104 protein-coding genes, 1 tRNA gene and 2 pseudogenes (2 of these 107 only partly in view) are annotated in these 112,497 nt (G+C 64.5%); 49 read left to right on the top strand and 58 right to left on the bottom strand.

What is annotated here, in order from left to right; genetic code table 11:
* From GEV02_RS04245 to GEV02_RS04230, 4 genes are all read left to right on the top strand, one after another.
* Positions 1 to 1,090, top strand: the 3' portion of a protein-coding gene (locus GEV02_RS04245; protein ID WP_328595711.1) for a GspE/PulE family protein. Its footprint begins 590 nt before the window's first position; 1,090 of the gene's 1,680 nt are visible here — the last part of the coding sequence; its start codon lies off the left edge, out of view; it ends in the stop codon at positions 1,088 to 1,090.
* On the top strand, positions 1,083 to 1,919 hold the full coding sequence (locus tag GEV02_RS04240; protein ID WP_152836675.1) for a hypothetical protein: 837 nt from the start codon (positions 1,083 to 1,085) through the stop codon (positions 1,917 to 1,919). The genes GEV02_RS04245 and GEV02_RS04240 overlap by 8 nt, the downstream gene beginning before the upstream one ends.
* Positions 1,916 to 2,437: a hypothetical protein gene (locus GEV02_RS04235; RefSeq protein ID WP_152836674.1), complete on the top strand. Its 522-nt coding sequence runs from the start codon at positions 1,916 to 1,918 to the stop codon at positions 2,435 to 2,437. Before GEV02_RS04240 ends, GEV02_RS04235 begins: the two co-directional genes overlap by 4 nt.
* A 96-nt stretch (positions 2,438 to 2,533) precedes the next feature.
* On the top strand, positions 2,534 to 3,358 hold the full coding sequence (locus GEV02_RS04230) for an alpha/beta hydrolase (protein WP_328595710.1): 825 nt from the start codon (positions 2,534 to 2,536) through the stop codon (positions 3,356 to 3,358).
* Positions 3,359 to 3,372: 14 nt separating this feature from the next.
* On the opposite strand, the gene GEV02_RS04225 is transcribed toward GEV02_RS04230, so the two are convergent.
* Positions 3,373 to 3,924, bottom strand: a complete 552-nt coding sequence (locus GEV02_RS04225; protein WP_152836672.1) for a PEP-CTERM sorting domain-containing protein — start codon at positions 3,922 to 3,924, stop codon at positions 3,373 to 3,375.
* 238 nt (positions 3,925 to 4,162) lie between these two features.
* Between GEV02_RS04225 and dcd the strand changes: the two genes are divergently transcribed.
* Positions 4,163 to 4,729 (top strand): dCTP deaminase, encoded by a 567-nt coding sequence (dcd, locus tag GEV02_RS04220; RefSeq protein WP_008448083.1) that lies wholly within the window; start codon positions 4,163 to 4,165, stop codon positions 4,727 to 4,729.
* Between the two features lie 7 nt (positions 4,730 to 4,736).
* Here the strand turns inward: dcd and GEV02_RS04215 are convergent, their stop codons facing one another.
* Together GEV02_RS04215 and GEV02_RS04210 are read right to left on the bottom strand one after the other, a co-directional pair.
* Positions 4,737 to 6,284 carry a sensor histidine kinase gene (locus GEV02_RS04215; RefSeq protein ID WP_328595709.1) on the bottom strand — a complete coding sequence of 516 codons (1,548 nt, stop codon included), beginning with the start codon at positions 6,282 to 6,284 and terminating at the stop codon, positions 4,737 to 4,739.
* A gap of 3 nt (positions 6,285 to 6,287) precedes the next feature.
* Positions 6,288 to 6,980 (bottom strand): response regulator transcription factor, encoded by a 693-nt coding sequence (locus GEV02_RS04210; RefSeq protein WP_152836671.1) that lies wholly within the window; start codon positions 6,978 to 6,980, stop codon positions 6,288 to 6,290.
* Positions 6,981 to 7,186: 206 nt separating this feature from the next.
* On the opposite strand from GEV02_RS04210, the gene GEV02_RS04205 reads away from it, so the two are divergent.
* From GEV02_RS04205 to GEV02_RS04195, 3 genes are read left to right on the top strand one after another with little or no spacing between them, the layout of a single operon-like run.
* On the top strand, positions 7,187 to 7,756 hold the full coding sequence (locus tag GEV02_RS04205) for a Spy/CpxP family protein refolding chaperone (protein WP_152836670.1): 570 nt from the start codon (positions 7,187 to 7,189) through the stop codon (positions 7,754 to 7,756).
* A 28-nt stretch (positions 7,757 to 7,784) separates the two neighbouring features.
* Entirely contained in the window at positions 7,785 to 8,492 is a 708-nt protein-coding gene (locus GEV02_RS04200; protein ID WP_152836669.1) for a hypothetical protein, read from the top strand.
* Positions 8,493 to 8,505: 13 nt separating this feature from the next.
* A complete protein-coding gene (locus GEV02_RS04195; protein ID WP_152836668.1) occupies positions 8,506 to 9,375 on the top strand; it encodes a dioxygenase family protein in 870 nt (289 codons plus the stop codon).
* Between the two features lie 11 nt (positions 9,376 to 9,386).
* On the opposite strand, the pseudogene GEV02_RS33665 reads toward GEV02_RS04195, so the two are convergent.
* From GEV02_RS33665 to GEV02_RS04145, 10 genes and pseudogenes are all read right to left on the bottom strand, one after another.
* A pseudogene (locus GEV02_RS33665) lies at positions 9,387 to 9,964 on the bottom strand (lipid II flippase family protein).
* A gap of 28 nt (positions 9,965 to 9,992) precedes the next feature.
* Positions 9,993 to 11,429 carry a DUF1501 domain-containing protein gene (locus GEV02_RS04185; RefSeq protein WP_152836667.1) on the bottom strand — a complete coding sequence of 479 codons (1,437 nt, stop codon included), beginning with the start codon at positions 11,427 to 11,429 and terminating at the stop codon, positions 9,993 to 9,995.
* 10 nt (positions 11,430 to 11,439) lie between these two features.
* Positions 11,440 to 13,206 (bottom strand): DUF1800 domain-containing protein, encoded by a 1,767-nt coding sequence (locus GEV02_RS04180; protein ID WP_152836666.1) that lies wholly within the window; start codon positions 13,204 to 13,206, stop codon positions 11,440 to 11,442.
* Between the two features lie 257 nt (positions 13,207 to 13,463).
* Positions 13,464 to 15,716, bottom strand: a complete 2,253-nt coding sequence (locus GEV02_RS04175; RefSeq protein WP_008448094.1) for an arginine/lysine/ornithine decarboxylase — start codon at positions 15,714 to 15,716, stop codon at positions 13,464 to 13,466.
* Between the two features lie 191 nt (positions 15,717 to 15,907).
* Positions 15,908 to 16,528, bottom strand: a complete 621-nt coding sequence (locus tag GEV02_RS04170) for a DUF4337 domain-containing protein (protein WP_152836665.1) — start codon at positions 16,526 to 16,528, stop codon at positions 15,908 to 15,910.
* A gap of 30 nt (positions 16,529 to 16,558) precedes the next feature.
* Positions 16,559 to 17,050 (bottom strand): dihydrofolate reductase, encoded by a 492-nt coding sequence (locus GEV02_RS04165; RefSeq protein ID WP_152836664.1) that lies wholly within the window; start codon positions 17,048 to 17,050, stop codon positions 16,559 to 16,561.
* The gene (gene yidD / locus GEV02_RS04160; RefSeq protein WP_152836663.1) at positions 17,047 to 17,523 is read right to left on the bottom strand and encodes a membrane protein insertion efficiency factor YidD; all 477 of its coding nucleotides are present in this window, start codon (positions 17,521 to 17,523) and stop codon (positions 17,047 to 17,049) included. Before yidD (GEV02_RS04160) ends, GEV02_RS04165 begins: the two co-directional genes overlap by 4 nt.
* An 11-nt stretch (positions 17,524 to 17,534) precedes the next feature.
* Positions 17,535 to 18,260 (bottom strand): hypothetical protein, encoded by a 726-nt coding sequence (locus GEV02_RS04155; RefSeq protein ID WP_152836662.1) that lies wholly within the window; start codon positions 18,258 to 18,260, stop codon positions 17,535 to 17,537.
* Between the two features lie 60 nt (positions 18,261 to 18,320).
* Complete coding sequence (locus GEV02_RS04150) at positions 18,321 to 19,112, bottom strand: anti-sigma factor family protein (RefSeq protein ID WP_152836661.1); 792 nt, start codon at positions 19,110 to 19,112, stop codon at positions 18,321 to 18,323.
* Positions 19,102 to 19,638, bottom strand: a complete 537-nt coding sequence (locus GEV02_RS04145; RefSeq protein WP_152836660.1) for a sigma-70 family RNA polymerase sigma factor — start codon at positions 19,636 to 19,638, stop codon at positions 19,102 to 19,104. The genes GEV02_RS04150 and GEV02_RS04145 overlap by 11 nt, the downstream gene beginning before the upstream one ends.
* A gap of 174 nt (positions 19,639 to 19,812) precedes the next feature.
* Between GEV02_RS04145 and GEV02_RS04140 the strand changes: the two genes are divergently transcribed.
* The gene (locus GEV02_RS04140; protein ID WP_152836659.1) at positions 19,813 to 20,694 is read left to right on the top strand and encodes a metallophosphoesterase family protein; all 882 of its coding nucleotides are present in this window, start codon (positions 19,813 to 19,815) and stop codon (positions 20,692 to 20,694) included.
* 6 nt (positions 20,695 to 20,700) lie between these two features.
* On the top strand, positions 20,701 to 21,054 hold the full coding sequence (locus GEV02_RS04135) for a cupredoxin domain-containing protein (RefSeq protein ID WP_152836658.1): 354 nt from the start codon (positions 20,701 to 20,703) through the stop codon (positions 21,052 to 21,054).
* 1 nt (position 21,055) lies between these two features.
* On the opposite strand, the gene yidD (GEV02_RS04130) is transcribed toward GEV02_RS04135, so the two are convergent.
* The 13 genes from yidD (GEV02_RS04130) to wrbA form a co-directional block, all read right to left on the bottom strand.
* The gene (gene yidD, locus GEV02_RS04130; protein ID WP_152836657.1) at positions 21,056 to 21,514 is read right to left on the bottom strand and encodes a membrane protein insertion efficiency factor YidD; all 459 of its coding nucleotides are present in this window, start codon (positions 21,512 to 21,514) and stop codon (positions 21,056 to 21,058) included.
* Complete coding sequence (locus GEV02_RS04125) at positions 21,511 to 22,206, bottom strand: alpha/beta fold hydrolase (protein WP_152836656.1); 696 nt, start codon at positions 22,204 to 22,206, stop codon at positions 21,511 to 21,513. Before GEV02_RS04125 ends, yidD (GEV02_RS04130) begins: the two co-directional genes overlap by 4 nt.
* Positions 22,203 to 23,177, bottom strand: a complete 975-nt coding sequence (locus GEV02_RS04120; RefSeq protein WP_152836655.1) for a thymidylate synthase — start codon at positions 23,175 to 23,177, stop codon at positions 22,203 to 22,205. Before GEV02_RS04120 ends, GEV02_RS04125 begins: the two co-directional genes overlap by 4 nt.
* An 85-nt stretch (positions 23,178 to 23,262) precedes the next feature.
* Positions 23,263 to 24,789: a DEAD/DEAH box helicase gene (locus tag GEV02_RS04115; RefSeq protein WP_152836654.1), complete on the bottom strand. Its 1,527-nt coding sequence runs from the start codon at positions 24,787 to 24,789 to the stop codon at positions 23,263 to 23,265.
* 72 nt (positions 24,790 to 24,861) lie between these two features.
* On the bottom strand, positions 24,862 to 25,947 hold the full coding sequence (locus GEV02_RS04110) for a threonine aldolase family protein (RefSeq protein ID WP_152836653.1): 1,086 nt from the start codon (positions 25,945 to 25,947) through the stop codon (positions 24,862 to 24,864).
* A gap of 24 nt (positions 25,948 to 25,971) precedes the next feature.
* Positions 25,972 to 26,757, bottom strand: a complete 786-nt coding sequence (locus GEV02_RS04105) for a sterol desaturase family protein (protein WP_152836652.1) — start codon at positions 26,755 to 26,757, stop codon at positions 25,972 to 25,974.
* A gap of 79 nt (positions 26,758 to 26,836) precedes the next feature.
* Positions 26,837 to 28,681 (bottom strand): ABC transporter transmembrane domain-containing protein, encoded by a 1,845-nt coding sequence (locus GEV02_RS04100; RefSeq protein ID WP_152836651.1) that lies wholly within the window; start codon positions 28,679 to 28,681, stop codon positions 26,837 to 26,839.
* A gap of 66 nt (positions 28,682 to 28,747) precedes the next feature.
* Positions 28,748 to 29,833 (bottom strand): lipocalin-like domain-containing protein, encoded by a 1,086-nt coding sequence (locus GEV02_RS04095; protein ID WP_152836650.1) that lies wholly within the window; start codon positions 29,831 to 29,833, stop codon positions 28,748 to 28,750.
* Positions 29,833 to 32,427: an FtsX-like permease family protein gene (locus GEV02_RS04090; RefSeq protein WP_152836649.1), complete on the bottom strand. Its 2,595-nt coding sequence runs from the start codon at positions 32,425 to 32,427 to the stop codon at positions 29,833 to 29,835. Before GEV02_RS04090 ends, GEV02_RS04095 begins: the two co-directional genes overlap by 1 nt.
* Positions 32,427 to 32,882 carry a DUF4124 domain-containing protein gene (locus GEV02_RS04085; RefSeq protein ID WP_152836648.1) on the bottom strand — a complete coding sequence of 152 codons (456 nt, stop codon included), beginning with the start codon at positions 32,880 to 32,882 and terminating at the stop codon, positions 32,427 to 32,429. Before GEV02_RS04085 ends, GEV02_RS04090 begins: the two co-directional genes overlap by 1 nt.
* 11 nt (positions 32,883 to 32,893) lie before the next feature.
* Positions 32,894 to 34,300: an FAD-binding oxidoreductase gene (locus GEV02_RS04080; RefSeq protein WP_152836647.1), complete on the bottom strand. Its 1,407-nt coding sequence runs from the start codon at positions 34,298 to 34,300 to the stop codon at positions 32,894 to 32,896.
* Positions 34,297 to 34,704, bottom strand: coding sequence for a DUF2069 domain-containing protein (locus GEV02_RS04075; protein ID WP_152802334.1), 408 nt, complete (start codon positions 34,702 to 34,704; stop codon positions 34,297 to 34,299). Before GEV02_RS04075 ends, GEV02_RS04080 begins: the two co-directional genes overlap by 4 nt.
* A gap of 13 nt (positions 34,705 to 34,717) precedes the next feature.
* Positions 34,718 to 35,329, bottom strand: coding sequence for an NAD(P)H:quinone oxidoreductase (wrbA, locus tag GEV02_RS04070; RefSeq protein WP_008448125.1), 612 nt, complete (start codon positions 35,327 to 35,329; stop codon positions 34,718 to 34,720).
* A gap of 64 nt (positions 35,330 to 35,393) precedes the next feature.
* On the opposite strand from wrbA, the gene GEV02_RS04065 reads away from it, so the two are divergent.
* Positions 35,394 to 36,770 carry a YihY family inner membrane protein gene (locus GEV02_RS04065; protein WP_152836646.1) on the top strand — a complete coding sequence of 459 codons (1,377 nt, stop codon included), beginning with the start codon at positions 35,394 to 35,396 and terminating at the stop codon, positions 36,768 to 36,770.
* 22 nt (positions 36,771 to 36,792) lie between these two features.
* On the opposite strand, the gene GEV02_RS04060 is transcribed toward GEV02_RS04065, so the two are convergent.
* Together GEV02_RS04060 and GEV02_RS04055 are read right to left on the bottom strand one after the other, a co-directional pair.
* The gene (locus GEV02_RS04060; protein WP_152836645.1) at positions 36,793 to 38,241 is read right to left on the bottom strand and encodes an aminotransferase-like domain-containing protein; all 1,449 of its coding nucleotides are present in this window, start codon (positions 38,239 to 38,241) and stop codon (positions 36,793 to 36,795) included.
* Positions 38,242 to 38,250: 9 nt separating this feature from the next.
* Entirely contained in the window at positions 38,251 to 38,835 is a 585-nt protein-coding gene (locus GEV02_RS04055; RefSeq protein WP_152836644.1) for a LysE family translocator, read from the bottom strand.
* Positions 38,836 to 39,010: 175 nt separating this feature from the next.
* Between GEV02_RS04055 and GEV02_RS04050 the strand changes: the two genes are divergently transcribed.
* Positions 39,011 to 40,147 carry an HAF repeat-containing protein gene (locus GEV02_RS04050; protein WP_152836643.1) on the top strand — a complete coding sequence of 379 codons (1,137 nt, stop codon included), beginning with the start codon at positions 39,011 to 39,013 and terminating at the stop codon, positions 40,145 to 40,147.
* Here the strand turns inward: GEV02_RS04050 and GEV02_RS04045 are convergent.
* Positions 40,128 to 40,931, bottom strand: a complete 804-nt coding sequence (locus GEV02_RS04045) for an alpha/beta fold hydrolase (protein ID WP_152836642.1) — start codon at positions 40,929 to 40,931, stop codon at positions 40,128 to 40,130. The two genes, GEV02_RS04050 and GEV02_RS04045, sit on opposite strands and share 20 nt — an antisense overlap.
* A 1-nt stretch (position 40,932) precedes the next feature.
* Complete coding sequence (locus GEV02_RS04040; RefSeq protein WP_152836641.1) at positions 40,933 to 42,243, bottom strand: O-acetylhomoserine aminocarboxypropyltransferase; 1,311 nt, start codon at positions 42,241 to 42,243, stop codon at positions 40,933 to 40,935.
* Between the two features lie 196 nt (positions 42,244 to 42,439).
* Between GEV02_RS04040 and GEV02_RS04035 the strand changes: the two genes are divergently transcribed.
* On the top strand, positions 42,440 to 42,895 hold the full coding sequence (locus tag GEV02_RS04035) for a CBS domain-containing protein (protein WP_008448140.1): 456 nt from the start codon (positions 42,440 to 42,442) through the stop codon (positions 42,893 to 42,895).
* Positions 42,896 to 42,949: 54 nt separating this feature from the next.
* Here GEV02_RS04035 and GEV02_RS04030 read toward each other — a convergent pair whose 3' ends face one another.
* A complete protein-coding gene (locus GEV02_RS04030) occupies positions 42,950 to 45,211 on the bottom strand; it encodes a putative bifunctional diguanylate cyclase/phosphodiesterase (protein ID WP_152836640.1) in 2,262 nt (753 codons plus the stop codon).
* Between the two features lie 252 nt (positions 45,212 to 45,463).
* Here GEV02_RS04030 and aroC point away from each other — a divergent pair, with 252 nt between their 5' ends.
* Together aroC and GEV02_RS04020 are read left to right on the top strand one after the other, a co-directional pair.
* The gene (aroC, locus tag GEV02_RS04025; protein ID WP_152836639.1) at positions 45,464 to 46,582 is read left to right on the top strand and encodes a chorismate synthase; all 1,119 of its coding nucleotides are present in this window, start codon (positions 45,464 to 45,466) and stop codon (positions 46,580 to 46,582) included.
* Positions 46,583 to 46,585: 3 nt separating this feature from the next.
* On the top strand, positions 46,586 to 47,737 hold the full coding sequence (locus tag GEV02_RS04020; RefSeq protein ID WP_328595708.1) for an MFS transporter: 1,152 nt from the start codon (positions 46,586 to 46,588) through the stop codon (positions 47,735 to 47,737).
* 8 nt (positions 47,738 to 47,745) lie between these two features.
* Here GEV02_RS04020 and GEV02_RS04015 read toward each other — a convergent pair whose 3' ends face one another.
* The 4 genes from GEV02_RS04015 to GEV02_RS04000 form a co-directional block, all read right to left on the bottom strand.
* Positions 47,746 to 49,242 carry an HDOD domain-containing protein gene (locus GEV02_RS04015; RefSeq protein WP_152836638.1) on the bottom strand — a complete coding sequence of 499 codons (1,497 nt, stop codon included), beginning with the start codon at positions 49,240 to 49,242 and terminating at the stop codon, positions 47,746 to 47,748.
* Positions 49,239 to 50,912 (bottom strand): putative bifunctional diguanylate cyclase/phosphodiesterase, encoded by a 1,674-nt coding sequence (locus tag GEV02_RS04010; protein ID WP_152836637.1) that lies wholly within the window; start codon positions 50,910 to 50,912, stop codon positions 49,239 to 49,241. The genes GEV02_RS04015 and GEV02_RS04010 overlap by 4 nt, the downstream gene beginning before the upstream one ends.
* Before the next feature lie 258 nt (positions 50,913 to 51,170).
* A complete protein-coding gene (locus tag GEV02_RS04005; protein ID WP_152836636.1) occupies positions 51,171 to 52,466 on the bottom strand; it encodes an enoyl-CoA hydratase-related protein in 1,296 nt (431 codons plus the stop codon).
* A gap of 11 nt (positions 52,467 to 52,477) precedes the next feature.
* Positions 52,478 to 53,680 carry an acetyl-CoA C-acetyltransferase gene (locus GEV02_RS04000; protein ID WP_152836635.1) on the bottom strand — a complete coding sequence of 401 codons (1,203 nt, stop codon included), beginning with the start codon at positions 53,678 to 53,680 and terminating at the stop codon, positions 52,478 to 52,480.
* A gap of 109 nt (positions 53,681 to 53,789) precedes the next feature.
* Between GEV02_RS04000 and GEV02_RS03995 the strand changes: the two genes are divergently transcribed.
* The 6 genes from GEV02_RS03995 to GEV02_RS03970 all read left to right on the top strand — a co-directional run bounded on the left by GEV02_RS03995 (position 53,790) and on the right by GEV02_RS03970 (position 58,774).
* Complete coding sequence (locus tag GEV02_RS03995) at positions 53,790 to 54,950, top strand: acyl-CoA dehydrogenase family protein (RefSeq protein ID WP_152836634.1); 1,161 nt, start codon at positions 53,790 to 53,792, stop codon at positions 54,948 to 54,950.
* Entirely contained in the window at positions 54,947 to 56,623 is a 1,677-nt protein-coding gene (locus tag GEV02_RS03990) for an isovaleryl-CoA dehydrogenase (RefSeq protein ID WP_152836633.1), read from the top strand. Before GEV02_RS03995 ends, GEV02_RS03990 begins: the two co-directional genes overlap by 4 nt.
* A 15-nt stretch (positions 56,624 to 56,638) precedes the next feature.
* A complete protein-coding gene (locus GEV02_RS03985; RefSeq protein WP_152836632.1) occupies positions 56,639 to 57,220 on the top strand; it encodes a TetR/AcrR family transcriptional regulator in 582 nt (193 codons plus the stop codon).
* Positions 57,221 to 57,259: 39 nt separating this feature from the next.
* Positions 57,260 to 57,910 (top strand): uracil phosphoribosyltransferase, encoded by a 651-nt coding sequence (gene upp, locus GEV02_RS03980; RefSeq protein ID WP_152836631.1) that lies wholly within the window; start codon positions 57,260 to 57,262, stop codon positions 57,908 to 57,910.
* Positions 57,911 to 57,927: 17 nt separating this feature from the next.
* Positions 57,928 to 58,284, top strand: coding sequence for an Hpt domain-containing protein (locus tag GEV02_RS03975; RefSeq protein ID WP_152836630.1), 357 nt, complete (start codon positions 57,928 to 57,930; stop codon positions 58,282 to 58,284).
* A gap of 286 nt (positions 58,285 to 58,570) precedes the next feature.
* Positions 58,571 to 58,774, top strand: coding sequence for a cold-shock protein (locus GEV02_RS03970; RefSeq protein WP_008448165.1), 204 nt, complete (start codon positions 58,571 to 58,573; stop codon positions 58,772 to 58,774).
* A gap of 98 nt (positions 58,775 to 58,872) precedes the next feature.
* Here GEV02_RS03970 and GEV02_RS03965 read toward each other — a convergent pair whose 3' ends face one another.
* Complete coding sequence (locus tag GEV02_RS03965) at positions 58,873 to 59,784, bottom strand: LysR family transcriptional regulator (RefSeq protein ID WP_152801925.1); 912 nt, start codon at positions 59,782 to 59,784, stop codon at positions 58,873 to 58,875.
* Between the two features lie 201 nt (positions 59,785 to 59,985).
* Here GEV02_RS03965 and aceB point away from each other — a divergent pair, with 201 nt between their 5' ends.
* Positions 59,986 to 61,584 (top strand): malate synthase A, encoded by a 1,599-nt coding sequence (gene aceB, locus GEV02_RS03960; protein WP_152836629.1) that lies wholly within the window; start codon positions 59,986 to 59,988, stop codon positions 61,582 to 61,584.
* Positions 61,585 to 61,614: 30 nt separating this feature from the next.
* On the opposite strand, the gene gloB is transcribed toward aceB, so the two are convergent.
* Entirely contained in the window at positions 61,615 to 62,421 is an 807-nt protein-coding gene (gene gloB / locus GEV02_RS03955) for a hydroxyacylglutathione hydrolase (protein WP_152836628.1), read from the bottom strand.
* Positions 62,422 to 62,441: 20 nt separating this feature from the next.
* On the opposite strand from gloB, the gene GEV02_RS03950 reads away from it, so the two are divergent.
* From GEV02_RS03950 to GEV02_RS03935, 4 genes are all read left to right on the top strand, one after another.
* On the top strand, positions 62,442 to 63,227 hold the full coding sequence (locus GEV02_RS03950) for a class I SAM-dependent methyltransferase (protein ID WP_008448174.1): 786 nt from the start codon (positions 62,442 to 62,444) through the stop codon (positions 63,225 to 63,227).
* On the top strand, positions 63,220 to 63,660 hold the full coding sequence (rnhA, locus tag GEV02_RS03945) for a ribonuclease HI (RefSeq protein WP_008448176.1): 441 nt from the start codon (positions 63,220 to 63,222) through the stop codon (positions 63,658 to 63,660). Before GEV02_RS03950 ends, rnhA begins: the two co-directional genes overlap by 8 nt.
* Before the next feature lie 48 nt (positions 63,661 to 63,708).
* Complete coding sequence (dnaQ, locus tag GEV02_RS03940) at positions 63,709 to 64,425, top strand: DNA polymerase III subunit epsilon (protein WP_152836627.1); 717 nt, start codon at positions 63,709 to 63,711, stop codon at positions 64,423 to 64,425.
* Positions 64,426 to 64,485: 60 nt separating this feature from the next.
* Positions 64,486 to 64,560, top strand: a tRNA-Val gene (locus GEV02_RS03935).
* A gap of 61 nt (positions 64,561 to 64,621) precedes the next feature.
* On the opposite strand, the gene GEV02_RS03930 is transcribed toward GEV02_RS03935, so the two are convergent.
* A complete protein-coding gene (locus GEV02_RS03930; RefSeq protein ID WP_152836626.1) occupies positions 64,622 to 65,521 on the bottom strand; it encodes a LysR family transcriptional regulator in 900 nt (299 codons plus the stop codon).
* Positions 65,522 to 65,627: 106 nt separating this feature from the next.
* On the opposite strand from GEV02_RS03930, the gene GEV02_RS03925 reads away from it, so the two are divergent.
* The 3 genes from GEV02_RS03925 to GEV02_RS03915 are packed head-to-tail and all read left to right on the top strand — an operon-like array spanning position 65,628 to position 66,912.
* A complete protein-coding gene (locus GEV02_RS03925; RefSeq protein WP_152836625.1) occupies positions 65,628 to 66,482 on the top strand; it encodes an aldo/keto reductase family oxidoreductase in 855 nt (284 codons plus the stop codon).
* The gene (locus GEV02_RS33790; protein ID WP_152836624.1) at positions 66,461 to 66,730 is read left to right on the top strand and encodes a protein kinase; all 270 of its coding nucleotides are present in this window, start codon (positions 66,461 to 66,463) and stop codon (positions 66,728 to 66,730) included. Before GEV02_RS03925 ends, GEV02_RS33790 begins: the two co-directional genes overlap by 22 nt.
* Entirely contained in the window at positions 66,688 to 66,912 is a 225-nt protein-coding gene (locus tag GEV02_RS03915) for a hypothetical protein (RefSeq protein ID WP_152836623.1), read from the top strand. Before GEV02_RS33790 ends, GEV02_RS03915 begins: the two co-directional genes overlap by 43 nt.
* A 112-nt stretch (positions 66,913 to 67,024) precedes the next feature.
* Here GEV02_RS03915 and GEV02_RS03910 read toward each other — a convergent pair whose 3' ends face one another.
* Both GEV02_RS03910 and GEV02_RS03905 read right to left on the bottom strand, forming a co-directional pair.
* Positions 67,025 to 67,504: a TadE family protein gene (locus tag GEV02_RS03910; RefSeq protein WP_174998952.1), complete on the bottom strand. Its 480-nt coding sequence runs from the start codon at positions 67,502 to 67,504 to the stop codon at positions 67,025 to 67,027.
* Between the two features lie 103 nt (positions 67,505 to 67,607).
* Complete coding sequence (locus tag GEV02_RS03905) at positions 67,608 to 68,357, bottom strand: substrate-binding periplasmic protein (RefSeq protein WP_152836621.1); 750 nt, start codon at positions 68,355 to 68,357, stop codon at positions 67,608 to 67,610.
* Between the two features lie 154 nt (positions 68,358 to 68,511).
* Between GEV02_RS03905 and GEV02_RS03900 the strand changes: the two genes are divergently transcribed.
* A complete protein-coding gene (locus GEV02_RS03900; RefSeq protein WP_152836620.1) occupies positions 68,512 to 68,901 on the top strand; it encodes a bacteriohemerythrin in 390 nt (129 codons plus the stop codon).
* A 15-nt stretch (positions 68,902 to 68,916) separates the two neighbouring features.
* On the opposite strand, the gene GEV02_RS03895 is transcribed toward GEV02_RS03900, so the two are convergent.
* The 5 genes from GEV02_RS03895 to GEV02_RS03875 are packed head-to-tail and all read right to left on the bottom strand — an operon-like array spanning position 68,917 to position 73,300.
* Positions 68,917 to 69,381, bottom strand: a complete 465-nt coding sequence (locus tag GEV02_RS03895) for a DUF4405 domain-containing protein (RefSeq protein WP_152836619.1) — start codon at positions 69,379 to 69,381, stop codon at positions 68,917 to 68,919.
* A 3-nt stretch (positions 69,382 to 69,384) separates the two neighbouring features.
* Complete coding sequence (locus tag GEV02_RS03890; RefSeq protein ID WP_152836618.1) at positions 69,385 to 70,197, bottom strand: FAD:protein FMN transferase; 813 nt, start codon at positions 70,195 to 70,197, stop codon at positions 69,385 to 69,387.
* Entirely contained in the window at positions 70,194 to 70,730 is a 537-nt protein-coding gene (locus GEV02_RS03885; RefSeq protein WP_152801909.1) for an FMN-binding protein, read from the bottom strand. Before GEV02_RS03885 ends, GEV02_RS03890 begins: the two co-directional genes overlap by 4 nt.
* Before the next feature lies 1 nt (position 70,731).
* Entirely contained in the window at positions 70,732 to 72,060 is a 1,329-nt protein-coding gene (locus GEV02_RS03880; RefSeq protein ID WP_152836617.1) for a hypothetical protein, read from the bottom strand.
* Positions 72,061 to 72,076: 16 nt separating this feature from the next.
* Positions 72,077 to 73,300: a cytochrome-c peroxidase gene (locus GEV02_RS03875; protein WP_152836616.1), complete on the bottom strand. Its 1,224-nt coding sequence runs from the start codon at positions 73,298 to 73,300 to the stop codon at positions 72,077 to 72,079.
* A gap of 197 nt (positions 73,301 to 73,497) precedes the next feature.
* Here GEV02_RS03875 and GEV02_RS03870 point away from each other — a divergent pair, with 197 nt between their 5' ends.
* The 4 genes from GEV02_RS03870 (at position 73,498) to GEV02_RS03855 (ending at position 78,591) form a co-directional block, all read left to right on the top strand.
* Positions 73,498 to 75,693: a TonB-dependent receptor gene (locus GEV02_RS03870; protein ID WP_152836615.1), complete on the top strand. Its 2,196-nt coding sequence runs from the start codon at positions 73,498 to 73,500 to the stop codon at positions 75,691 to 75,693.
* A gap of 10 nt (positions 75,694 to 75,703) precedes the next feature.
* Positions 75,704 to 76,801 (top strand): metallophosphoesterase family protein, encoded by a 1,098-nt coding sequence (locus GEV02_RS03865; RefSeq protein ID WP_174998950.1) that lies wholly within the window; start codon positions 75,704 to 75,706, stop codon positions 76,799 to 76,801.
* A 2-nt stretch (positions 76,802 to 76,803) separates the two neighbouring features.
* Positions 76,804 to 77,760, top strand: a complete 957-nt coding sequence (locus GEV02_RS03860) for a YncE family protein (protein ID WP_152836613.1) — start codon at positions 76,804 to 76,806, stop codon at positions 77,758 to 77,760.
* 93 nt (positions 77,761 to 77,853) lie between these two features.
* A complete protein-coding gene (locus GEV02_RS03855; RefSeq protein WP_152836612.1) occupies positions 77,854 to 78,591 on the top strand; it encodes a substrate-binding periplasmic protein in 738 nt (245 codons plus the stop codon).
* On the opposite strand, the gene GEV02_RS03850 is transcribed toward GEV02_RS03855, so the two are convergent.
* Positions 78,575 to 80,797 (bottom strand): hybrid sensor histidine kinase/response regulator, encoded by a 2,223-nt coding sequence (locus GEV02_RS03850; RefSeq protein ID WP_152836611.1) that lies wholly within the window; start codon positions 80,795 to 80,797, stop codon positions 78,575 to 78,577. The genes GEV02_RS03855 and GEV02_RS03850 overlap by 17 nt on opposite strands.
* A 9-nt stretch (positions 80,798 to 80,806) precedes the next feature.
* Positions 80,807 to 81,961 (bottom strand): pyridoxal phosphate-dependent aminotransferase, encoded by a 1,155-nt coding sequence (locus GEV02_RS03845; RefSeq protein WP_152836610.1) that lies wholly within the window; start codon positions 81,959 to 81,961, stop codon positions 80,807 to 80,809.
* Between the two features lie 135 nt (positions 81,962 to 82,096).
* On the opposite strand from GEV02_RS03845, the gene GEV02_RS03840 reads away from it, so the two are divergent.
* On the top strand, positions 82,097 to 83,251 hold the full coding sequence (locus tag GEV02_RS03840; RefSeq protein WP_152836609.1) for a branched-chain amino acid ABC transporter substrate-binding protein: 1,155 nt from the start codon (positions 82,097 to 82,099) through the stop codon (positions 83,249 to 83,251).
* A gap of 9 nt (positions 83,252 to 83,260) precedes the next feature.
* Here the strand turns inward: GEV02_RS03840 and GEV02_RS03835 are convergent, their stop codons facing one another.
* Positions 83,261 to 85,510: a TonB-dependent receptor domain-containing protein gene (locus tag GEV02_RS03835; RefSeq protein WP_152836608.1), complete on the bottom strand. Its 2,250-nt coding sequence runs from the start codon at positions 85,508 to 85,510 to the stop codon at positions 83,261 to 83,263.
* A 152-nt stretch (positions 85,511 to 85,662) separates the two neighbouring features.
* On the opposite strand from GEV02_RS03835, the gene GEV02_RS03830 reads away from it, so the two are divergent.
* The 3 genes from GEV02_RS03830 (at position 85,663) to GEV02_RS03820 (ending at position 87,959) form a co-directional block, all read left to right on the top strand.
* On the top strand, positions 85,663 to 86,052 hold the full coding sequence (locus GEV02_RS03830; protein ID WP_152836607.1) for an OsmC family protein: 390 nt from the start codon (positions 85,663 to 85,665) through the stop codon (positions 86,050 to 86,052).
* Positions 86,053 to 86,172: 120 nt separating this feature from the next.
* Positions 86,173 to 86,550, top strand: a complete 378-nt coding sequence (locus GEV02_RS03825; protein WP_152836606.1) for a post-PEP-CTERM-1 domain-containing protein — start codon at positions 86,173 to 86,175, stop codon at positions 86,548 to 86,550.
* Positions 86,547 to 87,959 carry a PA domain-containing protein gene (locus GEV02_RS03820; RefSeq protein ID WP_152836605.1) on the top strand — a complete coding sequence of 471 codons (1,413 nt, stop codon included), beginning with the start codon at positions 86,547 to 86,549 and terminating at the stop codon, positions 87,957 to 87,959. The genes GEV02_RS03825 and GEV02_RS03820 overlap by 4 nt, the downstream gene beginning before the upstream one ends.
* A 5-nt stretch (positions 87,960 to 87,964) precedes the next feature.
* Here GEV02_RS03820 and GEV02_RS03815 read toward each other — a convergent pair whose 3' ends face one another.
* Positions 87,965 to 88,981: an AraC family transcriptional regulator gene (locus GEV02_RS03815; RefSeq protein WP_174998948.1), complete on the bottom strand. Its 1,017-nt coding sequence runs from the start codon at positions 88,979 to 88,981 to the stop codon at positions 87,965 to 87,967.
* 132 nt (positions 88,982 to 89,113) lie between these two features.
* Between GEV02_RS03815 and GEV02_RS03810 the strand changes: the two genes are divergently transcribed.
* The 6 genes from GEV02_RS03810 (at position 89,114) to glpK (ending at position 97,707) form a co-directional block, all read left to right on the top strand.
* Positions 89,114 to 90,763, top strand: a complete 1,650-nt coding sequence (locus GEV02_RS03810) for a 3-(methylthio)propionyl-CoA ligase (RefSeq protein ID WP_152836743.1) — start codon at positions 89,114 to 89,116, stop codon at positions 90,761 to 90,763.
* 94 nt (positions 90,764 to 90,857) lie between these two features.
* Positions 90,858 to 92,999: a TonB-dependent receptor gene (locus GEV02_RS03805; protein WP_152836603.1), complete on the top strand. Its 2,142-nt coding sequence runs from the start codon at positions 90,858 to 90,860 to the stop codon at positions 92,997 to 92,999.
* A gap of 11 nt (positions 93,000 to 93,010) precedes the next feature.
* The gene (locus tag GEV02_RS03800) at positions 93,011 to 93,883 is read left to right on the top strand and encodes an alpha/beta fold hydrolase (RefSeq protein WP_152836602.1); all 873 of its coding nucleotides are present in this window, start codon (positions 93,011 to 93,013) and stop codon (positions 93,881 to 93,883) included.
* On the top strand, positions 93,880 to 94,713 hold the full coding sequence (locus GEV02_RS03795; RefSeq protein WP_152836601.1) for an SDR family oxidoreductase: 834 nt from the start codon (positions 93,880 to 93,882) through the stop codon (positions 94,711 to 94,713). Before GEV02_RS03800 ends, GEV02_RS03795 begins: the two co-directional genes overlap by 4 nt.
* Complete coding sequence (gene glpD / locus GEV02_RS03790; protein WP_152836600.1) at positions 94,710 to 96,227, top strand: glycerol-3-phosphate dehydrogenase; 1,518 nt, start codon at positions 94,710 to 94,712, stop codon at positions 96,225 to 96,227. Before GEV02_RS03795 ends, glpD begins: the two co-directional genes overlap by 4 nt.
* Entirely contained in the window at positions 96,220 to 97,707 is a 1,488-nt protein-coding gene (glpK, locus tag GEV02_RS03785; RefSeq protein WP_152836599.1) for a glycerol kinase GlpK, read from the top strand. The genes glpD and glpK overlap by 8 nt, the downstream gene beginning before the upstream one ends.
* 5 nt (positions 97,708 to 97,712) lie before the next feature.
* Here the strand turns inward: glpK and GEV02_RS03780 are convergent, their stop codons facing one another.
* Together GEV02_RS03780 and GEV02_RS03775 are read right to left on the bottom strand one after the other, a co-directional pair.
* Positions 97,713 to 98,048 carry a PilZ domain-containing protein gene (locus GEV02_RS03780; RefSeq protein ID WP_152836598.1) on the bottom strand — a complete coding sequence of 112 codons (336 nt, stop codon included), beginning with the start codon at positions 98,046 to 98,048 and terminating at the stop codon, positions 97,713 to 97,715.
* 45 nt (positions 98,049 to 98,093) lie between these two features.
* A complete protein-coding gene (locus GEV02_RS03775; protein WP_152836597.1) occupies positions 98,094 to 99,215 on the bottom strand; it encodes a mechanosensitive ion channel family protein in 1,122 nt (373 codons plus the stop codon).
* A gap of 179 nt (positions 99,216 to 99,394) precedes the next feature.
* On the opposite strand from GEV02_RS03775, the pseudogene GEV02_RS03770 reads away from it, so the two are divergent.
* A pseudogene (locus GEV02_RS03770) lies at positions 99,395 to 100,837 on the top strand (RecQ family ATP-dependent DNA helicase); the annotation flags it as partial.
* A gap of 22 nt (positions 100,838 to 100,859) precedes the next feature.
* On the opposite strand, the gene GEV02_RS03765 reads toward GEV02_RS03770, so the two are convergent.
* Positions 100,860 to 102,290 carry an MFS transporter gene (locus GEV02_RS03765; RefSeq protein WP_408014842.1) on the bottom strand — a complete coding sequence of 477 codons (1,431 nt, stop codon included), beginning with the start codon at positions 102,288 to 102,290 and terminating at the stop codon, positions 100,860 to 100,862.
* Between the two features lie 78 nt (positions 102,291 to 102,368).
* Here GEV02_RS03765 and GEV02_RS03760 point away from each other — a divergent pair, with 78 nt between their 5' ends.
* Positions 102,369 to 103,226: a LysR family transcriptional regulator gene (locus tag GEV02_RS03760; RefSeq protein WP_152836595.1), complete on the top strand. Its 858-nt coding sequence runs from the start codon at positions 102,369 to 102,371 to the stop codon at positions 103,224 to 103,226.
* Here GEV02_RS03760 and GEV02_RS03755 read toward each other — a convergent pair.
* A complete protein-coding gene (locus GEV02_RS03755; RefSeq protein WP_152836594.1) occupies positions 103,223 to 104,149 on the bottom strand; it encodes a LysR family transcriptional regulator in 927 nt (308 codons plus the stop codon). The genes GEV02_RS03760 and GEV02_RS03755 overlap by 4 nt on opposite strands.
* A gap of 111 nt (positions 104,150 to 104,260) precedes the next feature.
* Here GEV02_RS03755 and GEV02_RS03750 point away from each other — a divergent pair, with 111 nt between their 5' ends.
* Positions 104,261 to 104,992, top strand: coding sequence for an SDR family NAD(P)-dependent oxidoreductase (locus GEV02_RS03750; protein ID WP_152836592.1), 732 nt, complete (start codon positions 104,261 to 104,263; stop codon positions 104,990 to 104,992).
* A gap of 11 nt (positions 104,993 to 105,003) precedes the next feature.
* Positions 105,004 to 105,216, top strand: coding sequence for a 2-hydroxymuconate tautomerase family protein (locus tag GEV02_RS03745; RefSeq protein ID WP_152836590.1), 213 nt, complete (start codon positions 105,004 to 105,006; stop codon positions 105,214 to 105,216).
* A 13-nt stretch (positions 105,217 to 105,229) separates the two neighbouring features.
* On the opposite strand, the gene GEV02_RS03740 is transcribed toward GEV02_RS03745, so the two are convergent.
* Positions 105,230 to 105,895, bottom strand: coding sequence for a Crp/Fnr family transcriptional regulator (locus tag GEV02_RS03740; RefSeq protein WP_152836588.1), 666 nt, complete (start codon positions 105,893 to 105,895; stop codon positions 105,230 to 105,232).
* On the bottom strand, positions 105,892 to 106,614 hold the full coding sequence (locus GEV02_RS03735) for a Crp/Fnr family transcriptional regulator (protein ID WP_152836586.1): 723 nt from the start codon (positions 106,612 to 106,614) through the stop codon (positions 105,892 to 105,894). The genes GEV02_RS03740 and GEV02_RS03735 overlap by 4 nt, the downstream gene beginning before the upstream one ends.
* A gap of 144 nt (positions 106,615 to 106,758) precedes the next feature.
* On the opposite strand from GEV02_RS03735, the gene GEV02_RS03730 reads away from it, so the two are divergent.
* Positions 106,759 to 108,504 carry a putative bifunctional diguanylate cyclase/phosphodiesterase gene (locus GEV02_RS03730; RefSeq protein ID WP_235922639.1) on the top strand — a complete coding sequence of 582 codons (1,746 nt, stop codon included), beginning with the start codon at positions 106,759 to 106,761 and terminating at the stop codon, positions 108,502 to 108,504.
* Here the strand turns inward: GEV02_RS03730 and GEV02_RS03725 are convergent.
* The 3 genes in view from GEV02_RS03725 to GEV02_RS03715 are tightly spaced (at most 47 nt apart) and all read right to left on the bottom strand, a layout consistent with a single transcriptional unit that may run on beyond the window.
* Positions 108,470 to 109,615, bottom strand: coding sequence for an esterase-like activity of phytase family protein (locus tag GEV02_RS03725; RefSeq protein WP_152836582.1), 1,146 nt, complete (start codon positions 109,613 to 109,615; stop codon positions 108,470 to 108,472). The genes GEV02_RS03730 and GEV02_RS03725 overlap by 35 nt on opposite strands.
* A 47-nt stretch (positions 109,616 to 109,662) precedes the next feature.
* Positions 109,663 to 111,081 carry a DUF3526 domain-containing protein gene (locus GEV02_RS03720; protein ID WP_152836580.1) on the bottom strand — a complete coding sequence of 473 codons (1,419 nt, stop codon included), beginning with the start codon at positions 111,079 to 111,081 and terminating at the stop codon, positions 109,663 to 109,665.
* Positions 111,078 to 112,497: the 3' portion of a DUF3526 domain-containing protein gene (locus GEV02_RS03715; RefSeq protein WP_174998946.1), read on the bottom strand. 71 nt of this gene lie beyond the right edge of the window; the window shows 1,420 of its 1,491 coding nt (coding positions 72-1,491); its start codon lies off the right edge, out of view; the stop codon is at positions 111,078 to 111,080. The genes GEV02_RS03720 and GEV02_RS03715 overlap by 4 nt, the downstream gene beginning before the upstream one ends.

Genomic DNA, 112,497 nt, shown 5'->3' with positions numbered 1-112,497 from the left:
CGTGCGCGTCAAGCTGCGGCTCGACGGCGTGCTGGCCGTGGTGGCGGAACTGGCCGATCCGCAGCGCGCCGAGGAAGTGATCTCGCGCATCAAGGTGCTGGCCCAGCTGGACATCGCCGAACGGCGGGTGCCGCAGGACGGCCGCTTTCGCGCCGCCGTCGGCCGCCGCGAACTGGATTTCCGCGTCTCCGTGATGCCCAGCATCCACGGCGAGGATGCCGTGCTGCGCCTGCTCGACAAGACCCAGCTGCATGACGCGGCGAACGTGATTTCGCTGGCCAGCCTGGGACTGGACGACGATGCCATCACCCGTATCCGCCGGCTGGCGCGCAAGCCGCACGGCATGCTGCTGGTGACTGGGCCCACCGGCAGCGGCAAGACCACGACCCTGTATGCCGCCTTGTCGGAGATCCGCACCGAACAGGACAAGATCATCACCATCGAAGACCCGGTCGAGTATGAATTGCCCGGCGTGCTGCAGATTCCCGTCAATGAAAAAAAGGGCCTGACGTTCTCGCAGGGCTTGCGTTCCATCCTGCGGCACGATCCGGACAAGATACTGGTGGGCGAAATCCGCGACCCGGAGACTGCGGAAATCGCGGTGCAGGCGGCGTTGACGGGCCACCTGGTGTTCACCACCGTGCACGCCAACAGCGTGTTCGATGTCATCAGCCGCTTCGCCCACATGGACATCGATCTGTACAGCGTGATGTCGGCGCTGAACGGCATCGTGGCGCAACGTCTGATCCGCAGCAACTGTCCGCGCTGCGCGCAGCCGGAAGCGCCGGCGCCGGCGCTGCGCGATCGGCTGCTGGCGGCCGGCATCGCGCCGGACGGCGTCCGGCTGGCGCGCAGCCCCGGATGCGAGCATTGCCGCCATACCGGCTACAAGGGACGGCGTGCGATCGCCGAGGTGCTGCCGGTCGGCGACAGCCTGCGGGCCATGATCTTGCGCCGCGCCGATGTCGCCGACATCAAGCGCCACGCGCTGGAGCTGGGGGTGCGGCCGCTGGCGCTGCGGGCGCTGGACCTGGTGGCGTGCGGCGCGACCACCATCGATGAAGTGGAGCGGGTGGTCGACTATGACTGATGTGCTGCACATTTACCTGACCGCGCGCCATGCCTACGTGCGGCGGCAGGCCGGCTGGCCGGGGCAGGCCGGCTGGCCGGGGCGGGCCGGCGTCGAGGCGTGGCCGGCGCTGGAGTGGAATGCGCTGGCGCCGGCCACGCTGGATTTTTCCGCCTTGCCGGCGGCGCCGCTGCGGCTGTTGCGGCGGCGCCGGGTGCACGTGTATCTGGGGGCTGCGCTGTACCGGCTGATGGCGCTGGACATACCGGCCGCGCTGACCGATGCGGCCGAGGCGCAGCTGGCCGCCATGGCGATGATGGCGCATGAGCTGGGGATTCCGGCGGCGGAATGGCGCTGCGCGCTGGACCGGGCGCCGGCCGGCGGCAAATCGGTGGCCTGCGCCATGCTGCGCAGCGTGCAGCAGCGACTGCAGGCGCACGCCGCGCAGCTCGGCTGGACGCTGGCCTCGGTACGGCCCTTGGCCGGCGTTCTGTGGAACGCCGCCCAGCTGCTGCCGGCATGGCGTCCCGGCGCGGCGCGCGCCATGCTGCTGGTGGAAGAGGACGGCTTTGCCGCAGTCGCCGGCGCCGGCAGCCAGGTGCTGTCTGTGCTGGCCTTGCCGTATCGCGTGGATGGCGCGGCCATCGAACGCGAACTGCGCCGCCTGGCCTATGCCGGCGGTCCCGGCGCGGCGGTGGATGTCCGCCTGGGGGCGCCGGACGGCGGACGCGGCCTGGCCGCCGGGCAGCAGTCGCTGCTGATGCCGTGCGGGCCCGTTTCGGCGGCGGGCCAGCCGGTCCATTATGCGGATTTTCGCGATTTGTTCTTTGCCGCGGGAGCCGCGGCATGATGCATCTGGGACTGGATTTTGTTGCGCGCCGCCGGCGTCCCTGGGCGTGGTACCTGGCGCTGGCCGCCGCCGGCGTATGCGGCGCCCTGATGCTGGCGCAGTACCTGCAGTTGCAGCGCGAGACGCAGCGCGCGGCGGCGCAGTTGGCGCGGCTGGAGACGCAGTCGAAGCAGCAGCAGCGCGCGCAGCTGCTGCGCAATGCCGCGGCGGCGGCGCTGGCGGCCCGGCTGAAGGGCGAGCAGCAGGTGGCGGCTGCGCTCAACTACCCCTGGAACAATGTGCTGTCCACGCTGGAGCTGGCGGACCTGAGCGGCATCGCCGTGCTGGCGTTCTCGCACGAACAGGCTGGCGCGCGCAGCGAGCTGACGCTCGAGGCGGCCGATATCGATGCGCTCAGCCGTTTTGTCGATAGCCTGAACGAGGGGGCAGACGAGGGCAGGCGCTGGTATGTTTCCAGCTATCAGGTGCAGCAGCAAGCCAACCCGGTCACGCTGCGGGCAGTGGTGCTGAACCGTTAGGCGCCGTCCGCGCAGCGGGAATTAGAGCTTTTCCCCCAAGTCTGCCGTGTCATGTGCCATTACAATGGCTCGAAAACAATCATACGGAGACCGCTTGTGAGCAAGCCCAAGCTGCATTTTGCCCACGCCAACAGCTACCCGGCGGGCGTGTACCGCCAGTACTTCGAGCTGCTGGCCGACGATTTCGATATCCAGGCGCTGGACATGCACGGCCACAGCCCGCGCTATCCGGTCAGCGACGGCTGGCCGCACCTGGTCGAGGAATACATCAACGAACTCACCACCCGCTACAACGAACCGGTGATCCTGGTCGGCCACTCGCTGGGCGGCATGCTTAGCCTGATGGTGGCGCATGCGCGGCCGGACCTGGTGCGCTGCGTCGTGATGCTCGACGCGCCAGTGGTGGCGGGGTGGCGCGCGCTGGCCTGGCGCCTCATCAAATTGAGCGGCAGCGCCAATCGCGTGCCGCCGGCCAAATTCTCCATCCGCCGCCGCAATGTGTGGCCGGATGTGCAGACGGCCCACCAGCATTTCGCCAGCAAGGACTTGTTTGCCGCCTGGGCGCCCGGCGTGCTGGCCGATTACATGGAGAGCGGCCTGAAACCGCATCCGGAAGGCGTGCAGCTGCGCTTTACCCGTGAAGTGGAGACCACCATCTACGCCAGCCTGCCGCACCATCTGCCCAAGCTGGTGCGGGGCCGCTTCCCGGCGCCGATCGGCTTCATCGGCGGCACCGACTCGTGGGAGACCAGCCAGTCCGGCCTGGAACACACGCAGGCGCTGGTGGGCAAGTATTTCCGCATCGTGCCGGGCGGTCACTTGTTCCCGATGGAGTCGCCGGCGCTGGCGGCGCAGGCGACCCGCGAAATGATCGCCAGCCTGTTAACGGTCAAAGCCCGCGAGGAGCGGGCTTTTGCTTAGCTAAATCAGCCGGTTCAGACTTTGCGGCGACGTGCCAGGAAGCCCAGGATGCCCAGGCCTGCGATCAGCATCGCATAGGTTTCAGGTTCCGGTACCATCAGCGTGTTGCGGACATAGATGGTTTCAGGGACACCGCCGAGAGGGCCGCCGTTGACGCCGTCAGTGACCCTGCCGGCGGCATAGTCGTTGATGTCAACGTGGCTGAAATTGCTCCAGTATTCGGACGCGAAGATGTAGCCGGCGTGGTTGCTGTAACCGGCAGGAGGGCTGACGATGCCGTCAGGATTGCCGGCAACGATGAAGTCGGTCCACAGAGGCCGCATGGCCCATTCGTTGGCGGTAGCTACGCGCCAGCCTTCTGCTGCGCGATAGGTGGCGGGCTGGATGTTGCCCGGTGCCCATTCGTTTGGCCCGATCGGCCCTGCGTAGACCCAATCCAGCCCCGAACCGTGTAAATTAATCAAGACATTGGCATCCGGAATAGGCGTGCCGGAATTGATGATCTGTGCTTGAGTCCCTGATGCGATCCCCATCGCAATTACTGCCGTTATTAGAAACTTTTTCATTTGGCTATCCATTTAAGTTTATTTGAAGAAAGGTTTTATGGATTTCAGGTATTCGACTGCTAGTCCATCTTACAATTCTTTTGTCATTGTGCAAATTAATTTTCTGAATCGCTATCACCGCGTTAGTCGATGCAACAGCTATTAGTGGTGTAAAAATGTTCTTAAAAACCGGCCGATCGCGTAAAATCTCGGGCATTCGGCGCCATGCGCCGCCCCCTGAACTTTAGGAATGCCTTCGATGACGATTAAAAGCGACAAATGGATACGCCGGATGGCGGAGCAACATGGAATGATCGAACCGTTCTTCCCGGATCAGGTGCGCCAGGAAGAGGGCCGCAAGGTCATTTCTTACGGCACTTCGTCGTATGGCTACGACATCCGCTGCGCCGACGAGTTCAAGGTGTTCACCAACATCAACAGCACCATCGTCGACCCGAAGAACTTCGATTCGAACTCCTTCGTCGACATCAAGAGCGATGTCTGCATCATCCCGCCGAACTCCTTCGCGCTGGCGCGCACCATGGAGTACTTCCGCATTCCGCGCAGCGTGCTGACGGTATGCCTGGGCAAGTCGACCTACGCGCGTTGCGGCATCATCGTCAACGTGACGCCGTTCGAGCCTGAGTGGGAAGGTTATGTGACGCTGGAGTTCTCGAACACCACGCCGCTGCCGGCCAAGATCTACGCCGGCGAAGGCTGCGCGCAAGTGCTGTTCTTCGAGAGCGACGAGGTGTGCGACGTGTCGTACAAGGACCGCAACGGCAAATACCAGGGCCAGCGCGGCGTAACCTTGCCGAAAGCGTAAGTAGCGCTCAGCGTTTTACCGGCAGTACCATCTCCACGCACAAGCCACCATCCGCACGGTTGGTGGCTTTGATATTTCCGCCATACGCTTCGATCACGTGCTGGGCGATCGCCAGCCCTAGCCCGTGGCCTTCCACGCTGGTGCTGCTGGAGCGGAAGAACGGTTGGAAGATGGTTGCCAGGTCGGCCGGCGCGACGCCGGGACCGCGGTCGAGCACGCGGATGCGCAGCTGGCGGGCGTCCGGCAGGAGCAGGGTTTGCAGTTGCACCACGCCGTTGTCGGGGCTGTGCTTGATGGCGTTGCGCACCACGTTCTCGATGGCGCGGCCCAGCAGGTCGGCCTGGCCGGCCACCAGCACGTCCGCTTCGCCTTCCTGCACCACGCTGCGCTGCTGGCTGGAGGCTTCATAGTTGGCGTCGTCGGCGATCTGGTCCAGCAGTTCGGCCATGTTGATCTCTTCCTGATTGGCCTTGATGGCGCCGGCTTCCAGACGCGCCAGCGTCAATAATTCCCCCACCAGTTTATCCATGCGTACGCTTTCGCGTTCGATGCGCTCCAGTGACGCCGCCAGTTTCTCCGGCTGCTGGTGGGCGAGGCCGATCGCCGCCTGCAAGCGCGCCAGCGGCGAGCGCAGTTCGTGCGAGACATCGTGCAGCAGGCGGGTTTGGCCGTCGATCAGGTTGCGCAGGCGGGCGGTCATGCGGTCGAAGTCGCGGCCCAGGTCGTTCAGTTCCGAGCTGCGCTTGCCTTTGCCGGCGCCGAAGCGCGGCGCCAGGTCGCCGCCGGCCGCGGCATCGAAGGCTTGCCGCAGGGCGCGGATCGGGCGCGAGAAGTACCACGCCAGCAGCACCGAGAACAGCAGGCTGGCCAGCACGGCGGCGGCGATCGGCACCCATGGCGTGAGGGGTTGGAAGCGCGGGCCGCGCATGTCGCCCGGGCCGCCGGGGCCGCCAGGACCAGCACCCGCACCGGGACCCACAGGGCCGCCCGGAGCACCCGCAGCGCCGGGACCGGGCCCTGGGCCAGGGCCAGGGCCGCGCGCGGCGGATGCGTCAGCCGGTGGGCCCGGCTGTGCGCCACGGGGCATGGCCGGCGCGCCTTGCAGCGCCATCTGGGTGCCGCCCAGTCCCATCATCAGCGGCCGGTCGAGATTGAGCCCGCGTGACGGCAGAAACAATATATATCGTTTTCCTTCCTGATCGCCGACCTGGCGCACCACGCGGCGCTTGCCTTCCTGCTTGAGCAGCGCGTGCGATTCGCGCAGCATGGAGGCGCTGACCGGACGGCCCAGCAGCTCATGGCCCTGCTCGTCGACCGCGAACACGCGGTGCCGCTCCATACCTTCCAGCAAACGGCGCAGCGCCTTCACGCCGCCGAATTCCAGCGTGGCGGCGGCGGAGTTGATCGCCAGCTCGGCCGGCGGGCTGGTATCCAGATCCGTGTTCAGCCCGGCTTGCTGGCTGTTCTTGAGCAGCACGGCGCCGCCGATGCCGACGGTGGCCGTCAGCTGTGCCAGCAGTATGCACACGAAAAACTTCCAGAACAGACGACCCACAGGCTACTCCTTGATCAGCTGATAGCCCAGGCGGTACACGGTCTGCAGGCAGGAGCGCCCGTCGGCGATGGTGCCGAGCTTGTGGCGCAGGCTGCTCAGGTGGACGTCGATGTTGCGGTCGAAGCGCGCCAGCGGACGCCCCAATCCCTGTTCGGACAAGGCGTTCTTGCTGACCGGCCGGCCGGCGTTGCGGGCCAGGACTTCGAGCAGGTTGAATTCGGTGCTGGTCAGTTCCAGCTTGTCGCCGGCCCAGGCGGCGCGGCGCTGTTCCGGCCACATGGTCAGCTGGCCGACGGTCAGCGCGGTTGCCGCGCCGCTGTCGGCCGGCACGCTTTGCGCGCGCCGCAGGATGGCGCGGATGCGGGCGGTCAGCTCGCGTGGCGTGCAGGGCTTGGCGACGTAGTCGTCCGCGCCCAGTTCCAGGCCGACGATGCGGTCGGTGTCGTCGCCGCGTCCGGTCAGCATCAGGATCGGCAGCTGGCTGTTGGTGCGGATGCGGCGCAGCGTTTCCAGACCGTTCATGCGCGGCATCATCACGTCGAGGATGGCGATCGAGTACAGGCCGGTGAAGGCTTCGGCGGTGCCGGCCTCGCCGTCGTGCACCATCTTGACGTCGAAGCCTTCCTGCTCCAGGTACTCCTTGAACATGCCTACCAGTTCGATGTCGTCGTCTATCAGCAGTACTTTGCTCTTCATGCCGCGTGGTTCTTTCTATGTGGATGTGCCGATCATAACAGCCTCCCAGCCGCATCCGGCGGTCTTTTACCCCGTTTTACAACGCATTGCCCAAGGCCAATTGCATGCCAAAACAGCCATCTTTACCCCGATTTACCGGAGGCTAACGGCGCTTTACACGGGGCGGCAAGAGAATGGCAACTCCCTACCAACCAAGGATTGTTTGCATGAAAACTCCAAGAACCAGCGTACACAATATCTTGCTGGCTGCCGCCATGGCGCTGCCGCTGATCGCCTCGGCCGGCGCGGCCCGTGCCGATGACATGGGCGCCGATGGCGGCCGTCCACCGATGATGCACGCGGCGCCTGACCAGGACGGCCAGCGCGGCCCGGGCCGCGAAGGCCCTGAGCATGGCGATCGCGGCCCGGGCCCGGGCTTCCACGGCATGCCGCCGTTTGGCGGCCCCGGCATGGGCGGGCATCCGCCGCTCTTGCACGGCCTGGAATTGAGCGAGGCGCAGCAAGACCAGGTGTTCGCGATCCTGCATGCGGAACAGCCGTATCTGCGCGAACAGGGCAAGGCCGCCGCCAAGGCGCACGAAGCCTTGCGCGCGCTGGGCCACTCCGACAAGTACGACGACGCCAAGGCCGCGGCGCTCGCCAAGGAGGCGGCGACGGCGATGGCGAACATCGCCTTGCAGCATGTGCGTACCGAGCAGAAGCTGCTGGCCGTGCTGACTCCGGAGCAGCGCAAGAAGCAGGCCGACGGCATTGCCCGCCACGCACCGCGTCCCTGATTTGACACCCACCTGAACGGAGAACCTTATGTCGATTAGCGCCCTGAGTTCCAGCAGCACCAGCCAGCTCAGCTTCCTGAGCCGTTTGAGCAGCGCCAACGCCAGCAGCAGCGCCGAGGCGACGCGCGGCGCACCGCCGCCACGTCCGCCGGAAGGCGGTGGATTCGCGTCGGCCATCGCCGACGCGCTGAAAGCCATCGGCATCACCAGCATCGGCGATGCCGGCAGCAGCAGCGCCACCAGCAGCTCCAGCGCGGCGAGCTCGGCCTCGGGCACGGACAGCACGGACGCCTCGGACACCAGCAGCGTGGCCGAGGCCTTGGGCAGTTTCCTGCAAAGCCTGATGGGCGCGCTGCACGCGCAGAACAGCGACAACGATGCGCCGCCGCCATACAGCGAGGCGCAGCAGGGCGGCGGTCCTGGTGGCGGCGGTCCCGGCAAGCTGCAAGCGGATTTGCAAAGCCTGCTCGCCAAGCTGACCTCCGGCAGCACCGACAGCACGGCCACCAGCACCAACGCCACCGGCGATACGGACGGCAGCGACGCCCTCAGCCAGCTTGAAAACAGCTTCGCCAGTCTGCTGGACAAACTCAGCGGCGGCACGGAGAGCGCGGACCGCACCGACAGCAGCACCGCGACCGATGCCAACACCAAGCTGGCCGCCTTCCTGCAGGCGTTGTCGACCAAGGTGGGCGGCAGCGGCACCAGCGGCAATCTGGTCAACACCACGGTCTAAGCAAGGAGCGACTATGCACGACACCCATGAACACAGCCTGGCGGCCGACCTGAACGCCATGCTGAACCTGGCCAGCGACCGTCGCCAGACCTTGCGCTGGCTGCTGGCCGGCGCATCGGCGCTGCCGGTGCTCGGCTGTGGCGGAGGCGGCTCATCGGCCGGCGACAGCACCAGTTCGGCCACCACCACCAGCCCGAGCACGACGACACCAGGCACGAGCACGCCCGCTGCCGGCAGCTGCGCCGTGATCCCGGAGGAAACCGGCGGCCCATATCCGGGCGATGGCACCAACAGCAACAGCAGCGGCGTGGTCAACGTGCTGACGCAATCGGGCGTGGTGCGCAGCGATATCCGCAGCAGTTTCAACGGCCCGACCGGCGTGGCGGCCGGCGTGCCGCTGACCATCAAGCTGCAGATCGTCAACGCCAACGGCAGTTGCGCGGCGCTGTCCGGCTATGCCGTGTATCTGTGGCATTGCGACCGCGACGGCAACTACTCGCTCTACTCAAGCGGCGTCACCACGCAGAACTATCTGCGCGGCGTGCAAGTCAGCGACAGCAGCGGCAACCTGGCTTTCCAGACCATCTTCCCCGGATGTTATGCGGGCCGCATGCCGCACGTGCATTTCGAGGTCTATCCGACGCTGGCCAAGAGCACCAGCGCGGCCAACCGCATCAAGACTTCGCAGTTCACCTTCCCGATGGCGACGCTCAACGAGGTCTATGCCACCAGCGGCTACAGCACCAGCGTGCGCAACCTGGCGCAGATCAGCTACGCCACCGACAACATCTTCAGCGACGGCTATGCGCTACAGATGGCCACCGTCACCGGCAACGTCACAGACGGCTATGTGGTGACGCTGACGGTTGGCGTGGCCGCCTGACGGCAGGCGGCTTACAGCACCTTGGCGACCCAGACGATCAGCGTCGCCGAGGGCACCAGCAGCAATTGCGCCAGCAGCGTGCCGGCCAGGCGGCTGCCGACCAGCCACACGACGGCGCGGCGGAACTGCGTATCGCTGACGCGGCCTTCGACGACATCGTCGGTCATGCCGGACATGTGGGGATCGATGAACACCGCCATCATCACCGTCGCGCCGCCGTTGATGATGGACGACAGCGTGCTGGACGTGACGCGCACCTCGGGATCCGGCACGCCCGCATACAGCGAGGCGAACACGCCGACCGTCCACAAAGCCACCGCGCCGACATTGAGCAGCGTGACCGATGCCGACACGCTGCCGCTGTCGCGCAGGCCGCGCACATTGCGAGGCACGATTCTATACGCTTGGCGAGGAAGGGGCCGAGAAAGGAATTCGAGGTGCGCGACACCAGCACCAGGATGCTGAACAAGGCCAGCGACACGGCGATGCGCCGGGTCCGCACACCGGCTATCCTCACCGAGTAGGCGAGGGTGCCGATCAGATGGATAACGAAGGTCAGAAAACAGATGAAAACCAGTTGCTTGTCCATGGGCCGGGCGCGGATTGAAAGATCAGCATCATCCCATAAAGCCCAGGTTGCGGATACTGAAGTTGCCGATATTCGGGAACACATCGGCGATCTGCGTGGCGGACAGGCCGAACCAGCTGGCCAGCGTGGCGCCGTACTGGTCGACCGAGGTGGTCGGCAGCAGCGAGCCCGAGCCGACGTCAAGATCATGGCCGATGCCGGTCACGGGCATGCTGCCGTAGATGTTCTTGCCCTTGACCGCGCCGCCCATGATGAAGTGGTGCGAACCCCAGCCGTGGTCGGTGCCGTCGCCGTTGCTGGTGAAGGTGCGGCCGAAGTCGGAGGCGGTGAACAATGTCACCTGCTTGCGCATGTCGTTGCCTTGCAAGTTGGCCAGCGCATTGTCGAAATAAGCCATCGCGTGCGCCACCTTGGCCAGCAGGTCGGCCTGGTTGCGGGCCTGGAAATCGTGGCTGTCGAAGCCGCCCAGGCTGACATAGAACACCTGGCGCTTGAGGCCCAGCGTGTTGCGGCCGCCGATGATGCGGGCGACGGTCTGCAGCTGCAAGGCCAGCGGATTGACGGCGGCCTGGCCAGTGTTCGGATTGATGTATGGCAGCGGATCGGGCACGCCGGCGGCGCCGGCGCCGAGCATGGCGCCCGCCATCGCGGCCTGCGAACTGATCGCGCGCGCAGCGACGGCGGCGTGCTCCTTCTGGAACGGATCGGCATGATCGCCGGTGACGATCTGGCGCAAGGGATTGGCGGAGGCCGGCACACCGAACAGATTGTCCGTGAGGCGGGAAATGGGCGGCGCCGAGGCGCCGCTGAGCTGGTACTGGCGCACCATGCGGCCGCTGAGGAAGCGCGCATTGCCCGCGGTGGATACGCAGGTGAGCGCCGAGTTGCCGTTGGCGCTGGCCAGCAGATCGCCCAGTCTTCCGCCCCAGCCTGCGCTGCCGGCCTGCTCGGTCTGCGACGATTGCCACATCGCTTGCTGGTCATTGTGCGAAAACAGGCGCGGCGGCACGGCGACGCCGCCGGCCTTGTATTGGGCCAGCGTCAGTGGCTGGACCAGGGTGCCGACGTTGGCCAGCACGGCCACGCGGCCGGCGTCGAACAGCGTCTTCAAGGGCTGCAGCGACGGATGCAGCGCGTAGCTGCGGCCGGCCTGCGGCGAGTTCGGCACGATGGGCAGCACGCCGCCGGTGGCGCCGATGCCGGGCAAGGCAATCGAGCCGCTGTCGGCGGTGGTGCGCAGGCGCCGGTAGTCGCTCCAGGAGGTGCTGTCGGTGGCGAGGACGGTATTGAAATGATCGTTGCCGCCGTTCATGAACAGGCAGACGATGGCCTTGTAATCGGTCGCGCCCTCGGCTGCGGCGCTGCTCATGGCGGCCAGGTTCAGTGTGAACGGCACGCTGCCGCTGCCGGCCATGGCCAGTATTTTGCCGAGGAATTGGCGGCGGGAAGAAGGGGGGAGGTGCATCGGTGGCTCCTTAACGTTGCGCCAGATATTCGGGGGATGCCATCGTCAGATAGATCGCCATGTACACGCGGTTTTTGCGGGCGGCGTCGATCTGCGCGGCATTGCTGCCGGTGGCGGCAGGCAGCTTGATGGTGTTCAGCGCGCTGATGATCTGATTGCGCAGCGTGGTCGACATGCCGCCGCCGACCAGCAGCAGGTTGACGCGGTCCATCAGTTGCGCGGGTTGCGCGGCCAGTGCCAGTTCGGCGCTATAGTCGGCCTTGATGTCCTGGCCCACGCCCACGCCCCAGGGGATGGCCGATTGCATGTAATTCAGGTAGCCGGTCACCGAGGGTTCGCCAGTGATCTGCATTTCAGGCGCCACCAGGCCCTGCGCCGACAGCGAGGTGTTCGGCGGCGTGTAGGAGGGACGGAAGAAGTTGAAGACCGAGGGCGCGCGCAGCACCGTCTGCCCCAGTGCCCAGAGCGGATCGTCGGTGATGGTGAGGTGGTAGCGGCCCGAGGTGGACTTGGCGTTGAACGCCCGCATCCAGTTGGCCAGGCGCAGCACCGGTTCACGCAGTTTCTTGGGGCTGCCGGTGTCGGCCGCCTCGGGGTCGAGCAGCACCGCGCGGATGACGGCGCGCATGTCGCCGCGCACCCCGTTGCCATTGTTGGCGAATGCGGCCGAAACGCGGCCGATGTAAGCCGGGCTTGGGTTGCTGCCGACCAGGCGCTGGATCAGCTGGCGGCCGATGAAGGGACCGACGTTGGGATGCTGGAACAGGGTATCGAGGGCCACCTTGAGGTCGGCCTCGCCGCTGCCGCCGGTATGGGTGCCCAGGAAGCTTTTGGCCGATGTCGAATGGAAGGCGGCATAGTTCTGCATGGGCGTCCATTCGCGGGCCGGGTCCGCCACGGAGCCGAGGAAGCGGCCGCTGGACTGGTCGGGGCCGGCCCAGCTCCAGCCGGTGAAGACCTTGGCCAGACCGGCCACATCGTCGTGGGTATAGGTTTCGACCGGCCGGCCGTTTTGCAGTTTCTGGCTGCCGTCGGGGTTGAGCTGGTACAGGCCTATGCTCATCAACTGCATGATTTCACGTGCAAAATTTTCGTCGGGAACGCGGTTGCCGCTTTCCTTCTGGTTGTGCATATGGCTCAGGTAGATGCCCATCATCGGATGCAGCGCCACGCCTTGCAGCAGGTCGCGGAAATTGCCGAAGGCGTGTTGGCCCAGCATGTCGTAGTAGCTGGCGACGCCGGCCGGGGACCAGGGCAGAATCTCGTTGTCCAGGGACACCACAAAAATCTGCGACAAGGCAAAGGTGACGCGCTGGCGCAGCTGGTCGTCGCCGCTGGCCGCTTGCTTCCAGAACGATTCATACACCTGGTTTTGCGACAAGGTAACGCCGCTCGGCAGTGCGCCTTGGAGATAGCTGCGATGCAGCGATTGCGGCTTCCTGAACTGCCCGGTGATCCAGTCGGATTTGTTGCTGGCGGTTAGTGCTGCGATGTCGGCCGCGGTGGGGCCGAACGTCGCCTGGGCCAGGAAGTGAGAGGCGGCCGCTGGCGACAGCGGCGGCGTGGTCGGGGGGGGCGGTTCCGGGGTGATCGGCATGGCCGGGGTGAGCGGAGCGCTGGGCCCGGTGCCCGGGCGGCGGCCACCGGCGCTGACGCCGGTGCTCGATGCCGTTTGGTCAGCGTTGGTGGTGGCGCTGCCGTCCGAGCCGCCGCCGCAGGCGCTGATGACAGCGGCCAGCATCAGGCCGGCTACTGGTTTCAGGGAGGTGAACTTCATTCTCTTGCCTTTTGGAATTCCAAAAGGGGCGATTGTAAAAGAGCCCAACTTTCAAAAGAAAACTTATTTCAATTCCGCGCAGCAACAATAAAATTAATGACGGATGTTGGCCGAAGATGGGTGGAAAATGACGGAACTTATTATGATGCAAATAACAATATTTTCCCGGAAATGTTAATTTTCCGCAACGCAGCAATTGCATAAAAAAAAGCCCGCCGGCTGAGTGCCGGCGGGCTTTGTTGTCGAGCAGCGCAGGTTTATTGCTTGACGCAGTCCACGAAGTAGCCGCGTTTGCCGTCCACTTCGCGCTTGACCAGGCCGTGCACGTCGGTCTCAAAGCCGGGGAAGCGCTCGTTGAAGTCGCGCGCGAAGCGCAGGTAGTCGACGATGGTCTTGTTGAAGCGCTCGCCCGGGATCAGCAGCGGAATGCCCGGTGGATACGGCGTCAGCAGGATCGACGTGATGCGGCCTTCCAGCTCGTCGATGGCGACGCGCTCGATCTCGCGGTGCGCCATTTTGGCGAACGCGTCCGACGGCTTCATGGCCGGGATCATGTCCGACAGGTACATCTCGGTGGTCAGGCGCGCCACGTCGTAAGCCTTGTAGAAATCGTGGATCTGCTGGCACAGGTCGCGCAGGCCCATGCCTTCGTAGGTCGGGTTGGCGGCCGCGAATTCCGGCAGGATGCGCCACATCGGCTGGTTCTTGTCGTAATCGTCCTTGAACTGTTGCAGCGCGGTCAGCAGCGTGTTCCAGCGGCCCTTGGTGATGCCGATGGTGAACATGATGAAGAACGAGTACAGGCCGCACTTCTCGATGATGACGCCGTGCTCGGCCAGGTACTTGGTGACGATGGACGCAGGGATGCCGGACTCGGCAAACTGGCCGTCCAGCGACAGGCCCGGGTTGACGATGGTGGCCTTGATCGGGTCCAGCATGTTGAAGTTCGGCGCCAGCTTGCCGAAGCCGTGCCAGTCGTCTTCCGCCTTGATGATCCAGTCTTCCTGCGAACCGATGCCTTCTTCGGCGAACTCCTGCGGGCCCCACACCTGGAACCACCAGTCCTTGCCCCATTCCTGGTCGATCTTCTTCATCGCGCGGCGGAAGTCCAGCGCTTCGAGGATCGATTCTTCCACCAGCGCGGTGCCGCCTGGCGCTTCCATCATCGCGGCAGCGACGTCGCACGAAGCGATGATCGAGTACTGCGGCGAGGTCGAGGTGTGCATCAGGTAAGCCTCGTTGAAGGCGTCGCGGTCCAGCTTGACCGACTCCGATTCACGCACCAGCACCTGCGAAGCCTGCGACAGGCCGGCCAGCAGCTTGTGGGTCGACTGGGTCGAGAAGATCATCGATTCCTTGGCGCGCGGACGGTCCTTGCCGATGGCGTGCATGTTCTTGTAGAAATCGTGGAAGGTGGCGTGCGGCAGCCAGGCTTCGTCGAAGTGCAGGGTATCGATCTGGCCGTCCAGCATTTCGCGCAGGGTTTCCACGTTGTAGACCACGCCGTCGTAGGTCGACTGGGTGATGGTCAGGATGCGCGGCTTCTTGTTCACGGCTTCGCGGGCGAACGGATTCGCCTCGATCTTGCGCATGATGCTCTCCATCGTGAACTCTTCCAGCGGAATCGGACCGATGATGCCCAGGTGGTTACGGGTCGGCATCAGGAATACCGGAATCGCGCCGCACATGATGATCGAGTGCAGGATGGACTTGTGGCAGTTGCGGTCGACCACGACGATGTCGCCCGGCGCCACGGTCGAGTGCCAGACCATCTTGTTCGAGGTCGAGGTGCCGTTGGTCACGAAGTAGCAATGGTCGGCGTTGAAGATGCGGGCGGCGTTGCGCTCGGAGGCGGCGACCGGGCCGGTGTGGTCCAGCAGCTGGCCCAGCTCTTCAACGGCGTTGCAGACGTCGGCGCGCAGCATGTTCTCGCCGAAGAACTGGTGGAACATCTGGCCGATCGGCGACTTCAGGAAAGCCACGCCGCCCGAGTGGCCAGGGCAGTGCCACGAGTAGGAACCGTCGTTGGCGTAGTGCACCAGCGCGCGGAAGAACGGCGGCGACAGGCCGTCCAGGTAGGACTTGGCTTCGCGGATGATGTGGCGCGCGACGAATTCCGGCGTATCTTCGAACATGTGGATGAAGCCGTGCAGCTCGCGCAGGATATCGTTGGGGATATGGCGCGAGGTGCGGGTTTCGCCGTACAGATAGATCGGGATGTCGGCGTTCTTGTAGCGGATCTCTTCGACGAAGGCGCGCAGCGACTTCAGCGCCACGTCGGTTTCCTCGGCCGAACCGGCGCCGAATTCCTCATCGTCGATCGACAGCACGAAGGCCGATGCGCGCGACTGCTGCTGGGCGAACTGGGACAGGTCGCCGTAGCTGGTCACGCCCACCACTTCCATGCCTTCTTTTTCCATCGCATCGGCCAGGGCGCGAATGCCCAGGCCGGACGTGTTCTCGGAACGGAAATCCTCGTCGATGATGACGATGGGGAAACGAAATTTCATGCATGTCTCCAAAAAAGCAAGCCGCCCCTGACTTGTGTGGAGGGGCGGACTAGGGCGCGACTACTGGTTCGGCAGTCGCATAAAAAAAATAAGAACGGGATTCTCGCAGAAATGCGGCCTCTGCGGGAAAAAAATATTGCAATAAACCCGTTAAGGTTGCAGCAACAGTGTTACCACGGCATTACATCGCCTCAGTGGCCGACTGCGCCGCCGCCCAGCTTGGCCAGCATCTGGCCGACAGGATCGACGTGGAACCAGGCAAACGCGCCCAGCGCGATGCCGACGCCGGCTACGCCGTAGGCCAGGCCCATCATCCATTTCTTGCGGGTCAGCAGGGTGATGGCGGCCAGCGAGATGGCGATCTGCTCGGCGGTGGTGGCCAGCGCCCACTGGTGGTGCGCGTGCATGGACTCGTCCGACTTGTGGTTCCACTCTTTAGAGGATTCCTCCCACTTTTCGGCCTCTTTCTTGATGTCGTCCTTCTCCGATTTGTAGCGGGCCACGTCGGCCTCGTACTTCTTCGGATCGACGCCGGGCAGCACCATGGCCAGCTCGGCCAGGTTTTGCTTGCTCGATTTGGCCTGGTAGTAGTTCCAGCTGTTGGCGGCCTGGGTCTTGTCGATGGCCGCGTTGTTCTTGAACAGCGCCGCGTCGTTCTGCGTGGCGCCGCCCAGGTAGCCGAAGGTGGCGCCGACGGTGGCCAGGATTGCCGTCATGACGGCAATATTGTTCGAAAAGCCATCGCTGCCGTGAGCCGCGTGTTCGACCGCGTGGTCATGAGGTCCGTGTACGTGAAAACCGTCGCCTGACATTTGGTGTTGATTCCTTGAAGAGGTTGAAGATTAAGCCTGGGCCTTGCGGCGCAGTGTAACAAAAGCGTACTGCAAATCCGCCGTTTCCGACGCGTGCTTCTCGCGGGCGGTTTCCTGCCATACGCTGGCGTCGAGTTCGGGGAAGAAGGCGTCACACTGGAAGGTGCGGGCGATCTCGGTAATTATCAACTGGTCCGCCAGCGGCATGGCCTGCTGGTAGATTTCGGCGCCGCCGATGACGAAGCCGGGCGCGCCGTCCAGCAGCGCCAGGGCCGCCTCGACCGAGCCGACCGCGTCCACGCCCTCATGGCGCCACTCGGCGTTGCGGGTGATGACGATGTTGCGGCGGTTGGGCAATGGCCGGCCGATCGAGTCAAAGGTCTTGCGGCCCATGACGATAGGGTGGCCGGTGGTCAAACGCTTGAAATGCGCCAGGTCTTCCGGCAGCTTCCACGGCAGGGTGTTGTTGATGCCGATGCCGCGCTGGGCGTCCATGGCGACGATGATGGTCAATGAGCTCATTTTTTGATGCTATCAGATGCAGAGCCGACATTATCGTTCAATTTATCCTTTTTCGGCACCGGGGATTTTTTGCGGCGCCGGCGGCGGCCGGTGTTGTCTTTGTAGTTGTCGTCGAGCTCGGTTGGAAGGGTGCTGTAGCGCCAGCTGCAGCAGCGCGCGTCGCGCGCCCAGTCGGCCAGGAAGTCGCAGCCGAAGTCGAAGATCTCCCCCATGCTGCAAAAGCCGGCCTGCCGGCGGTGCCGCGCGCTCAGGACCGGCCGCGCTATGTGGTGGCGGTGCAGGGCGCCGCAATCCTCCATGCGGCGCTGTAACAGTAGCAAGCCGGCCGCAAGCCCGTGGCGGGCGATGGCGCGCTTGCCGTAGGCCGAGCAGCTGTCCCTGCCGGTGTGGACGCGGAAGGCGCAGCTGTAGCCTTTCAGCGGCGACAGGCAGCGTTGATAGACAGTGATGGCGGCCAGGACCGGACGTTTCATGGCGTTCCTGCTCAGGGATTGTATGCGGCGGTGAGCTTGGCGTACTCGCCGCTGGCGTCTTCGAACAGCTTGCCATTCCAGCGGAATTCGATGGTGCGCTCCGCCAGCTTGCCGGCCTTGACCCGGTAGACGATGAGTGGCTGGCCGTCGCGCGTGGTTTCCTCAACGGTTGCGTGCAGCGTTTGTGGCTGATAGCCGTTGCCCTCTTCGACCACGCGTTCGACGATCAGGCTGAGCAGTTCCTGCAGGTGGTCGCCTTCGATGCGGTAGAGCGAGTAGCTGCCCAGTGTGCCCGCGCCCCGGCTCAGCAACTGCTTGCCCTTGCAGAGGATTTGCTGGCGCGGTTCGCCGGGTATCAGCTCCTTGAGTTCAAAGGTGTCGGCCGGTGCGAAGAGCATGCTGCCAAGTTCGGAGGTCTGGCCTGAGTCCGAACGGAACAGGCGAATCTCGCTGCTTTCCGTCATGCTAATCATCAGATTGCGGACCGGGTCGCTGCCGCTGGCATACACTTCCAGCGTGAAGTCCTTGCCCTTCAGCGTTTGGGTGATTTCAACTTCCTCGCCGTCGGAGCCGCCTTCAGGCTGCGGCGCATGCACACCGACGGGCAACTGGGAGGCGGCCGCCACGCGCGGCGTGGGCGCGGCTGGCGCAGGTTTTTCGCGGCAGCCGCCCAGGCAGGCCAGCAGGCCCAGTATTGCGGCCGGTACGGCAGCGGAGCCGATCAATTTTTTGTTCATGTTGTAATGTGGTCGAATAAACAAGCCACAATACCATGGCGCGGCAAAAAGCCGCGTCCTCTACTGCGCGTCGGCCTGTGCCACTTTCTGGCGCAGCATGCCGGCGAACAGCGCCAGATCCTGCGGGTTGATGTCGGACACGGCGACATACTGCATGCCGTCCTGCGACCAGCGCAGCAGATGGAAGCCTTGCCGCATCGCCGCATGCGGCGCGTCGCTGCGGGCGCTGGCGTCCGGCCAGACGTACAGGTTCAGGATGTGCTGACGGTGCCGGTAGGCCAGCGCCGCCACCGCCCGCTGTTGCAGATAATCGAGCCGGCCGCCGATCAGCGCATAGCCTTGCGGCGCCAGATCGTACACGGGCGGCGAAAAATCCAGCTTGCCGGCGAACCAGGGCTTGACGGTGTGCTGGTCGGTCGAGGCCACGTCCGCGAGGTGGTTGGGCATCAGCGAACGGAAGTGGCTGGCCACCAGTTCCTGTTCCAAGCGTTCGTTGGCCGAGGGCTGGCCCAGATATAGCGTCAGCGTCACGGCAAAAGCAGCCGTGGCGGCGCCTGCCAGGCCGAGGTTGATCCACGCCCACGGCCAGACGCGCGGCGGCGTCGTGCGGCGCGGCGGCCGCTGAGTGGGCTCCGCTTGCAGCGCCGCGTGAATGCGGTGCTTCAGATAGTCGGGCGCGGCGTAGCGCTGCGCCTCCGAGGCGACGCGGCCGCGCAACGCTTGCAGCTGCGCCAGCGCGGCGGTGCAATCGTCACAACCGGACAAATGCGCTTCCAGCTGCCGCCGGTCGGCCGCATTCAGTTCGGCATCCAGGTAGGCCGACAACTTGTCCTGGCTGTGCTTAGATTCCATCCTGCTCTCCGTGCTTCAGGTAGGCCAGCAGCAGCTTGCGTGCGCGGGCCAGCCGCGACATCACCGTGCCGATCGGCGTTTCAGTCACTTGCGCGATCTGCTTGTACGACAGATCGTCCATCTCCTTCAGCACCAGCACCTCGCGAAACGCCTGCGGCAGCTGGGCCAGCGCGGCGTTGACGGTGCGGCCCGTGTCGCGGCTGGCGACGATGGCGGCCGGATCGGTGCTCTCGTCGTCGCCGTGCAGCGCCTCGTCGAAGCTGATATCGCCGCGTTGCGCCTGGCCGTCGCGCAACGCGCTGTAGTAGGTGTGGCGCACGATGGTCAGCAGCCATGCGCGCACGTCGCCGCCGCGAAAGCCGTCGGCAAAGCGGAAGGCGCGCAGATAGGCGTTCTGCACCAGATCGTCGGCGTCATGCTGGTCGCGGGTCAGCCAGCGGGCCAGGTTGTAGGCCGCGTCCAGGTGCGGCATGGCCATCGCCTCGAATTGCGCGGTTTTGTCGTCGTCGCCCAAGTACTTATCCATTGCAGTGGTCCAGTGGATGAAGACTCCGTTCGGAACGGTTTTATTCCCGATCCAGAAATAAAAAAATAATTGGGAATATCCGGGCCGTGATCCGGGTTTTAGCCGGTACGACCGGCGCCCGCCGATTATGCCATGTCGCGGCGCCGTCTCTTCAACCACACCACGGAGTACATCATGATCGATCGCAGAGGATTTCTAAGACTGGGCGCGGTGGGCGGCGGCGCCGTCTTCATGTCCGGCTTGTACGGCAAGGCCTTGGCGGCCGACGGCTACGAGGATTTCTACTTTGTGCAGCTGTCCGATTCGCATTGGGGCTACAAGGGACCGGCCAATCCGGAGGCGCAGAACACGCTGCGGCAGGCTGTGGACAGCGTCAACGCGCTGGCGGTGCAGCCGGACTTCATCGTCTTTACCGGCGACCTGACCCACACCACCGACGACCCGGCCGAACGCAGGCGGCGCATGGCGGAGTTCAAGCAGATCACGGCCGGTTTGAAGGTCAAGGACGTGCGTTATCTGGCGGGCGAGCACGATGCCTCGCTCGACAACGGCGCGGCGTTCCAGGAGTTCTTCGGCGCGACGCACTACAGCTTTGATCACAAGGGCGTGCACTTCATCGCCATCGACAACGTGTCCGATCCCGGCGCGCGCATCGGCGAGGCGCAGCTGGCGTGGCTGAGGGCCGATCTGGCCGGGCAGGCGAAGGATGCCCGCATCGTCGTGTTGACGCACCGGCCCCTGTTCGACCTCGCGCCCAAGTGGGACTGGGCCACGCGCGACGGCGAGCAGGCCATGGCGCTGCTGATGCCGTATTCGAACGTGACGGTGTTCTATGGCCACATCCATCAGGAGAACCACCACATGAGCGGCCACATTGCGCATCACGCGGCCAAGTCGCTGATCTTCCCGCTGCCGGCGCCGGGCTCGCAGGACAAGCGCACGCCGCTGCCGTGGGATCCGGCCGCGCCGGGCAAGGGCCTGGGCTTCCGCGAGGTGGAGGCGGAGATGAAGCCGGTGGCTTACCAGATCACCGAATTCCCTGCGATGAAAGGATGAATCGTCATGCTGACCAAACGTAGAATGCTGTTGTGTACTCCGCTGGCGCTGGCCGTATTTGGCGCGGTGCAGGCCGGGGCGAAGGAGCGCGTCATCAAGATCGAGGCGCGCAAGTTCCGCTATGCGCCGAACGTGATCGAATTGAAGAAGGGCGAGGCGGTGGTGCTGGAGTTGACGGCGCTGGACTTCCCGCACGGTTTCAGCCTGCCGGACTTCAAGATCCGCGCCGATCTGGTGATCGGCAAACCGGTGCGGGTGAAGCTCAAGCCGGAGGAGGCGGGGCAGTTCGGCTTTTTATGCGATAACTTCTGCGGCAGCGGCCATGAGGAGATGGCCGGCACGCTGATCGTCAAGGCCTGAGTTACTCCAGGCCCTGCGTGGGATTGACGCGGACATATTGGTCTCTGTCCTTGTTCCTGCGCCGGCGCCACCAGTCCCTGCAATCCGACTTGGAGCAGTTGGCGGCCTCGCAGCCGCAGTTGGCGATATCACAGGCTTCGCCGACGTCGCCGGCGCTGCAGGGCAGGTCGGGCAGGTCGCACGACAGGTCGCAGAATCCGGCCTGTGCGCGGTGGCGGGCGCTCATGGCGCGCATCGCTGGCGCTGGTGGGCGATGTTGGTGATGGATTTCGCCGCAGGCGTTCATGCGGCGGTTCAGCAGTATCAGGCCGAGGATCAGGCCATGGCGGGCGATGACGCGCTGGCCGTAGGCGGAGCAGCTATCGCGTCCGGTGTGGACGCGGAAGGCGCAGGCAAAGCCCTTCAGTCGCGACAGGTGGCGTCGATAAAACGCGATGGCGGCGAGGGCCAGGCGCTTCATGTGGTGTGGTGAAACGCTTTGATGTCGGCGGCCAGCACCTGCGGGACTTCCAACGGGATCATATGGCCGGTGCCGTCGTGGATGCTCAGGCGCGCATCGGGCAGGTGGCGTGCCATCTCGCGCAGGTCGGCGGGATCGACCAGCTGGTCGCCCTCGGCGCCGACGATCAACACCGGGCACTTGATCTCCGCCAGCCGCTCCATCAGGTCCGGGCGCTCCATCGATGCGGTGAACTGGGCCAGCAGTACGTCCTTGCCCAGGTCCAGCGCCATCTGCTGGATGGTGTCGATGATGGACTGGTCGCCGAGGTGCGCTTCATGCAGCAGCTCGCGCAGCCGCATGCGCGTCATGCCGGTGTAGGCGTTGTTCTTCAACATGGGGATGATGCGGCGGCGGGTTTCCTTTTCGGTCTCGCTCAGGCCGCGCGCCGAATTCGCGATCAGCACCAGCGATCGCACGCGCTCCGGGTGCAGCAGCGCGTATTCGATGGCGAGGTAGGAGCCCAGCGAGAACGCCACCAGATGCGCCGACGGCGCGCTGTGCGCCGCGATCAGCTCCTGCATCTGCTCACGCGTGCGAGCCTTGTGCAGCGGGACGTGGTTGAATTCGAAGCCGTCGCCCAGCAGCGGCGTCAAACGGGACCACATCCTTTCGTCGCACAGCGTGCCGGGGATGAAGTCCAGTTGCGTCATACCGCCATCGGTGCCGTGATCGGCGCGTGGTGCTGGTAGCCTTCCAGCGAGAAGTCGGACGGTTCGACCTTCTCCAGCCATTCCGGCTCGTACTTGCCGGTCTTGGCGAAGTCCGGTACGCGGTCGGAGATGCGGAACTGCGGCGCAGGGAACGGCGTGCGGGTCAGCTGTTCCTTGACCATGTCCATGTGGTTCTCGTAGATGTGGGCATCGCCGATGAAGTAGGTGAACCAGCGCGGCGTGTAGCCGGTCAGGCGGCCGACCAGGTGCATCAGCGCCGCGCCCTCCGCGAGGTTGAACGGCGTACCCAGACCCAGGTCGTTCGAGCGCACGTAGAGGCACATCGACAGTTCGCGGGTGTTCGGATTCGGGATGAACTGGTACAGCAGGTGGCAGGCCGGCAGGGCGACCGAGTCCAGCACAGCCGGGTTCCAGCCGTGGAACAGGATGCGGCGGCTGCCCGGGTTGTTGACGATGGTGTCCAGGCACTCGCGCAGCTGGTCGATAGCCTTGTGCAGCAGGACTTTGGTCACGCCTTCGTCTTCGATCTGCGAGATCAGGCGGAAGCCGTTTTTCTGCGCGTCAGCGATCTGCGCCGGCTGGTCGACGGCGATCAGCTTAAAGCCTGGCCATTGGCGCCACTGCACGCCGTAGACCGGGCCCAGATCGTCCTCGCCCAGGCGGTAAGGGTTGTCCAACCATTGCTGGTTTTCGTTGGCGTTCTGGTCCCAGACCTTGCAGCCCAGCGCTCGGAAATCGGCGGCGCTGCTGGAGGCGCGCAGGAAGGCGCACAGTTCGCCGACCACGGATTTGAATGCCAGTTTTTTGGTCGTCACCGCGGGGAAGCCGCCGTTCAGCAGGTCGAAGCGCATCATCGCGCCCGGTACGCTCAGCGTGCGGATGCCGGTGCGGTTGTCTTGCCAGCTGCCCGTATCGAGGACGGTCTGGATCAGTTCCTGGTATTGCTGCATTCAATTCTCCAACGTGGTGCGCGGGCCGCAACGGCCCGGAAAGGTCGCTATTTTATCAGGCGGCGCACATGGCCGCCCCAAGCGCTCAGCGTGGGCCGGTCTTGCGGCCGCCCGGCTTTGCGGTGGCCTTGCCCGCAGTGCGCGCAAGCGACTTGGCGCCACGGCCGCCGGTGACGACCACCGCGCCCTTGGGCGCAGCAGCAGGCTTGGCGCCGCCGTAGATGCGGCCCGTGGCGGCTTTGCCGCCTGCGGAGCGCGCACCACCGGCTGGCTTGCCAGACGGCGGAGGCGGCGCCCACGTGCCCAGCGAGGCGTCGCCACCGGCCGGACGCGCGGTCACTGCGGGCTTGCCCGCCGCCGCAGCAGCCTTGCCGCCGGCCGGGCCGGTGAACGGGCGCTTCTTCTTGGCCGGCGCTTCGGCAGCGGCCTTCTTGGCCAGTGCTGCGGCCACGCCTTTCGGGCCGGTCTCCGGCACGCGGTGGTCGGCTTCGAAGCCCGGTTCCTCGATGCGGAGGATGACTTGTCGTGTCAGCGTTTCGATGGCTTTCAGGATTTCGACTTCATCGGCGCAGACCAGCGAGACGGCTTCGCCCTCCATGCCGGCGCGGCCAGTGCGGCCGATGCGGTGGATGTAGTCTTCGGCGACGGTCGGCATGTCGAAGTTGACCACCTGCGGCAGCGCCTCGATATCAAGGCCGCGTGCGGCAACGTCGGTGGCCACCAGCAGCTGGACTTCGGCGTTCTTGAAGCGGGCCAGCGCGCGCAGGCGGGCCGGCTGGGTCTTGTCGCCGTGGATGGAGTCGGCCGAAATACCTTGCTCCTGTAGCGTTTTAACCAAGGTTTCAACGCCCTTGCGGGTCTTGACGAACACCAGCACCTGGCCCCACTTCAGCTTCTTCAGCAGGTGCAGCAGCAGCTCTGGCTTGCGGCGCTTGTCGGTCGGGATCAGCCACTGCTTGACGGTCTTGGTGGCGGTGTTGCTGGCGCTGACCTGGATCGACACCGGATCGCGCAGCATGCCTCCGGCCAGCTTGCGGATCTCATCCGAGAACGTGGCCGAGAACAGCAAGGTCTGACGCTGCTTGGGCAGGGCCGCCAGCAGGATGTCCAGATCGCGCTCGAAGCCCAGGTCCAGCATGCGGTCGGCTTCGTCCAGCACCAGCGTTTGCAGCATGGCGAAGCTGATCGCGCCCTGGTCGAGCAAGTCGATCAGGCGGCCCGGCGTCGCCACGAGCACGTCCAGGCCCTTGCGCAGCTTGGTGATCTGCGGTTCGATCGGCACGCCGCCATAGGCCACGGCCGATTTCAGCGGCAGGTTGCCGCCGTAGCTGCGGAAGCTCTCGTAGACCTGCTCGGCCAGTTCGCGCGTCGGCACCAGCACCAGGCAGCGCACCGCTCTCGGGCCGGTCACGCCGTCCATGGTCAGGCGCTGCAGGATGGGCAGGGCGAAGCCTGCCGTCTTGCCGGTGCCGGTCTGCGCCGCCGCCATCAGGTCGCGGCCCGCCAGCACGGCGGGAATGGCTTGCTTCTGGACGGGCGTGGGCTGCTTGTAGCCCAGCGTGTCCAGCGTGCTCTGTATGGGGGCGATCAGGCCGAGGGCTTGGAAGGTCATGATGTACTCAGTAATGTCAAAAATGCGCGAAAAGGGGCGCAGTGTAGCCGGTTGTACCGGCTTGTGCAGAATTTAGTTGGACATCGCGTCCGACCACAGGGTCAGGATTTCGCGCACGCGCTGGTCCGGCAGCTTGACCAGATTGTCGCCGATGTACAGCTCCACAGAGCTGCGGCCGGGCAGCGCGGCATGGCTGGCGGCGTTGAACAGCCACACGCCGTGCTGCTCGGCGATGCGGTTGCGGATCTCGTTGGCGCGCTCGCGGCTCACCGGCAGATGCAGGTGCAGCATGCTGGCCTGCGGGCTGGCGGGATTGGGCGTCAGCAGCGGGTAGTCGCGCAGTACGTCGTACAGCCATAGCGTGCGCTGGAAGTAGACCGGCATGGCCGCCAGCCGGGCGTCGAACTGCATGGCGGCGGCCACCACGTACGGCGTGCGCTGGTAGACATTGCCGCCCTGGCGGCGGAACCACTCCTGGGCCTTAGCGACAAAGGCCGCGCTACCCAGCAGCATGGCGCCGCCCATGCCGCCTATGCCTTTGTACATCGACAGGTAGACGGAATCGAAGCCGGTCGCGATCTCGGAGGCGGGGCGGCCGTATGCGGCGGCGGTTTCCAGCAGGCGGGCGCCGTCCAGATGCAGGTGAATGGACTGCTCGTGGCAGTGGGCCTTGATGGCGGCCAGCTCGTCCCAGCTTGGGCACTGTCCACCGATTTCGCGCATCGGCAGTTCCAGCGTGGCGGCGCCCAGCTTGTCCGGTATGCCTTGCAGCTCTTCCAGCGTCCACGGGCGGTGCGGGTCGCCGATTTGCAATGCCTGGAAGTGCTCGAACAGTTGATGGTTGCCCCGTTCGTGGCGCAGGATGTGCGAGGTCGGGTGCAGCGCTACCAGCCGGCTGCCGCGCTCCATGCAGGCGATGCGCAGCGCGGTGGCCTGCGCCATGGTGCCGCTGATGCAGAACAGCGCCGACTCAAAGCCCAGCAGCCTGGCGACCTTCTGCTCGAAGTCCTGTATCAGCGCGCCGCTGCCGTAGGTGTCGTGCGCTACGCCGTTGGCCTCGCACCAGGCGGACATCGCTCCGAACAGCTGTGCGGGCGAGGGCTGGCGGTGGCCTGGAAGGTGGGTTGTGCAGCTAAGCCGCAGTTCGGCGTCGGTCAAGGCGTTCTCCTGAAAGGGAGAATGTTACCGGCTTTTTGCGGAGGCGGCCAAAAAGCCCGCTTTGCTGTAGTGCGTTTCGTAGTCCGGCGACAGGGTGCCCATCATGCGGTCCCAGAATAAAAAGTACCAGCCGTAGTTGTATCGGCCCCGCGCATGGTGGGTGTTGTGGGCCGTGGAGGTGTTGACCCAGCGGCCCAGCCAGTGCTGCGACATACCTCGCGGGAAGATCTCGTAGCCGAGGTGCGTGTAGACGGCGTATGCCGTGTTAAGCCAGGAGAAAATGAATAGCGCCACATAGTTCCTTGGCACTAGCAGCAGTATGACGATGATGGCGCTGCTGTCGACCACGGCCTCCACTGGGCTGATCGAGTAGGTGGACCAGGGATTGGTGTTGGTGGAGCGATGATGAGTGAGATGAGTCCAGCGGAACAGCCGGCGGTGGTGCATCAGCCGGTGGGTCCAGTAGAACCAGGTGTCCTGTACTATCATCATCAACACCACGATGCCTGCGGTGGACGCCCAGCCGTGACTATAGTCATCCAGCCCGGTATAGATCGGCGAATAGCGGCGCAGGCCCAGCGCAAAGGCCAGCGGCAGCACGGCGCCGATCACCGTCAGGCTGACAACGGTGGTGAGAACTTCACGTTGGAGTTGGGGCCGGCCGACGCGCTTGGCCTGCAAGCGCTGCCTGCGGCCTGGCAGGAAGTGCCACCACAGCCAAAGCAGCGTGAAAATACCGGCCACCAGGACGTATGACCAGGCGCCTCCGAGAATGTTATGCCATATGTTGCGTAGCAGACGTTCCAGCATAACGGTTCCTTGATTTTAAAATAACGCCATATTAGCGTGACCCGGAACCGTTGTGCTTATTTGCTAAATTATTTTTTAATTAACTTGCGTGCTGTTCGACGTGGACGTTATGGAACTGCAGCGCCGCGAGGTTGGCGTAGATGCCGCCCAGCGCCACCAGCGATGCGTGGGTGCCGGTTTCGACGATGCGGCCATCCTCCATCACGATGATGCGGTCGGCGCGCTGTACGGTCGCCAGGCGGTGCGCGATGATGACCGTGGTGCGGCCGACCATCGCCGCTTCCAGCGCCTTTTGCACCAGACGTTCGGATTCCGCATCCAGCGCGCTGGTGGCTTCGTCCAGCAGCAGCAATGGCGGGTTTTTCAGCAGCGCGCGGGCAATCGCGATGCGCTGGCGCTGGCCGCCGGACAGGCGCACGCCGCGCTCGCCCAGGAAGGACTGGTAGCCCTGCGGCAGGCGTTCGATGAATTCATGGGCGGCGGCCAGCTTGGCGGCCTGGATCACTTCGGCGTCGGTGGCGTCGGCGCGGCCGTAGCGGATGTTTTCCATCGCGTCGGCCGAGAAGATCACCGTATCCTGCGGCACGATGCCGATGGCGCCGCGCAGCGTGTGCAGGTCCAGGCGCGTGATGTCGACGCCATCGAGCTTGATGCTGCCGCTCTGCGGATCGTAGAAGCGCAGGAACAGCTGGAACAGCGTGGTCTTGCCGGCGCCGGAAGGGCCGACCACGGCCACCGTTTCACCCGGCTTGATATCCAGCGTCACTTGGCCCAGCGCTGCCGTATCGGGACGCGAAGGATAGGAGAAGCCGACATCGTGCAAGCTCAGTGCCGCGCCATTGGCGGCACGCGGCGGCAATGCCAGCGGCTGTGCCGGCGACTGGATGGCCGACTTGACCGACATCAGTTCCAGCAGGCGCTCGGTGGCGCCGGCGGCGCGCTGCGCCTCGCCCATCACTTCGGACAGGGCGCCGATGGCCCCGGCCACGATGGATGCATACAGGATGAACTGGCCAAGATCGCCGCCGGTCATGTCGCCGTTGAGCACAGCGTGTGCGCCCAGCCACAACACGAACACGATGGTGCCGAACACCAGTACGATGGCAATCATCGTCAGCAGCGCGCGGGCGCGGATGCGGCGCATCGCGGTGGCGAAAGCGCCTTCGACCGAGGCGCCGAAGCGGTTCGATTCGATCTTCTCGTGCGTGAAGGCCTGCACCGTCGGCATGGCGTTGAGGATTTCGCCGGCCATGGCGGAAGCGTCGGCGATGCGGTCCTGCGAATCGCGCGACAGCTTGCGCACGCGGCGGCCGAACATCACGATAGGCAGCACGGTCAGGATCAGCAGGCCGATGATGATGGCCGACAGCTTGGCGCTGGTGACGAACAACATGACCAGGCCGCCGACGAACAGCAGCACGTTACGCAGCGCCATCGAGATGCTGGTGCCGACCACCGCCTGGATCAGGGTGGTGTCGGTGGTGATGCGGGACAGGACTTCGCCGGTTTGCGTGGTCTCGAAAAACTCGGGGCTCTGCGTGACCACATGCTTGTAGACTGCGCTGCGGATGTCGGCGGTGACGCGTTCGCCCAGCCAGGACACGGTGTAGAAGCGCGCCGCCGTGGCCAGCGCCAGCACCGTCGCCACGCCGAACAAGGCCAGGAACACCAGGTCGACGTGCTTGATGCTCTTGTCGCCGGCGCCGCCGAAGCCAAGGTCTATCATCTGCTTGAAGGCGGCGGGGATGGCCAGCGTGGAGCATGCGGCCACCACCAGCGCGATGCCGGCCATGGCGAATTGACGTTTATACGGCAGCAGGAAAGGCGTCAGTCCGCGCAGGGTGGCTAGACTGCCTTTCTTGGCTTCCCTTGCTGTACTTGGAGCGGCGGCGGACATGGTGCTTGCGGTGGTGCTGTTGGTCATCGTGTGGCTGCGGTTTGTAAGTATTCTTTGTTGACGATTCGGGCGATGCTAAATTGTTCGGTGCTGCTAAAACTTGATCGGCTGGACATAGCCGGTCAGCTCCATGTAGGCGCGGCCGGCCGGTTTTCCGTCCCGCTCCAGCGTTACCGCGCCTTCCCAGTACACCGCGCCGGTGGAGCGCCGCGAGTCCAGCTCCTGATCGTCCTGCAAAGGGACGATCTGCCACACGGTGCTGCCGGTGGCCAGCTGGGTCGAGACGGGATACTCGGCATTGGTGCGGGGCGAACGCCACCGTCTTTGCGGGGTAAAGCTGACCTGGTCCGGCGAGAACTGCGTGATCTTACCGGATGCATCGCGCCATGTCGCGTGCGCCCATAGTTTAGCACCTGTCTTGCCGCGCATCTGGAAAGCCATCAGCGCGCCGCCGTCGGCCAGGTTGGCGCCTAGCCAATCCCAGCCGGCGGCATCGGCGGCGACATATTGGGTGGACCATTCGTGATCGAGCCAGCTGGCGCCCGTGACGGCGACCGCCTTGCCGGCGCGGGTGACAGTGCCGGTGGTGGCCAGCTGCGGTTCGCTGTAGTAGTAGCTGCTGTCGATAGGCCGCGGACCTTTGCGCGAATAGCCACGGTCGCCCTGCGGCAGCACGGGTTGCGTAGGTTTCAGTGTCAACTCCAGCTTGAAGCTGGCGGCGTCGAGATGGACCTGGTAGCTGCCGCCGGCGGCGCGTGTCATGTGCCAGTCTTCGAGCTTGACGTCGGTGTCGCCGACCTTGGCGTAGGACAGGCCGAAGCCTTCGCGCGCGCTGCGCTGGTCGTGGAGCAGCTTGCCGTTGGCCGGGTCGGAGACGGCCGCATGGCCAATGATCAGCTGCTTGGGCGCGAACTTGCTCGGGTTGGCGGGATCGTGCGGCGTGGCGGTGCGGAAGAACGTCACCTGGAAGCCCAGTGGTTTGCCGTCCGGCGTGTTCAGCCAGCCGGTGACGTACCACCATTCGGTCTTGTAGCCGGGATGGGCGCCGAAGTCCGCTGGGAATCGCAGCGCGGCGCCGGGCGGCAGCGGCTTCACCGTCTCGAACACCGGCTCGGCCGCCTGCGCGGATATTGCCGCCAACATGGCCAGCACCACTGCACATCGTCGTATCAGTTTCATCACCAGTCCTCCCTGACTGCACGTATCGGCCCGCCCGACAGCGATTGGCGGCCAGCCAGCAGCGCGGTGAGCGCAGCGGCGGCCAGCAGCAGTCCCGCCACGGTGGCCAGCAGAGGCCACGGCAGGTGCAGTTGCATGGACCAGTGGAAGGACTGCGGATTGACGACAAACACCAGTATCAGGCTGATGATCCAACCCAGCACGAAGCCGGTGACGATGCCGAGGCCCGTCAGCGCGCCGCCTTCGATAGCCAGTATCGACAGCACCTGGCGGCGCGTGACGCCGACGTGGCGCAGCATGCCGAACTCCTTGGCCCGCGCCAGCGTCTGCGCCGAGAAGGTCGCGGCCACGCCGAACAAGCCGATGACGATGGCGATCGCCTCCAGCAGATAGGTGATGGCGAAGCTGCGGTCGAAGACCTTCATGCTCATCTCGCGGATTTCGGTGGGCGCGGTGGTCGTCAGCGCGGCGCCGAACGGCAGCTGCTTCAGTGCCTTGTCCGTGTCGGTGGCCTTGGCGCCGGGCTTGAGCCATAGCGCGACGTTGCTGGCTTCCATGTCGCCGGTGATGGCGCGGTAGTCGTCCAGCCGTATCTGGACCGAGCCGGTAGGGCGGGCATAATCGCGCCACACGCCGGCCACCTGGAACGCATGCAGCTTGCCGTTGAGCGGCAGTTCGATGCGCTGGCCTACATGCGTACCGTACAAATCGACCATGGCTTCGGACACCCACACCGGCGGCGGTGCGCCAGGCCCAGGCGCCTGGGTGGTGCCGACGATGGCCAGCGCTGCGCCGGGATCGGCGACGTCGAGATTGCGCGCCATGAGAGCGACCGGCGGCCGGGCCGAGGTCAGCGAAACGGCGCGCACGCGCAGGAAATCAGCCTTGGCGACGCCGGGCAGGGCGACGATGGCGGCCTGCTCCTGCGGTCGCAGGCCTGCCGTGGTGCCGGCGCTGGCCACGCTGACGTAGATATCTGCCGGCAGGATGTGCTGCAACCAGTCGTCGAGCGACACGCGGAAGCTGGAGACCATGATCGCCATCGCCACCATCAAACTAAAGCTGGACAGCACGCCGCCCAGCGCGATGCCGGCCTGGCTGGAGGCGTTGGCGAGCCGCGACAGTGTCAGCGTGACCACCGGCGAGGCGCCGGGCTTGTGGGCGGTGGCGGCGCTCCAGCGCCGATGCGTGAGGCGGAACACGATGGCGGCCAGGCGCGGCATCAGGGCGATGGCGCCGACCAGCAGCAGGGCAATCGACAGATAGCCGAACAGCGGCAGCTCGAACACCGGCGGCGCTTGCGATAGTAGTGCCGCCAGCGCGATGCAGGCCAGCGCCGGCCAGGCGCGGGACAGCCGCGACATCGCCGCTTCCTCGGTGCCGGATTTGAGCGCGACCGCAGGCTTGGCGCGGGCCGCATCCAGCGCCGGCGCGGCGCATCCCAGCAGGGCCACGACCACGCCCAGCGTAAAGTAGACGACAGCGGCGACAGGCGTGAACTGCACCTGCGGTCGCACGCCGGAGAAGAAGCCTGCGCCGAGGTCGGCGCCCATGAAGTGCAGGGCTGCCGCCGCCATGCCGTAGCCGGCGGCGATGCCGATGACGGAACCGGCGATGCCCAGGCTCAGTCCTTCGATCAGGATCTGGCGCAGCAGGTGCTTGCGGTCCATGCCCAGTACGCGCAGCAGCGCGAACTGGCTGCGGCGGCGTATCACCGACAGCGCCTGCGTGGAGAACACGAGGAAGGCGCCGGTGAACAGCGCGACCAGCGCCAGTACGGTCAGGTTGACGCGGTAGGCGCGGCTCATGCCTTCGTTGCGGCTGTTCTGTTCTTCGTCGTTGGGCTGGTTGACGCGGAAGCGGCCCGGATAATCGTGCTGCAGGTGCTGCTCCAGCTCCGCCTTGAAGGTGTCGCGGTTGACGCCATCGCGCAGCTTGAGGTCGATGCGGGATAACTGGCCGAGCTTTTCGAAGCGCCACTGTGCGGCGCCGAGGTCCATCACGCCGATGCGCTGTCCGGCGCGGGCGCGTTGCAGCGAACCGGCCACGCGCAGTTTCAGTTCGCCGACGCCGACTTGCAGCTTCAGTTGTCCGCCGTCGGCCAGCTTGAGCCATTGCTGGGCTGCGGGCGAGAGGAACAGGGCATCATCTGCCAGCGTATCGGTCACATGGTCTTCGGACGGGGCGCCGACCAGGTCGGACGAGATGAAGCTGGCGCGGAAGGCGTCGATGCCGAGGATTTTCAGCGCCGTCGTTTCGCCGGGCACAGAGGCGTCGAACTCCAGCACCGGCGAGGCCACCGCCACGCCCTGGCGCTGCGCCAGCATCGGGTAGACGGCTTCGTCGAAGAACGGTTCGGTACCGCGTACCTGGATGTCGGCCACGCCGGACAGGCCCTTGATGGCCGACGAGAATTCGTTAAACGCGGCGGCGTTGATCAGGTGGATGGCGAAGCCCAGCGAGATGCCGACGGCGATCGCCGCTATCGCCACCAGCGCCCGCAGCGGGTGCGCGCGCCATTCGCCCAGCAGCAGCCAGCGCGACAGGCGGCCCATAGCGGCGCTGCGAGTGGATTCCGGTATCGATTCAGGCATTACTGTGGGCACTCCAGTGCCAGGGCTTCACCGGCGCGCTTGGCGCGGAGCTTGGCATTATCGAGCTTGGGGACGGAGGCGCGCCGCACGTCTTCATCGGCCCATTGCTTGTTCAGTTTGAGCTTGCCGCACTTCTTGCGCTGTACGGCTGCGGCCTGCGCGGCCTTGTCGGCGGCGCGGGCGTCCTGGTCTTCGCGTTGATGACGGGCCTTTTCCAGCTTTGCCGCTTCCTTGCGCTGCCGCGCCAGATCGCTGGCGGCGGCTGGATCGGCAGCCGGCGCGGCCGGCACCGCCAGCGTCGTCGCGGAGGCCGCGCCGGCGGGACAGGGCATGTCGCTAAAACTGACCTTGCCGTCGACCGTGCATTTGTAGACGGTTTGGGCGCGTGAGGCCTGCATCGCCAGCGTTGCCGCACAAAGCACGACCGCGCAAGGGGCGCGAAGACTGATAGGCATAACAACCCCGTTCACAGAATTTTCCCGGGATTCATGATACCCAGCGGGTCCAGCGCCGCTTTGATGGCCCGCATCATGTTCAGTTCCACCGGCGATTTGTAATGGGCCAGTTCCTCGCGCTTCAGCGCGCCGATGCCGTGTTCCGCCGAAATCGACCCGCCGAAGCCGACCACGCTGTCGTGCACCACGCGATTGACCTTGTCCTGATTGCGCAGGAAGTCTTCATTGGAGATGCCGTCCGGCGGCGCCACGTTGTAGTGCAGGTTGCCGTCGCCCAGATGGCCGAAGCACACCAGCTGGCAGCCGGGGAAGGCCGCCTCCAGCAAGGGACCGGTGGCGGCGATGAAGTCGGCGATGCGCGATACCGGCAGCGAGATATCGTGCTTGATGTTCTTGCCGGCTTTGGCTTGCGCCAGCGGGATGTGTTCGCGCAACTGCCACAGCCCGGCCGATTGCGCCACCGAAGCCGCCACCACTGCATCGCTGACGATGTCCCGGTCCAGCGCCGCGCCGATGGCGTTTTCTAGCAGGCCGACGGCGTGCTGCTCCGATTCGCTGCTCGACAGCTCCATCAGCACGTACTGCGGATGCTGCGCGGCGAACGGCTTGGGCAGTGACGGGAACTGCTGCGCCACCAGGTTCAGGCAGTAGTTCGACATCAGTTCGAAGCCGGTGAGGCTGGAGCCGCAATGGTCCTGCATCAGGTTCAGAAGCTGGAGCGCGTGCGTGGGCGAGGGCAGTGCGGCCAGTGCGGTGATGCTGGCCTTGGGTTGCGGATAAAGCTTGAGCACCGCGCCGGTGATGACGCCCAGCGTGCCTTCCGCGCCGATGAACAGATCGCGCAGGTCGTAGCCGGTATTGTCCTTGCGCAGGCCGCGCAAGCCGCTCCAGATCTCGCCTTGCGGCGTGACGACCTCCAGCCCGAGGCACAGTTCACGCGTATTGCCGTAGCGGAGAACCGCCGTGCCGCCGGCATTGGTGGACAGGTTGCCGCCGATGGTGCAGCTGCCTTCCGCCGCCAGCGACAGCGGAAACAGGCAGCCTTCAGCGGCAGCGGCTTCTTGCACTTGCTGGAGGATGCAGCCGGCGTCCACGGTCATGGTGCGGTTGATGGGATCGACCTGACGGATGGCGTTCAGCCGCGTCAGCGACAGCACCACCGCGCCACCGCCGGCATCGGGCACGCTGCCCAGCACCAGGCCGGTGTTACCGCCCTGCGGCACCAGCGCCACGCGCCATTGCGCGCAAGCCCGCACCAGCGCCGCCACCTGTTCCACCGTCGCCGGTCGCAGCACCGCCAGGGCCTTGCCGGTGAAACGGCCGCGCCAGTCGGTAAGGAAGGGCGCCATGTCCGCAGGCGCATCGAATACAAAGGCATCGCCCACCACGGAGCGGCAGTGGGTGAGGAAGTCTGTCATTTGACGGTGTTGACCTTGACCTTGTCCAGCAATTCCTTGGCCAGCTTCTTGGCCGCCTTTTTATAGGGGCGCAGATACATGACGGCGCACACGAAGTAGACGCAGACGATCAGTGCCTCGCCCCAGCCCAGCCATGCGGACAGGCTGCCCTTGTCGCTCCAGCCGCGCACCACGCCTTCGGTGAAGTACAGCAGTATCATCATCGAGGTCCACTGCAGGGTGTAGATGTCGCGCTTCCATACGCCGTATAGCGGCAGCAGCAGCGGCGCGGCCTTCAGCACTAGCCACGAGCCGCCCGGATGCAGTGGCGCCAGCACCATCTCCCACAGCACGCACCAGATAATCAGCGTCACCAGGCTGCCGATGGCGCCCCAGTGACAATACTTTTGCATCGTGTTTTCCATCATGCGTCCCTGTTCAAGCGGCGGCGCGCAGTTTGACGGCCGTTTCGGCCAGGCGCCGGCCCAGCGCGATGGCCAGGCGTTTTTCATCTTCGGTGATGGTCTTCTTGCCGTCAAGGCCGGACCAGTGGCTGGCACCGTAGGGGGTGCCGCCGCTGGAGGTGGTCATCAGTTCCGGGTTGGTGTAGGGCAGGCCGAGCACCATCAGGCCGTGGTGGAACAACGGTATCATCATCGACAGCAGCGTCGATTCCTGCCCGCCGTGCAGACTGCCGGTGGACGTGAACACGCATGCCGGCTTGCCGGCCAGCGCGCCGGACAGCCACTGGGCCGCTGTGCCGTCCCAAAAATACTTCATCGCCGAGGCCATGTTGCCGAAGCGCGTGGGCGAGCCAACGGCCAAGCCGGCGCATTCGGCCAGGTCTTCCAGTTCGACGTAGGGCGCGCCGTCGGCCGGCACGTCCGGTTCGGTGGCTTCGGCCACGGTCGATACGGCTGGAACCGTGCGCAGGCGCGCGTCGCAGCCTGGCACGCTTTCCACACCCTGGGCTATCAGTTCGGCCAATTTGCGCGTGGCGCCATGGCGTGAGTAAAACAATACGAGAATAATCAGATTGGCTTGGTTCATCGGCGGTATTATAGGGCGCTTTAGCGGGTGGCAGCGTCGCCACCTTGTATTTCGATTATCGCTCATGTACGAAAAATATATACACCCGGTTTTACAGTATGTTTCCCGCAGTTGCCGTAGCGGGATAGACACAGTACGTTCGTTGTCCTGGCCCGAAGTGCGGGATCTTTTCCTGTTTGCCCACCGCCGCCTGCGCGAGGAGAGTTTGCCGCAAGTGGCTGGCAGTCTCACTTTCACCACGGTGTTCGCGCTGGTGCCGCTGCTGACCATCGCTTTGGCGATCTTCACCACCTTCCCGCTGTTTAACACCTTCCGCACATCGCTGGAAGCCTACTTCGTGCAAAGCGTGATGCCGAAGTCGATTTCCACCACCATCCTGAACTACCTGACCATGTTCGCTTCCAAGGCCACGCGGCTGTCGGCGGTGGGCGCGGTGGCGCTGATTTTCACGTCGATCGCGATGATGAACTTGATCGAGCGCGTTTTCAACCGCATCTGGCGCGTGCGCGCCGAGCGGCGCTGGACCAAGCGCATCCTGGTCTACTGGGCCATCATCACGCTCGGGCCTTTGCTGATCGGCGTGTCGCTGACCTTGTCGGGCCAGGTGTTCATGGCCACCAGTGACCTGATCGGCGATGTGCCGGTGATCGGCGCCTTGATCTACACGGTGTTGTCGCTGGCGCTGACCACCGCCACCTTCACGCTGCTGTACGTGGCGGTGCCGAACCGCGACGTGGACTGGTACGACGCGGCCTGGGGCGGCCTGGTGGCCGGCCTGGCGTTCGAGGTGGCCAAGCGGGGCTTCGCGGTGTTCATCACGCAGTTCCCGACGTATTCGAAGATCTACGGCGCGCTGGCGGCGTTGCCGCTGTTCCTGCTGTGGGTGTATGTATCGTGGATGATTACGTTGTTTGGCGCGCTGCTGGTGGCCGCGCTGCCGGTGGTGAAGTACGAGCGCTGGTGGCATGAGGCGCAGCCGGGCGGCGAATTCGTCGACGCGATGGCGATCCTGCGGGTGTTGCATGTGGCCTGCAAATGCGGCGATACGGCGCTGGTCAGCGCGGGCGCGATCCGCGCGCGCACGCGGCTGGGCTTCGACGAGATGGACACGCTGCTGGAAAAGATGATGGCTGAAGGCTGGGTGGGCCGCGTCAAGGTCGATGCGCCGCAGCGCGTCCAGTGGGGCAAGCGTATCAGCGACGGCGGCGATCATTGGGTCATCCTGGCCAATGTCGAGAAGCTGACTCTGGCCGAGGTCTATCGCCTGTTCGTATTCTCCGGTATGCCGATCAACGCCGGCGTAGTGTCGGACAGCGACGATGAGCGCGACCTGCAAGCCGCGCGCGCCGCCGCATCGCTGGCGCGCGAGGTGGAGGCGGCCGTTGAAGCGGGCCTGGGCAAGACCCTGGCCGAGCATTTCGGCCCTATCGACTGCCGTTAGGCGCCAAGTTAAAAACGCTCAGTCAGGCCGCGCTGCTGGCGCGCGCCAGGCTTGAGCGTGCTCCCGCCACGGCTTGCAGCCGCTCTTGCAGATAGGTGCTCAGGCGCGGATGCTGGCTGAACGCGACATTGAAGCGGATATGCTGGTCGGGCGTGTCGTTGGCCGAGAAGGCGGCGCCCCGCATCAGCAGGATGTTGTTGCGGTAGGCGTCCTGCACCAGCAGGTCCACGTCCAGGCCTTCCGGCATGGTGCCCCACAAGAAGATGCCCGCATCGCCGGGCTGCTCGAACAGCACGCCTGCCGCGCTCAGTTGCTGCGTGCTGGCGTTGCGGGCCGCCATGATCTTGCGTTGCATGCGGTCCAGGTGCTTGCGCAGGTTGCCGGCTTTGAGTACTTCAAGCAGCACATACTCGTTCAGCGCCGGCATCGTCATGATGGAGTGGATCTTGGTCCGCATCAGCACCTTGAGCAGGGCCGGGGCGGCGGCGAGATAGCCCATCCGCAAGGCAGGACTGAGCGCCTTGCAAAAACTGGAGTAGTAAATCACGCCGTCCAACCCTGCCAGCGATGCCAGCCGCGTGCTGTGGCTTTGCTGGAAGTGGCCGTGCACGTCGTCTTCGGCGATCAGGAAGCCATGCTGCTGCGCCAGTATCAAGACCTTGTGCAAATTGGCGGCGCTGCTGCTCCAGCCAGTCGGGTTGTGCAGGGCAGTTTGCACGAACAGCAGGCGTGGACGGTGTTCGCGGCAGGCGGCTTCCAACGCATCGAGGTCGAGGCCATCGGGGCCGCGCTTGACCGGCACCAGGCGTATGCCATCCTGGCGCAAGCGGCCAAACATCAGGAAGTAGCCGGGATCTTCCACCAGCACGGTGTCGCCGGGTTGCAGAAAGCTGCGGCAAATCAGGTCGATGGCATGGGTGCCGCCCAGGTTGGTGAGTATGTGGCCGGCGTCGGCGGCGATGCCGATGCCGCGCAATAGCAAGGCGATATGCTCGCGCAGTTCCGGTAGCCCTTGCGGTGGGCAGCGCGAGGCCATGCCTGCGGCGCTGCGCGTCAAGGCCTTTTGCACGGCGCTGGCCGGCACGGCGTCTTGCAGCCAGGTTGGCGGCAAGGCGCCGCTGCTGGCCAGCAGGATGCCGGCGCGTTGATCGTTGGCCTGCTGCGCCAGCCAGACCGGCTCCTGTTCCACGCCAGCTTCTAGTGCGACTTCATCGGGAATCGACTTGCCCGCGTCATTGGGCGCGCACACAAAGAAGCCCGCCGTGCCGTGCGAATCGATGACGCCTGCGGCGACCAGCCTGTCATAAGCCACCACCACCGTATTCGTGCTGACGGCCAGCTGGGTGGCCAACTGGCGTATCGACATCAGCTTGGCGCCGCCAGGCAGCGCGCGGCTTTCGACCATGTGGCGCAGTTGCGCCTCAATCTGTTTGGACAGGGCGATGGGGGAGGAGCGGTCGATGGCGAACATGGCGAGAGTCTAGCGTAAAAACATCACGGCCAGTACGAGCAGGATGGCGCCCATCGTCAAATTGAAGATGCGCTGCTTGCGCGGGTCTTTCAGCAGGTGGCGGATCGAGACGCCAAACAGCGCCCACATGGCATTGCAAGGCGCCCCGACTGCGGTGCCTATCGCCGACACCAGCAACGCATCGGCGATTGTATTCTGCCCGGCGGGCATGAACACCGAGGCCACGGTAACGGCCTTGACCCAGCTCTTGGGGTTGAGCGCCTGGAATACCGTAGCCTGGAAAAACGAGACCGCCTTGGGCGCCTGCGCAGCGCTCATCGATGCGCCGCTGAGCTTCCAGGCCAGGAAAACGAGGTATAGCGATCCCGCGATACGCAGCACCTGATGCGCCACTGGATAGGTGACGAAGACGGTGCCCAGCCCCACGCACATTAGCATGGTCTGCACGAACATGCCGGCCTGGATGCCCAGCACGACCGGCAGCGCGCCGCGGCCGCCGAAATTGGCGCCGGTGGTGGCCAGCATGACGTTGTTCGGACCGGGCGTGGCCGACATCACGAAGCAATAGCTTATCAAGGGCAGGAGTTCGGTCATGCGGCGCCTTCACAGTTTGGGAATGGAGCCAGTCTAGGAGGGCGGGGAGGCCGGCACAAGGCACAAGGTCAGGGGCACAGACCGATGCTGTATCAGTCGATTTACCGCTACAGTTGCCCGCCGTCCGAATGTCGTTATAGAATCGGCATTCATAAAAATCAACTTGGGGGATGTTATGCTGAGAATGCCGATTGCGGTGGTCTTGTTGGGAGTTGCAGGGATGGCGTCGTCGGCCCAGCAGCCGCACCCGCCGGGTTTGGGGGAGCGCGGCAACGAGGCCAGCATCGCGGTCGACATCAACGCGGCGGGCCAGGTGGCCGGCATCATCGAGGAAGACAGCGGCCGCCAGCGCGCGGTGCTGTGGGATAAACGCCTGGTCGAACTGGGCACCCTGGGCGGCAGCGATAGCTTCACCCGCGGCATCAACATCGGCGGCGACGTGGTCGGCTCGGCCCAGGACAGCGACAACCATTGGCGCGCTTTCGTCTTCCGCGCCGGCCTGGCGATGCGCGACCTCGGCACGCTGGGCGGCAACAGCAGCTACGGCATGGGCATCAGCCGTTCCGGCCAGGCGGTCGGATACGCCGATACCAGCGATGGCTACTTCCACGCCTTCTCCACCGGCCGCAATGGCGACGGTCCCCTGGTCGACCTGGGCACCTTGGGCGGCAACATCAGCTACGCGGCCGGCGTGAACACCGATGGCGTGATCGTCGGCACGGCGGCGCTGTCGGACGGCTATCGCCGCGCCTTTATCTACAAGCCCGGCGAGGGCATGAAGGACCTGGGTACGCTGGGCGGCCGCTCAAGCGGCGCCACCGCGGTCAACGATTCCGGCGTGGTGGTGGGCACCTCGGAAACGCCGGATCGCCGCTGGCACGCCTTCGTCCATGACGGTAAAAAGATGGTCGATCTCGGCGCGCTGATCGGCTACGGCGACAGCTTCGCCACTTCCATCAACGCCGCCGGCCATGTAGTGGGCAGCATCCGTATCGGCGACGAGCGCCGCTCCTTCGTCTACCGTGACGGCAAGATGAGCGTGCATCCGGGCGGTTTCGGGCTGTACCTCGTCAATAACATCAACGCCGAGGAACTGGTGATCGGTGCGCGCTATGTCGGCAAGAAGTTCCAGGCGTCGACCATGCATTCGTCTCAGCGCCCGGTCGTCACCCACGGCGGCACCGACCTGGTGTCGCTGATCCTGGTCGTGTTGACCGGCACCGCCGGCATCGTGATCTACCGCCGCCGCTATCGTGGCATCGTGATGCAGGGCGCGAACCGGATTATCCGCTTCAAGTTCCCGCAAAACTGAACAGCGCATCCAGCACCGCATCCGGCTGCTCGCTCATCAGCGAGTGGCCGCTGTCCACCGTCACCACCTTGCCGTGACTGATGGTGGAGGTCAGCAGTTTGGTGGACTTGGGCGGCGTCATCATGTCGCGCGCGCCGAACAGGAACAGGGTAGGGCAGCGCACCGCCTGCGCGGCCGCCTCGCCGTTGGCGTAGGCGTTACAGGCCGTGAAGTCGGTGTAGAACACCTGCTGCGGATTGATCTGCGAGATGCGCTGCATCAGCCGGCGCGCGCCTCCCATCGTATTGAAGCCCGGTCCCGGACACGACGGCTTTTGCGCGATGGTCGAGTGCGACCAGATGTTGACCATGTCGATGGCGCTCTGCTCATCGGTGCGCGAGGTTTCCAGCAACGCGTCCGATACCTTCATCGGGTAGGTCGATCCGACCATGCCCAGGTGCGTGACGCGCGCCGGCGCCTTGTGCGACGCTTCCAGCGCGATCAACGATCCCATGCTGTGGCCGAACAGCGCGGCCTTTTGCACGCCCGCCGCGTCCAGCACTTGCAGCAGCCAGTCCGCCAGTTCGGGCACGCCGGCCTTGGCCGCGCCCTTGCTGCGGCCATGGCCCGGCAGGTCCACCGCCAGCACGCTGTAGCCGTGATGGGCGAAGTAGCGGGTCTGTAAAGCCCACACCGAATGATCGTTTTGCGCGCCGTGGATGAAGACCACGGTTGGCAGGGCGGCGTCGAACGGCTTGCCGCCGGTGTAGCAGTAGGCGTCCACGCCTTGTACGGTCAGCAGCATGTCATGCTCCTTTCTGCGACAGCTTCAGGCCGCGCGCCAGGTCTTCGATCAGGTCATCCACATCCTCCAGTCCCACCGACAGCCGCATCGTGCCTTCGGTGATGCCCGATGCCGCCAACTGGTCGGCCGGCACGCGGAAGTGCGTGGTGGAGGCGGGATGGATCGCCAGCGACTTGGCGTCGCCGACGTTGGCCAGGTGTGAGAACACTTTCAGGCTGTCGACGAAGCGGCGGCCGGCGGCGCGGTCGCCCTTCAGGTTGAACGAGAACACGGCGCCGCAGCCCTTTGGCAGCAGGCGCTTGGCCAGTTCGTAGTCCGGGTGCGACTCCAGCTCGGGATAGGACACCGATTCCACGGCGGGATTCGACAGCAGGAACTCGACCACCTTGCGGGTGTTGGCCACGTGCCGGTCCATGCGCAGGCCTAGCGTCTCCACGCCTTGCAGTACGGCGAAGGCGTTGTGCGGACTCATGACGGCGCCGAAGTCGCGCAGGCCCTCGCGCCGCGCCCGCAGCGCGAACGCGCCCACGGTCGACTCTTCTGCGAACACCATGCCGTGGAAGCCGTCGTACGGCTCGCACAGTTCGGCGAAGCGGCCGGTCTGGTCGTAGGCGGCTTGCCAGTCGAAGGTGCCGCCGTCCACCAGCAGGCCGCCGATGGCGGTGCCGTGCCCGCACAGGAACTTGGTCGCGGAGTGGAACACCAGGTCGGCGCCGTGCTCGAAAGGCTTGAGCAGATAAGGCGTGGTGAAGGTCGAGTCCATCATCAGCGGCAGGTGCTGTTCGTGCGCGATGGTGGCGACGGCTTCGATGTTCAGCACGTCCAGGCCGGGATTGCCCAGCGTTTCGGCAAACAGCACCTTGGTGTTGGGACGGATCGCGGCGCGCCATGCATCGAGGTCGCGCGGATCGACGAAGGTGGTCTCGATGCCGAAGCGCTTGAGCGTGTACGCCAGCATGTTGTGCGAGCCGCCGTACAGCGCGCGCGAGGCGACGATGTGCGAACCGGCGCCGGCGATGGTGGCCAGGCCCAGGTGCATCGCGGCCTGGCCGCTGGCGGTGGCGATACCGGCCACGCCGCCTTCCAGCGCGGCGATGCGTTCCTCCAGCACCGCATTGGTCGGGTTCGAGATGCGCGAGTAGACGTGGCCGGCGCGCTCCATGTTGAACAGCGAGGCGGCGTGGTCGGAATCCTTGAACGCAAAGGATGAGGTGAAGTAGACGGGCGTGGCGCGTGCGCCGGTGGCCGGGTCGGGCGTGGCGCCGGCGTGCAGGGCGAGGGTATCAAATCCGGGGTATTTGGGTCCGCTCATAGGGTCTCGTTGGAGTTATAGGAATGCCCGGCATCCTACCCTGAATCGCGGCTGGGCAACAGCACTGTAAAAATGTTGCGATTTGCTTATCCAGATCGCTGGATTTTTTGCCGGGCATAGGCTACATTCGCTATAAGGCTACAATAATTAGAACCCCCATTCACACAGCCTATATCAGCGGACAGGACGGCCCAAAATGAAAGTCTCCGAAATTCTTCAGGTTAAAGGCAGCATTCTTTACACGATTTCTCCTGACCAGCCGTTGGCGGATGCCGCCAACACGATGGCGGAAAAAGACATCGGCTCACTGGTGGTCATGGAATTCGGCGACCTGGCCGGCATGCTGACCTTCCGCGAAGTGCTCCGCGCATTGCACGAAAACGGCGGCACCGTCGGCGCCGGCACGGTGCGCAAGCACATGGACGATCATCCGATCACCGTCACGCCGGATACGGAAGTCAATGAAGTGCGCCGCATCATGCTGGAAAAGCACGCGCGCTATCTGCCGGTGATGAATGCCAAAACCATCCTCGGCGTGATCTCGTTCTACGACGTGGCGCGCGCGGTGCTGGAGGCGCAGAGCTTCGAGAACCGCATGTTGAAAGCCTATATCCGCGACTGGCCTGCCGAGACGGCCGATCAATCCGACTAAGCTGTGCGGGCTGCGCCCACAAAATAAAACGCCATCCGAGGATGGCGTTTTTTTTTATGCCGCGCCTTCCAGCGCGTCGTTGCTCAACCAGCCGTTGAGCGCTGTCGCCGTCATCGGCCGCGCGAACAGGAAGCCTTGCGCCAGCGGACAACCCAGCGCTTGCAGTATCTGCGCCTGGCGTTCGTCTTCCACGCCTTCCGCGATCACGGCCAGGCCGAGGTTGCGGCCCAGCTGGATCACCATCTCGGCGATGCTGCTGCCGCGCGCGGAGCCGGTGATTTCGGTGACGAAGGCACGGTCTATTTTCAGACGGTCGATCTGCAGGCGCTGCAGGTAGGACAGCGACGAGAAGCCGGTGCCGAAATCGTCGATCGCGATGCTGACGCCGGTCTGCTTGATCTGGGCCAGCATCTTGATCAGCAGGTCCGGCTCTTCCATCGCCATCGATTCGGTGATTTCCAGTTCGACGAATTCCGGCGGAGCGCCCGTATCTTCAAGCGCCTTGCGCAGCATCTCCAGGAAGTGCGGATGGCGGAACTGCACCTGCGAGACGTTAATCGACATCATGAAGTTCTGGTGGCCGGCCTTGCGCAGGTCCACCAGCTCGCGGCAGGCGGTACGCATCACCCATTCGCCCAGGTCGATAATCAGGCCCGAATACTCGGCGATCGGAATGAAGCGGTCCGGCGAGATGAACTTGCCGTCCGGCGTCTGCCAGCGCAGCAGCGCTTCCGCGCCGACAGGACGGCGCGTGGCCAGGTCGATCTGCGGCTGGTACACCACGAACAGCTGGTTCTGGCCGAAGGCGGTGCGCAGCGCGTGCATCATGCGTACGCGTTCGCGGATCTCCACGCCCATCGAGCGCGAGAAGTAGAAGTGGCCGGCGCGCTGCTGCGACTTGGCGCGCTTCAGGGCGATGTCGGCATCTTTCAGCGCGTCGGCGCCGCTGCCTTCGTGTTCGCCCAGGCGCACCAGTCCCAGCGTGGCGGACAGCTGCACGTCCTGGCCGTCGATGCTGAACGGATGCTGGAACAGCGCCAGGATGTTGGCCGGGTTGACTTGCGACGAGTCGCCCAGCACGCAGAAGATGTCGCCGCCGATGCGCGCCACCGTCAGCTGGCCGCCCAGCTGCGTTTGCAGGCGGCCGGCGACGGCCACCAGCAGCGTGTCGCCGAACTGGTGGCCCAGCGCGTCGTTGGTCTCGGCGAAGTGGTCGAGGTCGACCAGCGACAGCGTGGCGTCGTCGCGCGCGGGGCCGGACAGCGTGGCGTCGAGGATCTCGACCAGGCGGGTGCGGTTGGGCAGCTTCGACAATTGATCGTAGAAGGCGGCGTTATGCAGGTGCGTCACCAGCTCGACGTTGTCCAGGCCGACGGCGACGTTGGAGCAGAACACCTCCAGCAGGCGCTCGTCGATCTCGGTCGGCGCGCGGCCCACTTCCAGGTAGGCGACGAAGTCGCGGCTGGCCTTGCCGGCGAAGTACAGCGTGATGAAATCCGGGCCGTAGACATTGCGGCGCTGGCCCAGGGTCAGCTCCATGGCGTCGTAGATGTGCTTGTGCTCGACATTGCACAGCGTGGTGTTGTCGAGGTGGCGGTAGCTGCCGGCGGTGGCCATCACCATCAATTCGTGGCAGCCGTCGTCCGGGCATTCCTGCACGCACAGCACGCCGTTGCTGTCCTGGCCGAGCAGGTCGGCGATCTGGGTCAGCACGCCGGAGGCGAAGTTCTGCACGCCGTGCAGCGCCATCAGCTGGGTGCTGGCGTGGACGATCTGGTTCAGGCCGCGGCGGCTGTCGTTGATCTTGCGGATTTGTTCGTACGAGCGGATCGCCGCCGTCACCGTGGTGAACAGCTTGATGCGGGTCAGCTCGGACTTGGTCTTGTAATCGTTGATGTCGAAATCGCGGATGGCGTCGATCTCCGGCGCATAGCCGGGCTGTCCGGTGCGCAGGATGATGCGCACGTCGGCCAGGTTCAGCGTCTCGCGGATGTAGCGCACCAGATGCAGGCCGGCGTCGTCCTGCTCCATCACCACGTCCAGCAGGATGACGGCGATTTCGGATTCATGCTTTAACAGTTCGCGCGCCTGGCCGGCCGAATACGCGTGCACGAATTCAAGCGGACGCTGCTGCATGTCGAGGTTGCCGAGCGCAAAGGTGGTGGTCGAGTGGACGTCTTCGTCGTCGTCGATAATCATGACCCGCCATACGTTGCGGGCGCCCGCTACCGCAGGCGCCGCCGGATGCTCTTCTAAGAATACCAGATCGTCGTGATCATCCTTGGATTGCTCAAGGGGTGTGATCGGTGGGGGCATGTGTAGCTTCTCCAGGATTTCTCGGTGTTCTTGAGATCAAGTATATAGCGAATTGTTAAAAAGAACGCGGATTTCCAGCGCTTTATACAGAACGTTGCATACTGGTGTGCAAGTTTATCTGGCTTACAACAGAAGAATGATATTTTACCAATAGAAACTTGCTTTGTGGAAATTATTATGCGTGCCGAACGCCAAGCGCGGCAGGCTGGTAGAATTAGGTACTTTCCACCTTCTTCCAAAGATTCTCTTCCTATGTCCGGCAATACATTTGGCAAATTGTTTTCAGTTACTACCTTTGGTGAGTCGCACGGTCCCGCGATTGGTTGTGTGATCGATGGCTGCCCACCGGGATTGCCTTTGTCGGAAGCGGATATCCAGCCGGAACTGGACCGCCGCAAGCCGGGCACCTCGCGCCACGTTACCCAGCGCAAGGAACCGGATACGGTGGAGATCCTGTCCGGCGTGTACCAGGGCGTGACGACCGGCACGCCGATCGCGCTGCTGATCCGCAATGAGGACCAGCGCAGCAAGGACTACGGCAACATCACCGAAAGTTTCCGCCCAGGTCATGCAGATTACACCTATTGGCATAAGTATGGCGTACGCGACCCGCGCGGCGGCGGACGCTCCTCGGCCCGCCTGACGGCGCCGGTGGTCGGCGCCGCGGCCATCGCCAAGAAATGGCTGAACCAGCAGTACGGCACCGTGTTCAAGGGCTGCATGAGCCAGCTCGGCGACATCGTCGTGCCGTTCCAGGACTGGTCGCATGTGCACGACAATCCATTCTTCGCCGCCAGCGGCGACGCCGCCCTGATCGCCCGCATGGAAGATGCGATGGATGAGCTGCGCAAGGCCGGCGATTCGATCGGCGCGCGCATCGACGTCATCGCGCAGAATATTCCGGTCGGCCTCGGCCAGCCCATCTACGACAAGCTCGACGCCGACATCGCCTACGCGATGATGGGCATCAACGCCGTCAAGGGCGTGGAGATCGGCGCCGGCTTCAAGTCGGTGGAACAGAAGGGCTCGGTGCACGGCGACTCGCTGACGCCTACCGGCTTCATCGGTAACAACGCCGGCGGCGTGCTGGGCGGTATCTCGACCGGCCAGGACATCACGGTATCGATCGCCATCAAGCCTACCTCGTCCATCCGCACGCCGCGCCAGTCGATCGACAAGGACGGCAATCCGGTGATGGTTGAAACCTTCGGCCGCCACGATCCGTGCGTCGGCATTCGCGCCACGCCGATCGCCGAGGCCATGCTGGCGCTGGTGCTGATCGACCACGCGCTGATGCATCGCGCGCAATGCGGCGACGTGCAGGTGGCTACCCCGAACATCGCGCCGGCCATGCCGCCGGCCGCCCGCTAAGCGGTGCCGGTACAAGCCTTCAGCTTCGCTTTATTCCTCTTCTGCTACTACGCACACGCTGGAACCTGGAGCACCTACGCCACGCTGTTCTTCGCCGACCACGGCATGACGGTGGCGCAGATCGGCGTGCTGATGTCGATGATCCAGGTGCTGCGCATCGTCGGCCCCAACGTCTGGGGCTACGTCGCCGACCACTACGACCGCCGCGTGCTGGTGCTGCGCATGGCCGGCTTTGCCGCGCTGGCGGGCTTCTCCGGCTTCCTGTTCGGCAGCACCTTCAGCCACTTCATGCTGGCGATGATCGTGCTGAACCTGTTCACCAGCGGGCAGGCGCCGATCTGCGAGGCGCTGATGCTGTCCGAGATGCGCGGCGACCTGACCTTCTATGGCCGCATCCGCATGTGGGGGTCGATCGGCTTCATCGTCTCCGTCACGCTGGCGTCGTACGCGCTGGAACACTACGGCATCTCCACGCTGCCATGGCTGGCCGCCGCGCTGCTGGTGCTGACCATCGCCGCCGCCTTCCGCCTGAAGGACGTGCCGCGCCGCCAGCACAAGACGGCGCCGCCGCCGTTGATGTCGCTGCTGCGCCGGCGCGAGGTGATCGCCTTCTTCGCGTCGACCGCGCTGATGGTGGCGGCCCACACTTCGCTGTACACCTTCTTCTCGCTCTACCTTGAACGCAACGGCTACAGCAAGACCGTGATCGGCGGCATGTGGTCGCTGGGCGTGCTGGCCGAGGTGCTGCTGTTTTACTACCAGGCGCCGCTGTTCCGGCGCTGGGGCGCCAAGGTCATGATGTATGTGACGCTGGCCACGGCGCTGGTGCGCTTCCTGATGATAGGCTTCGGCCCGCAGGTGGTGTGGCTGCTGATCGTCGCGCAGATCATGCACGCGGCCACGTTCGCGCTGCATCACTCGTCGTGCGTGATGACTCTGCAGCGCTGGTTCTCCGGGCCGTTGCAGGCGCGCGGGCAGGCGCTGTACATGAGCATTTCGTATGGCGTGGGCGGCTCGCTGGGCGGGCTGTTCCTGGCGCAGTGGTGGGAGAGGACGGGGCCGCAGTCGGTGTACTACGTGGCGGCCGGGCTGGTGCTGTGCTCTTCGCTGGCCGCCGTGCTGTCCTACCGCTGGCAGGAGCGCGACGGCCACTAGCCTGCTTGCTAGCTGCGGCTGGTGACGGCTTCCATTTTGTGGCGGCGTTCGACCGCCCGCACCACCAGCGCGCGCATGTCGTTCAGCAGCGAGAACTCGGTCTGGCTCAGCTGGATCGGTGGGAAGGAGTCGTCCCAGTCGCCGTACAGGAAGCCGGCCGGCTGGCCGTTGGCCGACAGCGGCAGGATCACGAAGCTGCGCGCTTCGGACAATGAACTCTTCCACCACAACGGCAGCTTGGCGGCGAACTTGGCGTCACGGGCGTTTTCGATGAAGATCACGCGGTCGCTGTTGAGCGCTGCATGGAATACATTCGGCTCGTAGGCGTCGTCGAAGGCCAGCGCCGGCAGCAGCTCCTTGCTGCCTTCGCCGAAGCTGATCTTGGCGGCGTACTGGTTGTCCTTGCGGTTGCGCACGAAGGCCACGGCGCGCGAGAAGTCCAGTCCCTTGTAGACGGTTTCCAGTGCGATCTGCACCATCTGGCCCGGGTTGGCCGTCTCCAGCATGTCGCGCATATCGGCCAGGCCGCTGAGCAGGATCTTGTTGCCCGCTGCGCGCTGGCGCGTCTTGGCCAGCGCCTTGGCGCGGCGTTCGGCAGGGCGCGACAGCGGCGCGATGGTCAAGTCGTTCGCGGCCACCACCTTGGCCTGCTCGATGGCGTGCATCAGGTTGGCGGGTTCCACGCCCAGCATGGCGGAGTAGGCCTCGGTCAATTGCTGGACCACGGCGACGCCAGCCGGGTCGTCATGCCACAGCGATTCGGCGCACATGGCCGACATGGTCGACAGGCCGGCGATCCAGTCCGACGTGCTGACTTCCGCGCCCGGCTCCGGCGGCGCGACCTTGCGCATGCCGTTGACCAGCGTGGCCGGCAGGCCCCAGTGCAGCGCGGCGGCGTGGCCGATGGCTTCCATGCTCAGGCCCAGCATCTCCGGCGCGACATCGTCGATGTGGCGGCCGGCCTGGTCGGCCGCGTGCTGCAGGTCGTGCCAGCGTTCCGGCATGTAGAAGGTCATCATCATGCGGCCCAGCGTGTGCAGCATCGAGCACACCACGGCTTCCTCGCCGTGGCGGCTTTCGGCCGTGTAGGCGATCTGCTGGGCGACGATCCCGGCCAGCACGGCCTTTTCCATTTCGACGTGGGCGACGGTGGTGTCGGGCGAGCCGGCGGCCAGTTCCTCGATCAGCTTCAAACCCAGCGCCAGGTGGCCGATGGCCTCCGTGCCCAGCACCAGCACCGCCTTGGAGACGGTGTTGACGTGCTGGCCGAAGGCCGAGTACATGCCGCTGTTGGCCAGCCGCAGCACTTTTTGCGTCAGCACCGGATCGGACAGCACGGTGCGGGTCATATTGAATTCCTGGTCATCCTCGCCGCGCATCGCGCCCAGGATGGCGGTGATGGCCTTGGCGAAGCCGGGCATGTCGCCACGGCGGCGCGTGCATTCCCACAGCGCCGCCAGCGTGTTTTCGCCCAGCGGCGTGCCGGCTGTGAACCGCACGGTCATTGCAGCACCTGTCGCAATTCGGCCGGCACCACCTTGACGTGGATGCTTTCTTTCAGCGCGGCCATGGCGACGTTGGCGGCCATCGGCTTGCCGGTCAGGTAGCCCTGGATGTACTGGCAGCCGCGCTGTTCCAGATATTCCATCTGGCCTTCGGTCTCGACGCCCTCGGCCACCACGGACAGGTCCAGGTGCTTGGCCAGGTCGAGCACGGCGTTGCAGATGGCGCCGTCCTTTTGCGAACCGGGCAGGTCGCGGATGAAGGTGCGGTCGATCTTCAGCACGGAGATGGGGAAGCGTTTCAGGTAGGCGAGCGAGGAATAGCCGGTGCCGAAATCGTCAATGGCGATGCGGGCATTGCGCTCGGCCATTTTCGACAGGATGGACTCGGCATGCACCGGGTCTATCATCAGCGTGCCTTCTGTGATTTCTAATACCAATTGCTCACCAAGTAGGCCGGAGAAGGCGATTGCATCGTCCAGCACATCTAAAAATTTATCGTTGCGGAATTGTCGCGGGCTGATATTAACAGAGATGTACAGGCTGCGCTTGGCGACCTCTTCGAACTGTTTCAGCTGTACGCAGGCGGCTTTCAGCGCCCAGGCGCCCAGCAAATTGATGAGGCCGTTGGTCTCGGCGATCGGGATGAAGCGGGCCGGCGGCACCATGCCCAGCGTCGGGTGCTTCCAGCGCATCAGCGTTTCGAAGCCCTGGATCTCGCGCGTGCGGGCGTCGACGATGGGCTGGTAGTACAGCAGGAACTCGCCCTCGCGCACGGCCTGGAACATGGCCGCTTCCAGCGAGATATCGTGCTCAGGCGGGCCGGACTGCGACTGGCTGTAGACCACGCAGCGGGCCTTGCCGGTTTCCTTGGCGCGCGACATGGCGGCGTCGGCAAGCGCGACCAGCCGCACTTCGTCCTCGGCGTGCTGAGGGTAGACCGCGACGCCGACCGAGGCGCCGACGTAGATCACATGGTTGTCGATTTCAAACGGCGACTGCAGGGTGGCGATCAGGCGGCCGGTAACCAGCTTGATCTGGGCTTCGGTGGCGGTGCCGGGCAGCACGGCGACAAACTCGTCGCCGCCGACGCGGGCCAGCGTGTCGCTGTCGCGCAGCGTCTTGCGCAGGCGGGCGGCGGCGGTGCGCAGCACGGCGTCGCCGATCGGATGGCCGAGGCCGTCGTTGACTTTCTTGAATCCGTCCAGGCCGATGGTGGCGACCGAGAAGCCCTGGCCGGAACGGCGCGCGTTGGCGATCACCATGCGCATGCGGTCCGACAGCAGCAGTCGGTTCGGCAGCTCGGTCAGCGCGTCGTGGGTGGCCATGTGGCGCAGCCGTTCTTCGGTGGCGTGCTGCACCGTCATGTCGCGGCCGACCACCAGCAGTTCGCTCAGGCCGTGCTGGTTGGCGTAGCAGGAGACGCGCAGTTCGTGCCAGATCTCGGCGTCCGGGGTCTTGATGCGCGCTTCCAGCAGGCGGGAGGTGGTCGATGCGCCGACTTCGGCGAGCAGGGCGTTCAGCGGCGCCTGGTCGTCCAGCGACAGCAGGCGGGCCAGCGTGTCGCCGGCCAGCGGCGTTTGACTGTTGATTAACGCGACCGCGCGTTTGCTGGCAAACAGTATCTGCCCCAGTTGATTGAGGCGGAAGACAACATCGCCCGCCTCTTCCATGAGGTTATCCAATTCATGACGCGGGGATGGGGCAGGGATACTGGAAAACATCGCGAGGATTTAATCTTTCATTTTATGCATGTAACGTGGCTGCGCGAAACTTGCAAAACCAATTCGCAATGTATCACTGATGAGAGTGAAATTACATGAAAAATGACAACATCCGAGCTACTTTTACAGTTTTCTCTTGAGTTGGACCAAAAAAACGGCGGCTATTGAGGGAAATCACGGCTGTTTTGTGCAGCCGTGCAGGTGGGTTCAGGCGCGTTCGACGGCCGGTGCAAGGTCCCGAGAAGCAAGCTCGGCATAGCGCTGCGGGCCGATGTGCTGGACAAAGCGGATGGCGCCGCCGGTGTGCGCCGGATAACCGAACAAGCGCACGGAAATCAGGTCGGCCTCATCCGCGCTGACCGCGCCGCTTTCAACTTGATCTTGGGCAGTGGTTGACAAGGCATACAGCAGGCGGTCGCGGATATCGGCAAACGCAAGCGGGGCGGCATCCGGGCTTTCGATTGCGCTGATGGCATCGGCATCGGCAGCGGGCGGCGCGGGCAAACCGGCGGCGCGGGAGGCGTTACGCAGCAAGGCTTCCGGCACGGCTGCTGCGCGCAGGGCGCGAACTTCGTCGGCGTAGCGCGTGTGCAGCGCGGCGGCCAATTCCAGCGCGGACGGCGTCGCAAGATTGGTGCGCAGCTGGCTCAGGCGCATCAGGTTGCGCGCCACCGGGCTGATCGCCGTCTGGCAGAAATAGCGGCTCTCGATCAGCAGCGCGCTGTCGAAATCGACTTGCAGACCTTCGACCATCGCGCACAGTATTGCCTCGGGCGCCGGCAGGTGGCCGCCGGTGCGCTCGCGCAGCATGGCGGGCGCCACTTGCAGCAAGGTCTGTATCGGCGCCGAATTGAGCGCGCCGCCGGGCAGGCGATAGCCTTTGATATCCCAAGGCTGCGCCGCGATCGCATCGCTCTCCATGGCGCCGCGCACCAGCTCCGCGACCTGTTCTTCGCTGTCGGCGACAGCGTGCAGCAGGCCCGCATTCAAGGCCTGTTCAGCGCTCAACGTCACGCCTTCCAGCAGCAGCGGCATGGCGGCCTGCAAGCCGGCCAGGCGCACGGTGCGGGCGATTTCACCGGCCGCCGGCGCCACACCCAGCTGCACTTGCGGCAGGCTGAAGCTTGCATCTTCCAGGCTGATGCGGCGATGACAGGCCAGCGCCAGGCCCAGCGCGTGGCCGCTGACCGCGCCGCCCAGCGTAGCGATGACGGGAATGCCCAGGCTCTCCAGCCGGCGCAGCAGCGCGTTGTAGGCGCCCAGCATGTGCATGCAGTCGCCGGCCTGGGCTGCGGTCAGCGCCATCAGGTGTTCCAGTTCGTGGTCGGAGTCGGCAGGTTCGGCATGAAAGCCGATGATGACGCCGTGCAGCGCGGTGCGCCTCGATTCCAGCGTGTCGATCAGCGCCGCCAGCTCGCGCTGGAACAGGCGGCTGAGCGGATTGATGGTGCGCGCGGCCAGCATGACAGTGAGGGCGCCGCCGTTTTGATGTGTGGTAATCATGTCCATTCCGTTCACACGCGTTCGATGATGGTGGCTATGCCCATGCCGCCGCCCACGCACAGGGTAATCAGGCCGCGCTTGAGTTCGCGGGCTTCCAGTTCGTCCAGCAGGGTGCCGAGCAGCATGCAGCCGGTCGCGCCCAGCGGATGGCCGAGCGCGATCGCGCCGCCGTTGACGTTGACCTTTTCTTCCGGCACGCCCAGCTCCGTCATGAAGCGCATGACCACGGAGGCAAAGGCTTCGTTCACTTCGAACAGGTCGATGTCGGCGATGTCCAGTCCGGCTTTTTTCAGCGCCTTGCGCGCGGCCGGCGCCGGACCGGTCAGCATGATGGTCGGATCGGTGCCGGTGACGGCGGTGGCCAGCACGCGCGCGCGCGGCTTCAGGCCGAGGCGGTTGCCGGCGGCCTTGCTGCCGATCAGCGCGAGCGCGGCGCCGTCGACGATGCCGGACGAATTGCCCGCCGTGTGGACGTGATCGACGCGTTCCAGATGCGGATATTTGCGCAGCGCCACGCTGTCGAAACCCATCTTGCCGGCAGCTTCGAACGAAGGTTTCAGGCCGCTCAGCGTGGCGAGGCTGGTGTTGGGTTTGATGAACTCGTCTTCGGCCAGGATCAGCACGCCGTTCTGGTCGCACACCGGCACGACCGAGCGGAAGCGGCCGGCGGCGCGCGCGGCGGCGGCCTTCTGCTGCGAGCGCATGGCGTAGGCGTCGACCTGCTCGCGGGTGTAGCCATCCAGCATGGCGATCAGGTCGGCGCCTATGCCTTGCGGCAGGAAATCGGTGTTCAAGCTGGTCTCGGGATCCAGCGCCCAGGCACCGCCGTCCGAGCCCATGGCCACGCGCGACATCGATTCGACGCCGCCCGCCACCACCAGATCTTCCCAGCCGGAGCGCACTTTTTGCGCCGCCAGGTTGACCGCTTCGAGGCCCGAGGCGCAGAAGCGGTTCAGTTGCACGCCAGCGACCTTCCAGTCCCAGCCGGCCGCCAGCGCTGCGATCTTGGCGATGTCGGCGCCCTGGTCGCCCACCGGCGTGACGCAGCCGAGGACGACGTCGTCGATCAATGCGGTGTCGAGTTTGTGGCGCGATTGCAGCTCGCGCATCAGGCCGGATAGCAGCGTGATCGGCTTCACGCTGTGCAGGCTGCCGTCCTTTTTGCCCTTGCCGCGTGGGGTGCGGATGGCCTCGTACACATAGGCTTCGGTCATGGAATCTCCTTGTCTGGACGATTATCATAGAGTGCAAACGACAACAAAGCAACTGCTTGCTTCGTAAGGATATTTGCGCTAGTCTGGCCTGATCACCGGGAGAGAGGCCATGTTTGACAGCCACGAGCATCAGGAATTACAACGCACACTGAAGCGCTTCATCGAGAGCGAAATCAATCCGCATGTCGATGAGTGGGAAGAGGCGGGCATCTTCCCCGCGCACGCCCTGTTCAGGAAAATGGGTGAGCTCGGTTTGCTCGGCCTGACCAAGCCGGTCGAGTACGGCGGGCTGGGCCTGGACTATTCGTATTCGATGGCGATGGCCGAGACGCTGGGCCACGTCGACTGCGGCGCGATCCCGATGGCGATCGGCGTGCAGACCGATATGTGCACGCCGGCGCTGGCGCGTTTCGGCTCGGACGCCTTGCGGCGCGAGTTCCTGGCGCCGGCCATCAGCGGCGAGATGGTGGGTTGTGTCGGCGTGTCGGAGGCGCACGCCGGCTCGGACGTGGCGGCCATCAGGACCAGCGCCCGCAAGGACGGCGGCGACTACATCATCAACGGCAGCAAGATGTGGATCACCAACAGCCTGCAGGCGGACTGGATGTGCGTGCTGGTCAACACCTCCGACGGCCCGGCGCACAAGAACAAAACGCTGGTGATGGTGCCGATGGATACGCCGGGCGTTTCGGTCGGCAAGAAGATCCGCAAGATCGGCATGAACGCTTCCGACACCGGCCTGATTTACTTCGACGAAGTGCGCGTGCCGCAGCGCCACGCGATCGGCGAGGAGGGGCAGGGCTTTGTGTATCAGATGCTGCAGTTCCAGGAAGAGCGCCTGTGGGCGGCCGCGAACGCGGTGCAGAACCTGGAGAACTGTATCGATCTGACGGTGGAGTGGGCGCGCGAGCGCACCATGTTCGGCGGCCGCTTGCTGGATAATCAGCATGTCTATTTCAAGCTGGCGGAATTGAAGACGGAAGTGGAGAGCCTGCGCGCGCTGACCTATCGCGCGGGGCAGCTTTATATCAGCGGGCAGGATGTGACGGAGCTGGCGTCGATGTGCAAGCTGAAGGCCGGGCGCCTGCTGCGCATGGTGCCGGACGCCTGCATGCAGTTCTGGGGCGGCATGGGCTACAGCTGGGACAACCGCGTGGCGCGCCTGTTCCGCGACGGCCGCCTGACGTCCATCGCGGGCGGCGCGGATGAGGTCATGTTGGGCATCATCGCCAAACAGATGGGCACCTTGCCGAAAAAGGAGAAGAAATGAATCCATTCGATACGCATGAAGTGCGCAACACGGTTGCGCCGTTTGAGAACGTCAACTTGTACGCGGCCGATCCAGCCTTGCAGGAAGCCCTGCTGCGCGAAGGCGGCGCGTCGGCCGAGGACTCGCTGCATGCACTGGGCGCGCAGCTGGGCCGGGCCGAGGTGCTCGATCTGGCGCGGCTGGCCAATTTGCACACGCCCAAGCTGCACAACTTCGACCGAGGCGGCAAGCGCGTGGACGAGGTGGAGTTCCACCCGGCCTGGCATAGCCTGATGGCGCTGTTGATCGAGAACGGCGCGCATGCGTCGCCATGGCTGGGCGGTGAGGGCGCGCAGGTCGCCCGCGCTGCGCGCTACATGTTGTTCGGCCAGTTGGAGAACGGCTCGCAGTGTCCGGTGACGATGACTTACGCGTCCGTGCCTGCGCTGAAGCAGGCGCCGAAGATCGCCGCCAAATGGCTGCCGAAAATCCTGTCGACAGAATACGATCCGCGCTCGCTGCCGGTGGAGCAGAAGCGCGGCGCCATCATCGGTATGGGCATGACGGAGAAGCAGGGCGGCTCCGACGTGCGCTCCAACACCACGCGCGCGGAGCCTGTGCTGCCGGCCGATGCGCGGGCGATGTTCGGCGATGAGGGCGAGGATGTGTATCGCATCGTCGGCCACAAGTGGTTCTTCTCGGCGCCGCAAAGCGACGCCCATCTGATCCTGGCGCAGACCGACGACGCGGGTAGCGCAGGGCTGTCGTGTTTCTTCTTGCCACGCTATCTGCCGGACGGCAGTCGTAATCAAATCCGCGTGCAGCGGTTGAAGGACAAGCTTGGCAACCGCTCCAACGCATCGTCGGAAGTCGAGTTCACCGGCGCCTACGGCTGGTTGATCGGCAAGCCCGGGCGAGGCATTCCGACGATACTGGAGATGGGCAGCCACACGCGCCTCGATTGCGTGCTTGGCAGCGCAGGAACCATGCGCGCCGCGCTGACGCACGCGCTGCATCACGCGCGCGGCCGTGCGGCGTTCGGCCATCCTTTGTCCGAACAGCCGCTGATGCAGAACGTGCTGGCCGACCTGGCGCTGGAATCGGAAGCGGCGACGGCCTTCGCCATGCGCCTGGCGCGCTGCTTCGACCAGGGCGATGATCCGGCGCAGGCGCTGCTGGCGCGCATCCTCACGCCGGCCGGCAAGTACTGGATCTGCAAGCGCGGCCCGGCCTTCGGCGCGGAGGCGATGGAAGTCATCGGCGGCAGCGGCTATGTGGAAGACGGCCCGCTGGCGCGGCTGTACCGCGAGCTACCCGTCAATTCGATCTGGGAAGGCTCGGGCAACGTGATGTGCCTTGACTTGCTGCGTGCCTTCGGCAAAACTCCTGCCGCGCGCGCAGCGTTGGCGGCGGAACTGGCGCTGGCCGGCGATGCCGATGCCGACTACGTCCGCTACGCGCAAGCCTTGCTGGCCGATCTGGAACAGCCGCAGTCCGACGAATTCGGCGCCCGCGTGCTGGCCGAGCGCGTCGTGCTGGCGGTGCAGGCGGGCCTGTTGCTGCGGCATGCGCCGGCTTATGTGTCGTCGGCGTTTGTCGCATCGCGGCTGGCGCGCGAGCCGGGCGGCGCGTTTGGACGCCTGCCGGCAGGCGTCGATTGCGCAGCGATACTGGCGCGGGCATTAATTGAGTAAATTGGATAAACAGTTATGACGAATACAGCTCCTGTCGATAATCGCCGCGCCGATCTGGTGCGGGTGGCCGCGCGCCTGTTTCGCGAGCGCGGCTTCGACGGCACCACCACGCGCGACATCGCCGACGCCGTCGGCATGCGCTCCGGCAGTCCGTTCTATCACTTCAAGAGCAAGCAGGAGATTCTCGCCGCAGTGATGGAGGAAGGACTGGTGGCTGGCCTGCCGGCCGCCGAGGACATCGCCGCCGGCAAGCTGCCGCCGCGCGCCAAGTTCCATGCGCTGGTGCGCGCCCACCTGGAGATCGTGCTGGGCGAAGGCCACGACTTCATCCCCGTGCTGCTGTATGACTGGCGCCGCCTGACGCCCGAGCTGCGCGAACGCGTGCAAGTGCTGCGCGACCGCTACGACCAGCTGTGGCAGGACGTGGTGAGCGAATTGTCGGCCGCCGGGCTGCTGCGCAGCGATAGCGCGGTCGCCCGTTTGCTGCTGATGGGGGCCATCAACTACAGCGTGCTATGGTACAAACCGGGCCAGGGATCGGACCTGGACCAGATCGCGGAAGAGGCGGTTGCCATGTTTCTGGGCCCTGAGGCCTAGTATAATGAGCAGCACATACCGACTACAAAAGAGCACACAATGAAACAAGATCCGCGCTTTCCTAACCTGTTCATCACCGACCACCCGCTGATTCAACATAAACTGAGCCACATGCGCGCCAAGGATACGTCGACCCGTACCTTCCGCGACCTGCTCAAGGAAATCACGCTGTTGATGGGTTACGAAATCACGCGCGACCTGCCGCTGACCACCCGCACCATCGAAACCCCTTTGATGACTATCGACGCACCGGTCATCGCCGGCCGCAAACTGGCCATCGTTCCGATCCTGCGCGCCGGCATCGGCATGAGCGACGGGTTGCTGGACCTGGTGCCGTCGGCCCGCGTCGGCCATATCGGCGTGTTCCGCGACCCGGAAACCCATCAGCCGGTGGAATACCTGGTGCGCCTGCCGGACACCGTGGAACGCACCTTCATTCTGTGCGATCCGATGGTGGCGACCGGTAACTCGGCCGTGCATGCGGTCGACGTGCTGAAAAAACGCGGCGTCACTGACGACCAGATCATCTTCCTGGCGCTGGTGGCTGCACCGGAAGGCATCGAAGTGTTCCAGAAAGCGCATCCTGGCGTGAAGATCTACTGCGCCTCGCTGGATTCGCACCTGAACGACCACGCTTACATCGTGCCTGGCCTGGGCGATGCCGGCGACCGTATCTTCGGCACCAAGTAATTCAACAGGGCTCAGCGATGGCAACCCCTATCGATCCCGATTTCCACGCCCGCCTGGCGGCGCTGAACGAAAAGTTCGCCGTTACCGTGCCGGTGACGATGGAAAAGATCACCCAGGCGCTGGCCGTATGCAAGGCTGCGCCGGGCGAATTACCGCCGGAAACCGATCTGCGCCAGTTGCACGAGTTGCTGCATGGCGTAGCCGGGTCGGCCGGCACCTTCGGTTTCGGCATGCTGGGGCAGCAGGCGCGGCGCATCGAACACATGGTGCGCGGCGTGCTGACCGAGCATACAGGCTGGCCTGAGGTGGTTCCTGAGGTCGAAAAGCTACTGAAATGGGCTTCCCGTGACGCGCAAGCAACAACTTATGAATAAGTGTGCGCTTGATCCAGCTCAAGTCCGTTACTATTAAGTTGTCTATAGTGACACACACGCCCAGTGGACGAGGGAGTTGAGCCACGGAAAGTCGTATGTTTGCGGTGGTTTCTACCAAAAAATATCTGGCTTTGCATTTATTTTCGCGAAAACGTGCTTTTCTCTCGTAAATGGGTATAATGCGGGATCGTTTAGATTCAAGAGTAGTGCAGTTTGTCTGTCATTTCTTTCTTGCCTCAAACGATATCACGGGCGCAAGCCCAACTTAACTGAAATAGGAATTGTAATGGCAACTGGTATCGTAAAATGGTTCAATGATTCGAAGGGCTTCGGCTTTATCACCCCGGACGAAGGCGGCGAAGATCTGTTCGCTCACTTCTCGGCGATTCAGTCCGCAGGCTTCAAGTCGCTGCAAGAGAACCAACGCGTTTCTTTTGAAGTGACCGCTGGTCCTAAGGGCAAGCAAGCTTCGAACATTCAGCCACTGTAATACGCTGAATCAAACGAAATAAAGAAATCCTCGGTATCCGAGGATTTTTTTTCGCCCGCATTTTCGTACGGGTGCTAAATCGGCATTATTTCCCGCTGCTATTTCCAGGATTTGCGCCAGTAATCCGGCTGCGCGTAGGTGTGGCGCAGGAAGTCCACAAACGCCCGTATCCGCAGCGGCAGATGGCGGCGCTGCGCGAACACCGCGTAGATGTCGTTGCCCGGCGCCGAATGCTCGTTGAGCACGGTCTGCAGCTTGCCCGCCTCGATCTCATTACCCACTTCCCACATGGAGCGCCACGCCAGGCCTTTGCCGGCCAGCGCCCAGTCGTGCAGCACCTGGCCGTCGTTGCTGCCCATGTTGCCGCTGACCTTCATCACCACGTTCTTGCCGTTGTCGCGGAAGGTCCAGCCGCGCTGGCTGCCTTCGCTGCTGATCGCCAGGCAGTTGTGCTTGGCCAGGTCGGCCAGCGTTTTCGGCTCGCCGTAGCGCTTGAGGTAGGAGGGCGCGGCCACCACCACGCGTTCGTTGTCGGCCAGCTTGACGCTGACCAGGTTGGAATCGGACAGGCTGGCGATGCGGATCGCCACGTCGATACCTTCGCCGACGATGTCGACCACGCGGTCGCTCATGTTCAGCGTGACGCTGACATCGCGGTGCTCGGCCAGGAAGGACGGGATCAGCGGCGCCACGTGCTGACGCCCGAAACCGGCCGGCGCCGAGATCATCAGGTGGCCGGTGGCGTGCGCGCTGCGTTCGGCGACGGCGGTTTCGGCTTCCTCCAGCTCGGCCAGGATGCGCTGGCAGTCTTCCAGAAAGGCCGCGCCCTCGTTGGTCAGCGCCAGTTTGCGCGTTGTGCGTTGCAAAAGTTTGACACCCAAACGGCTTTCCAGCGCATCCAGACGACGGCCTATCATGGCCGGGGCGATGCCCTCGGCACGCGCGGCAGCCGACAGGCTGCCCTTGGAAACCACCTCTACAAAGGTGGAAATCTGCCTGAATTGACCCATGAGCCTGCTGTCCCTGTCACTTGTGATAAAAACGCATAGATGATGTGATTTTTAGTCTTGTTTGCATAACTTATTAGTGAATATACTGTAAAACATATCGAGGCGTAACTGAGCCTGCACACTAAAAGAATCGGCGTGCAACAAGAAGGCCAGTGCTTATAATTTGATCTTGTAGTTAATATTTTCTTTCGGAGATAGCACATGACGCAGTCCACCATCACTCTGCCGGCAGGCATGGAAATCACGGGCGAGATCAAGCCTGGTTACGCAAACATCCTGACCACCGAGGCACTGTCGCTGGTGGTCAAGCTGACGCGCGAATTCGAATCGCGCCGCCAGCAATTGCTGGCCGTGCGCGTCGAGCGCGCCAAGCGCCTGGATGCCGGCGAGCGTCCCGACTTCCTGCCTGAAACCGCGCACATCCGCGCCGGCGACTGGAAGATCGCTCCGATTCCGAAGGCGCTGGAATGCCGCCGCGTGGAAATCACCGGCCCGGTCGAGCGCAAGATGGTCATCAACGCCTTCAACTCGGGCGCCGACAGCTACATGACCGACTTCGAAGATTCGAACACGCCGAACTGGGACAACCAGATTACCGGCCAGATCAATATGTTCGACGCTGTGCGCCGCACCATTTCGCTGGAGCAGAACGGCAAGTCCTACAAGCTAAACGACAAGATCGCCACGCTGGTGGTGCGCCCACGCGGCTGGCACCTGGACGAGAAGCACGTGCTGGTCGACGGCAAGCGCATCTCCGGCGGCATTTTCGATTTCGCACTGTTCATGTTCCACAACGCCAAAGAGCAACTGGCGCGGGGCGCCGGCCCTTACTTCTACCTGCCGAAGATGGAATCGCATCTGGAAGCGCGCCTGTGGAACGACATCTTCGTGATGACGCAAAACGAACTGGGCCTGCCACAAGGCACGATCAAGGCCACCGTGCTGATCGAAACCATCCTGGCCGCCTTCGAGATGGATGAAATCCTGTACGAACTGCGCGAGCACAGCTCGGGCCTGAACGCCGGCCGCTGGGACTACATCTTCTCGTGCATCAAGAAGTTCAAGCTGGACAAGGATTTCTGCCTGGCCGACCGCGCCAAGGTGACGATGACCGCGCCGTTCATGCGCGCCTACGCCTTGCTGTTGCTGAAAACCTGCCACAAGCGCAACGCGCCGGCGATCGGCGGCATGGCCGCGCTGATTCCGATCAAGAACGACCCGGAGAAAAACGAAGTCGCCATGGGCGGCGTGCGCAACGACAAGGCGCGCGATGCCACCGACGGCTATGACGGCGGCTGGGTTGCCCACCCGGGCCTGGTGGAACTGGCGATGACCGAGTTCACCAAAGTGTTGGGCGACAAGCCTAATCAGATCGACAAGCAACGTCCCGACATCGACGTGACTGCCGCGCAGCTGCTGGACTTCAAGCCGGAAGCGCCGATCACCGAAGCCGGCCTGCGTTACAACATCAACGTCGGCATCCACTACCTGGGCAGCTGGCTGGCTGGCAATGGTTGCGTGCCTATCCACAATCTGATGGAAGATGCGGCCACGGCGGAAATCAGCCGCTCGCAAGTGTGGCAGTGGATCCGTTCGGACAAGGGCGTGCTGGAAGATGGCCGCAAAGTCACCGCCGACATGGTGCGCGCGATGATCAAGGAAGAACTGGTCAAGGTGCAGCGCGATGCTCCGGGCGGCGACGGTCCGACCTACGTGCGTGCCGGCCACATCTTTGAAGAGATGTCGACCTCGACCGATTTCGCAGAGTTCCTGACCCTGCCGCTGTACGAAGAGATCTAAAAATCAACGGCCCGCAAGGGCCGTTTTTCATTAGAAGTCATTTTTCCACAAGCGCAGCGCGGTGAAGGTGGCCAGCGGCGTATCGACGCGGTCCAACCGCCCGGCGCTAACCAATTGTTCGGCGATGGCCGTTTCCCGGTAGCGCAGGAAGGGATTGGTCGCCTTTTCCACGCCTATCGTGCTCGGCACGGTCGGTATGTTGTGCTCGCGCTTGTCGGTCTCCGTCTTCACCCTTTCCTGCAGTGCCAGATTATCCGGATCCACCACGCGCGCGAAACGCAGGTTGGATAGCGTATATTCGTGGGCGCAGTAGATCTTGGTATCATCGGGAAGCGCGGCCAGTTTGCCCAATGAGCTGATCATCTGCGCCGGCGTGCCTTCGAACAAGCGTCCGCAACCGCCCGCGAACAACGTGTCGCCGCAGAACAGCCAGGTCGGCTCGTCGTCGGACGGCTCGCGCACGTAGGCGATGTGGCCCATGGTGTGGCCGGGCACGTCCAGCACCGACAGCCGCAGCGGCAGGCCGGGCACGTCGATCTGCTTGCCTTCGCCGACGGGCAGGGTGATGGCAGCGATGCTCTCGTTGCGCGGACCGAAAACGGGAACCTGATAATGCTGTAATAATTCAGGAACGCCGCCAATATGGTCAGCATGGTGATGGGTGAGTAGAATGGCGGTGAGCTTGAGCCCGTTCGCCTTGAGTGCCGCCAGGATGGGTTTGGCGTCACCGGGGTCGACTGCGACGGCGTGGCTGCCGTCATGAATCAGCCACAGATAGTTGTCGTGGAACGCGGGAACCGTCAGAACACTAAGAGCTTGAGTAGAAGAATTGGTCATTGGATCGCAAAAGGCTGGGCATGGACAAGGCAGGATCTGAGAAATCCATTATAGCGCTGGAAGGCTGGCTGCAAACGCCCGCCGGTGTGTACTTGCGTGAGTGGGAACAAACCTGTCTCGATAATTTAACAGCCGATATCTTCGGATACAACGCGGTGCAGATCGGCATGCCTCAAATTGATGCACTGGCCGCCAGCCGCATGCCGTACAAGCTGCTGGCCGACCGCAAGGTGCGCCCGGGCTCGGCCGTCGATGCCGGGCTGCGTCCGGTCTCGCTGACGCTCGATTACACCGAGCTGCCGTTCGCTTCGCAATCGATAGACCTGGTGGTGTTGCCGCACGTGCTGGAATTTTCCACCGATCCGCACCAGGTGTTGCGTGAAGTGGAGAGGGTGCTGATCCCGGAAGGACAACTGATCATCTGCGGTTTCAATCCGGCCAGCCTGTGGGGCGCTCGCCATGTGCTGCGGCGCGTCGGCGGCACTTCCTTCCTGCCGCGCACGGAGGAGTTGATCTCTATGCCGCGCATGAAAGACTGGTTAAAATTATTGAATATGGGCGCCAGCCAGAGTCACTTCGGCTGCTACGCGCCGGCCTGCCGCACGGAAAAGTGGCTGCATCGCTACGCATTCATGGATAATGCCGGCTCGCGCTGGTGGCCGTATTTCGGCGGCGTCTACATCGTGCAGGCGATCAAGCGCGTGAAAGGCATGCATTTGATCGGTCCGGCTTGGACCAAAAAAACGGCGTCGGCCCCCGCGGTCGTCCCGGCAACAAATAAAAGGCGGGAACAGCAGGATGGATAAGGTAGAGATTTTTACGGATGGCGCATGCAAGGGCAATCCCGGCCTCGGCGGCTGGGGCGCATTCCTGGTGGCCGAGGGCGCCGAAAAGGAAATTTGCGGCGGCACGCGCGACACCACCAACAATCGCATGGAATTGCAGGCGGTGATCGAGGCGCTGAATGCGCTCAAGCGTCCCTGCATGGTGACGCTGCACACCGACAGCCAGTATGTGCAAAAAGGCATTAGCGAGTGGATACACGGCTGGAAGGCGCGCGGCTGGAAGACCGCCGCCAAGGAGCCGGTCAAGAACGAAGACCTGTGGCGCGCGCTGGACGCCGCCCAGGCCATGCACACCGTCGAATGGCGCTGGGTACGCGGCCACAACGGTCATCCGGGCAACGAGCGGGCCGACATGCTGGCCAACCGCGGCGTCGAACTGGCCCGCAGCCGTTGACCGTACGCGGCCTGTTATACTTGACGATCAGATTCATCACGGAACACTATGCGCCAAATCGTACTCGATACTGAAACCACCGGTATCAACCCCAAGCTGGGCAACCGCATCCTGGAGATCGGCTGCGTCGAGCTGCACAACCGCATGCTGACGGGGAATAACCTCCACTTCTACATCAACCCGGAGCGCGAATCGGAAGAGGGCGCGCTGAACGTCCACGGCCTGACCACCGAGTTCTTGAGCGACAAACCGAAGTTCCGCGAGATCGTCGAGCAGCTGCGCGAGTACATCCAGGGCGCCGAAGTCATCATCCACAATGCACCGTTCGATCTGGGCTTTTTGAATCACGAGTTCAAGCTGTTGAACCTGCCGGATTTCAGCAGCCACATCGGCGGCGTCATCGACACGCTGGTGCAGGCCAAGGAACTCCATCCGGGCAAGCGCAACTCGCTCGATGCCTTGTGCGACCGCTATGGCGTGTCGAACTCGCACCGCAAGCTGCACGGCGCGTTGCTCGATGCCGAGCTGCTGGCCGACGTCTACCTGGCGATGACGCGCGGGCAGAACAGCCTGGGCATGGATGCGGAAGAGGAAGTGGTGGCCGGCGCCGAGCTGCTGGAGCCGGTGCCGCTGGCCGACATCATCTTCATGCCGGCGACGGAAGACGAGCTGGCGGCGCACGCCGCCACGCTGGCCGGGCTGGACAAGGCGGTCAAGGGCCAGTGCATCTGGACCGCGACCACGGCGCCGCCGGCCGCCGGCTGACAATTTTCATTGCGGGTCTTCCCTAGCAGGCAGGATGTGTGCGATAATTCGCCCCGCTTCGGGAGGTTAGCTCAGGGGTAGAGCACTGCATTCACACTGCAGGGGTCGCAAGTTCGAAACTTGCACTTCCCACCAAGAATACGTTTGATATCAAAGGCTTACATCATTTAGATGTAGGCCTTTTTTGTTTTGGGCGCTACCAGCGCATGGTCGGAATAAAATCCGCAAACGCGCGCAGCGGCGCCGGCAGATAGCGCCGGCCTGGATAGTACAGCGAGGGACCGTTGAACGCTGGCCACCAGCGCTCCAGCACCGGCTCCAGTTCGCCGCGCTCCATGTAGGGCTTCAGCCAGTCTTCAAACAGGTAGACCAGGCCGCTGCCGGACAATGCCGCATCCACCTTCAGGTCGGCGCCGGCGCCCAGGCCGACAATCAACGGACCAGCCGGTTTGATGACGACTTTCTTGCCTTTGTGCTCGAATTCCCAATCCGGCATCACGCCGCTGGAAAAGCGCCCGCGCAGGCAGGTATGTCTCAGCAGGTCTTCCGGCCGCTTGGGCGTGCCGTGCTGCCGCAGATAGTCAGGTGACGCCGCCAGCGCAAACCGTTGCCGGCGCGGTCCAATCGGAATCGCCACCATATCCAGCTCCATGTGTTCCTCGTAGCGGACGCCGGCATCGCAGCCGGAATGCTGCAGATCGACAAAGCTGTCATCGACGATGATCTCCAGGCAGATGTCCGGATACGCGGCGATGAACGGTGGAATGATGCGCGGCAGGATCAGTTTCGATACGCTAAGCGGCACGTTGAGCCGCAGCCTGCCAGCGGGACGGTCGCGAAAACCGTTCACGACATCCAGCGCGGATTCGACCGCGCCCAACGCAGGCATCAGTTGCTCCAGCAAGCGCTGGCCGGCGTCGGTGGTGGCCACGCTGCGGGTGGTGCGGTTCAGCAGACGCACACCAAGGCCGGCCTCCAGCCGTCGCACCGCTTCGCTCAGTTGCGACGCGCTATTGCCCGTCATGCGCGCGGCGCCGCGAAACCCGCCGTGTTTGGCGACCGCGACGAAGGCGCCGATATCCTGCAGATCAGCCATCGTTCATTGTCCTGTATTCAGCACAAGTTGTGCCATTACGAGGTATTGTCGCACAAAGTTTTCGCCCCTAGACTGTGTTCACCGACCCATCCTTCAGGAGCATATTTTGAACACCTTCCAACTTGGCGATCTGGCAGTCAACCGCATGGGCTATGGCGCCATGCAGCTCACCGGACCGCACGTCTTTGGTCCCCCCAGGAACCGCGAGGAAGCGCTGGCGGTGCTGCGGGAACTTGTCGCGCTGGGCATCAATCACATCGACACCAGCGACTTCTACGGCCCCCATGTCACCAACCAGCTCATCCGCGAAGCGCTGCATCCGTACGCGGACGATCTGGTGATCGTCACCAAGATCGGTGCCTCGCGCGGCGCTGACGCTTCCTGGCTGCCGGCCCAGTCGCCGAAGGCGCTGGAAGCGGCGGTGCATGACAATCTGCGCAACCTCGGCCTGGAACGACTGGATGTGGTGAATATGCGTCTCATGTTTGACGTCATGGGTCCGGCGGAAGGCGATGTCGAAGCCCCTATCTCCGCACTGGCGGAACTGCAGCATCGCGGCCTGATACGTCATATTGGCTTGAGCAATGCGACCGCGCGGCAAGTGAAGCAGGCGCGCAGTATTGCCCGCATTGTCTGTGTACAGAATCAATACAATCTGGTTCACCGCCACGACGACGCGCTGATCGACGAGCTGGCAAAAGACGGTATCGCCTACGTGCCGTTTTTCCCGCTTGGCGGATTCTCGCCGCTGCAATCGACTATCCTGTCCGATGTCGCCGCGCAACTGGGCGCCACGCCCCTGCAGACAGCGCTGGCCTGGCTACTGCAACGTTCGCAGAATATCTTGCTGATTCCCGGCACTTCATCCGTTGCCCACCTGCGTCAAAATGCCGCCGCCGCCGATCTGATACTGCCGCCGGAAGCCATCCGTAAGCTGAATTGCATCGTCACGTCGGCATAACTGCTCTCGGTGAGGGCGGCTATGGCGAGGTCTACGAGGCTTGGGACACGCAACTGTGCCGCAGCGTGGCGATCAAATGCATCAAGCATGTGGGCGGCCGCTCGCCAGGCGCCGACTTGATGCGCGAGGCGCGGCTGGCAGCCTCGCTGCGCCATGCGGCGTTCGTGAAGGTGTATTCCCTGCAAGTCCGATCAACGCCACGGTCGTGCCCGCGAATCAGAGCGCGATCTTTAGCCCGCTGGACGTGATCCAGGTCTTCGTTGTCGCCAACATCGATAACGGCATGGTACTGAGCGACGTGTCGAGCGCGTCGCTGACGCTGACTTTTGGCAACGGCGTCATCGAGCTGACCGTCGCCTACAACGCTGCGGTCGGCGGCTTCCAGCCGTCAGCGGCATTGGTGTCCCGTCCGGCCCTGCGCGTCGCCTGAGTAGATGGCGCAAGCAATCCGGTGGTGCTCTACAAGTAATCGAAATCAGGCACTTGGAAAAGATCCAGCCTTTGGTCGGCTGGATCTTTTTTGCCTGTGGACGAAGCCGGGCTCAACGCCCGACATAAGGCAGCGTCGAGGTCGCTGTTACCGCCACTCCGGGGAAACCGAACAGGTTCAGTATGATTCCCGGCAAAACATTGTTGGCGACGTACATCTGTACGATGACACTCATCGAATTGGGCGTGGAAAAACCGGTGCAGGCAGCGCCGCCGCACAGTATCGTGACAACGGGGGCGTACAGCCCCGAACTCATCAGTGAACCCATTTCCTCGGTGACAATCGCCCTGGCCAGCGTCGTATGGTCGGCGACCCTGGCCGGGTTCTGCATATCCGTCGGTGAGACTGACGACAGGTAGCGCACCGCGTCGTGCGATGCCTTGCATGCGGTCTGATAGTTGAGCAACACCTGGCCGAAGAGCAGCGTGCAGGCGATCAACACGAAAAAGGTCGGCATGACCAGGGCCAGCTCAACGGCGGCAATACCGCTGGAGCGGCGGCGCCTTGGCGGCGGGCGATTTGGCATTCTCATCGGATACCTCCGGTTGCATTCGAGAGACATCCTATCCGCCGCAGCCGCCATTGAAATTGATTCACGACAACTTTTAAGCGCGTCGCTCACACCGGGCTGCAGGCTAGGGCGTGGCGCCACGTTCCTCGCTGAGCGCGGTGGCGATGTGGCGATTGATGGCGCCGCTGGCCTTCATCCTGGACAAAATTTCCGTCAGGCGCGGCGCCAATGCCGCATGCCGCTTGTGCAGGTAGATGTACACGGGCGTGTCCTGCACCAGGCCGGCGTTGTAGACCTGGGCGTAGCGGCTCTGCAACCTGTCCAGTTGCAGCTGCACGTTCTCTTCCAGATCGATAAAGACATCCGTGCGGCCCAGCGCGACATTCTGCACGCCTATCTTGCTGTCGACCACCGATGATATTTGCTGAAGCGGCAGGGTCTGTTCCAGCCGCGCCTTGAAAGTGCTGTATCCGCTACGGTATTCCACGCGGTAGCCCGTGCCTTTCAGGCTATCCCAACCGGTGATGCGCAAGCCTGGAATCCGGGTAAAAGCAGCCACCCGAAAGGAGATCAGCGCTTGCTCCACCCGTATCAGGTGAGGGTGAGTGTCGATGTAGGTGTAGGCCCGTCCGACCTCGCCATCCACGTTGCCGGCCTCGGCCTCAAGCGCGCCGCGCAAAGGCGGATACATGCGCACCTCGACATCCATATTCAATTGCTGGAAAGCTTCCGCGCAGATCAATGACAGCACGTGTGCCGCGTAGGTGGCTTCCTTGGGATAGGGGTGGGCCAGCAGCATGGTGTCACGCGCTGTGGCCGGAGTCCCGCGCATCAGGGCTACGCACAACATCAACCAGGCGGCGGCAGATTTCACGGTCGACCCCAGGGCGGAAAAGTGGATGAGTAACTTGTTTTATTGTACTCCTTGGCGCAGGCATTTCAGCGGCTCGGGATTTTTTGATCTGCATCATGGATTTCAAGGCATCATCCGTCCATAGTCTGTGCTGGCAGAACCACAGGAGGACGTGATGGACGATATTGGTTGGACCCCGGACATGGCGCTGGGTATACCGCTGTTCGACGAGGCGCACGAGGCGCTGGCGGAACAGATCAAACTGCTGACACATTCCAAGGATGAGGACTTCGCCGCCGGCCTGGCGCAGCTGATCGATTGCCTGGAGGATGATTTCCGCCACGAGGAAACGCTGATGGAGGCGATCGACTACCCCGCGCTGCGCAGTCATCGCGAGCAGCACGCCCGCGTGCTGGCCACCTTGCATCAGCTGGAAACGGGCGACATCAAGAGCGGCAGGGTGGCGGTGGGCCTGATACTGCCGTGGTTCCACGCCCACCTGGCAACCGCCGATACCGCGCTCGCCATCGCCCTGCAAATGAGCGGCATCGAAGCGGATGCCTGAACAGCCAGGCCGCGCTTAAGGATGATGCACGGCGCGGCGGCCGAGCACCACGTGCAGCACGAACAGCAGGGCGGCGGCAAGGCCGATCACCCAATGCACGGACGACCATGCGGGCCGGTCGCTCTCGCCGGCCAGGTAGTACAGGCCGAAGCCACTGGCGGTCAATACCAGCATGGCGGCGATCATGCTCCAGCCGGTGCGCAGATTGCGGCCGGCCTTGATCGCGCGGCGGATATGCGCGTTCATCAGGCTGCCGACGAAGAACAGCATCGCCATCGCGGCGGCGCCATGCAGCTTCATGGACCAAGGCTCCAGTGGATTGATGGTTTCGCCGAACTGGCCGACCGGCCGGAAGAAGTAGCGCGCCAGCAGCCAGGCGGCGCCGCTCAGCAGCAGGGCCGCGAAGCTGGCGTAGATGCAGCGCCGGTGCCAGCGCTCGACGCGCAGGTTGATGTGGGGACGGTGACGGTGTGTATGCATCGCTCAGATTATAAACGCTGAGGCTTGCAAACCGGCCAGCACCGCATGTTGCGCATCGCCGCTGGCCAGCACCACCTTGGTCAGCGCGTCGGCGATCGCGCAGCGCGGCGCGCGCACCGAGGCGCTGTTCGCCATCACCAACGGCTCGCCATTGCGGCCGTCCACCAGCGCGCTGATTTGCCGGCCTTCGTGACTGCGGGCCGAGAAGTAGGCCGCCGATGTGGCCAGCGCTTCGTTGCGCAGCTCCAGTTGCGCGCCGCTGCGTTGAGGCGCGCGCGGATCGCGCACGGCGACAGGCCATGCGCGATCGCCGAAGCAGCGCAGATCGCCGCCCGCGTTGACGCAGCCGGCGACGACGCCGGCCCGCTGCAAGGCTTCCACCGCCAGATCGACCGCATAGCCTTTGGCGATGCCGCCCACGTCCACCCAGCCCGCCGCCAGCTTGCGCACCAGCGGCTCTTGTTCGCATTGGTAGACAGCCTGCGTTGGCCGATACGCCGGCATGTCGGCGGCGTCCGGGCGCGGCAGGCAGTGCCAGTCCACCAGCCGTGGCGCGCAGGCGATGTTGAACAGGCCTTGCGACAGTTCGCCGATCTGCGCCGCCAGACGCAGCACCTGCCAGGTGTGCGGATGCACCTCCAGCAGCTCGCCCGCAGCCGCGCGGTTCAGGCGCGAGATATCGCTGGCGGCGTCGTGAAAACTCATCAGCCGGTGCACCAGCGCGACCTCGGCGAAGGCCTGCGTGATCGTCTGCGCATCGCCATCCGCCGTGATATCGACCAGAGTGCCCAGCCAGGGCTGGGCGCGGCGCATCATTTTTTCAGCGCCACCTGGGCGACGGCGGCAATGCGCCGCACGCCGTCGGTCAGGTGGGTGCAGGAGAGGGTGGCGCCGCTGATGTTGGCGATGCCATCGCCTACCGTCAGACCGCCCGTTTGCGCGGACTTGCCGGTGAACTGGCGGCGCCATGCAGGCAGGCGCACCTCGCCGCCGTGGCTTTCGCGGTAGGTCAGGATCTCGATCTGGCGCACGGTGGCATCAGGATTGAGGCCGACCGCATACGAGATCAGCTCGAACTTGCCGATCACGTCGTCGAGCACCATGAAGCCCAGCAGCTTGTCGCCGTTGTAGGCGCCGACCACGCGCCAGTTGACCGAGCGCGCAGCCAGGCCGGCCAGCTTCTCGACCTGCTGCATCTGCGGCAGCGACAGCGCCACGTCCTGCGGACGGAACGCGGTCGCTTCCGGGAAGATCAGTTTCTGCGCCTGCTCCGCGTTCAGGTACTGCGCCGAGAACGCGGGAGCGCAGATGGCGCAAGCCGCCAGTGGTATCCAGTGCTGGTAGCGCATCTTAGTACGAGAAGCCCAGGCCCAGGTTCAGACGGTCGCGCGACTTGTCTTCCTTGAATTTCTGGTAGTCGGCCTTCAGCACCACGCCTTCGCCCACTTTCAGGTTGGCGCCGATGGTGGTGACTTTTTCGTCAGGCGACGCGGCGACGCCCAGGCCTTGTGGCACGGCGGCGTAGCTCTTCGCGGTGTTGAACTGTTCGTAGCGCACGAATGGGCTCAGCGTGTAGTCGCCCACTTCCAGCAGGCGGTACGCGGCCTGGGTGTACCAGCCGGCGAAGGATTTAGGCACCGGCGTCGGATTGCCGACCAGCGTTTCGTTGAGCGCTTCGGTGTTGCTGATCTGGCCGCGCGCGTACAGCGCCGACAGATCCCAACGGCCCGGCGTATAGCGGGTGTGCAGGTCGTACATGGTGATGCGCGCATCGTTGGCCGTGAAGCCGTCGGCCTTGTGGCCGGCCTTGCCGGTGAAGATGGAACCGCCCACCAGCAGGCCCGGTACGCCGCGCCAGTTCAGCGCCGCGTGCACGCTCAGGTCGCGCGACTTGGCTTGCTGGCCTTCCTGGTGGATGGAGCCCAGCGGCGATTCGCGGCCGTCGCTGCCGGCGGCGTCCCATTTGCCCAGGTCGAAACCGGTGGTGATGCCGGTGTCCCAGGTCAGGCCGCCGGCGGTGTCGCCGGACAGGCTGACGCCCACTTCACGCCAGGTCGACGGGATGATGGCCGTTTCGACGAAGTTGCGTTCGACGCCGTAGTAGGCGGTCGGTTCGTGGTTGGCGTTCAGCAGGCCCATAGGAATCAGATACAGGCCGACCTTGCTGCGCAAGCCGTTGCCGAATTCGCGCTCGACATACAGCTGTTCGACTTCGCTCTCGCCCTTGTCGTCGGCGGAGACGATGGCGTGCTCCCATTCGAATTCGGCGACCACCTTGGTCTTCGGATCGAAGCGGTGTTCGATGCCGATGACGGCGCGGCGTACATCGGCCTGCGCGCCGCTGGCGTTCTTGGTCGGACGGTTGTAATTGACTTCGCCGTAGCCGCCGAAGATGGTCGACGGTCCCGCTGCCGCCAGCGTAGGCTCGGCGGCCGGCGCCGCGGCGCGTGCAGGAGCTGCGGCAACAGCAGGCGCCGGCGCGGCAGCGGCGATGGCTTGCTGGCGCTGCTCGACGGCTTCGGTCTTCTTGACGCTGGCCTTCAGTTCAGCCTTCAGCTGTTCCAGTTCCGCGGCCATCTTTTCGATACGGGCCATCAGTTCAGCCTCGCCTGCGGTGGCGGCGAAAGGCGCGCTGAGGAAGGCGGCGGCGAGGGCGGTTGCGATCAGGTGTTTGTTCATGTTCATATCTCTGCGATTAAGGGTTGGTTTTGTAGCCGTCGGTCAGCGTGCCGAGGAATTTCACGACATCGTCGATCTCGCTGGGCGACAGCGCCGGCGCCATGCCGGGCTGACGGTTGTAAGGCACTTCGGTGGTGTTGACGTTCTTGCGGTATTCCGGCGGCAGGTCGTTAAACTTCTGCACCACGCCGTCGGCGCCAGTTGGGTACCACTCTTCGGGATTGGTATCGCGCCGCACGTAGAAGGCCACCACGTCCTTCAGGTTGTCGAAGGAGCCGTTGTGGAAGAAGGTCTGGCGCGTGGCGACGTTGCGCAGCGTCGGCACTTTGAAGGCGCCGCACAAGTCGGCGCGTGCGGCCAGGTCGGTGCGGTCAGGGCCGCACAGGCCGAGGTCGAAGTAAGCCGGATCGGCGGTCGCCGCCAGCTTCTTGTTGCGCGGCAGGCCGAGATTGTCGAAGGTGAAGTCGGTGAACAGCGGCGGCGCGCCGTCGGCGCCGCGCGCGCTGGTGTGGCAGCCGATGCAATTGCCCTTGGCCGGGTCGTTGAACAGCGCCAGGCCGCGCAGCTCCTGGTCGGACAGCTTGACTTTACCAGCCAGGAACTGGTCGTACTTGGAATCGAACGGGTGGAATTCCGTATCCTCCAGCTGGTATTTTTGCAGCGCGAAGGTGATGCGGCTGAAGGCCTGCTCGGCGTTGTCCAGGATGCCGGCGCCGAACAGCGCGCGGAACTTCTCGACGTAGGCGGCTTTTTTCAGCTTGTCGACCACGCTCTGCTTGTTGGCGTTGTCCATTTCATGCGGCGCCAGGAAAGGGCGTTCGGCTTGTTCCGCCAGGCTTTGTGCGCGGCCGTCGCGATTGAAACCGCCGGTCGGCGTGCCGTCCTTGGCGAAGAAGAAGGCCGGGTTCTGGTTCAGGTAGCGCAGCGAAGGCGCTGCGCGGAAGCCTTGCACGTCGCCGGTGGCGCCGCCCAGCTGTGCCGCCAGATTGTTGGTCGGGCCGTGTGCGTTGTCCGGGCTGTGGCAGGTCGCGCACGACTGCTTGCCGGAAGCGGATAGCGACTGGTCTTTGAAGATCAACTCGCCCAGCTGGGCGGCCTGACTCAGTTCTTCTTTGGCGGGTGGCGTTGGTGTCGGCGTTGGCGACGGCGCGGTGGAACCGCCGCCGCCGCTGCACGCCGCCAGAGTGGCCAGCAGCAGGGCTGCGGGGACGAGGGCGGTGCGGGAAAATTGTGTACGCATTGCGGATTTAATCGGTGAATGTAAATGATAGCAATTCGCATTATCGCCGATAGGTTACTTTTATGCCAATTTATGTGCGGCATTTGTGGTTTATCCGTCAGCCTGGCCGACAGTGTGACGTTCACCTACATTCATGATGCCGTCACATTTGATTCATACACTTGCCGGTTTTTACACCCCGCAAACTGGAAAGTCCTATGAAGAACTCGCAGCAGCAGTTGATCCTGGCGGCACTGGCCCTGATGTCCGGCGCCGCGCACGCGCAAACCGCAACGCCTTCCATCGACGACGTCCCCGTGTCGAATACGGCGCTCGATTCGGAGGCGATCAAAAGCCGCGTGGTCATCACCGGCTCCAACGCCGTCAACCGCGCGCCGGTACAGGCTTCCTTGCAGGCGACCCAGCCGCAGTCCATCATCACCGCGACCTTCATCGAGCAGGCGGTGACGCCGCTGGCGGACTTCAACGCCGTGGCGCGCATCGCGCCCAGCGTCGGCGCGGGCTTGTCGGCCAACGGTCCTGGCCTGGGCGAATCGAAGGTCTCGCTGCGCGGCTTCCAGGACGGCGAGTACAACGTCACCTACGACGGCATCCCGTTCGGCGACACCAACAACCCCACCCACCATTCGACTTCCTACTTCCCGGCCCGCATCATCGGCGGCATGGTGATCGAGCGCGGCCCGGGCAACGCCAGCAATCTGGGACAGGCCACGTTCGGCGGCTCGATCAACCTGTTCTCAAAAGAGCTGGCGACCGAATTCCGCTTTTCGCCTTATGCCACCTACGGTTCCTGGAACACCAAGATCCTCGGCGCGGAAGTCGATTCCGGCCAGCTGGAGCAGTTCGGCGACGCGCGCATGATGTTCAACGCCTCGCGCCTGACCAGCGACGGCTACCAGACCTACAGCAGCGTCAAGGAAGACAACTACCAGTTCAAGTTCCAGAAGCCGCTGGGCAAGGACACCATGCTGACGGTGTTCTCGACCTATAACAAGATCCACAGCTTCGTGCCGGACAAGGCCGGCGTCACGCTGGCCCAGGTCGCGCTGTACGGCAAAAACTACTCGCTCAACAACGACAAGACCAGCCAGAACTACTTCGGCTACAACTACAACGACAAGCGCACCGACTTCGAATACATCCGCCTGCAATCGAACCTGGATGGCGGCTGGGCGATCGACAACACGCTCTACACCTACGCCTACGACAACAACACCTTCTCCGGCCAGGACGCCAGCGGCGCCACCGCCAACGGCACCAAGTCCGGCGCGGCCGGCAACAAGAACGTCCCCGGTTACAACAAGCTCAATTCCTACCGCGTCAACGGCGACATCTTCAAGCTGACCAAGCGCCTGGATGCAGGCCTGCTGCGCGCCGGCGTCTGGCTCGAAAGCTCGGACACCGAGCGCCACACCTTCGATCTGGACTGGACGCTGAACGTGCCGAACCCGAAAGAGGCGACCGCGCCGAAGGACGTTTCGTACAACCAGAACTCGTCGTGGAAGCAGTATCAGCCCTTCGTCGAATTCGAATGGGCGGTGGCGCCGCAGTGGACCGTGACGCCAGGCGTCAAGTACGTCCACTTCAAGCGCTCGCTGGATGCTGTGGTCAATCAGGGCACGCGCATCCCGACCACGGCCGACCAGACCTACACTACCACCTTGCCGTTCCTGACCGCGAACCATTCCATCAACAAGGAGTGGTCGGCCTACGCCCAGGTGGCGCGTGGCTTCCTGGTGCCGGACCTGTCGATGTTCTACGTGAATAACCCGAACCTCAGCACGCCGAAGCCGCAGACTTCCACCAACTACCAACTGGGCACCGTGCACCAGTCGGGCAACCTGACCTTCGATGCGGATGTCTACTACATCGACTTCAACAACAAGATCGCCTCGACCGGCACCGGCAATGACCTGGTCTACTACAACCAGGGCGGCGTGGTCTACAAAGGCATCGAAGGCGCGGCCACCTGGTACGTCGGCAGCGGCTTCTCGCTGCATGCCAACGGCTCGATCAACAAGGCCGAGGCCAAGGACAGCGGCCTGCAAATCGCCAAGGTGCCGAAATCGACCGCCGCACTGGGCCTGCTGTACAAGGACCACGGCCTGTATGGCTCGCTGATCGCCAAGTCCAACGGCAGCCAGTACGCCAAGGACGGCGAGCCGGCCGCCTACCAGATCGGCGCCTATACGGTGACCGACTTCACGGCCGGCTACCGCTGGCGCGTGGGCGGCGGCATCGTCAAGGTGCTGAAGGTGCAGGCGGGCGTCAACAACATCTTCAACAAGCAGGATGCGACATCGATCGCGGCCAACAGCAAGGGCGCGGCGTTCGACCAGTACACCTTCGTTCCGGCGCGCAGCTGGACGGTGTCGCTCAATGCCGACTTCTAAGGAGCGGCGCATGCACATATCGACGATGCTGCGCCGCGCCGCTTGCGGTGCGGCGCTGGTGTTGAGCCAGGGCGCCGTGCTGGCGGCCGCGCCCGATCCGGTGGTGATGTCGTTCGCCACCGTCGGCGATTCGCGCGCCGATCCCGCCACCGCCGAAACGGCGCAGGACAAGGTCTACCTGCAAAACACGCGGGCGCTGTCGCGCATCCTGCGCGAGATCCAGGCGGCCCGGCCGAAGGCCTTGTTCTTCAACGGCGACATGATCATGGGCTACACGGCCGACAAGGCCGTGATAGGCCGCCAGTACGCCTACTGGCGCGGCATGACGGCGGGCCTGATGGAAAGCGGCACCTACGTGGTGCCGGTGACGGGCAACCATGAGATGCAGTTCAAGGACAAGGACGCCGCCGGCAAGACCACCAAGATCGCGCGGCTCGAAAACGAAGAGCTGTGGCGCGAAAGCATGGGCGATCTGATACTGGACACGGCGCGCTGGAAGGCCGTCACCGGCATCGAGGCGACCGCGTTCGACGCCAGTAACGCGCCGCCCGTCGATGGACCGGACGGCAACCGCACCAGCCAGTCGCAGCTGACCTATTCCTTCGATGCCGGCGGCAGCCACTTCGCCGTGATCGACACCGACCCTGTCGGCAACGACGGCCACGGCCCGGCGCACTGGCTGGCGGAGGACTTCAGGCAGGCCAAGGCGCGCGGCGCCAAACGCTTCTTCGTGTTCGGCCACAAGCCGGCCTACACCTACTACTTCAAGAACAGTGTGGAACCGGACGGCATGGACATCTACCCGGACAACGCCAAGGCGTTCTGGAAGGTGATGGAAGAATACGGCGGCGCCTACTTCTGCGGCCATCAGCACATCTTCAACGCCCAGCAGCCCATGCGCGCCGACGGCGGCAAGGCGTGGCAGGTGATGGTGGGTTCGGGCGGCTCGCCGTTCAGCGCCAAACCGGGCGACAGCCGCAATCCGCACGATAGGGTGTATGCTTGGGCGCTGGTCCGGGTGCACGCAAGCGGCAAGGTGCGTATCGAGGTGTACGGCTTCGATGAACACTACGGTAAAACTCAACGATTAAAAACCATACAGTTCTGAACATGAAAAAAACACTATCGGCAGTACTGTCGCTGGCCCTGACGGCCGGCGCCGCCGGCGCTGCGGACTACTCGGTGCGCCAGCAATGGCCGCTGGATGGCGCCGGCCGCTGGGACTACCTCGATATCGACACCGCGCATCAGCGCCTGTTCATCACGCGCGGCGACCGTTTGCAGGCGCTGGAACTGGCGTCGGGTAAAGTGATCGGGGAAGTCGGAGGTTTGCGGCGCGCGCACGGCGTTGCGTTCGCACCCAAGCTGGGCGTGGGTTTCGTCACCAGCGGCGATGCGGACAGCGTGGTGGTGTTCGATCTGGAGAGCCTGAAGACCCGGAGCGAAGTGCGCGTCTCCGGCAAGAATCCCGACGCCGTGTTGTACGAGGAGGGCAGCGGCAAGCTGTACACCTTCAACGGCAAGAGCGCCGACGTGTCGGTGTTCGACGCCGCCACGATGGCGCCGAAGGCCACCATCGCCGTCAAGGGCAAGCCGGAATTCGCCGTCAGTGACGGCCGCCGCATCTACGTCAACATCGAAGACAAGAACCAGATCGCCGTGATCGACATCGCGACAGACAAGATGGTCGCACAGTGGCCGCTGGCCGGCTGCGATGAGCCTACCGGCCTTGCGCTGGATGCGGCGCACAAGCGCCTGTTCTCGGTATGCGGCAACGGCGTGCTGGCCGTCACCGACGCGGCCAGCGGCAAGGCCGTGGCGCGCGCCGCCATCGGCAAGGGCGCGGATGCTGTGGTGTTCGACGCCGCCAGCGCGACGGTGTTCTCGTCCAACGGCGAGGGCACGCTGACGCTGATACGCCAGACCGATGCCGACCACTACGCGGCGCCTGTCACCGTCAAAACTGTCAAGGGCGCGCGCACCATGGCGATGGACCATGCCAACGGCAGGCTTTATCTGCCGACGCTGGTGGAGCAGCGCTTCACGGTATTGGTGACGACGCCGTAACGGCGCGCTACAATGGGCTGATCGCAGTCACCACCGCCCGCCGGCGGGCAAATTGTGCTTCGCATTTCAACCAGGAAGTCTGTGCTTTGCGCGATGCTGTCCTTGTTCTGGACAGCTGGCGCCAGCGTGGCCGCGACGGAGATCCGCACGTCGGCGCAGCACGGCACCGAGCCCAAATTCCAGGCCGACGCCAGCTCCGGCCGCGTGGTTGGCATCTGCATCGACATCATGCGCGCCATCGAACGGCTGGATCCGGGCCTGAAATTCACCGGCGACCAGGTCTGGCAGCCTTTACCCCGCATCTATTCCGCCATCGACCGCGGCACGCAGGATGCGTCCTGCGGTCTGTCGCATTCGCCGGAACGGGATAAAAAATACCAGTTCGTCGGCCCACCGCTGTTCAGCATCCGCTACTACCTGGTCGCGCGCAATGACGACGCGGCCACGATCAACAACTGGGACGACCTGCGCAATCTGGGCAAGGGCAGCGTGGTGCTGGCCAATCGCGGCTTTGCCGGGGTGACGATACTGGAAAATCAGGGCGGCATCCAGATCGATGCCGGCGCCTCCGATCCCAAACTGAATCTGCAAAAGCTGCTGGCGCGCCGGGGGCGTTTCTTCTTTCACCGCGCACCGGGATTGCATGCGGTGCTGGAGCGTTCGGGCGTGGTCGGCAAGGTCAAGATCCTGCCGACCGTGATGGCCACCAGCCAGCTGTATTTTGTCATGGGCCGCCAGGTCGATCCGGCGCTGGTCGAGCGCCTGCGCGCAAGCCTGCAGGCGCTCGAAAAAAGCGGAGAACTCGAACGTATCGCTAAGTCTTGGGAGTAGCCGGCTGCAGTCCCGCGATCAGCTTGAGCAGGGCCTCGACATCGACCGGCTTGACGAAGTAGTGGTCGAAGCCTGCGGCGCTGGCCAGCTCGCGGTCTTCACGGCTGCCGTAGCCCGTCACCGCCACCAGCGTGGCCTGGGCCGTTTGCGGCAGGGAGCGCAGGCCGCGCGCCAGATCGTTGCCGCTGATGTCGGGCAGGCCGATATCGAGCAGGCACAGTTCCGGCGCCGAGCGCTGCGCGATCTCCAGCGCCTCCAATGCGGTGTGCGCGACCAGCACTTCATGGCCCGACGCATCGAGCAGCAGTTGCAGCGTTTGCGCGGCGTCGATATTGTCGTCCACCACCAGCACGCGCAGCTTGGCGCCGCTGACGGCGACCGGTCCCGCCGGGAAGGCCGGCTTCTGCCCAGGCCCGCCGGGCAGGGTGATGGTGAAGGTGCTGCCCTGCTGTTCGCCGGCGCTGTCGGCGGCAATGGTGCCGCCATGTAGCTCCACCAGCGACTTGACCAACGCCAGGCCCAGTCCCAGCCCGCCCTGCGAGCGGTCGGGATTGCGGTCGGCCTGGGCGAACAGTTCGAACACGCGGCTGCGCAGTTCCGGCGCCATGCCGATGCCGGAATCGCTGACCACCAGCCGCACCAGGCCGGCCTCGCCGTGCACCGTCAGCTTGATGGTGCCGCCTATCGGCGTGTACTTGGCGGCGTTGTTGAGCACATTGACCAGCACCTGCACCAGCCGTTTGTGGTCTCCCGCGACCTGCTGCGGCACCTCGGGCAGCGTCAGTTCGAAATGGTGCTGCTTGGCCTGGAACAGCGGCTCCGCCTGTTCGACGGCGTCGGCGACGACATCGGCCACGTTCAGCGGCATGCGCGTCAGCGTCACCAGCCCGCGCGTCACGCGCGACACGTCCAGCAGGTCGTCGACCAGCCGCGTCATGTGCGTGACCTGGCGCACGATGATGCCTGCGGTGCGCGACACCACCGCCTCGGTGGCGTGGCCGCTTTGCAGCAGCTGGGCGCCGGCGCTGATCGGCGCCAGCGGATTGCGCAACTCGTGCGCCAGCATCGCCAGGAATTCATCCTTGCGCTGGTCGGCCAGGCGCAGCTGGCGCTCGGCGTTCAGGTGCTGCTGTTCTTTTTTCTGCAGCGCCTCGGCCATCGCGTCCAGCGCCCGCGCCAGTTCGCTGATTTCCTCGTTGCCGTAGCTGATGCCGCTGCGCGCGCCCAGCGTGCCGGAGGCGATGCTGTTGGCCGTGGTGGCCAGCCGCTTGACCCGGCGCAGCACCAGCACGTCGCCGACAAACCAGGCCGCCAGCATCGCCAGCAGCAGCGTGACGGTCAGCGCCGTCATGTCCATCATCTGGTCGCGGCGGGCGACGGCGGTGATGTCGTCGGCCGGAATGCCGATGGTGACGGTGTAGTCGGACAGGCCGTTGTTGCCGACGCGGGCGAAACGGTGCAGCCGTTCGATGCCGTCCGGTCCCGTCAGCAGCACCGGCTTGCCCGGTTCGCCGGCCATGGCGGCGCGCATCTCCGGCCACACCTGCTTGCCGAACCACTGTTCCGGATTGGGCTTCCGCGAGATGATCTTGCCTTCGGAATCGGCAGTCAGCAGCAGCGAGCCTGGCGGCAGCTTGATGTCGGCCACGAAGCGATCGAGCTTGGTCAGGTCCAGCGCCGCGAACACCACGGCCTTGACCTGCTGGTCGTCGTCCAGCAGCGGGTAGGTGAGGTTGACGGTGTGCTTCTGGATCACGCGGCCGAACACGTAGCCGCCGGCGACGAAGCGGCGCAGGTGCACGGCGCGGCGGAAGTGCGAACGGTCGGCCAGGTTGACCGGCGCCGATGCCGGTATCGCGCTGCAGGTGACGTCGCCGTTCAGCTGTATCAGTCCGAGGTTGGCGTAGTCGGGATTCTGCCGCTGGATGTTGGCCAGCAGGCGGCTGCAATGGGCCTGGTCGCCGGTGAGGTCGGGAATGCTGGCCAGGTCGCGCAGGATCTGGCGCGCGCCTTCGATCGATTGCGCTTCGTTGGCGGCGGCCAGGTTGGTCAGGCGCTGCAGGTTCTCTTCCGCCACCTCGACCGCGTGTTCGCGTTCGCGCACGCCGCTGACCAGCGTCATCACCGCGATCGGCGCGATCGCCAGCGCCACCAGCAGGATCAGACGGCTGCGCAGGCTGTTGAGTTGGAGGAGTAGGAAGGCCATGCTAGCGGTTTAGTTCAGCGCCTGATAGCGCTCGTTACCGAAGCGGATGATCGCCTTCACGCCGCGACGCAGCGTGAAGATGTCGTCGGAAATGTAGCCGATGCGGATGTAGCCGGGCATGCCGAGCGCCTCGCCGGGCATCAGCGCCACGCCGCAGTCGTTCAGCAGCTGTTCGGCGAACTGGCTGGTGTCCATGGTCAGGGCCGAGATGTCGGCCCACAGGTAGGGGCCGGACGCGGGACTGTGTATGCGCAGCCAGGGCAGGCCTCGCAGCAGGTCCATTACGAGGTCGCGGCGCTGGCGATAGTCGTCCAGCATGGCCGACGGTTCGCCCGATTCGAAGGCGGCCGCCAACGCCAGCTGCATCAGCATCGGCGCGGCGGCGGTGATCGGGCCTTGCAGCGTTTCCATGGCCGTCACCAGTTTGGCCGGCGCCACCGCGAAGCCCACGCGCCAGCCCATCATGGCATAGCTTTGCGAGGCCGAGTAAATGCTGACGATGCCGATCTCCTGCCAGTCCGGCCGTGCGGCCAGGCTGACGTGGGCGCCTTCGAAGATCAGCTTTTCATAACTCTCGTCGACGATGGCGCGGGTGCCGGTGCGTTTGAGCCAGGCGGCGATGCGGTCGGTTTCGTCCGCGCTCAACACGGCGCCGGTGGGGTTGTGCGGGTTGTTGATGATGAGGATCTTGGCCGGCGGCAGGCTGTCGAGCAGCTCGTCGGTGATGGCGCCGGGCAGGTCGACCAGCACCGGCTCCAGTCCCAGCAGCCGGCAGGTGGCGACATAGGCCGGCCAGTGCGGCTTGAAGATGATGACGGCGTCGCCCGGATCGGCCATCACGTACAGCGCCTGATACAGCGCCTGCTTGGCGCCGTTGGTGACGATGATCTCGTCGGCGGTGGCGGCGATGCCGTTCTCGTTCACCACTTTGGCGGCGAGGCGGGCGCGGATGGCGGCGTCGCCGCCGACGGTGGTGTAATGCAGGGCCGGCAGTTCCAGGCCGTCGCGCACCGCCTGCAGCACGCTATCGGGCGCCTGGAAGTGCGAGATCGCGATGGAGAAATCAATGACGTTTTCTCCGCGCGCCTTCATGGCATCGACCCTGCCGTGCATGGCGGTGGTAGCCAGCGGACGGGAGCGGCCAATACGTTGTGAAGTTTCCATACTAAGTGTCTCTATGGCAAATGTTTCGATTTGTCATTTTACTTCAGATACGCAAGTCAGCACGCACGCATGACACACATATTTGCCGGATGGTATGCTTGATCACTTAACCAATGAGGAAGCCTCAACAATCTTATGCAGCTGACAATAAAAACACTGGTCCAGGCGCTTGCGCTGGCCTTCGTTGCCACCGGCGCCGCGCAAGCGGAAGAGATCATCAAGATCGGCCACGTGGCGGCGACTTCGGGCGCCATCGCCCATCTGGGCAAGGACAATGAAAACGGCGCCCGCATGGCGGTCGACGAGCTCAACGCCAAGGGCGTGGTCATCGGCGGCAAGAAATACAAGATCGTGCTGCAGGCGGAAGATGACGCGGCCGATCCCAAGCAGGGCACGGCCGCCGCGCAAAAGCTGGTGGACGCCAAAGTGAACGGCGTGATCGGCCACGAGACTTCGGGCACCACGATCCCGGCTTCGCGCATCTATCACGATGCCGGGATACCGCAGATTTCGCCGTCGGCCACCAATCCGCAGTACACGCGGCAGCGCTACAACACCGCCTTCCGCAACATCGCCAACGACGAGCAGCTGGGCTCGGCGCTGGCCCGCTATGCGATGCAGAACGTCAAGGCCAAACGCATCGCCGTGATCGACGACCGCACCGCCTACGGCAAGGGGCTGGCCGACGAATTCATCAAGAACATCAAGCACGGCGGCGCGGCGACCGGCACGACCGTCGTATCGACCCAGTTCACCAACGACAAGGCCACCGACTTCAGCGCCATCCTCACCGCCATCAAGGCGACCAAGCCGGATATGGTCTTCTTTGGCGGCATGGATGCGGTGGCCGGGCCGATGCTGCGCCAGATGAAGCAGCTGGCCATCCCGATCAAGTTCATGGGCGGTGACGGCATGTGTTCGGATTCGGTGCCGCGCCTGGCGGGCGATGCCATGAGCGATGGCCAGGTGATTTGCGCGGAAGCGGGCGGCGTCGAGCCGTCGCAGGAAAAGGGCATGGCCGATTTCCGCGTGGCTTACCAGAAGAAGTACGGCATCGGCGTGCAGACCTATGCGCCGTACACCTACGATGCGCTGATGACGATGGTGGAGGCGATGCAGAAGGCCGGCTCGCCGGACCCGGCGCGTTATCTGCCGGTGCTGGCCGGGATCACCCACAAGGGCGTCACCGGCAACATCACCTTCGATGCGCGCGGCGACGTCAAGGACGGCGTGCTGACCATCTTCACCTTCCGCAACGGCAAGCGCGAGAAGGTGACGGTCATGAAATAACGTTCGGGCTTAGCCGTCCGACGGACCGCCCGGGCCGCCACGGCCTGGGCCGCCCGCACCTGGCGGCGGGCCGAAGCGCGGTTCGTTGTTCGACTCGGCCGCCGTCGCCGGGCCGCCCAGGCGATAAGACAGGCCCACGTAGAACACCCGGCCGTCGAAGCGGCGGGTGCTGGTCTCGCGCAGCGTGGCGCTGTTGATGACGGTCTCCATCTTGTTGGTGCTGAACAGATCGGTCACGGTGCCGACCAGGCTCAGACGCGGCGTCACGGCCTGGCGCACGCTCAGGTTGAAGGTGTTGTTCGGCGAGCGGTAGCCCTGGCCGGACAGCGTCTTGCCCTGCATCTGCAAAGCCATCTGCACCTGCGTGGCGGCGCTGTACGCATAGTTCAGGCGCACGCGGCCGCTCAGCGAGTTGGCGGTGCGGGTGACCAGCGCGCCGGTGTCGTCCTGCGTGGTCTGCTGGCTGCGCGCCAGGTTGCCGCTGGAGTTCAGCGTCAGCGACGGCGTCAGCTTGCCGCTGACCGTGAACTCCAGGCCGCTCGAATGGCTGCCTTCGCCGTTTTGGCGCGTGGTCAGCAACACGTTGTTGGCGATGAAGGTGCGGTAGTCGACGATGGCGTCGGTGTCCTTGCGGTAGTAGCCGCGCAGATTGGTTTCCAGCCCGGCCACCTTGGTCTCGTAGCCCACTTCGAAGGAGTCGGTCTTGGTCGGCTTCAGCATCGGATTGCCGGACGAGACGTTGAACTCGTCGCGATACACCACATACGGATTGAGGTCGTTGGCGTTCGGACGGCGGATGCGGCGCGCGTACGAGAAGCGCATATTGGCGTCTTCGGTCGCCTTGTAGGTGGCGAACAGGCTCGGGATGAGGTTGGTGTAGCTGTTCTTGGCCTCGGTACCGCTGGTGATCTGGTGGATATCCATGTCGGTGTACTCGGTGCGCAAGCCGCCCAGCACGCCCCAGCGGTCGTTCAGCTTGAGCTGGTAGGAGCCGTACAGCGCGACCACGGTTTCTTCCAGGTCGAAGCGGTTGCTGCGCGCCGGATTGACTACGGCCGCCGAGGTCTGCGGATTGATGTCGGTGTACAGCGTGTCGAAGTTGTTCTTGTTGGTGGCGATCTTGTAGCCCGCCTTCAGGCTGCCGCCGGCCAGCGGCCGCTCGTAGTCGCCGGTGAAGTCAACGATGTGGGTGCTGGTGTCGTTGCGCTGATGGGCGCGCGTGTCCGGCAAATTGCCGGTGGCGTAATCGTTGGCGTAGGCGCTGTTGCTGTCGTTCTCCGAGGCCGACACGCGCAGGTCGATCTTCAGCGTTTCGTTGGGCAACTGACCCTTGTGGTCGTAGCGCGCGCCCCAGCTGAAGTTCTTGGCGTCGCCATCGCGCGCGGTGGTGCGCACGTAGTCGGTGGCGGGGAAGCCGGCGGTGGCGCCGTTCAGATAATGGTCGATGCCGTGCTGGTCGTTACCGCGCGCCATGTAATTGGCGCTGGCGGTCAGCGTGTCGCTCTGGTCCAGGTTGTAGCTGACGGTGCCGTTGACGCCGCCCATGTCGTTCAGGCCGGCGCCGGACGAAGTCTGGCTGCTGTGCACGAAATTGCCGGTGGCAGGATCGAGACGGTCGCGGCTGACGACGGCGGTCGAGTTGCGGCCGTCATGGCGCACGTTGACGCCGCCCTGGAAGCCCCACGGACCTTCGTTGTAGCTGCCCGACGCCGCGCTGTTGTAGCGCCCGGCGTAACCGGCGTTGGCGTTGACGTTGGCGAAGCCGCCCGGCTTGCGGTTGCGGCGCATCACCAGGTTGAGGATGGGGCCGCCGCCGGCTTCATTGCCGAACTGCGCGCCGGGATTGTTGATGACCTCGACGGATTCGATATCGTCGGCATTCATCGCCTGCAGCGTGGCGCCGCGGTTATCGCCTTGCAGCATGGCGGACGGCTTGCCGTCGACCAGGATCTGCACATTCGAACTGCCGCGCAGCGTCACGGTGCCGTCCGGGTCCACGGCCACCGAAGGCACGTTGTTCAGCGCATCGGCGGCGGTGCCGTTGGTGCTGCTGATGTCGGACTTGACGTCGTACACCTGGCGGTCGATGCGGTTGGTCGGCCGTTCGCCGGCCACCGTCACCGATGGCACCACCGGCGCCGCCTCCTTGGGCTTGGCGGAGGTGGCGGGCTTGGCGTCCGGTTTGGCGGGCGCGGCCTGGGTCTGGGCGAGGGTGGTCAGCGGAGCGGCGAGGCAGGCGGTCAGAAATATCTTGTGCATGTGTGGGCGGGCCATCGCGATGGCACCGTCTGGTTCGTCATTAAAAGTGTGCTATTTTACAATTGAACTCAACTAAGAATGATTGCTATTTACAATACTTTACTTAAGAATCCTTGCCCGGGCTAAAATAACGTTTCATATAGGAGAATCACATGGCACGCGGCACCGCCCACATCGGCAAGGATAGTTACCAAACAGAGATAGAGGTTGGCGGCCACGCGCTGGTCGGCGATGAACCGGAGCGCAACGGCGGCCGCGACGCCGGCCCGGCGCCTTATGATTTCGTATTGGCCGGCCTGGGCTCCTGCACCGCCATCACGCTGCGCATGTATGCGGACCGCAAGCAATGGCCGCTGGATACGGTCGACGTGGGCCTGCACCTGAGCTCGGGCGACGATGGCGTCATGCAGATCAAGCGCACGTTGTCCTTCACCGGCACGCTGGATGCCGAACAAAAAAAGCGCTTGGCGGAAATCGCCGAGAAGACGCCGGTAACGCTGACCTTGAAGGCCGGCCTGGCCATCGCCACCACCATCATCTAAACCGCAATACCGCTCTTCCGACCATCCGGCCTCTGCGCCGGATTTTTTTTGCCGATGCGGGAACTGATGAGTAAGCGGCCGGTCTAACCCAGGCAAGCTCAGACCACTTGGGAGAGAAATATGGATACGATGAAACGATGGGCGGGGCTGCTGGCCGCCGCCGCCGGCTGCAGTGCGCAGGCCGCGCCGGACCATGGCGTCATGACCTTTCCGCATGTGAACGTCGTCAGGCAGGCGGCCGCGCCGCCGCAACAGGCGGCGGCATCCGGACTCAAGGCCTACAAGGATCCCGTCACCGGCCAGCTGGTCGAGCCCAGCCCTGAGCAGGCGGCGGACCTGGACGCCGCGATCCGCGCCGGCACCGCCGGCAGATTGCGCGCCGCCAGTCCCGGCATCATCCGCCCGCCGCAGGGTGGTGTCGGCGTCGTGCTCGACGAATCGCATACCCACTATGCAGTAACGCACAAGGCGTCCGCCGCACCGGGAGAGCAAAAATGAAGCGCATCCTGCCAGTCTTCATCGCAGCGTTGGCGCTGCTGTTCTCGTCGCCAGGCTGGGCTGCGGCGATCATCACCATCGTCAACGGCGACAGTCCCGGCGTGGGCTTCAACGATGCGACCGCGGTGGCGCCGGTCGGCGGCAACACCGGCACCACGCTGGGCGCCCAGCGCCTGAACGCCTTCCAGGCCGCCGCCAGCAAATGGGGCGCCACGCTCACCAGCACCGTGCCGATCCGCATCCTCGCCACCTGGCAGGCCTTGCCCTGCGACGCCGGCGGCGCCGTGCTCGGCTCGGCTGGCGCGCTGGAGGTGTTCCGCGATTTTCCGGGCGCACCGGTGGCCAACGCCTGGTTCAGCAAGGCGGAAACCAATAAATACGTCGGCGCGGATGTCGATCCCGACACGGCCGACATCCGCGCCCGCTTCAACATCAACCTTGGGAAACCGGGCTGCCTCACCGGCTCGCCGTTCTACCTGGGCCTGGACAATATGCACGGCGCCCAGATCGATCTGGTGACAGTGCTGGAGCATGAGTTCGGCCATGGCCTGGGCTTCCAGACCTATACCGACGCCGAAACCGGCGAGCAACTGGAAGGCGAGCCCAGCATCTGGGACTACTTCCTGCTGGACACCACCAGCGGAAAATTGTGGAAGGACATGAGCGATGCCGAGCGTGCGGCCTCGGCCGTCAAGTCTGGCAAGCTGGTGTGGAACGGAGCCAACGTCAAGACGGCTGCGCAGACGGTGCTGCAACAAGGCACGCCGGTGTTGACGGTGCTGGCGCCGGCCAGCGCGGCCGGCGTCATCCAGGTCGGCACGGCCGCCTTCGGGCCGCCGCTTGCCAGCCCCGGCGTGACGGGCGAGGTGATGCCGGTGGTGGACATGGCCGATGGCCGCGGCCTGGCTTGCGATCCGCTGTCATTCAACAACGCCAGCGCCGTCAACGGCCATATCGCGCTGATCGATCGCGGTACGTGCACCTTCGTTGTCAAGGTCAAGAACGCGCAGAACGCCGGCGCCATCGGCGTCATCATTGCGGACAACCTGCCCGGTGCGCCGCCGCCCGGCCTGGGCGGCACCGATGCTTCGATCACGATCCCTGCGGTGCGCATCACGTTTGACGACGGCAACCGGCTCAAGGCCGCGCTGGCGATGCGTTCGCGACAGCATTCCGGCGTGTTCGCCAACCTCGGCGTGAACCTGGCGATACGCGCGGGAGCGGACGCTGCGGGCAGGGTGCTGATGTATGCGCCCAATCCCATTCAGCCGGGATCGTCCGTGTCGCACTACGACACCAGCGCCTTCCCCAATCAGTTGATGGAACCGTCGATCAACGCCGACCTGTCGCATGATGTGGCGCCGCCGCGTGACCTGACCTTCCCGCTGCTCAGGGATATCGGCTGGTAGTTGGGTCAGGCCTGGTTGCTCAACTGCTTCCGGTACTGGCCCGGCGACGTGGCGAACCAGCGCTGGCATGCGCGGCAGAAGGTGCTCTGGTCGGCAAAGCCCAGCATGAAGGCGACCTGGCCCAGCACGATCTGCTCCTGGGCCAGGAACTGGCGCGCCAGGTCGCGGCGCGTGTCGTCCAGCAGTTGCTGGAACGACGTGCCCTCATCTTGCAGGCGGCGCTGCAAGGTGCGCTCGCTGATGTTCAGCGCGGCGGCGGCGGTGGCGCGTGGCGGGTCGCCGTCCGGCAGGCTGCGCACGATCAGCTCGCGCACGCGTGAGGTCAGCTTGTCCTTGTCCATCTGCTGGAGGAACTCGGCGGCGTAGCGCTCGTGCACTTCGGCCAGGCGCGGATTGGATGCAGGCAGTGGCGCGTCCAGGTCGGCGGTCGCGAACAGGATGCCGTTGCTAGCCGCGCTGAAGCGCAACGGTCCGGCGAAGGCGCGCGCATGCGCCTGCGTGCTGCCGGGCTCCTCATGCGTCAGTTCGATGCCGATCGGGTTGATGGTGCGGCCGGCAATCCAGCGGCACACGTTGAGGATGGTAATCAGCACGAACTCGAAACGCTGGCGCGGAACCGGCAGGCTGGTGCCGGTAATGAACAGGCGCAGCCACTCGCCGCCGCGCGCATCGGCCTCCATCGCGAAGCTGGCGGCATCGCTGACGATGCGGATATAGCGTATGAAGCGGTGCAAGGCCGCGCGCATCGTCGGCGCCGTCATCATCGTATAAGTGAGCAGGTCCAGCATCGCCGGCCTGGGGTTTTCCTGCGACTCCAGCGCGACCGCCTCGTTGCCGGTGGCGGCGGTGATGACATTCCACAGCATGCTCAACTGGTCGCTATCGAAACGGTGATGCGGGTCCTGCATGGCGTCGGTGTCGATGCCGGCGTCGGTGAAGATGCGGCGCGGGTCCATGCCGATCGAGGTCAGCATATCCCATATGCCGTTCAGCCACGTACCTGCCGTGGTGAGTTGAGTCATGTGGTCTCCTGTTGCGTATCCGCGGCTTTTGGCGCCGCTGTCTTCTTCAAACAATAAGCTGGCTTCTGCGGCAAAGACGCGGCGCCCGCGCCAGCCTACAGTGGGTTCCATTATGGCAGGCATGGAGACATGATGGTAGAAGAATGCAACAGCCCGGTACCGGGACAGATGATGCGCCGCCCTTTGTTGATCTCGTCGCTGCTGCGGCACGCGGACCGTTATTTCGGCCAGCGCGAGATCGTCAGTCGCAACGAGGACGGCAGCATCCACCGCTACACGTGGCGCGACTGTCACACCCGCACGCGGCGCATGGCCAACGCCTTGTCGGCGCTGGGCATACGCATGGGCGAGAGGGTCGGCACGCTGGCGTGGAACGGCTACCGCCATCTGGAGTTGTACTACGCCGTGTCCGGATCGGGCGCCGTGCTGCACACGCTGAATCCGCGCCTGCATCCCGAGCAACTGGCCTGGATCATCAACGACGCGGAAGACAAACTGGTGTTCTTTGAACGCTCTTTCCTGCCGCTGATCGCCGCCATCGCGCCACTGTGTCCCTCGGTGCGGGCCTTCATCATGCTCGGCTCCCGCGCCGACCTGCCGGCCGACGCTTCGATGATGACGTATGAAGAACTGATCGGCGCCCACGGCGACGACTACACCTGGCCGGTGTTCGAAGAAGACGCCGCCTCCAGCCTGTGCTACACCTCCGGCACCACGGGCCATCCCAAGGGCGTGCTGTATTCGCACCGTTCCACCGTCCTGCATTCGTATTCCTCGGTGATGCCGGATGCGATGAACCTCTCGGCGCGCGATTGCGTGATGCCGGTGGTGCCCATGTTCCACGTCAACGCCTGGGGCTTGCCCTACACCTGCGCGCTGGTCGGCGCCAAGCTGGTGCTGCCCGGATGCGCGCTGGATGGCCGCTCGCTTTATCAGTTGTTCGAAGAGGAGGGCGTCACCTTCTCGGCCGGCGTGCCCACCATCTGGATGGGACTACTGGATCACGTGCGCGCCAACGGCCTGCGCTTCTCCACCTTCAAACGCACCGTGATAGGCGGGGCCGCGTGTCCGCCGGCGATGAGCGACGCTTTTCGCGATCAATACGGCATCGACGTGGTGCACGCCTTCGGCATGACGGAACTGTCGCCGCTGGCCACCACCTGCACGCTGCAGGCGCAGCACCTGCCGATGACCACGGCCGAACAGCGCCGCGTGCTGCAAACGCAAGGCCATGTTCTGTACGGCGTGGACATGAAGATCACCGACGACGAGGGCGCAGAGCTGCCGTGGGACGGCGAATCCGCCGGCCACCTGATGATGCGCGGCCAGTGGGTGATGGACTCCTATTTCAAACAGAAGCCAGGCGGCGCCTTGCGCGACGGCTGGTTCCCCACCGGCGACGTGGCGGTGATCGACGCCGACGGTTATATGCGCATCACGGACCGCAGCAAGGACGTCATCAAGTCCGGCGGCGAGTGGATAGGCTCCATCGAGCTGGAAAACATCGCCATGACCCACGAGGCGGTGCGGCTTGCCGCCTGCATCGGCGTCAGCCACCCCAAGTGGGACGAACGCCCCTTGCTGGTGGTGGTGCGCAAGCAGGGCGCGGTGCTGGACCGCGACACGCTGCTCGGCTTCTACGAAGGAAAAATCGCCCGCTGGTGGACGCCCGACGACGTGGTGTTCGTCGACGCGCTGCCGATAGGCCCGACCGGCAAGGTGCTGAAGAACCGCATCCGCGAAAAGTTCCGCGACCACCGCCTGCCCACCGTGCGCGCCTAGCACCAACCGTATCAATCGTCCTCGCCGGCTCCCCACCGGCGGGGATCGTGCAGTGCCGGGGAAACCAAAACAATCATAAAAGAAGGAGACATGTATGCGATATACGAAAGAACTCTGCGGGACGATGGCCGCGCTGGGCCTGGCCGTCACCGCGCAAGCGCAGCAAAGCGACGACCAGGGCGACACCGCGCGCGTGGTCGTCACGGCGCAAAAGCGCGAGCAGCTGCTGCAGGACGTGCCGGTGTCCGTCAGCGCCATCAATTCCGACTCGCTGAAGAACGCCAAGATCGACACCGGTACCGAGATCGCCCGCCAGGTGGCCAACCTGCGGGTATCGGTGCTGGGCGACGAATCGCAGCCCAAGTTCTCGCTGCGCGGTATCTCCACGCCGGAATTCAACCTGAACGCCATCTCGCCCACCGGCACCTTCTTCGATGAAGTCTACGTCGGCGCCCCATTTCTGGGCGGTGCGCAGATCTTCGACGTCGAGCGAGTCGAGGTGCTGCGCGGTCCACAGGGCACGCTGTTCGGCAAGAACACCACGGCCGGCGCGGTCAACTTCATCTCGAAGAAACCGACCTTCCACCAGAACGGCGACCTGACGGTGGGCTACGGCAGCCACAATCTGAAGGAAGCCAAGGGCGCCATCGAAGTGCCGCTGATCGAGGACCGCCTCAGCGCGCGCTTCGCCTTCACCGGCGCGCATTCGGACGGCTACATCGAGAACGTCAACCCGGCCGGCCATGACCTGTCGAACATCGACCGCAAGGCAGCCCGCCTGACGCTGGCCTACAAGGACGGCGACGGCTGGAACGGCACGCTGCGCCTGTTCGGCGTCAACAACAATCCCGAGGCTGTCGGCGCGGTCAACGAGGGCAGCGGACCTGGCGGCCTGAATGCCAACGGCCGCAATCCGCGCATCAATCCCTACACCGGCCAGCCGCTGTCGCTGCACCAGGTGGCGACCGACCGCTCCGGCGTGATCGAAGTGCGCGGCAGCGGCGGCTACCTCACCATCAACAAGAACACGGACCTCGGCACCTTCACCTCGATCACGTCCTACGTGGACGGCCGCTTCTACAATTTGGTGGACGCCGACGGCACCATCGATCCGCTGCTGCACATCGACTTCAGCTCCAAGACGCGTGAGATCAGCCAGGATCTGCGCTTCACCACATCGCTGGACGGCCCGTTCCAGCTGATCGCCGGCCTGTATCACCAGCGCGACGACATCGACATCGGCACCACCTACACCATCTTCGGCGGCCCGCCGGTGCTGCCCATTCTGCGCCAGAGCTACAACCAGGGCCGCCGCTCGTACGCCGCCTACGCCGACGGCACCTATGAACTGAGCAAGGTCTTCACGCTGTACGGCGGCTTGCGCTACACCCGCGACGAAGGGCGGCTGAACAACTTCAAGGTCGATCCGGTGATCCCGCAGCAGGGACAACTGAGCTACAACGACGGCAAGCCGACTGGCCGCATCGGCATGAGCGCGCAGCTGAACAAGGACATCATGGTGTTCGGCCACTATGCGCGGGGCTACCGCAGCAGCGCCTTCAACGGCGGTACGCTGACCAATGTCGCCGACCTGAATGTGGCCAAGCCGGAAGACCTGAACTCCTTCGAGGCCGGCATCAAGACCCAGCTGTTCGACCGCAAGCTGACGCTGAACGCCTCCGCCTTCCTGTACAACTTCAAGAACCAGCAGTTCCTGAATGTGGTGGGCATCGGCACGCAGCAGCTGGTCAACGCAGGTTCTTCGCGCATCACCGGCACCGAGATCGAGGCGATCTACGTGCCGACCCGCAGCCTGCGCCTGTCGGCCGGCGTGGGCCTGCTGAACGCTTCCTACCGCGAGCTGCTCATCAACGGCGTCGACCTGTCCGGCAAGCGCATGATCGAAGCGCCGCGCTACACGGCCAACGCCGCCGCAGACTACCGCGTGCCGGCCGGCGCCTGGTCGCTCAACTTCCACGCCGACGCCACGCTGGTGGGCGAGCAGTACTTCATCGCCGCCAACACGCAACCGTCGCGTGTGGGCCAATCCCGCGATGTCGCCGCCCGCGTCTCGCTGACCAGTCCATCGAAGAAGTACGAGTACGCGATCTACGGCAAAAACCTGACCGACAACCAGGTCGCCACCGGCATCGTGCTCGATCCGACTTCCGCCACCCGCTTCACCACCATGCCGTATCCTCGCCGTTACGGGATCGAAGCATCGGTCCGATTCTAAGGGAGGCAGCGATGACGATACAGGAACAGCGACTCACTCTGACGGCCGACGACGGCCAATCGATCGAAGTCATATGCTGGCAGGGCCGGACCAAGCCTCGCGCCATCGTGCAGATCGTGCACGGCATGGCCGAGCATTCGATGCGCTATCAGCACGTCGCGGAAGCGCTGGTGGCGGCGGACTACGTGGTCTACGCCAGCGAACATCGCGGCCACGGCATGTTGGCGCGGGAACTCGGCGCGCTGGGTGATTTCGGACCACGCGGCTTCCAGGGGCTGGTCGACGACATGGTACGCGTGACGCGCCACGCCGAAGACCGCCATCCCGGCCTGCCGATGGTGATGCTGGCGCACAGCATGGGCTCCATGGCCGCGCAGATCTACCTGCTCGACCACGGCGGGCTGCTGGACGCGGTGGCGCTGTCCGGCACCGCCGCGCTGGAGCTGCTGGACCCGCGCGTCTCCGGCTGGACGGTCGAAACGGCCAACGCCACGGTGCCGGATGCGCAATCGCCGGTGGATTGGCTGAGCCGCGATCCAGCCGTGCCGGCGGCCTACATCGCCGATCCGCTGTGCGCCTTCCCGTTGACCGAGGCGTCGCTGTTCTCGATCTTCGACACCGGCCTGCGCACCGCGGACTCGGCGCAACTGGCGCGCATGCCCAAGGATCTGCCGATGTACCTGTTCACCGGCGACAGCGACCCGGTCAACGGCATGCTGGCATGGTTCGATCCGCTGGTGGCGCGGCTGCGCAAGGCGGGCATGCGCGATGTCTCGACCCATGTCTACGGCGGCGCGCGTCATGAGGTACTCAATGAAACCAACCGCGATGAAGTCATCGCCAATTTGCTCGCCTGGCTGGCCAGGGTGACAGGAGAATTATGAAAGACGTGTTTCAACCGAATCTGCTGGCGGGGAAGGCAGCCTTTATCACCGGCGGCGGCAGCGGCATTAACCAGTGCATCGCCGAGCGCATGGCCGCCGCCGGCGCGGCCGTCACCATCGTCGGCCGCGATCTGGCGAAGGCGCAGCGCGCCGCAGCGGCCATCAACGCGGCGGGCGGCAGGGCGATAGGCCTTTCCGCCGACGTGCGCGACTACGACCAGGTCGGCGCGGCGCTGCATCACGCGCAGCGCGAGTTCGGACGGCTGGACATCGTGGTCGCCGGCGCGGCCGGTAATTTCGTCGCACCGGCCATGGACATGTCGTCCAAAGGGTTTCGTACGGTGATCGATATCGACTTGATCGGCACCTTCAACACCGTGCATGCGGCTCATGAATACCTGGCCAAGCCGGGCGGCCTGGTGCTGGCGATATCGGCGGTGCAGTCCACCATGCCGACCGCCACGCAGAGCCACGTCTGCGCCGCCAAGGCCGGCGTGGACATGTTGATGAAAACCCTGGCCGTAGAGTGGGGCGCTCAAGGCATACGCTGCGTAGGCATCGCCCCGGGTCCGGTCGGCGACACCGAGGGCATGCGGCGCCTGGCGCCGGACGGGCAGCGGAGCTGGGACCGGCTGCTGGGCTGCATACCCCCCGGCCGCGCCGGCGCACGCGAGGAGATCGCGTCGCTGGCCCTGTTCCTCGCCAGCGGCGCCGCCGACTATATCAACGGCGTAGTGCTGCCCATCGACGGCGGCCAGACGGCAGTGGGCGGCCATGAATTCGGCGCCATGCTGGTCGATTCGCTGCGCCCCCGGAGCACCAGCATTTGAAGCCGCCTGTCTTTGATTGTGATGTGCTGGTGGTCGGCGGCGGTATCAACGGCGCCGGCATTGCGCGGGACGCCGCCGGGCGTGGCCTGTCCGTGCTGCTGTGCGAGAAGGACGACCTGGCGTCGCACACTTCGTCCGCGTCCTCCAAGCTGATACACGGCGGTCTGCGCTACCTGCAGTACTACGAATTCGGCCTGGTGCGCAAGGCGCTGATCGAACGCGAAGTGCTGATGCGCTGCGCACCGCACCTGATTGCGCCCCTGCGTTTCGTGATGCCGCACGCGCCCGGCCTGCGTCCGGCGTGGATGTTGAGAGCAGGCCTTTTCTTGTACGACCATCTGGCGCCGCGCAAGCTGCTGGGCGGATCGCAGGGCATCGATCTGCGCCGCCATGCCGCCGGAGCGCCGCTCAAATCGGCCTTCCGGCGCGGCTTTACATACTTCGACGCCGCCGTCGATGACGCCCGGCTGGTGGTCGCCAACGCCATCGACGCGGCGGAGCGGGGCGGCCGCGTGCTAACCCGTACCGAGTGCCTGACCTTGATGGCGGAGGATGGCCGCTGGACGGCAACGTTGCGCGGCGACGATGGCGGGGTAACTGGCGTGCGCGCACGCTGCGTGGTGAACGCCGGCGGATCGTGGGCGATGAAGTTGCGCCATGGCGCTGTGGGCGCGGCCAAAGGCGGCCTGCGTCTGGTGAAGGGCAGCCATATCGTCGTCAAACGTCTCTTCCAGCATGACGACGCTTACATTTTTCAGCATGCGGACGGCCGCATCGTGTTCGCCATTCCGTATCAGGGCGAATACACGCTGATCGGCACAACCGACCTCGATTACGACGGCGACATGGGCAAGGTCGAGATCAGCCCCGAAGAAGTGGCCTACCTGTGCGACTTGAGCAGCACCTACTTCAAACAGCCGGTGCGACCGGCCGATGTGGTGTGGAGCTACGCGGGCGTGCGGCCGCTGGTGGACGACGGCGCAGGCGACGCCAAGGCCGTCACCCGCGATTACCAACTGGTGATGGACGAGGAAGCGGCGCCGTTGCTGTCCATTTTCGGCGGCAAGATCACCACCTATCGCAAGCTGGCCGAGGAAGCGGTCGACCGCGTGTGCGCAGTTCTCGGCGCGCAGGGCCAGGCCTGGACCGCCGGAACCTGCCTGCCGGGCGGCGACATCCACGGCATGCGCCCCGATGATCGTTCAGTGGTCGGCTTCAGCGCGTTTGTGCGCGAGGCGCAGCGCCGATACAGCTGGCTGCCCGCGCGCGTGGTAACGCGCTATGCCCACGCCTACGGCACCCGCATGCACCGCATGCTGGACGGATGCAGCACGCCGGCCTGCATGGGCCGCCAGTTCGCGGCAGACCTGTACGAACGTGAGGTGCGCTACCTTATTGATGCGGAATGGGCGCGCAGCGCCGACGACGTGCTGTGGCGCCGCACCAAGCTTGGACTGCACACGCATCCCGAGACCGCTGCGGCACTGACGGAATGGATGCAGCATCATGCGTGACTACATACTGGCGCTGGACCAGGGCACATCCAGCTCGCGCGCTGTGCTGTTCGACCGTGCAGGCCGCGTGGCAGGCATGGCGCAACAGGCATTCCGGCAGATCTTCCCGCAACCCGGCTGGGTGGAGCACTGCCCGCAGGAGATCTGGAAATCGCAATTGACCGTGATGCGGCAAGTGCTGGCGCAGCAGGGCGTGGCACCGACGCAGCTAGCCGCCATCGGCATCGCCAACCAGCGTGAAACCACCGTGCTGTGGGACCGCGCGACCGGCCTGCCGCTGATGAACGCCATTGTCTGGCAAGACCGCCGCACCGCCGACTACTGCGAGAGCCTGCGCCGCCACGGTCTGGAGCCGTGGGTCGGCGAGAAAACCGGCCTGGTGATCGACGCCTACTTCTCGGCGACAAAGCTGAAGTGGATGCTGGAGCACATACCCGGCGCCCGCAAACGCGCGGAACGCGGCGAACTGGCTTTCGGCACGGTCGATTCCTGGCTGGCCTACAAGCTCACTGGCGCGCACATCACGGATGCGGGCAATGCCTCCCGCACCATGCTATTCAATCTGCATACCCGAACCTGGGATGCGGATTTGCTGGCCTTGTTCGACATACCGCCTGCGCTGCTGCCGCAGGTGGTCGACAGCAGCGGCGTGGCGGCGCATACGCTGCCGGAGCTGCTGGGCTGCCCGGTGCCGCTGGCCGGCATCGCCGGCGACCAGCAGGCGGCCACGTTCGGCCAGGCCTGCCATCGCCGCGGCAGCGCCAAGAACACTTTCGGCACCGGCAGCTTCATGCTGATGAACGTCGGCGCCGAGCCGGTGGCATCGCAGCACAAGCTGTTGTCCACGCTGGGCTGGACGCGCGGGAAGGAGAACAGCTATCTGCTGGAAGGCAGCGTCTTCATGGCCGGCGCCACGCTGCAATGGCTGCGCGACGGCCTGGGCATCGTCGACGACGTGGAGCAGATCGATGCGTTGGCCGCGACCGTGCCCGATGCAGATGGCGTGATGCTGGTGCCGGCCTTCACCGGTTTGGGCGCGCCGCACTGGGATCCGTTCGCGCGCGGCGCGATCCTGGGTTTGAGCCGTGGCTCAGGCAAAGCCCATATCGCCAGGGCTGCGCTGGAAGGCATCGCATGCCAGAACGTCGACGTGCTGGCCGCCATCGAGAGCGACGCCGGCATGGCGCTGACCGAGCTACGGGTGGATGGCGGCGGCTCGCGCAGCGACATGCTGATGCAGTTGCAAGCTGATTTGCTGGGCGTTCCGGTGGTGCGGCCTGTGAACATCGAAACCACGGCCCTCGGCGCGGCCCAACTGGCAGGGCTGGGCGTGGGCTACTGGCAGGGTCTGGATGAACTGGAGTCGCACTGGGTGCTGGAGCGCTGCTTCGAACCGGCCATGAGCCGCGACCAGCGCGGGCAGCAGATGGCGCAGTGGCGGCGGGCCTTGCAACGCGCCGCCGGCTGGCTGGCGCCTTGACGGATTCAGTTCGCGGGGGCGCTGGTCACGTACTCGAAGATCAGTTCCGCCGTCTCGTCGGGGATGGTCAGGAAGCGCGCGCCGTTGCGATAGCGGCCGTGCGTTCCGATCAAGGCGCTGTGCAGCACGATCAGCGTGACTTTGTTCTGGACAACGCTGCCTGGAAAACTGAAAGTCAGCACATAGGTGCTGTCCACCGGCAGCTGGTGATCGCTGAGGAAGGCCACGCCCATGCGCGAAATGTCTATGATTTGTGCGATGGCGTTGTTTTGGCCATCCATGTCGCTGACGTGGGCATCCACTTGTAGCAGCCGGCGTACATGTTCTCGTCTCGGGTCCATCTATCTATACCAGCGAAAAAACGTCAGTATGACAGATTTGAACGTCTACCGAGGCTGAACCTTCAATGCCCTTGGCGCCTGGCGCGGCGTTTCGCCGGAAGGCGCGTGCCTTTCCACCACCAGATGATAGGCAGGATTATTGGTGGTGACACCGAGCTGTTCGAACTTCTCCATGGAAGCGAGCAGTATCGCCTGTTGCGCATCCATGTAGCTGCCGTACGATGAATTGAGAACGTAGAACACCAGCTCGAATTCGAGCGCATCCTGGGTGATCGCTTTGAGGTGCACGCGTTCGAAGCGCACGTTCTGCTGCCGCTCGATGATCTCGCGCAGGGCCGCAGGTATGGCGGAGGCCAGCGCCGGCGCCGTTGCCGGGTTCACGCGCAGCGAAAACTGCACCCGGCGGTTGGACATGCGCTTGAAATTCCGGACCACGTTTTTCAGCAGGTCGGCGTTGGAGATGACGATCTGCTCGCCGCTGTCGGCGCGGATGCGCGTGGTCTTCAGTCCCACATGCTCCACCGTGCCGGAGGTGCCGGCCACCGAGATCGCGTCGCCGACTTCGAACGGCTTGTCCACCGCGATCGACAGCGATGCGAACAAATCGCCCAGGATATTCTGAACGGCCAGCGCCACCGCGATACCGCCTATGCCCAGACTGGCGACGAAGGTGGAGACGTTGATGCCTAAGTTGGACAGCACCGCCAGCAGGAAGACGATCCACAGCATGGCCTTGACGGCCCAGCCGACCAGCGTGTTGGCGACGGTGGACGGCGCGGCTTCATCCTCGGCATGCTGCTGGAAATAGCGCCGCGTGCCGATGGTGACTGCGCGGTCGAGGTACAGCATCAGCTGCAAGCCAAGAACGATAAACCACAGGTGCTGCACGCGCTGATCCCACGGCGGCGCCAGATCCAGCAGCGACAGGCCAAGCAGCAGCGATATCAGGATCACGGCGAGGTTGCTGGTGCGGGCCAGCGTCCCCTTGAGCAGTTCGGCGAATGGCTTTTCGGCCCGGCCTTGCTCGGCCATGCGGCACAGCTGGCGGCGCAGCAGCATCACGCCGGCGTGGATGGCGAGGAAGCTGATTACGGCGGCTGCGATCGCGGTCATCCATTCTTCGGTGCTGACGCCGGCGAGCGGCGCGGTCAGTTTGTTGATGTCCATGTGGGCACCTTTCACGTTAGCGTCGATTGGAAAGCCGTCAGCCTAACCCGAGCTTGCGTTCAGCCTGCGCACTTTTCCAGAATGCATCAGCCGCAGGGTGTGCTGTCGTACATACCGATGCGGCGCCGCTGGCTAGTCTGTATAGATGGCGGTAGGTGCCGCTGAATGGAGACTATGACATGGCAAGCCCGCAAACCAGGCAAAGAAAACAGATCGCCGACGTGCTGTGCAAGGTATTCGGCATGCAGGCGCTGCGCGATGGCCAGCGCAGTGTGATCGAAAGCGTGCTGGCGGGACAGGACACGCTGGCCGTCATGCCGACCGGTAGCGGCAAGTCGCTGTGCTACCAGCTGCCGGCCTGCCTGCTGGAAGGCGTGACGGTGGTGGTGTCGCCGCTGATATCGCTGATGAAGGACCAGGCCGAGAAGCTGGAAGATGCAGGCATCGCCAGTGCGGCCCAGATCAACAGCAGCCTGTCGCGCGGCGACGAGGTGGCTGCGCTGGAAGCGATCGGCAATGCGGACAAGGATGTGATCTTTTGCACCCCGGAGCGTCTGATCACGCCGGATTTCCTGGCGCTGCTCAAGCAAAGCAGCATCGCGCTGGTGGTGATCGACGAAGCACATTGCATTTCACAATGGGGCCACGATTTCCGTCCGGCCTATCTGGAGATAGGCGCTGCGCTGGATGCGCTGGGCCGGCCGTTGCTGCTGGCGTTGACCGCCACCGCCACCGATGAAGTGATCGCCGATATGCGCAAGCAGCTGGGCCGTCCGCGCATGGAGGTCGTCAACACCGGCATCTTCCGGCCCAATCTGCACTATCGCGTGCGGCAAGTGACCAACCCGGAAGAAAAGTACGCGGCAGCGCTGCAACTGGTGCGCGACAGCGCCGGCGTGGGCATCGTCTATACCGCCACCGTCAAGGCGGCCGAGGAGCTGCATGGTCTGCTGCAGGACGCCGGTGAAAGCGTCACGCTTTACCACGGCAAGCTGAAGGCCGCCGAGCGCAGCGAGAACCAGAGCCTGTTCATGAGTGGCGAGCGGCGTGTGATGGTGGCGACCAACGCATTCGGCATGGGCATCGACAAGAGCGACACGCGCTTCGTCATTCACTTGCAGGTGCCGGCCAACCTGGAGGCTTACTATCAGGAGTCCGGCCGCGCCGGCCGCGATGGGCTGGACGCCGAATGCACGCTGCTTTACTACCATGCGGACAAGCGCCTGCAGCAGTACTTCCTGATCAAGCATTATCCGTCCGCCGAAGAGTTGAAGGCGGTGTACGAGGCGGCGGTGGCGCTGGGCCAGGCGTCGTTTACGGAATCCGAACTGAAATCGCTGTTGGAGCAGGTACCGGCCAGCCAGCTGAAAATCTGCCTGAAGATGCTCAAGGACGGCAAGCTGTTGAGCCGCAATCGCAAGCTGGCCTATGTGCTGACCGGCGGCGTGCCGAAGGCGGCGCAGTTTGATCAGATGGCGCGGGTCTACATCGACAAGCATGAACGCGACCGCGAAGGGCTGGAGCAGATGGTGTCCTACGCCCAGAGCGGCTACTGCCGCTGGAAGCTGCTGCTCGACTACTTCGACGACCGCCCGCAGGACTTCGAGCACTGCTGCCAGTGCGACAACTGCCTGTCACCGCCGTCTATCCAGGACAGTCCTGTGCAGCTGGAGCCAGGGACGGAGCCGGCGGGCGTGGACGGATACACGCAACCGCCAGCACCGCCGCCAGTAGCAGCAGCGCACTTGATATCGCCATCGCCAGCTTGATGCCCTCCAGGATGCCGAAGCTGGCATCCGCCACGCCGGCGTCCGCCGCGATCATGGCGCCGAATATCGCCACGCCCAGCGCGCCGCCGACCTGACGCGCCGTATTCAGCACCGCGGACGCGGTGCCAGCCTGGCGCCGATCCACGCCGGACAGGATGGAAGTGGTCATCGCCGGTACCGCCAGTCCCATGCCGGCGGGGATCAACGCGAGTCCCGGCAGCATCTGCACGAAAGTGGCGTGGCCCGATATACCCCACCAGCCCAGCAGCGCATAGCCGCTGGCGCCTATCAGCGAGCCGACGATCATCGGTATGCGCAGCCCGGTCCTTGACGCCATCCAGCCGCTGACGATGTTGGACAGGATGAAGGTCGCCGTCAACGGCAGGAACACCAGCCCCGCATGCAGCACGCTGAAGCCGCGCACTTTCTGAAGATAGAAGCTGAGCACAAAGATCACGCCGTAGTAAGAAAAATTCATCAGCACGCCGAACATCACCGCACCGGAGAAGGGCGCGCTGCGGAACAAGGCCAGCGGCAACATCGGCGATGAGCTGCGCGCCTCGACGCGGATGAACAGCGCTCCGGCTACGCCCGCAGCAGCCAGGCCTGCCCCTACCAGCCAGTGCGACCAGCCCAGTGCTTCGAATTCGATGACGGCGCCGATAAAGCCGGTCAGCGCCACGATGGCCAGCAGCTGTCCCGCCAGGTCCAGTGAACGGTGCGGGTCGCGGCCGGCCGCCGCCGGCACTACGCGGCGGGTCAGCCAGAAGCCGGCAATGCAGATGGGGATATTGACCCAGAAGATGCTGCGCCAGCCCGAGACCGACAGCAGCAGGCCACCCAGCACCGGCCCCGCCGCGATCGACACGCCGCCCGCTGCGGTCCACCAGGCGACGGCTTTTGCCAGCATGGCCTTGTCGTCGGCGTAGGTGGTGTTGAGGATGGCGAGGGAGCTGGGCACCAGCAGCGCGGCGCCGGTGCCTTGCAGCGCGCGGGCGATGTTGAGCACTAGCGCGGTAGGCGCCATCGCACACGCCAGCGAGGCCGCCGTGAACAACGCAAAGCCTGTCATGAAGGTGCGGCGCGAACCGAATTTATCCCCCAGCGCGCCGGCGGACAGCAGGAAGACGGCGAAGCCCAGCGTGTAGGCGTCCACCACCCACTGCAGGTCCGTCACGCTCGCACCCAACTCGCGGCCTATCTGCGGCAGGGCGACGTTGACGATGGTGACATCCAGCTGGACGATGATAAAGGCGAAGCTGCAAGCGAGCAGGATGGCCAGGGAAGGGGGGCGGTCGGTTTTCATGACTGCACTATAGGATGGTTTGACTATTTAAAAAAATGAATAATAATGAAGCTATCTATCTCATTTTAAGAATCGACTATGGAACTCTCCGCCCTGCGCATTTTCAAAGCGGTTGCCGAAGAGGGCAGCGTCACGCTGGCCGCCTCGCGCCTGAACCGCGTGCAGTCCAATGTATCGGCCCGTCTCACGCAGCTGGAGGAGTCGCTGGGCGTGGCCCTGTTCCTGCGCTCCGGCCGCAAGCTGCAGATCACCGCCGAGGGTTCGCGGCTGCTGTCCTACGCCGACCGCCTGTTGCAGCTGGCGGATGAGGCGCAGGCCGCCGTGCAGCCGGACCAGAAGCCGTCCGGCCAGTTGCGTATCGGGTCGATGGAGACCACGGCCGCGGCCCGCCTGCCGCAGGTGCTGGCCGCGTTCCATCGCAAGCATCCGCATGTGGAGCTGATGCTGGATACCGCGCCGACCGACCAGTTGCTTGAGGGCGTGCTGAAACACCGGCTGGACGTGGCCCTGGTAGCCGGCCCGGTGCCGCACGCCGAACTGGCTTGCCTGCCGGCGTTCGAGGAAGAGCTGGTGCTGATTACCTGCCACGACCATCCGCCGGTGGCGTCGCCGCAGGAGGTGGCGCGACGCAATCTGCTGGTGTTCCGTTCCGGCTGTACCTACAGGCGCCGTCTGGAGGCCTGGTTCGCCGAGGGCGACGTGGCGCCGGCGCGCGTATCGGAGTTCGGTACCTACGAAGCGATCCTTGGCTGCGTGGCGGCGGGGATGGGCGTGGCGATCATGCCGAAGGAGATACTCAACCAGCGCAAGCTGGCCAGGACGATACGCCAGCACGCGCTGCCGCCGCATATCGCGCACGTGGAAACCCTGCTGGTATGGCGCAGGGACGTGCTGCACCACCCGGCCCGCAGCGCGTTCGCGGAAAGCCTCGCTTAAGGCTTGGCCTGACGGCGCGGCAGGTGCGCCACCAGGAAGTCGACAAAGGTGCGTACTCGCAGCGACAGGTGGCGCGCGTGCGGGTAGAGCAGGATAAAAGGCCGCGACGTGCCGCCATGCTGTGGCAGCAGTTCCACCAGGTCGCCGCGCTCCAGGTCCTGTTCGACGATGTAGCGGTAGGTCTGCACCAGCCCTGCGCCGGCACGCGCCAGCGTCACGATGCCCAGCACGTCCTCCGAGCAGCATAGGCCGCCGTTGGTCGGCACATCGGTCTCCACGCCGTCCTGCATGAATAGCCACGGTATGCGCCGGCCGGTGCTGGGCAGTTCGAACTGTATGCATTCGTGCTTGGCCAGGTCTTCCAGCTTGCGTGGCCTGCCGTGGCGCTTGAGGTAGACGGGTGACGCCACCAGCACCAGTTCCGCGTCTTCCAGTTTGCGCGCGATGAGACTCGAATCGGCCGGCGCGCGGCCGCGTATCGCCAGGTCGTAGCCTTCGTCGGCGAAGTCGATATTGCGGTTGCTGACGTGGATATCTAGCGTGACTTCCGGGTATTTGCGGCGGAACTCCCCCAGCAGCGGCAGCAGGCGATAGTGGGCGAACGGCGTCGGCGCGCTGACCCGCAGCATGCCCGCCGGCTTGGCCTGGCTGCCTGTGACCTGGCGCTCCGCGTCCGTCAACTGCGACAACGCCTGCCTGCATTGTTCGAAGTAGATCCTGCCGCCGTCGGTCAGGCGGATCTGGCGGGTGGTGCGCACGAACAGGCGCACGCCCAGCCTTTCCTCCAGCCTGGCGATGGAGCGGCTGACCGCAGCGGGCGTAACGCTGGCCGCCGCTGCTGCGGCGGTAAAGCTGCCCAGTTCCGCAGCAAAGCAGAACAGCTCTATGCTGCCCAACAGGACATCGTCGAAATAGCGCTTCATATTCGCCTCATTGATTACATTGTGTATCAATTATCTTGCAATGGCATGTGTTTATCAACGCCGAGGTCATAAGTATAGTGATCTTCACCGTAACCTAAAAGGAGAAACACCATGAAAACAGTGATCGTCACCGGCGCATCGAGCGGCATAGGCTTTGCCATCGCAGAGGCTTACATCAAACGTGGCTACAACGTGGTGGGCAATGCCCGCACGCTGGACCGTCTGCAAACGGCGGCCGCGCAGTGGGGCAATCCCGCCAACTTCCTGCCGGTGGCTGGCGATATCGCCGATCCGGCCACCGCCACCTTGCTGTTCGAGCGCGCCGTCGCGGCTTTCGGCCAGGTCGATATTCTGGTTAATAACGCCGGCATCTTCATCGCCAAGCCGGTCGCCGACTACACGCCGGACGAAGTGAAATCCATCGTCGACACCAATCTGATGGGCTTCCTCTATCCATCGCAGGCGGCGGCGCGGCATATGAGCGCCAACCGCAGCGGCCATATCGTCACCATCACCGCCAGCCTGGCGATCCAGCCGACCGCCAAGGTGCCGGCGCTGCTGCCCATCCTGATCAAGGGCGGCCTGAATCACGCCACGCGCGGCCTGGCGCTGGAACTGGCTGCATCCAACGTCAAGGTCAACGCGGTCGCTCCCGGCATCATCGATACGCCGATGCACGGCAAGGACGAAGGTACGCGCGCCTTCCTGAAAGGGCTTTCGCCCAGCGGGGAAATCGGCGGTGTGCAGGATGTGGTGGACGCGGTGCTGTACCTGACCGAATCCGGTTTCACCAGTGGTGTGGTGCTGCCGGTCGACGGCGGCGCCACCGCCGGCACCTGGTAAGGAGCGGCGTCATGCCCTACGTGAACATCCGCGTTACCAATGAAGGCGTTACGGCGGCCCAGAAGCTGGAGCTGATCGAAGGCGTCACTGACTTGCTCACCCGCGTGTTGAGCAAAGACCCGGCAACCACCTTCGTCATCATCGACGAGGTGGAAACCGATAACTGGGGATTGAACCGCGAGAGCATCACCACGCGCAGGCGACGCCCCAAGGCTGCGGCATGAAGTGACGCTGGGGTCAGGCGGCGTGCTGGATGATGCTCACCGGCGCGCCGGACGCCACCTGTTCCAGTGCGGAGCGCGACAGCACCACGAAGCCGCGCTGGCCCAGCGAGATCCAGCCATTGCGCTTCAACACGCTGAGCGTGCGGCTGACCGTGGCCGGGGTCAGGCCGAGGTAGTCGCTGATGTCCTGGCGCGACATCGGCAGCGGCGAGTGCATCTCCGGCGACGGCGCTTGCGGCGCCGGGCCGGCGCGCTGCAACAGGAACATCACGATGCGCTGGCAGGCGCCGGCGCTGCGCAGGATGGCGGCGGCCAGCTGCTGGCGGTCGATCTCGCGGCTCAGCATCGCGCTGAACAGGTCGCAGCTGTAAGGCTCTTCGTCCATCAGTTCCGCCAGCTGGCGATACTGCACCACATCGATCAGGCAGTCCGTCAGCGCGAGCGCGGAGGCGTGTCGATGCTGTTCGCCTATGGTGTCGATGCCCAGCCAGTCGCCGGGCCGTACGAAATCGATAATGCGCTGCACGCCGTCGCCGCAAGGCTGGTACAGCTTGAGATGGCCGCTGCGGACAAAATGCAGATCGCCGCACACCTCATCCTGCGTGCGGAACAGGTGGGCGCCGCGCGGTACCTGCAGCGAACTGCCAAGCTGGTACTGGGCGAGGTCCATGACCATCATGCGGCCACCAACACGGGTGGCGATGGCGCCCGGCCCAGCGCCAGGTGGTGCAGCGCCGGCATGTCGAGCAGCTTGATGTCGCGGCGGCGCAGTTCGAACAGCGCCCGCTGCTTGAAGTTCAGCAGCAGCCGGCTCACGCATTCCGCGGTGACGCCAAGATAGCTCGCGATATCGCAGCGCGACATCGGCAGCCGGAACTGCTCCGGCTCATGGCCGTATTCGGCGCGGCGCTGCGACAGCGACAGCAGCAGGTCCGCCATGCGCTGCTCCGCCTGGGTGTTGCGCAGCATGAGGGCGGCGCGCTGTTCGCGGCGTATCTCGCGGCTCAACAGGGCGTGCAGGCTGGCGCGCATCACCGGACGACGGCGGCCCTCGAAAGCGTGGCGGTTCCAGTTGATGCTGCATACTTCGCTGTCTTCCAGCGCGACGACGGTGTTGGCATACAGCCTGCTGTCCAACGCGTCCAGACCCAGGAAGTCCGGCGCCAGCGCGAAGCCGATGATCTGCGCCGGGCCGCACTGCGCCGCGCGCAGCACTTTGAAGCTGCCCTTGCGGATGTTGAAGATATGGTCGCCGACCATGGATCCGGCCTCGTAAAGGCTGGTGTGGCGCTCGATGCGTATGCGCTGGCTGGCGTCGCGGTTGCCCGCGGCGGCGCCCACGCAAGTCATGCGGTGTTCGCATTCGGTGCAGTTATTGCGCTCGTTTGAAATGTTCATGATTTTCTACTTTTGCTACGATGAGATCATGTTAGTGATGTGTAACTTTAATTTCTTTGATCCAGATCAATTAATTTCTTGATGAAGATCAGTAGTCTCTGCTGACTGATTTGTTAGTAGCTAGGGTTTTAGATGAAATACTCCATGAGCGCTTGTGCAGCGGCGCCCATCGCCACGGCCGATGCCGACGCCGTCCTGCGCGTGGCTGCAACCGTGTTTGAAGCCGCGCAGGGCATGATGGTGACGGATGCGCGCGGCCGCATCGTGCGTGTCAACCAGGCTTTCGTCCGCATCACCGGTTACGGCGCGGACGAAGTGCTGGGGCAGACGCCGAGGCTATTGAGCTCCGGCCGCCACGTGCCGGGCTTTTATGCGTCGATGTGGGCGGCCATCGCGCGCGAGGGCAGCTGGGAAGGGGAGATCTGGAACCGCCGCAAGAACGGCGAGGTCTATCCAGAGCACCTGAGCATTACGGCGGTGCGCAACCGCGAGGGCGTCATCATCAACTACGTCGCCGCGCTGACCGACATCACGCTCAGCAAAGCGGCCAACGATGAAATCCGCAGCCTGGCCTTCTACGATCCGCTGACCCGGCTGCCCAACCGCCGCCTGCTGCTGGACCGTCTGCGGCAGGTACTCGCGGCCAGCAGCCAGCATGACAGCCACTGCGCGCTGATGTTCATCGACCTCGATAACTTCAAAACTCTGAACGACACCCTGGGCCACAACGTCGGCGACCAGTTGCTGCAACAGGTGGCGGAGCGCCTGCAATCGGGCCTGCGCAAGGGCGACACTGTGGCGCGGCTGGGCGGCGACGAGTTTGTGGTGCTAGTCGAAGGCTTGAGCAGCGGTGCGCGGGACGCGGCCGGAGAAGTCGAGGCATTGGGCGCCAAGATACTGGCGACGCTGAACCGGCCCTACGAACTGGGAAAGCATCTGTGCCGCAGCACGCCGAGCATCGGCGTCACGCTGTTCCATGGCGCGCTGCCGCCGCATCCTGACGAGCTGCTGATGCAGGCCGATATCGCCATGTACCAGGCCAAGCAGGCGGGACGCAACGGCATGCGCTTCTTCGACCGCCAGATGCAGGACCGCATCAGCGAACGCGCGCAAATGGAAAACGACCTGCGCCACGCCATCGAGCGGCACCGGTTTGCACTGCACTACCAGGTGCAGGTCGACCAGCACGGCCAGGCACGCGGCGCGGAAGCGCTGATACGCTGGGTGCGCGACGATGGCGCGCTGGTGTCGCCCGCCAGCTTCATTCCGCTGGCGGAGGAAACGGGGTTGATACTGCCGATCGGCAGCTGGGTGCTGGAGACGGCGTGCGCGCAGCTGAAGGCCTGGCAGCGGGTGCCGGAGATGGCGCACCTGATCCTGGCGATCAACGTCAGTGCCCAGCAGTTCCATCAAGCGGAATTCGGCGAGCAGGTGCGCGCGGCTGTGCGGCGGCACGATATCGATCCGCGCTTGCTGAAGCTGGAACTGACCGAGGGTGTATTGCTGGAGAAGACGGAAGACACCATCTCCTGCATGCAGCTGCTGAAGGCGATGGGGGTGCGATTTGCGCTGGACGATTTCGGCACCGGCTACTCGTCGCTGCAATACCTGAAGCGGCTGCCGTTGAATCAGCTGAAGATCGACCAGTCCTTTGTACGGGATCTGGTCAGCGACAGCAGCGATCAGGTGATCGTACGCACCATCATCGCGATGGCGCGCAGCCTGCAACTGGAGGTGATCGCCGAAGGCGTTGAGACAGAAGCCCAGCGCGCGCTGCTGGAGGAGCTGGGCTGCCGGCGCTACCAGGGCTATATGTTCAGCCGTCCGGTGCCGGAGCCGCAGCTGCGGGCGCTGGTTAAGGATTTACCTCGAACAGCAGCAGTTGTATGACCTGGTTCTTGCCGAAGTTGTCGTCGGAGATGAGCACCAGGCTGGCGTGGCCGTTGGCCAGCATCGGGCCGAAGGACATGCCTTCCAGGTTATCGATCGTCGGCAGGTTCAGTTGGTTGAGGTCCAGGACCAGCCGCTTTTTCACAGGCCGGTAGCTGGCGCCTTGCAGCGCCGGCAGTTGCTGGATGTCGGTGGCGCCGTCGGCGTCGATCTCGAACAGCCGCACATAGTCCTTGTACTTGCCGTCCTCGCCTTGCACGCCGGAGCGTTCCATCACCAGCAACCGGGTGTCGCTGAGCGCGACGATTTCGGAGATGCCGTTGTCCGCGTACTTGCCTTTGCCCGGCGCGGCCGGTATGGCGCTCAGCGGATAGGCGAACTGTTCGAGCACCTTGCCGTCGCGGGCGAAGTGCGTGATGCGGTTGACCGAGCCCTGTTCCGGCGTGGGGGCTTCGCTGTCCTGGTACATCGGGCCTTCCATCGACACCCACAACGTACGGCCGTCCGGCGCGAAGCTCATGCCTTCGAAACTCAGGTTGTTGCGCGGCCCGGTCTTGTGATCGGCGGAGACGCTGAACATGGCGGGCAGCGGCAGCGTCGATAGATAGCGGCCGTCCCGCGTTGCATGGCGCACGAAGGGATCGAGGCCCATGCCGGCATCGCCTTCGCTGGCATACCAGATGCTGCCGTCCTGCGGGTCGACGCGAATGGTTTCCAGATCCGGCACGACACCGCCACGGGTTTTGTATTCCTCCTTGGATGGGTAGGTAGTGCCATCCGGCTGAAGCAGGGTCGATACGCCGGTCAGCTCGACGGAATTGAATGCCTGCAGGTCGTAGGACAGGCGCGCGCGGTAGTAGCGGGCCGGGTTATTGGCCGACCGGTCATCGCTGATAAGCAGCCATTCGCCGCTGGCCGCGTCGTAGTCGATGCCGGACAGGCCGCCAACCATGGTGTCCTGGAACTGCAGGCGCCATGGCAGGCGCTGCTCGCCGATGAAGCGCAGGCTTGCCACGGATTCCGGCGGCGCCTTGGTCGTCGTCATTGGCGCGCAGGCAGTCAACAGGAGCGACAAGGCGAGCAGCGATATGGCACGGCGCCATATAGGCATTGAAGGTTTCATAGTCATGCACGAAGTATAACGTGGGGCAGGCTCTTTCAGCGAGTGGTCCGGCGGCGTTTTTTTGCCAACAGCACGGCGGCCAGCATCAGCAGCGCGGTGATCCACAAGGCCAGCGCAGCCAGCTGCGGCGGTGCTTGCGGCGATACCCTCATCGCGGCGGATGCGGTAAAACGAGGCACGCCGTCGAAGTCCAGGAAGCCATAGCCGCCAAGGCAGGTGGCAGGGCAATGGTGCTTCGCATCGCCCAGCGCCGCCATCTGAAGGGCGCTCTGGAAGTAGCCGCGCAGCCGTAGCTGGTGCTGCTGCACGTCCGCCATGAATCGCTGATGGCGTTCGTTGTCGTTGCCCGCAATGGCTGCCATGCTCTCGTAAACCAGCGTGACAGGGCTGAAGACGAGCGTCTGGTCGAACAGCTGTTGCCTGCGCGAGCGGGCCTGCTGGAACACGCTCTCCACGCCGGCCATCTGGCCCTCCAGCGCCACGGCGCGGTCCAGGCGTTGCAGGCCTGCGGGCAGACGGTCGCCGGCATCGCGCATCGCCCGCACATAGCGTTCGCGTTCCGGCACCGGTGCGGCTAGCTGGATCGCGGCGGTGAAGGCCGCAGGCAGCATGACTGCCAACGCGAGCCACACGCCAAAGCCCGCGAAGGCGGCCATCATGCGGTTGTCGCAAGCCGCGCAGATGGCAATCGTCACTGCGCCCCAGAAGACCGAGTACAGCAGAACGATGCCGCTCCAAATGGCCAGCGCGGACAAGCCTGCGGCATCCGGCTCGACCGCGCCAACGAGCAGCGAGGCGGCCGTGCCGAACACCAGCAATAGTGCACTCGCACCCAGCGTGCGCGCCATCACCTGCGCGGCCAGCATGCTGCCATGACGCACGCCTTGCAGCTGCAATGCGCGCAGGCGATGGCTTTCACGGTCCTGCGTCAGCACCGACGTGCATAGCGCCAGCAGTATCAACGGCCACAGATAGACGATGAAGAAACCCAGGTCGAAGCGTCCAGCCGACAGCCGCGCCGGATGTTCGATCTCCACCGTCGTGCTGGCGGATTGCATCGATTCGGCCCGCACGCGCACATATGCAGGCAGAAGGTCGGCCTGGCCCACGGCCAGCGCGGAGCCTGCAGTCTGCGGCTTGGCGGCAAAGCCGACATGTTCGCGGAATGCGTAGCCTCGCACGTCGATGGCGGTGCGGAACCATTGCAGGCTTTTGAATTCGGCCGCGCCGGGATCGGCGAAGTAGCGCTGCGCCAGCGAGTTCGCCTCGCTACGCGCTTGCGTCTCCTGTGCCTGGGCGGCGGCGATGGCCTGGCGTTGGTGGTGGTCGAAGCGCGTGCCTTCAAACAGGCCGAAGCCAGCCAGCAGCAGTGCAACCAGCAGCAAGGCGATGTTGCCGCGCTCGCGCAGCTGGATGCGCAGGTCGTACGCGATCAATGTAGAAATCTGTTTCATCGTAAGCTTCCGCGACGGAGATGGCGCAAGCCGGTACAGCACAGCAGCAGGCTTGCAAGGAAGAGGAATGCCAGCGGCAGCACTTGGCGCAGTGCCAGCGCACCGAGGTCCAGCGGCGCGTAGGTGAACCGGAACGGCGGTACGCGGTCCCACAGCGATTGGTCGCCGTCGTAGCGCACGCCGTTCTTTTCGGGATTGGCGGTGATCGCGACGTTCAGCACCTCTTGTATCGCGCGGCGCTGCTGCTCGGCGCCGTTGACGAACTGGATGTGGTGAGCCGTGTCGCTGCCTGCCGCGGAGCCGGACAGGCCGGCCAACGCCACCGCCGGCGACAGCCAGCCGGCCAGCGCGGCCGCATTGTCCTGGCTGCGCATGGCTGCGAACAGGCGGCCGTAGTGCGCGTCGAACAGGCGATTGCCATGTTCCTCGCCGCGCCGCAGGCTGATGCCCGCCCAGTTGACCGGCAAGTCCTTGACGTCGCTAACGCCATATTGACGCAACAGCTGCTGCTGGTCGCGCCTGGCCTGATCTGGATCGTCCGGCGTGCCGAGTGCGGCGTCGAGATCTGCACGGAACTGCTGCATCGTCGGCAGCGGCGCCGCCAACTGCGCCAGTTCGATGGCCGCGCGCGGCAGCACCAGTGTGGTGGCTGCCCACAGTCCGATCAACACCGCCAGGCTTGCACGCAGCGACGGCGCCCATGCCGAGACGCCTGCGATCAAAGCCGCCCAAGTGCAAAGGTAGAACAGGTAGCCGCCACCAAACAGCACAGCGCGTGCGGCGCCGTCGCTGAAGGGAGAGCGCGCCGCCGTGGCCCATTCCAGCACACCGACCGCCAGGCACGCGGGCAGCACCAGCGTCGCGGCCAGGCATAGCAGCACCGCCGCCCGCGCCAAGGCGATGGCGCCCAGCGGCGCAGCATTGATGCGCAGCGACGCCAGCGTGCCGCGTTCCCGTTCGCCGGCAAACATGCCGAAGCCAAGGAAGACCATCGCCATCGGCGCGATCACCAGCAGTACGAATGCGGGCGTGAGGCGGAACTGGCGCGTGGCGCCGGGTTCATCGTCGGCAGGGCGGTAGATCAGCTCATTCTGCTTGTGCGCTTCCAGCCATACGCTGGAGCCGACATAGCGCTCCACGCCGGGATCCAGCGCCGCCAGCACCGACAAGGGTTTGAAGACATAAACACCATAGTGCGCCGCCGCATGCGGATACTTCTTGCCTTGATGCGACCAGCGCTCTTGCTCCGCATGCTGCGCGTCGGCGCGCGCCGCCAGCGTGGCGTTCAACTCCAGCGACGACAGCAGGGCCGCGCACACGGCCAGCGCCAGGCCGACGCCGATCACCAGCCACACCCGCCAGTCGCGGCGGCGTTCGCGCCAGTCGGCCTGCCATGCGCCATGGCAGGCTGTCGCC

Source organism: Rugamonas aquatica (assembly GCF_009380215.1).
In the GTDB taxonomy this organism is placed as follows: Bacteria; Pseudomonadota; Gammaproteobacteria; order Burkholderiales; family Burkholderiaceae_D; genus Rugamonas; species Rugamonas aquatica_B.
Note: the sequence above shows the minus strand (reverse complement) of the source record. Positions and strands in the feature narration are given on the sequence as shown.

Bases quoted from the DNA above. Each gene is read 5' to 3' on its own strand.
- GEV02_RS03870 (WP_152836615.1), top strand. From the start codon at position 73,498: ATGAAGAACTCGCAGCAGCAGTTGATCCTGGCGGCACTGGCCCTGATG.
- GEV02_RS03890 (WP_152836618.1), bottom strand. From the start codon at position 70,197: ATGATGCGCCGCGCCCAGCCCTGGCTGGGCACTCTGGTCGATATCACG.
- dnaQ (WP_152836627.1), top strand. From the start codon at position 63,709: ATGCGCCAAATCGTACTCGATACTGAAACCACCGGTATCAACCCCAAG.
- GEV02_RS04175 (WP_008448094.1), bottom strand. From the start codon at position 15,716: ATGAAATTTCGTTTCCCCATCGTCATCATCGACGAGGATTTCCGTTCC.
- GEV02_RS04200 (WP_152836669.1), top strand. From the start codon at position 7,785: ATGTCGATTAGCGCCCTGAGTTCCAGCAGCACCAGCCAGCTCAGCTTC.
- GEV02_RS04060 (WP_152836645.1), bottom strand. From the start codon at position 38,241: ATGTTCGCCATCGACCGCTCCTCCCCCATCGCCCTGTCCAAACAGATT.
- GEV02_RS03775 (WP_152836597.1), bottom strand. From the start codon at position 99,215: ATGGACATCAACAAACTGACCGCGCCGCTCGCCGGCGTCAGCACCGAA.
- GEV02_RS04120 (WP_152836655.1), bottom strand. From the start codon at position 23,177: ATGCAGCAATACCAGGAACTGATCCAGACCGTCCTCGATACGGGCAGC.
- glpK (WP_152836599.1), top strand. From the start codon at position 96,220: ATGCGTGACTACATACTGGCGCTGGACCAGGGCACATCCAGCTCGCGC.
- GEV02_RS03845 (WP_152836610.1), bottom strand. From the start codon at position 81,961: ATGGAAACTTCACAACGTATTGGCCGCTCCCGTCCGCTGGCTACCACC.
- GEV02_RS03750 (WP_152836592.1), top strand. From the start codon at position 104,261: ATGAAAACAGTGATCGTCACCGGCGCATCGAGCGGCATAGGCTTTGCC.
- dcd (WP_008448083.1), top strand. From the start codon at position 4,163: ATGACGATTAAAAGCGACAAATGGATACGCCGGATGGCGGAGCAACAT.
- GEV02_RS03950 (WP_008448174.1), top strand. From the start codon at position 62,442: ATGGACAAGGCAGGATCTGAGAAATCCATTATAGCGCTGGAAGGCTGG.
- GEV02_RS04010 (WP_152836637.1), bottom strand. From the start codon at position 50,912: ATGGAAGAGGCGGGCGATGTTGTCTTCCGCCTCAATCAACTGGGGCAG.
- GEV02_RS03855 (WP_152836612.1), top strand. From the start codon at position 77,854: ATGCTGTCCTTGTTCTGGACAGCTGGCGCCAGCGTGGCCGCGACGGAG.
- GEV02_RS04080 (WP_152836647.1), bottom strand. From the start codon at position 34,300: ATGACAGACTTCCTCACCCACTGCCGCTCCGTGGTGGGCGATGCCTTT.
- GEV02_RS04050 (WP_152836643.1), top strand. From the start codon at position 39,011: ATGCTGAGAATGCCGATTGCGGTGGTCTTGTTGGGAGTTGCAGGGATG.
- GEV02_RS03730 (WP_235922639.1), top strand. From the start codon at position 106,759: ATGAGCGCTTGTGCAGCGGCGCCCATCGCCACGGCCGATGCCGACGCC.
- GEV02_RS04205 (WP_152836670.1), top strand. From the start codon at position 7,187: ATGAAAACTCCAAGAACCAGCGTACACAATATCTTGCTGGCTGCCGCC.
- yidD (WP_152836663.1), bottom strand. From the start codon at position 17,523: ATGAAACGTCCGGTCCTGGCCGCCATCACTGTCTATCAACGCTGCCTG.
- GEV02_RS04015 (WP_152836638.1), bottom strand. From the start codon at position 49,242: ATGACCGTGCGGTTCACAGCCGGCACGCCGCTGGGCGAAAACACGCTG.
- GEV02_RS03970 (WP_008448165.1), top strand. From the start codon at position 58,571: ATGGCAACTGGTATCGTAAAATGGTTCAATGATTCGAAGGGCTTCGGC.
- GEV02_RS04140 (WP_152836659.1), top strand. From the start codon at position 19,813: ATGATCGATCGCAGAGGATTTCTAAGACTGGGCGCGGTGGGCGGCGGC.
- GEV02_RS04040 (WP_152836641.1), bottom strand. From the start codon at position 42,243: ATGAGCGGACCCAAATACCCCGGATTTGATACCCTCGCCCTGCACGCC.
- GEV02_RS04155 (WP_152836662.1), bottom strand. From the start codon at position 18,260: ATGAACAAAAAATTGATCGGCTCCGCTGCCGTACCGGCCGCAATACTG.
- GEV02_RS04210 (WP_152836671.1), bottom strand. From the start codon at position 6,980: ATGAAGAGCAAAGTACTGCTGATAGACGACGACATCGAACTGGTAGGC.
- aroC (WP_152836639.1), top strand. From the start codon at position 45,464: ATGTCCGGCAATACATTTGGCAAATTGTTTTCAGTTACTACCTTTGGT.
- GEV02_RS04065 (WP_152836646.1), top strand. From the start codon at position 35,394: ATGTACGAAAAATATATACACCCGGTTTTACAGTATGTTTCCCGCAGT.
- GEV02_RS03720 (WP_152836580.1), bottom strand. From the start codon at position 111,081: ATGAAACAGATTTCTACATTGATCGCGTACGACCTGCGCATCCAGCTG.
- GEV02_RS04150 (WP_152836661.1), bottom strand. From the start codon at position 19,112: ATGGAATCTAAGCACAGCCAGGACAAGTTGTCGGCCTACCTGGATGCC.
- GEV02_RS04165 (WP_152836664.1), bottom strand. From the start codon at position 17,050: ATGAGCTCATTGACCATCATCGTCGCCATGGACGCCCAGCGCGGCATC.
- GEV02_RS04030 (WP_152836640.1), bottom strand. From the start codon at position 45,211: ATGCCCCCACCGATCACACCCCTTGAGCAATCCAAGGATGATCACGAC.
- GEV02_RS04000 (WP_152836635.1), bottom strand. From the start codon at position 53,680: ATGACCGAAGCCTATGTGTACGAGGCCATCCGCACCCCACGCGGCAAG.
- GEV02_RS03865 (WP_174998950.1), top strand. From the start codon at position 75,704: ATGCACATATCGACGATGCTGCGCCGCGCCGCTTGCGGTGCGGCGCTG.
- GEV02_RS03835 (WP_152836608.1), bottom strand. From the start codon at position 85,510: ATGCACAAGATATTTCTGACCGCCTGCCTCGCCGCTCCGCTGACCACC.
- wrbA (WP_008448125.1), bottom strand. From the start codon at position 35,329: ATGAACCAAGCCAATCTGATTATTCTCGTATTGTTTTACTCACGCCAT.
- GEV02_RS04145 (WP_152836660.1), bottom strand. From the start codon at position 19,638: ATGGATAAGTACTTGGGCGACGACGACAAAACCGCGCAATTCGAGGCG.
- GEV02_RS03975 (WP_152836630.1), top strand. From the start codon at position 57,928: ATGGCAACCCCTATCGATCCCGATTTCCACGCCCGCCTGGCGGCGCTG.
- GEV02_RS03755 (WP_152836594.1), bottom strand. From the start codon at position 104,149: ATGAAGCGCTATTTCGACGATGTCCTGTTGGGCAGCATAGAGCTGTTC.
- GEV02_RS03810 (WP_152836743.1), top strand. From the start codon at position 89,114: ATGGTAGAAGAATGCAACAGCCCGGTACCGGGACAGATGATGCGCCGC.
- GEV02_RS04105 (WP_152836652.1), bottom strand. From the start codon at position 26,757: ATGCTGGAACGTCTGCTACGCAACATATGGCATAACATTCTCGGAGGC.
- GEV02_RS04125 (WP_152836656.1), bottom strand. From the start codon at position 22,206: ATGACGCAACTGGACTTCATCCCCGGCACGCTGTGCGACGAAAGGATG.
- GEV02_RS04235 (WP_152836674.1), top strand. From the start codon at position 1,916: ATGATGCATCTGGGACTGGATTTTGTTGCGCGCCGCCGGCGTCCCTGG.
- GEV02_RS04170 (WP_152836665.1), bottom strand. From the start codon at position 16,528: ATGTCAGGCGACGGTTTTCACGTACACGGACCTCATGACCACGCGGTC.
- GEV02_RS04195 (WP_152836668.1), top strand. From the start codon at position 8,506: ATGCACGACACCCATGAACACAGCCTGGCGGCCGACCTGAACGCCATG.
- GEV02_RS03765 (WP_408014842.1), bottom strand. From the start codon at position 102,290: ATGAAAACCGACCGCCCCCCTTCCCTGGCCATCCTGCTCGCTTGCAGC.
- GEV02_RS04090 (WP_152836649.1), bottom strand. From the start codon at position 32,427: ATGCCTGAATCGATACCGGAATCCACTCGCAGCGCCGCTATGGGCCGC.
- GEV02_RS03830 (WP_152836607.1), top strand. From the start codon at position 85,663: ATGGCACGCGGCACCGCCCACATCGGCAAGGATAGTTACCAAACAGAG.
- GEV02_RS04135 (WP_152836658.1), top strand. From the start codon at position 20,701: ATGCTGACCAAACGTAGAATGCTGTTGTGTACTCCGCTGGCGCTGGCC.
- GEV02_RS03910 (WP_174998952.1), bottom strand. From the start codon at position 67,504: ATGAGAATGCCAAATCGCCCGCCGCCAAGGCGCCGCCGCTCCAGCGGT.
- GEV02_RS04100 (WP_152836651.1), bottom strand. From the start codon at position 28,681: ATGACCAACAGCACCACCGCAAGCACCATGTCCGCCGCCGCTCCAAGT.
- GEV02_RS04005 (WP_152836636.1), bottom strand. From the start codon at position 52,466: ATGATTACCACACATCAAAACGGCGGCGCCCTCACTGTCATGCTGGCC.
- GEV02_RS03900 (WP_152836620.1), top strand. From the start codon at position 68,512: ATGGACGATATTGGTTGGACCCCGGACATGGCGCTGGGTATACCGCTG.
- GEV02_RS03930 (WP_152836626.1), bottom strand. From the start codon at position 65,521: ATGGCTGATCTGCAGGATATCGGCGCCTTCGTCGCGGTCGCCAAACAC.
- GEV02_RS03990 (WP_152836633.1), top strand. From the start codon at position 54,947: ATGAATCCATTCGATACGCATGAAGTGCGCAACACGGTTGCGCCGTTT.
- GEV02_RS04225 (WP_152836672.1), bottom strand. From the start codon at position 3,924: ATGAAAAAGTTTCTAATAACGGCAGTAATTGCGATGGGGATCGCATCA.
- GEV02_RS03985 (WP_152836632.1), top strand. From the start codon at position 56,639: ATGACGAATACAGCTCCTGTCGATAATCGCCGCGCCGATCTGGTGCGG.
- GEV02_RS03850 (WP_152836611.1), bottom strand. From the start codon at position 80,797: ATGGCCTTCCTACTCCTCCAACTCAACAGCCTGCGCAGCCGTCTGATC.
- rnhA (WP_008448176.1), top strand. From the start codon at position 63,220: ATGGATAAGGTAGAGATTTTTACGGATGGCGCATGCAAGGGCAATCCC.
- GEV02_RS03725 (WP_152836582.1), bottom strand. From the start codon at position 109,615: ATGCCTATATGGCGCCGTGCCATATCGCTGCTCGCCTTGTCGCTCCTG.
- GEV02_RS03735 (WP_152836586.1), bottom strand. From the start codon at position 106,614: ATGAACATTTCAAACGAGCGCAATAACTGCACCGAATGCGAACACCGC.
- GEV02_RS03740 (WP_152836588.1), bottom strand. From the start codon at position 105,895: ATGATGGTCATGGACCTCGCCCAGTACCAGCTTGGCAGTTCGCTGCAG.
- GEV02_RS04095 (WP_152836650.1), bottom strand. From the start codon at position 29,833: ATGAAACTGATACGACGATGTGCAGTGGTGCTGGCCATGTTGGCGGCA.
- GEV02_RS03995 (WP_152836634.1), top strand. From the start codon at position 53,790: ATGTTTGACAGCCACGAGCATCAGGAATTACAACGCACACTGAAGCGC.
- gloB (WP_152836628.1), bottom strand. From the start codon at position 62,421: ATGACCAATTCTTCTACTCAAGCTCTTAGTGTTCTGACGGTTCCCGCG.
- GEV02_RS03860 (WP_152836613.1), top strand. From the start codon at position 76,804: ATGAAAAAAACACTATCGGCAGTACTGTCGCTGGCCCTGACGGCCGGC.
- GEV02_RS03745 (WP_152836590.1), top strand. From the start codon at position 105,004: ATGCCCTACGTGAACATCCGCGTTACCAATGAAGGCGTTACGGCGGCC.
- GEV02_RS03820 (WP_152836605.1), top strand. From the start codon at position 86,547: ATGAAGCGCATCCTGCCAGTCTTCATCGCAGCGTTGGCGCTGCTGTTC.
- aceB (WP_152836629.1), top strand. From the start codon at position 59,986: ATGACGCAGTCCACCATCACTCTGCCGGCAGGCATGGAAATCACGGGC.
- GEV02_RS04240 (WP_152836675.1), top strand. From the start codon at position 1,083: ATGACTGATGTGCTGCACATTTACCTGACCGCGCGCCATGCCTACGTG.
- GEV02_RS03815 (WP_174998948.1), bottom strand. From the start codon at position 88,981: ATGACTCAACTCACCACGGCAGGTACGTGGCTGAACGGCATATGGGAT.
- GEV02_RS03760 (WP_152836595.1), top strand. From the start codon at position 102,369: ATGGAACTCTCCGCCCTGCGCATTTTCAAAGCGGTTGCCGAAGAGGGC.
- GEV02_RS03885 (WP_152801909.1), bottom strand. From the start codon at position 70,730: ATGCGCTACCAGCACTGGATACCACTGGCGGCTTGCGCCATCTGCGCT.
- GEV02_RS03800 (WP_152836602.1), top strand. From the start codon at position 93,011: ATGACGATACAGGAACAGCGACTCACTCTGACGGCCGACGACGGCCAA.
- GEV02_RS03840 (WP_152836609.1), top strand. From the start codon at position 82,097: ATGCAGCTGACAATAAAAACACTGGTCCAGGCGCTTGCGCTGGCCTTC.
- GEV02_RS03880 (WP_152836617.1), bottom strand. From the start codon at position 72,060: ATGAACAAACACCTGATCGCAACCGCCCTCGCCGCCGCCTTCCTCAGC.
- GEV02_RS03965 (WP_152801925.1), bottom strand. From the start codon at position 59,784: ATGGGTCAATTCAGGCAGATTTCCACCTTTGTAGAGGTGGTTTCCAAG.
- GEV02_RS04045 (WP_152836642.1), bottom strand. From the start codon at position 40,931: ATGCTGCTGACCGTACAAGGCGTGGACGCCTACTGCTACACCGGCGGC.
- GEV02_RS04085 (WP_152836648.1), bottom strand. From the start codon at position 32,882: ATGCCTATCAGTCTTCGCGCCCCTTGCGCGGTCGTGCTTTGTGCGGCA.
- upp (WP_152836631.1), top strand. From the start codon at position 57,260: ATGAAACAAGATCCGCGCTTTCCTAACCTGTTCATCACCGACCACCCG.
- GEV02_RS04115 (WP_152836654.1), bottom strand. From the start codon at position 24,789: ATGACCTTCCAAGCCCTCGGCCTGATCGCCCCCATACAGAGCACGCTG.
- GEV02_RS04055 (WP_152836644.1), bottom strand. From the start codon at position 38,835: ATGACCGAACTCCTGCCCTTGATAAGCTATTGCTTCGTGATGTCGGCC.
- GEV02_RS04185 (WP_152836667.1), bottom strand. From the start codon at position 11,429: ATGCACCTCCCCCCTTCTTCCCGCCGCCAATTCCTCGGCAAAATACTG.
- GEV02_RS03805 (WP_152836603.1), top strand. From the start codon at position 90,858: ATGCGATATACGAAAGAACTCTGCGGGACGATGGCCGCGCTGGGCCTG.
- GEV02_RS03825 (WP_152836606.1), top strand. From the start codon at position 86,173: ATGGATACGATGAAACGATGGGCGGGGCTGCTGGCCGCCGCCGCCGGC.
- GEV02_RS04075 (WP_152802334.1), bottom strand. From the start codon at position 34,704: ATGGAAAACACGATGCAAAAGTATTGTCACTGGGGCGCCATCGGCAGC.
- GEV02_RS04035 (WP_008448140.1), top strand. From the start codon at position 42,440: ATGAAAGTCTCCGAAATTCTTCAGGTTAAAGGCAGCATTCTTTACACG.
- yidD (WP_152836657.1), bottom strand. From the start codon at position 21,514: ATGAAGCGCCTGGCCCTCGCCGCCATCGCGTTTTATCGACGCCACCTG.
- GEV02_RS03895 (WP_152836619.1), bottom strand. From the start codon at position 69,381: ATGCATACACACCGTCACCGTCCCCACATCAACCTGCGCGTCGAGCGC.
- GEV02_RS03780 (WP_152836598.1), bottom strand. From the start codon at position 98,048: ATGGACCCGAGACGAGAACATGTACGCCGGCTGCTACAAGTGGATGCC.
- GEV02_RS03795 (WP_152836601.1), top strand. From the start codon at position 93,880: ATGAAAGACGTGTTTCAACCGAATCTGCTGGCGGGGAAGGCAGCCTTT.
- GEV02_RS04180 (WP_152836666.1), bottom strand. From the start codon at position 13,206: ATGAAGTTCACCTCCCTGAAACCAGTAGCCGGCCTGATGCTGGCCGCT.
- GEV02_RS03875 (WP_152836616.1), bottom strand. From the start codon at position 73,300: ATGCGTACACAATTTTCCCGCACCGCCCTCGTCCCCGCAGCCCTGCTG.